Origin of the sequence: Cohnella cellulosilytica (assembly GCF_042431195.1) — a bacterium.
Taxonomy (GTDB): domain Bacteria; phylum Bacillota; class Bacilli; order Paenibacillales; family Paenibacillaceae; genus Cohnella; species Cohnella cellulosilytica.
In genome coordinates, this window is record NZ_JBHMDN010000021.1 from 1 (window position 1) to 115,343 (window position 115,343).

95 protein-coding genes, 1 tRNA gene and 3 pseudogenes (1 of these 99 running past the window's edge) are annotated in these 115,343 nt (G+C 56.5%); 61 read left to right on the forward strand and 38 right to left on the reverse strand.

The window, feature by feature from the left end; all coding sequences use genetic code 11:
• The first annotated feature begins 280 nt into the window (after window positions 1–280).
• The 4 genes from ACFFT4_RS16610 to ACFFT4_RS16625 are packed head-to-tail and all read left to right on the forward strand — an operon-like array spanning window position 281 to window position 4,370.
• On the forward strand, window positions 281–913 hold the full coding sequence (locus tag ACFFT4_RS16610) for a DUF4129 domain-containing protein (RefSeq protein WP_378049491.1): 633 nt from the start codon (window positions 281–283) through the stop codon (window positions 911–913).
• Window position 914: 1 nt separating this feature from the next.
• Entirely contained in the window at window positions 915–2,063 is a 1,149-nt protein-coding gene (locus ACFFT4_RS16615; protein ID WP_378049493.1) for a DUF4350 domain-containing protein, read from the forward strand.
• Window positions 2,064–2,080: 17 nt separating this feature from the next.
• Window positions 2,081–3,001, forward strand: a complete 921-nt coding sequence (locus ACFFT4_RS16620) for an AAA family ATPase (RefSeq protein WP_378049782.1) — start codon at window positions 2,081–2,083, stop codon at window positions 2,999–3,001.
• A complete protein-coding gene (locus ACFFT4_RS16625) occupies window positions 2,952–4,370 on the forward strand; it encodes a DUF58 domain-containing protein (protein ID WP_378049494.1) in 1,419 nt (472 codons plus the stop codon). Before ACFFT4_RS16620 ends, ACFFT4_RS16625 begins: the two co-directional genes overlap by 50 nt.
• Here ACFFT4_RS16625 and ACFFT4_RS16630 read toward each other — a convergent pair.
• Together ACFFT4_RS16630 and ACFFT4_RS16635 are read right to left on the reverse strand one after the other, a co-directional pair.
• A complete protein-coding gene (locus ACFFT4_RS16630; RefSeq protein ID WP_378049495.1) occupies window positions 4,330–5,307 on the reverse strand; it encodes a stage II sporulation protein M in 978 nt (325 codons plus the stop codon). The genes ACFFT4_RS16625 and ACFFT4_RS16630 overlap by 41 nt on opposite strands.
• Before the next feature lie 140 nt (window positions 5,308–5,447).
• Window positions 5,448–6,092 carry an SGNH/GDSL hydrolase family protein gene (locus ACFFT4_RS16635; RefSeq protein ID WP_378049497.1) on the reverse strand — a complete coding sequence of 215 codons (645 nt, stop codon included), beginning with the start codon at window positions 6,090–6,092 and terminating at the stop codon, window positions 5,448–5,450.
• Window positions 6,093–6,334: 242 nt separating this feature from the next.
• Here ACFFT4_RS16635 and ACFFT4_RS16640 point away from each other — a divergent pair, with 242 nt between their 5' ends.
• From ACFFT4_RS16640 to ACFFT4_RS16660, 5 genes are all read left to right on the forward strand, one after another.
• Window positions 6,335–7,291 carry a D-2-hydroxyacid dehydrogenase family protein gene (locus ACFFT4_RS16640; RefSeq protein ID WP_378049498.1) on the forward strand — a complete coding sequence of 319 codons (957 nt, stop codon included), beginning with the start codon at window positions 6,335–6,337 and terminating at the stop codon, window positions 7,289–7,291.
• A 262-nt stretch (window positions 7,292–7,553) separates the two neighbouring features.
• Window positions 7,554–8,273, forward strand: a complete 720-nt coding sequence (locus ACFFT4_RS16645; RefSeq protein ID WP_378049499.1) for a hypothetical protein — start codon at window positions 7,554–7,556, stop codon at window positions 8,271–8,273.
• A gap of 42 nt (window positions 8,274–8,315) precedes the next feature.
• Window positions 8,316–9,236, forward strand: coding sequence for a glycerophosphodiester phosphodiesterase family protein (locus tag ACFFT4_RS16650; RefSeq protein ID WP_378049501.1), 921 nt, complete (start codon window positions 8,316–8,318; stop codon window positions 9,234–9,236).
• 26 nt (window positions 9,237–9,262) lie between these two features.
• Window positions 9,263–10,030: an RDD family protein gene (locus ACFFT4_RS16655; protein ID WP_378049502.1), complete on the forward strand. Its 768-nt coding sequence runs from the start codon at window positions 9,263–9,265 to the stop codon at window positions 10,028–10,030.
• 26 nt (window positions 10,031–10,056) lie between these two features.
• The gene (locus ACFFT4_RS16660) at window positions 10,057–10,983 is read left to right on the forward strand and encodes a hypothetical protein (RefSeq protein WP_378049504.1); all 927 of its coding nucleotides are present in this window, start codon (window positions 10,057–10,059) and stop codon (window positions 10,981–10,983) included.
• Between the two features lie 298 nt (window positions 10,984–11,281).
• On the opposite strand, the gene ACFFT4_RS16665 is transcribed toward ACFFT4_RS16660, so the two are convergent.
• Window positions 11,282–11,358: transfer RNA gene (locus ACFFT4_RS16665), tRNA-Met, on the reverse strand.
• 177 nt (window positions 11,359–11,535) lie between these two features.
• Between ACFFT4_RS16665 and ACFFT4_RS16670 the strand changes: the two genes are divergently transcribed.
• From ACFFT4_RS16670 to ACFFT4_RS16680, 3 genes are all read left to right on the forward strand, one after another.
• A complete protein-coding gene (locus tag ACFFT4_RS16670) occupies window positions 11,536–12,093 on the forward strand; it encodes a hypothetical protein (protein ID WP_378049505.1) in 558 nt (185 codons plus the stop codon).
• Between the two features lie 159 nt (window positions 12,094–12,252).
• On the forward strand, window positions 12,253–13,881 hold the full coding sequence (locus ACFFT4_RS16675) for a catalase (protein WP_378049507.1): 1,629 nt from the start codon (window positions 12,253–12,255) through the stop codon (window positions 13,879–13,881).
• A gap of 104 nt (window positions 13,882–13,985) precedes the next feature.
• On the forward strand, window positions 13,986–15,476 hold the full coding sequence (locus ACFFT4_RS16680) for an amidase family protein (RefSeq protein ID WP_378049509.1): 1,491 nt from the start codon (window positions 13,986–13,988) through the stop codon (window positions 15,474–15,476).
• 67 nt (window positions 15,477–15,543) lie between these two features.
• Here ACFFT4_RS16680 and ACFFT4_RS16685 read toward each other — a convergent pair whose 3' ends face one another.
• A complete protein-coding gene (locus ACFFT4_RS16685) occupies window positions 15,544–16,248 on the reverse strand; it encodes a TetR/AcrR family transcriptional regulator (RefSeq protein ID WP_378049511.1) in 705 nt (234 codons plus the stop codon).
• Between the two features lie 161 nt (window positions 16,249–16,409).
• On the opposite strand from ACFFT4_RS16685, the gene ACFFT4_RS16690 reads away from it, so the two are divergent.
• Window positions 16,410–17,867 (forward strand): DHA2 family efflux MFS transporter permease subunit, encoded by a 1,458-nt coding sequence (locus tag ACFFT4_RS16690; RefSeq protein ID WP_378049512.1) that lies wholly within the window; start codon window positions 16,410–16,412, stop codon window positions 17,865–17,867.
• 103 nt (window positions 17,868–17,970) lie between these two features.
• On the opposite strand, the gene ACFFT4_RS16695 is transcribed toward ACFFT4_RS16690, so the two are convergent.
• Window positions 17,971–19,689 carry an alpha-keto acid decarboxylase family protein gene (locus ACFFT4_RS16695; protein ID WP_378049515.1) on the reverse strand — a complete coding sequence of 573 codons (1,719 nt, stop codon included), beginning with the start codon at window positions 19,687–19,689 and terminating at the stop codon, window positions 17,971–17,973.
• Between the two features lie 221 nt (window positions 19,690–19,910).
• On the opposite strand from ACFFT4_RS16695, the gene ACFFT4_RS16700 reads away from it, so the two are divergent.
• The 3 genes from ACFFT4_RS16700 to ACFFT4_RS16710 all read left to right on the forward strand — a co-directional run bounded on the left by ACFFT4_RS16700 (window position 19,911) and on the right by ACFFT4_RS16710 (window position 23,906).
• Complete coding sequence (locus ACFFT4_RS16700) at window positions 19,911–20,300, forward strand: MarR family winged helix-turn-helix transcriptional regulator (RefSeq protein WP_378049516.1); 390 nt, start codon at window positions 19,911–19,913, stop codon at window positions 20,298–20,300.
• A 110-nt stretch (window positions 20,301–20,410) separates the two neighbouring features.
• Window positions 20,411–21,811, forward strand: coding sequence for an MDR family MFS transporter (locus ACFFT4_RS16705; RefSeq protein WP_378049518.1), 1,401 nt, complete (start codon window positions 20,411–20,413; stop codon window positions 21,809–21,811).
• Window positions 21,812–22,112: 301 nt separating this feature from the next.
• Window positions 22,113–23,906 carry a WG repeat-containing protein gene (locus tag ACFFT4_RS16710; RefSeq protein WP_378049520.1) on the forward strand — a complete coding sequence of 598 codons (1,794 nt, stop codon included), beginning with the start codon at window positions 22,113–22,115 and terminating at the stop codon, window positions 23,904–23,906.
• Window positions 23,907–24,272: 366 nt separating this feature from the next.
• On the opposite strand, the gene ACFFT4_RS16715 is transcribed toward ACFFT4_RS16710, so the two are convergent.
• The gene (locus tag ACFFT4_RS16715) at window positions 24,273–25,625 is read right to left on the reverse strand and encodes an MATE family efflux transporter (protein ID WP_378049522.1); all 1,353 of its coding nucleotides are present in this window, start codon (window positions 25,623–25,625) and stop codon (window positions 24,273–24,275) included.
• Window positions 25,626–25,755: 130 nt separating this feature from the next.
• Here ACFFT4_RS16715 and ACFFT4_RS16720 point away from each other — a divergent pair, with 130 nt between their 5' ends.
• The 3 genes and pseudogenes from ACFFT4_RS16720 to ACFFT4_RS16730 form a co-directional block, all read left to right on the forward strand.
• Window positions 25,756–26,436, forward strand: coding sequence for a TetR/AcrR family transcriptional regulator (locus ACFFT4_RS16720; protein ID WP_378049524.1), 681 nt, complete (start codon window positions 25,756–25,758; stop codon window positions 26,434–26,436).
• 166 nt (window positions 26,437–26,602) lie between these two features.
• Window positions 26,603–26,875: a hypothetical protein gene (locus ACFFT4_RS16725; protein WP_378049526.1), complete on the forward strand. Its 273-nt coding sequence runs from the start codon at window positions 26,603–26,605 to the stop codon at window positions 26,873–26,875.
• Window positions 26,876–27,059: 184 nt separating this feature from the next.
• Window positions 27,060–27,527 (forward strand): annotated as a pseudogene (locus ACFFT4_RS16730) (transposase family protein); the annotation flags it as partial.
• A gap of 94 nt (window positions 27,528–27,621) precedes the next feature.
• On the opposite strand, the pseudogene ACFFT4_RS16735 reads toward ACFFT4_RS16730, so the two are convergent.
• From ACFFT4_RS16735 to ACFFT4_RS16750, 4 genes and pseudogenes are all read right to left on the reverse strand, one after another.
• Window positions 27,622–27,906, reverse strand: a pseudogene (locus ACFFT4_RS16735) (ISL3 family transposase); the annotation flags it as partial.
• Between the two features lie 58 nt (window positions 27,907–27,964).
• Window positions 27,965–28,897: pseudogene (locus ACFFT4_RS16740) on the reverse strand (transposase); the annotation flags it as partial.
• A gap of 795 nt (window positions 28,898–29,692) precedes the next feature.
• A complete protein-coding gene (locus tag ACFFT4_RS16745; RefSeq protein WP_378049784.1) occupies window positions 29,693–30,232 on the reverse strand; it encodes an SMI1/KNR4 family protein in 540 nt (179 codons plus the stop codon).
• Between the two features lie 27 nt (window positions 30,233–30,259).
• The gene (locus ACFFT4_RS16750; RefSeq protein WP_378049529.1) at window positions 30,260–31,315 is read right to left on the reverse strand and encodes an HNH endonuclease signature motif containing protein; all 1,056 of its coding nucleotides are present in this window, start codon (window positions 31,313–31,315) and stop codon (window positions 30,260–30,262) included.
• Window positions 31,316–31,950: 635 nt separating this feature from the next.
• Here ACFFT4_RS16750 and ACFFT4_RS16755 point away from each other — a divergent pair.
• Window positions 31,951–32,235 carry a transposase gene (locus tag ACFFT4_RS16755; protein WP_378049531.1) on the forward strand — a complete coding sequence of 95 codons (285 nt, stop codon included), beginning with the start codon at window positions 31,951–31,953 and terminating at the stop codon, window positions 32,233–32,235.
• A 62-nt stretch (window positions 32,236–32,297) separates the two neighbouring features.
• On the opposite strand, the gene ACFFT4_RS16760 is transcribed toward ACFFT4_RS16755, so the two are convergent.
• Window positions 32,298–33,314 carry an MTP-1 family protein gene (locus tag ACFFT4_RS16760; protein ID WP_378049532.1) on the reverse strand — a complete coding sequence of 339 codons (1,017 nt, stop codon included), beginning with the start codon at window positions 33,312–33,314 and terminating at the stop codon, window positions 32,298–32,300.
• A 144-nt stretch (window positions 33,315–33,458) separates the two neighbouring features.
• Here ACFFT4_RS16760 and ACFFT4_RS16765 point away from each other — a divergent pair, with 144 nt between their 5' ends.
• Entirely contained in the window at window positions 33,459–34,313 is an 855-nt protein-coding gene (locus ACFFT4_RS16765; protein ID WP_378049534.1) for a helix-turn-helix domain-containing protein, read from the forward strand.
• A 63-nt stretch (window positions 34,314–34,376) separates the two neighbouring features.
• On the opposite strand, the gene ACFFT4_RS16770 is transcribed toward ACFFT4_RS16765, so the two are convergent.
• Window positions 34,377–35,447 carry a GntR family transcriptional regulator gene (locus ACFFT4_RS16770; protein ID WP_378049535.1) on the reverse strand — a complete coding sequence of 357 codons (1,071 nt, stop codon included), beginning with the start codon at window positions 35,445–35,447 and terminating at the stop codon, window positions 34,377–34,379.
• Window positions 35,448–35,873: 426 nt separating this feature from the next.
• Between ACFFT4_RS16770 and ACFFT4_RS16775 the strand changes: the two genes are divergently transcribed.
• From ACFFT4_RS16775 to ACFFT4_RS16805, 7 genes are all read left to right on the forward strand, one after another.
• On the forward strand, window positions 35,874–36,728 hold the full coding sequence (locus ACFFT4_RS16775; protein ID WP_378049786.1) for an ABC transporter permease: 855 nt from the start codon (window positions 35,874–35,876) through the stop codon (window positions 36,726–36,728).
• 66 nt (window positions 36,729–36,794) lie between these two features.
• Window positions 36,795–37,637, forward strand: a complete 843-nt coding sequence (locus tag ACFFT4_RS16780; protein ID WP_378049788.1) for a carbohydrate ABC transporter permease — start codon at window positions 36,795–36,797, stop codon at window positions 37,635–37,637.
• A gap of 114 nt (window positions 37,638–37,751) precedes the next feature.
• Window positions 37,752–39,398: a type 2 periplasmic-binding domain-containing protein gene (locus ACFFT4_RS16785; protein WP_378049537.1), complete on the forward strand. Its 1,647-nt coding sequence runs from the start codon at window positions 37,752–37,754 to the stop codon at window positions 39,396–39,398.
• A 146-nt stretch (window positions 39,399–39,544) separates the two neighbouring features.
• Window positions 39,545–42,091, forward strand: a complete 2,547-nt coding sequence (locus tag ACFFT4_RS16790; protein WP_378049539.1) for an alpha-mannosidase — start codon at window positions 39,545–39,547, stop codon at window positions 42,089–42,091.
• A 15-nt stretch (window positions 42,092–42,106) separates the two neighbouring features.
• Complete coding sequence (locus ACFFT4_RS16795; protein WP_378049541.1) at window positions 42,107–45,166, forward strand: alpha-mannosidase; 3,060 nt, start codon at window positions 42,107–42,109, stop codon at window positions 45,164–45,166.
• Window positions 45,167–45,258: 92 nt separating this feature from the next.
• The gene (locus ACFFT4_RS16800; protein WP_378049543.1) at window positions 45,259–45,918 is read left to right on the forward strand and encodes an SGNH/GDSL hydrolase family protein; all 660 of its coding nucleotides are present in this window, start codon (window positions 45,259–45,261) and stop codon (window positions 45,916–45,918) included.
• 58 nt (window positions 45,919–45,976) lie between these two features.
• A complete protein-coding gene (locus ACFFT4_RS16805) occupies window positions 45,977–48,679 on the forward strand; it encodes an alpha-L-rhamnosidase (protein ID WP_378049544.1) in 2,703 nt (900 codons plus the stop codon).
• Between the two features lie 106 nt (window positions 48,680–48,785).
• Here ACFFT4_RS16805 and ACFFT4_RS16810 read toward each other — a convergent pair whose 3' ends face one another.
• Window positions 48,786–49,205, reverse strand: coding sequence for a hypothetical protein (locus ACFFT4_RS16810; RefSeq protein ID WP_378049546.1), 420 nt, complete (start codon window positions 49,203–49,205; stop codon window positions 48,786–48,788).
• Between the two features lie 427 nt (window positions 49,206–49,632).
• On the opposite strand from ACFFT4_RS16810, the gene ACFFT4_RS16815 reads away from it, so the two are divergent.
• The 4 genes from ACFFT4_RS16815 to ACFFT4_RS16830 all read left to right on the forward strand — a co-directional run bounded on the left by ACFFT4_RS16815 (window position 49,633) and on the right by ACFFT4_RS16830 (window position 52,716).
• A complete protein-coding gene (locus tag ACFFT4_RS16815) occupies window positions 49,633–50,655 on the forward strand; it encodes a methyltransferase domain-containing protein (RefSeq protein WP_378049548.1) in 1,023 nt (340 codons plus the stop codon).
• Window positions 50,656–50,772: 117 nt separating this feature from the next.
• Window positions 50,773–51,849, forward strand: a complete 1,077-nt coding sequence (locus tag ACFFT4_RS16820) for an NAD(P)H-dependent flavin oxidoreductase (protein ID WP_378049550.1) — start codon at window positions 50,773–50,775, stop codon at window positions 51,847–51,849.
• A 179-nt stretch (window positions 51,850–52,028) separates the two neighbouring features.
• The gene (locus ACFFT4_RS16825; protein WP_378049551.1) at window positions 52,029–52,493 is read left to right on the forward strand and encodes a DUF8821 family protein; all 465 of its coding nucleotides are present in this window, start codon (window positions 52,029–52,031) and stop codon (window positions 52,491–52,493) included.
• A 58-nt stretch (window positions 52,494–52,551) separates the two neighbouring features.
• Window positions 52,552–52,716, forward strand: a complete 165-nt coding sequence (locus ACFFT4_RS16830; RefSeq protein ID WP_378049553.1) for a YdeI/OmpD-associated family protein — start codon at window positions 52,552–52,554, stop codon at window positions 52,714–52,716.
• A gap of 19 nt (window positions 52,717–52,735) precedes the next feature.
• Here the strand turns inward: ACFFT4_RS16830 and ACFFT4_RS16835 are convergent, their stop codons facing one another.
• Window positions 52,736–53,674 carry a ketopantoate reductase family protein gene (locus tag ACFFT4_RS16835; RefSeq protein ID WP_378049555.1) on the reverse strand — a complete coding sequence of 313 codons (939 nt, stop codon included), beginning with the start codon at window positions 53,672–53,674 and terminating at the stop codon, window positions 52,736–52,738.
• Between the two features lie 170 nt (window positions 53,675–53,844).
• On the opposite strand from ACFFT4_RS16835, the gene ACFFT4_RS16840 reads away from it, so the two are divergent.
• Complete coding sequence (locus tag ACFFT4_RS16840) at window positions 53,845–54,423, forward strand: TetR/AcrR family transcriptional regulator (protein WP_378049557.1); 579 nt, start codon at window positions 53,845–53,847, stop codon at window positions 54,421–54,423.
• A 176-nt stretch (window positions 54,424–54,599) separates the two neighbouring features.
• Here the strand turns inward: ACFFT4_RS16840 and nspC are convergent, their stop codons facing one another.
• Together nspC and ACFFT4_RS16850 are read right to left on the reverse strand one after the other, a co-directional pair.
• Entirely contained in the window at window positions 54,600–55,727 is a 1,128-nt protein-coding gene (gene nspC / locus ACFFT4_RS16845; protein ID WP_378049559.1) for a carboxynorspermidine decarboxylase, read from the reverse strand.
• 4 nt (window positions 55,728–55,731) lie between these two features.
• Window positions 55,732–56,979 carry a saccharopine dehydrogenase family protein gene (locus tag ACFFT4_RS16850; RefSeq protein ID WP_378049561.1) on the reverse strand — a complete coding sequence of 416 codons (1,248 nt, stop codon included), beginning with the start codon at window positions 56,977–56,979 and terminating at the stop codon, window positions 55,732–55,734.
• A gap of 660 nt (window positions 56,980–57,639) precedes the next feature.
• On the opposite strand from ACFFT4_RS16850, the gene katG reads away from it, so the two are divergent.
• Both katG and ACFFT4_RS16860 read left to right on the forward strand, forming a co-directional pair.
• A complete protein-coding gene (katG, locus tag ACFFT4_RS16855) occupies window positions 57,640–59,823 on the forward strand; it encodes a catalase/peroxidase HPI (RefSeq protein ID WP_378049563.1) in 2,184 nt (727 codons plus the stop codon).
• A 269-nt stretch (window positions 59,824–60,092) separates the two neighbouring features.
• On the forward strand, window positions 60,093–61,457 hold the full coding sequence (locus tag ACFFT4_RS16860; protein WP_378049564.1) for a dicarboxylate/amino acid:cation symporter: 1,365 nt from the start codon (window positions 60,093–60,095) through the stop codon (window positions 61,455–61,457).
• Window positions 61,458–61,621: 164 nt separating this feature from the next.
• On the opposite strand, the gene ACFFT4_RS16865 is transcribed toward ACFFT4_RS16860, so the two are convergent.
• Entirely contained in the window at window positions 61,622–61,936 is a 315-nt protein-coding gene (locus ACFFT4_RS16865; RefSeq protein ID WP_378049565.1) for a type II toxin-antitoxin system PemK/MazF family toxin, read from the reverse strand.
• Window positions 61,936–62,112 (reverse strand): hypothetical protein, encoded by a 177-nt coding sequence (locus ACFFT4_RS16870; RefSeq protein ID WP_378049567.1) that lies wholly within the window; start codon window positions 62,110–62,112, stop codon window positions 61,936–61,938. Before ACFFT4_RS16870 ends, ACFFT4_RS16865 begins: the two co-directional genes overlap by 1 nt.
• 392 nt (window positions 62,113–62,504) lie before the next feature.
• Between ACFFT4_RS16870 and ACFFT4_RS16875 the strand changes: the two genes are divergently transcribed.
• The 4 genes from ACFFT4_RS16875 (at window position 62,505) to ACFFT4_RS16890 (ending at window position 66,050) form a co-directional block, all read left to right on the forward strand.
• Window positions 62,505–63,167, forward strand: coding sequence for a GntR family transcriptional regulator (locus tag ACFFT4_RS16875; protein ID WP_378049569.1), 663 nt, complete (start codon window positions 62,505–62,507; stop codon window positions 63,165–63,167).
• Window positions 63,168–63,304: 137 nt separating this feature from the next.
• Window positions 63,305–64,066, forward strand: a complete 762-nt coding sequence (locus tag ACFFT4_RS16880) for an SDR family NAD(P)-dependent oxidoreductase (protein WP_378049570.1) — start codon at window positions 63,305–63,307, stop codon at window positions 64,064–64,066.
• Between the two features lie 35 nt (window positions 64,067–64,101).
• Window positions 64,102–65,199 (forward strand): mandelate racemase/muconate lactonizing enzyme family protein, encoded by a 1,098-nt coding sequence (locus ACFFT4_RS16885; RefSeq protein ID WP_378049572.1) that lies wholly within the window; start codon window positions 64,102–64,104, stop codon window positions 65,197–65,199.
• Window positions 65,200–65,216: 17 nt separating this feature from the next.
• Window positions 65,217–66,050 (forward strand): amidohydrolase family protein, encoded by an 834-nt coding sequence (locus tag ACFFT4_RS16890; protein ID WP_378049574.1) that lies wholly within the window; start codon window positions 65,217–65,219, stop codon window positions 66,048–66,050.
• A gap of 238 nt (window positions 66,051–66,288) precedes the next feature.
• On the opposite strand, the gene ACFFT4_RS16895 is transcribed toward ACFFT4_RS16890, so the two are convergent.
• The 6 genes from ACFFT4_RS16895 to ACFFT4_RS16920 all read right to left on the reverse strand — a co-directional run bounded on the left by ACFFT4_RS16895 (window position 66,289) and on the right by ACFFT4_RS16920 (window position 74,815).
• Entirely contained in the window at window positions 66,289–67,728 is a 1,440-nt protein-coding gene (locus ACFFT4_RS16895) for a sulfatase family protein (protein WP_378049576.1), read from the reverse strand.
• Window positions 67,729–67,809: 81 nt separating this feature from the next.
• The gene (locus tag ACFFT4_RS16900) at window positions 67,810–69,462 is read right to left on the reverse strand and encodes an extracellular solute-binding protein (protein WP_378049577.1); all 1,653 of its coding nucleotides are present in this window, start codon (window positions 69,460–69,462) and stop codon (window positions 67,810–67,812) included.
• Between the two features lie 22 nt (window positions 69,463–69,484).
• Window positions 69,485–70,381 carry a carbohydrate ABC transporter permease gene (locus ACFFT4_RS16905; protein ID WP_378049579.1) on the reverse strand — a complete coding sequence of 299 codons (897 nt, stop codon included), beginning with the start codon at window positions 70,379–70,381 and terminating at the stop codon, window positions 69,485–69,487.
• A gap of 19 nt (window positions 70,382–70,400) precedes the next feature.
• Entirely contained in the window at window positions 70,401–71,333 is a 933-nt protein-coding gene (locus ACFFT4_RS16910) for an ABC transporter permease (protein ID WP_378049581.1), read from the reverse strand.
• A 174-nt stretch (window positions 71,334–71,507) separates the two neighbouring features.
• Window positions 71,508–73,787: a helix-turn-helix domain-containing protein gene (locus ACFFT4_RS16915; RefSeq protein WP_378049583.1), complete on the reverse strand. Its 2,280-nt coding sequence runs from the start codon at window positions 73,785–73,787 to the stop codon at window positions 71,508–71,510.
• Window positions 73,787–74,815, reverse strand: coding sequence for a LacI family DNA-binding transcriptional regulator (locus tag ACFFT4_RS16920; RefSeq protein ID WP_378049584.1), 1,029 nt, complete (start codon window positions 74,813–74,815; stop codon window positions 73,787–73,789). The genes ACFFT4_RS16915 and ACFFT4_RS16920 overlap by 1 nt, the downstream gene beginning before the upstream one ends.
• 334 nt (window positions 74,816–75,149) lie before the next feature.
• Between ACFFT4_RS16920 and ACFFT4_RS16925 the strand changes: the two genes are divergently transcribed.
• The 6 genes from ACFFT4_RS16925 (at window position 75,150) to ACFFT4_RS16950 (ending at window position 82,852) form a co-directional block, all read left to right on the forward strand.
• Window positions 75,150–76,094: an ABC transporter permease gene (locus ACFFT4_RS16925; protein ID WP_378049585.1), complete on the forward strand. Its 945-nt coding sequence runs from the start codon at window positions 75,150–75,152 to the stop codon at window positions 76,092–76,094.
• Window positions 76,095–76,109: 15 nt separating this feature from the next.
• Window positions 76,110–77,039 (forward strand): carbohydrate ABC transporter permease, encoded by a 930-nt coding sequence (locus ACFFT4_RS16930; RefSeq protein WP_378049587.1) that lies wholly within the window; start codon window positions 76,110–76,112, stop codon window positions 77,037–77,039.
• A gap of 93 nt (window positions 77,040–77,132) precedes the next feature.
• Entirely contained in the window at window positions 77,133–78,647 is a 1,515-nt protein-coding gene (locus ACFFT4_RS16935) for an ABC transporter substrate-binding protein (RefSeq protein WP_378049589.1), read from the forward strand.
• A 156-nt stretch (window positions 78,648–78,803) separates the two neighbouring features.
• Window positions 78,804–80,564, forward strand: a complete 1,761-nt coding sequence (locus ACFFT4_RS16940) for a sensor histidine kinase (protein ID WP_378049591.1) — start codon at window positions 78,804–78,806, stop codon at window positions 80,562–80,564.
• On the forward strand, window positions 80,539–81,300 hold the full coding sequence (locus ACFFT4_RS16945; RefSeq protein ID WP_378049593.1) for a response regulator transcription factor: 762 nt from the start codon (window positions 80,539–80,541) through the stop codon (window positions 81,298–81,300). The genes ACFFT4_RS16940 and ACFFT4_RS16945 overlap by 26 nt, the downstream gene beginning before the upstream one ends.
• Before the next feature lie 7 nt (window positions 81,301–81,307).
• Window positions 81,308–82,852, forward strand: coding sequence for an ABC transporter substrate-binding protein (locus ACFFT4_RS16950; RefSeq protein WP_378049595.1), 1,545 nt, complete (start codon window positions 81,308–81,310; stop codon window positions 82,850–82,852).
• Window positions 82,853–82,866: 14 nt separating this feature from the next.
• Here the strand turns inward: ACFFT4_RS16950 and ACFFT4_RS16955 are convergent, their stop codons facing one another.
• Window positions 82,867–83,295, reverse strand: coding sequence for a MarR family winged helix-turn-helix transcriptional regulator (locus ACFFT4_RS16955; RefSeq protein WP_378049596.1), 429 nt, complete (start codon window positions 83,293–83,295; stop codon window positions 82,867–82,869).
• Between the two features lie 335 nt (window positions 83,296–83,630).
• Between ACFFT4_RS16955 and ACFFT4_RS16960 the strand changes: the two genes are divergently transcribed.
• The 3 genes from ACFFT4_RS16960 to ACFFT4_RS16970 all read left to right on the forward strand — a co-directional run bounded on the left by ACFFT4_RS16960 (window position 83,631) and on the right by ACFFT4_RS16970 (window position 86,273).
• Complete coding sequence (locus ACFFT4_RS16960; protein ID WP_378049598.1) at window positions 83,631–84,434, forward strand: zinc-binding dehydrogenase; 804 nt, start codon at window positions 83,631–83,633, stop codon at window positions 84,432–84,434.
• Window positions 84,435–84,693: 259 nt separating this feature from the next.
• On the forward strand, window positions 84,694–85,668 hold the full coding sequence (locus ACFFT4_RS16965) for a helix-turn-helix transcriptional regulator (RefSeq protein WP_378049602.1): 975 nt from the start codon (window positions 84,694–84,696) through the stop codon (window positions 85,666–85,668).
• An 86-nt stretch (window positions 85,669–85,754) separates the two neighbouring features.
• Window positions 85,755–86,273, forward strand: a complete 519-nt coding sequence (locus ACFFT4_RS16970; protein WP_378049604.1) for a DinB family protein — start codon at window positions 85,755–85,757, stop codon at window positions 86,271–86,273.
• 28 nt (window positions 86,274–86,301) lie between these two features.
• On the opposite strand, the gene ACFFT4_RS16975 is transcribed toward ACFFT4_RS16970, so the two are convergent.
• Complete coding sequence (locus ACFFT4_RS16975) at window positions 86,302–87,174, reverse strand: aminoglycoside phosphotransferase family protein (protein ID WP_378049606.1); 873 nt, start codon at window positions 87,172–87,174, stop codon at window positions 86,302–86,304.
• Between the two features lie 194 nt (window positions 87,175–87,368).
• Here ACFFT4_RS16975 and ACFFT4_RS16980 point away from each other — a divergent pair, with 194 nt between their 5' ends.
• A complete protein-coding gene (locus tag ACFFT4_RS16980) occupies window positions 87,369–88,046 on the forward strand; it encodes a response regulator transcription factor (RefSeq protein WP_378049608.1) in 678 nt (225 codons plus the stop codon).
• Entirely contained in the window at window positions 88,036–89,487 is a 1,452-nt protein-coding gene (locus ACFFT4_RS16985) for a HAMP domain-containing sensor histidine kinase (RefSeq protein ID WP_378049610.1), read from the forward strand. The genes ACFFT4_RS16980 and ACFFT4_RS16985 overlap by 11 nt, the downstream gene beginning before the upstream one ends.
• A gap of 43 nt (window positions 89,488–89,530) precedes the next feature.
• Here ACFFT4_RS16985 and ACFFT4_RS16990 read toward each other — a convergent pair whose 3' ends face one another.
• From ACFFT4_RS16990 to ACFFT4_RS17010, 5 genes are all read right to left on the reverse strand, one after another.
• Window positions 89,531–90,514: a helix-turn-helix transcriptional regulator gene (locus ACFFT4_RS16990; protein ID WP_378049611.1), complete on the reverse strand. Its 984-nt coding sequence runs from the start codon at window positions 90,512–90,514 to the stop codon at window positions 89,531–89,533.
• Window positions 90,515–90,733: 219 nt separating this feature from the next.
• Entirely contained in the window at window positions 90,734–91,537 is an 804-nt protein-coding gene (locus ACFFT4_RS16995; RefSeq protein ID WP_378049613.1) for an ABC transporter ATP-binding protein, read from the reverse strand.
• A complete protein-coding gene (locus tag ACFFT4_RS17000) occupies window positions 91,537–92,568 on the reverse strand; it encodes a FecCD family ABC transporter permease (RefSeq protein ID WP_378049615.1) in 1,032 nt (343 codons plus the stop codon). Before ACFFT4_RS17000 ends, ACFFT4_RS16995 begins: the two co-directional genes overlap by 1 nt.
• Window positions 92,565–93,605 carry a FecCD family ABC transporter permease gene (locus tag ACFFT4_RS17005; protein ID WP_378049617.1) on the reverse strand — a complete coding sequence of 347 codons (1,041 nt, stop codon included), beginning with the start codon at window positions 93,603–93,605 and terminating at the stop codon, window positions 92,565–92,567. Before ACFFT4_RS17005 ends, ACFFT4_RS17000 begins: the two co-directional genes overlap by 4 nt.
• Window positions 93,598–94,707, reverse strand: a complete 1,110-nt coding sequence (locus ACFFT4_RS17010; protein WP_378049619.1) for an iron-siderophore ABC transporter substrate-binding protein — start codon at window positions 94,705–94,707, stop codon at window positions 93,598–93,600. Before ACFFT4_RS17010 ends, ACFFT4_RS17005 begins: the two co-directional genes overlap by 8 nt.
• A 299-nt stretch (window positions 94,708–95,006) precedes the next feature.
• On the opposite strand from ACFFT4_RS17010, the gene trpB reads away from it, so the two are divergent.
• Both trpB and ACFFT4_RS17020 read left to right on the forward strand, forming a co-directional pair.
• Window positions 95,007–96,167, forward strand: coding sequence for a tryptophan synthase subunit beta (gene trpB / locus ACFFT4_RS17015; protein ID WP_378049621.1), 1,161 nt, complete (start codon window positions 95,007–95,009; stop codon window positions 96,165–96,167).
• Window positions 96,168–96,594: 427 nt separating this feature from the next.
• Window positions 96,595–97,047 (forward strand): helix-turn-helix domain-containing protein, encoded by a 453-nt coding sequence (locus ACFFT4_RS17020; RefSeq protein WP_378049622.1) that lies wholly within the window; start codon window positions 96,595–96,597, stop codon window positions 97,045–97,047.
• A 1,256-nt stretch (window positions 97,048–98,303) separates the two neighbouring features.
• On the opposite strand, the gene ACFFT4_RS17025 is transcribed toward ACFFT4_RS17020, so the two are convergent.
• Window positions 98,304–99,173 carry a cell wall hydrolase gene (locus tag ACFFT4_RS17025; protein ID WP_378049624.1) on the reverse strand — a complete coding sequence of 290 codons (870 nt, stop codon included), beginning with the start codon at window positions 99,171–99,173 and terminating at the stop codon, window positions 98,304–98,306.
• Between the two features lie 352 nt (window positions 99,174–99,525).
• Here ACFFT4_RS17025 and ACFFT4_RS17030 point away from each other — a divergent pair, with 352 nt between their 5' ends.
• The 6 genes from ACFFT4_RS17030 (at window position 99,526) to ACFFT4_RS17055 (ending at window position 103,574) form a co-directional block, all read left to right on the forward strand.
• Window positions 99,526–100,359, forward strand: coding sequence for an alpha/beta fold hydrolase (locus ACFFT4_RS17030; RefSeq protein ID WP_378049626.1), 834 nt, complete (start codon window positions 99,526–99,528; stop codon window positions 100,357–100,359).
• Window positions 100,360–100,418: 59 nt separating this feature from the next.
• The gene (locus tag ACFFT4_RS17035; protein WP_378049628.1) at window positions 100,419–100,853 is read left to right on the forward strand and encodes a YciI family protein; all 435 of its coding nucleotides are present in this window, start codon (window positions 100,419–100,421) and stop codon (window positions 100,851–100,853) included.
• Window positions 100,850–102,106 (forward strand): RNA polymerase sigma factor, encoded by a 1,257-nt coding sequence (locus ACFFT4_RS17040; protein WP_378049630.1) that lies wholly within the window; start codon window positions 100,850–100,852, stop codon window positions 102,104–102,106. Before ACFFT4_RS17035 ends, ACFFT4_RS17040 begins: the two co-directional genes overlap by 4 nt.
• Before the next feature lie 65 nt (window positions 102,107–102,171).
• A complete protein-coding gene (locus ACFFT4_RS17045) occupies window positions 102,172–102,594 on the forward strand; it encodes a YciI family protein (RefSeq protein ID WP_378049632.1) in 423 nt (140 codons plus the stop codon).
• 28 nt (window positions 102,595–102,622) lie between these two features.
• Window positions 102,623–102,964, forward strand: a complete 342-nt coding sequence (locus ACFFT4_RS17050) for a DUF1801 domain-containing protein (RefSeq protein WP_378049634.1) — start codon at window positions 102,623–102,625, stop codon at window positions 102,962–102,964.
• 112 nt (window positions 102,965–103,076) lie between these two features.
• Window positions 103,077–103,574, forward strand: a complete 498-nt coding sequence (locus ACFFT4_RS17055) for a DinB family protein (protein ID WP_378049636.1) — start codon at window positions 103,077–103,079, stop codon at window positions 103,572–103,574.
• Window positions 103,575–103,648: 74 nt separating this feature from the next.
• Here the strand turns inward: ACFFT4_RS17055 and ACFFT4_RS17060 are convergent, their stop codons facing one another.
• From ACFFT4_RS17060 to ACFFT4_RS17075, 4 genes are all read right to left on the reverse strand, one after another.
• A complete protein-coding gene (locus ACFFT4_RS17060) occupies window positions 103,649–107,629 on the reverse strand; it encodes a carbohydrate-binding protein (protein WP_378049637.1) in 3,981 nt (1,326 codons plus the stop codon).
• 328 nt (window positions 107,630–107,957) lie between these two features.
• Window positions 107,958–108,140 carry a hypothetical protein gene (locus ACFFT4_RS17065; protein ID WP_378049639.1) on the reverse strand — a complete coding sequence of 61 codons (183 nt, stop codon included), beginning with the start codon at window positions 108,138–108,140 and terminating at the stop codon, window positions 107,958–107,960.
• A gap of 142 nt (window positions 108,141–108,282) precedes the next feature.
• A complete protein-coding gene (locus ACFFT4_RS17070) occupies window positions 108,283–109,275 on the reverse strand; it encodes a GNAT family N-acetyltransferase (protein ID WP_378049641.1) in 993 nt (330 codons plus the stop codon).
• A 55-nt stretch (window positions 109,276–109,330) separates the two neighbouring features.
• Window positions 109,331–110,227, reverse strand: a complete 897-nt coding sequence (locus ACFFT4_RS17075) for a TetR/AcrR family transcriptional regulator (RefSeq protein ID WP_378049643.1) — start codon at window positions 110,225–110,227, stop codon at window positions 109,331–109,333.
• 159 nt (window positions 110,228–110,386) lie between these two features.
• Between ACFFT4_RS17075 and ACFFT4_RS17080 the strand changes: the two genes are divergently transcribed.
• The 3 genes from ACFFT4_RS17080 to ACFFT4_RS17090 all read left to right on the forward strand — a co-directional run bounded on the left by ACFFT4_RS17080 (window position 110,387) and on the right by ACFFT4_RS17090 (window position 114,286).
• The gene (locus tag ACFFT4_RS17080; RefSeq protein WP_378049645.1) at window positions 110,387–111,133 is read left to right on the forward strand and encodes an MBL fold metallo-hydrolase; all 747 of its coding nucleotides are present in this window, start codon (window positions 110,387–110,389) and stop codon (window positions 111,131–111,133) included.
• Window positions 111,130–112,236: an AbrB family protein gene (locus ACFFT4_RS17085; RefSeq protein ID WP_378049647.1), complete on the forward strand. Its 1,107-nt coding sequence runs from the start codon at window positions 111,130–111,132 to the stop codon at window positions 112,234–112,236. Before ACFFT4_RS17080 ends, ACFFT4_RS17085 begins: the two co-directional genes overlap by 4 nt.
• Window positions 112,237–112,786: 550 nt before the next feature.
• Window positions 112,787–114,286 carry a malate:quinone oxidoreductase gene (locus ACFFT4_RS17090; RefSeq protein WP_378049649.1) on the forward strand — a complete coding sequence of 500 codons (1,500 nt, stop codon included), beginning with the start codon at window positions 112,787–112,789 and terminating at the stop codon, window positions 114,284–114,286.
• Between the two features lie 80 nt (window positions 114,287–114,366).
• On the opposite strand, the gene ACFFT4_RS17095 is transcribed toward ACFFT4_RS17090, so the two are convergent.
• Entirely contained in the window at window positions 114,367–114,993 is a 627-nt protein-coding gene (locus ACFFT4_RS17095; protein ID WP_378049651.1) for a TetR/AcrR family transcriptional regulator, read from the reverse strand.
• A 184-nt stretch (window positions 114,994–115,177) separates the two neighbouring features.
• On the reverse strand, window positions 115,178–115,343 hold the end of the coding sequence (locus ACFFT4_RS17100) for a nucleoside hydrolase (RefSeq protein WP_378049653.1). 761 nt of this gene lie beyond the right edge of the window; the window shows 166 of its 927 coding nt (coding positions 762–927); the start codon falls outside the window, past its right edge — the gene reads right to left on this strand; it ends in the stop codon at window positions 115,178–115,180.

A 115,343-nucleotide genomic window follows, 5' to 3' on the forward strand; every position in this document is an offset into this window, starting at 1 on the left:
CATGATGGAGCACCGTGTGAACAGAAATGTTCCCGCACGGCGTGAAGGAGGGGAAAAGGAGAACTGACCGAGTAATGTCGAAGATTCTCCTTACCTATTCCTATTTTAGTAAAACTTAGGGGGGTTCAGCTGTGCCTCAAGAGGCCTCGAAGCCGATGGGAATTGGCAGAATACTCGATTCAAGCCTTCACTTGCACCGCAAACCTCTAGCGAAGCGGATGCTGATCACGCTGATCTGCTATGGCCAGTTTTATTTGCTTCATCCGCCTCGGGTTGCCCAATGATCGACCGGTCCGAGCTGCTTGAAGACAAACGGAAACTCGGCGAGATTCTAAGCCGGGACGAATTTGCGAGATATGTTCACGAACAGGCTTCCGGCCCGCGCAAAGGGGGGTTGGAGACGCTGCTGGACTGGGTGATCGAACGGTTCCCTGTCTTTCACGGGGCTGATGACGCGGCGATCGTCGGTTTGTTCGCGTTGTTGGCGGCCGTGACGGTCGCACTGTGCTGGGGGATCTATTGGTTCTCCAGACAGCTCGTGTTTCAGGGGAAGACCCGGCGGCACATGGCACCCGTCGGATCATCCGAGCTGGAGCTGACGTACGAGCAGTATGCGGCGATGGCGAAGGCCGCGCATGCCGAAGGGAAAATCCGGGAGAGCATTCGCTGCTCGTACCTGTCGCTGCTGTTCTACATGGAGCGGGCCGGCTGGATTCGTATCGAAAAGTGGAAAACGGACTGGGATTACCGGGACGAGCTGGAGCGGAGCCGGGCGAGCGCGGTGCCGTATTTTCAGCGGAGCGCCTTGCTGTTCGAACGGGTATGGTACGGGCATGAGCCCGCGGACGAAGACAGCTTCCTGGGCTTTCAGCGCGATATCGACGTGTTGATCGCGGAGAGGGAGGCGAGATAGGATGACGCCGATCAGGCAGCTGCTGCATCGGAACAAACACGCAATCGGGCTGATCGTCTGCGTCATGCTCTTCATCGGGCTGGGGCTGGCGATCGTAAGACCGCAGCCCGAACGGATGGCGCCTTACGTATCGTTCTCCGCGGACGTGGACGGGACGAAGGGCGTGATGACGCTGCTCCAGGAGAAGCAGGCGCCTGTCAAGGCATGGAAGCGCTCGTGGGGCGGGCTGCCCGCGGGCAAAGGGCAGGCGCTGCTCGCCGTCGAGCCCGGCGCACCGCTTGACGGCGAATGGGCGAAGCTGCTCGAATGGGTGGCGCAAGGGAACGAGCTGCTGCTTTTCAGCCGCGATCCGGGCGCGGGAGAAGTATTCCGAACCGAGCGCTCGGACGCTTTATCGGGAACCGCCGCCGTCATGCGGCAGGAGGGGAAAGAGACTGTCGAACGGCCGGCGGAGATCCGGACCAAGCAGCGAATCGTCCTGGAAGACGGCGACGTCGAGCTGCTGCGCGACTCAAGCGGAGTCATCGCGGCGAGAAGAGCGTATGGGGAAGGAGCGGTCGTCGCGGCGGTCGCTCCCGAGTGGCTGACGAATGAAAACGTGCTGAAACACGATCATTTCGAGCTCGTATGGCCTTGGCTGGTCGGCGACGGAAGCCGCACCGCCCTGTGGGTGGACGAGTACCATCACGGCTATGAGAATACGGCGGGGTTCCTGGCCGCGTATCCGGCGTGGCTCGTCGCCGTCTGCGCCGGGCTGGCCGTCTCGCTGCTGCTCTGGCTGTGGCAGCGCGGCAAGCGCTTCGGCCCGGCCTATACGCCGCGGGCCTGGACCGTGCGCCGCGGCGACGAAACGCTGCGGGCCGTCGCCGCGTGGTACGAGCGCGGCCGCTTCCAGAGCGAGGCGCTCGCGCATCAGGCGCGCGCCCTGCGCCGGCTGCTGCTGGCTCGCTGGGGGCTGCCTCTTGATGCCTCGCCGGAAGAGGCGGGGCGGCTGGCGAAGGACCGCCTAAGCGAAGAAGCGCAGGCGGTCAAGCTGGAGCGCCTGCTGCGGCACGCGCAGGGGTTGGAACGCGGCGCGGGAGCGGATGGCGCGTTCGTCGAACGGACGCGCGAGTACGGCGAGATGATCGCGTTACTGGAGAAGGAGTGACGAGAATGAGCGCAAGTATGGAACGGCTGCTGCACGAGATGGAGCAGAGGCTGTACGGGCAGAAGACGAATATCCGGCTCATGGCCGCGGCGCTGCTGGCCGGAGGGCACGTGCTTCTGGAAGGCGTGCCGGGGCTCGGCAAGACGAAGATGGCGCGCACGCTCGCGGCCTTGACGGGCGGCGAGTATCGCCGCATCCAGTTTACGCCGGATTTGATGCCCAGCGATATTACGGGAAGCGCCATCTATCATACGAAAGAAAACGAATTTCAAACTGTTTACGGGCCTGTGTTCGCCAACATCGTGCTGGCCGACGAGATTAACCGCTCCGGACCGAAAACGCAGGCGGCGCTGCTCGAAGCGATGGAGGAGCGCCAGGTGACGATTAACGGTACGACGCACCGGCTTCCGGAGCCCTTCCTTGTCGTCGCGACGCAGAACCCGCTTGAATACGAAGGGACATACCCGCTGCCGGAAGCGCAGCTCGACCGCTTTCTGTTCAAGCTGGTATTGGATTATCCGGGAGAAGAGCAGGAACGGCAAATTCTGAAGGGGCATGTCCCGTTCGCGACGGAGCGCGACCAAGCGATCGCTCCGGCGCTGTCGCTCGACGAGATTCGGGCCGCGCAGGCGCAGGCGGCGGAGGTTGTCGTCGAGGATTCGGTCATCGACTATATTACCGCGGTTATACGCAGAACCCGCGAATCGAAGCGGGTGCAGCTCGGAGCAAGCCCGCGCGCCGGCATCGCCGTCCTGATGGCGAGCAAAGCCTGGGCCGCGCTCGAAGGCAGAAACTACGTGACGCCGGACGACGTGAAGCTGGTGGCGCGGCCTGCGCTCCGCCATCGGCTGCTGCTGACGCCGCAGGCGGAATTGGAGGGCGGCAGCAGTGACCACATCGTCCAGGAAACGCTCGCGTCTGTTCCGGTTCCTCGGTAGACGGTTCGGCGACGAGTCGATCGTTCCGACTCGCCGCCTTGTCGCGATCGCGGTCGTCGGCTCCGTTCCGGTCGGGGCCGTCTATGCGCTGGGCTACGGCGCTTATTCGTTCTGGGGCTTCTACCTGCTGCTGGCGGTGTTCAGCGCCGTCGATCTGCTTCTGCTGCCCTCGCGGCGGCGGTTCTCCGCAGAGCGGACGATGCCGGAGGAGGCGGACGTGCGCCAGCCCTTCAAGGTCCGGCTTTCTCTGCTGGCCGATATGGCGAGGGGCTTCCCTCTGCACGTCGAGCTGGCCGACGATCTCCCGATTTCCTTCACGGATTACCGCGCGCAGCGGGAGGACGAGCAGGATATCCGAATTCCGCAGGACATTTGGAGAGGACGCCTGGAGGAAAGCGCGGTCGCTTTCGAGTACGATACCGCAGGGCAGGAGCGGGGAGCGTATACGTTCGGAAGCGTAATGCTTCGTTATTGGGGCGGGGTCGGGCTGTGGAAGAAGCAGACGAGGCTGACGTGCCGCAGCGAGGTTCGGATCGTGCCGGACCTCTCGCGGGTGCGCGGCGTCCTGGCTGCGGCCCAGGACGCCCTGGTGCTCGACGGCAGCAGGCTGGCAAGGCCCCGCCTGTCCGGCACGGACTTCGATTCGATCCGCAGCTACGCGCAGGGAGACGACCCGAGACGGGTGAACTGGAGGGCGACAGCCCGCAGCGGGAAGCTGATGACGAACGTTCTCCGGCCCCAAAAAGGCAAAGTCGTCACGATAGCGCTCGACTGCGGAAGAATGATGGGGGTCGAGCTCGAGCGCCAGACGAAGCTGGACCGCACGCTCGAAGCCGCGCTCGTGCTGGCCGCGGTCGCGCTGAAGCAGGGGGATTACGTCGCGCTGCTCGCTTTCTCCGATCGAATCAAGATCTACGTTCCCCCGGGGCGGGGGCTTCCGCATTTGCGCCAGCTGACGCTGGCCGCTTACGACCTGAAATCCGATTTCGTCGAGCCCGGATTCGGATTGGCCTTGTCGCATGTGCTGCGGCAGATCAAGAAACGATCGTTCGTCGTGCTGTTCTCCGATATGGAGAGCTATCTGTACGATCAGGAGCTGCTCGCCTACGCTCGCCGGCTGCGCAGAAGCCATGTGCCGCTTCTGGTCTCCTTGAACGATCCGCTGCTGCACGAGTGGGCGCGAACCGAGCCGACGAACCATCGGACGGCCTATATTCAGAGCCTGGCGCACAAGTTCCGGCTCGACCGCAGCGAATACGTGAGTCAAATGGCCGGCTTGGGCATTCAAGTGATGGATGTGCCGGCGGATCGGCTGGCGCTTGGCGCGGTCAACGAATACTTGGATTTGAAGGCACGGAACGCGCTCTGACCCGACCGTAAACGTAATAAAGCGCGAGCAGCAGCAGCGTGCCGACCGCGGCGGCGTACTTGGCGCCCAGCGGCAGCTCCGACGGCGTGACGTATCCTTCGATGATGCCTGCGATCACGAACAGCGGAATCGTGCCGAGCAGCAGCTGCACCGATTCTTTGGCGGCCCGGAGGAACTGCCGCTTGCGGGGATACGCGCCCGGAACGAAAAAGCGGTACCCCATATATAAGCCGGCTCCGCCGGCAATGAAGATCGCGGTCAGCTCGATGATGCCGTGGGGGAGGATGTACGCCCAGAATACATAGCTTTCGCCGGCCTGCACGAAGACGGCCGCGAGCGCTCCGACGATCAAGCCGTTGTAGGCGAGCAAATACACGGTGCCGATCCCCAGCGTGACTCCGCTCACGAAGATCAGCATGGCGACGCGGATGTTGTTGATCAGAATTTCCGTCGAGACGAGCGGGCTGTGCAGCTCGCCGCGAGGAGCGTTCGTCGCGGCGGGATCGATCGCGTCCGCGATGTTCGCGGGCAGCACCAGATGCAGGCTGAGCGGGTCCGTCCATACGGCTGCGAATCCGGCGATCATGCCGAGAAGGAACAGCGCCCCGGCGATGAGGATGAACGGCTGTCTCCGGCGAATGAGGGACGGAAAGTATGCGCCCAGGAAGCGGCCGATACTGCCCGCGCCCTTGTCGGACTGCTTGTACAGCACGTGATGCGCTCGGGCGACAAGGTGGTTTAAGTAAGTAGTGGTCGGGTCGTTCGGCCACTGCGTACGCATGGCCGACAGATGCGCCGCCGCCGACTTGTACAGTGCGGTCAAGCGATCGATGTCGCCTGCGCTAATCGGCCGACGAATATGATTCAAAGCGCCGAGCAGCCGCTCGAGCTCGGACCAATCCTCTTTATATCGCTGAATTCGCTGTGCGGGATCCATCGCTCAGACCTCCTGTTTTTCATTATCCTACCATAAATTCCCGGAAACGAGGAGCATAACAATGCCCCCCATCGGAAAATGAAATGTCGATTGCAGCGCCCGAGCAAGTTCGGCTGGAGTCCCCTTGAGCCGCGGCCTTCCTATTCGCTTGCAATCAGAGGAAACAAGCCTCGGGCAATCCGCATGTGTCCCTTGTCGTTCGGGTGAACCGGCAACGAGCCCCCGGCGCCGTCCTCCAAACGTCCGTTTCGATAGCCCGCAATGAGTTCGGCCTGGCGCTCCTCGAACCATTGATGAACCGGCGCCAGCTTCGCGCGGTATCGGGAAGCCACTTGCTGCGTGACTCCGTTCAGAGCTTGAATGGCTTGAACCGCTACGGGGGCTTTGGGAAAAGGATTATACTGTGTGCATAATACGATCGAAGCTTTGCTGGACCGATGCGTGTGCCTGACAATCGCGGTTAGATCGTGCTCGTACTGCGACAATAGCTTCGGTATCGCTTGAGGCCCTGCCCCCTTCAGAATAAGCAGCCCTGCCGCGATTAAGTTGTCTCCGCCGATCCAAATGCTCGCAATGGCGGATCTGCGCACAGCGCAGTAATCGTCTTCCGCTAAAGCAAGCCGTAAATCCGTACTTGTCCAGCCGGGATACGCGAACGTGTCGACCGCCGTCGGACAGGACCTTTCCCGTAATAATCTTGCCACAACGCACGGGTAGGCCGATGCCGGGGAGCTTGCGCCGATACCGGCGGTAATGGAGTCACCAAGCGCGGTATATATTTTCATCTGGCGATGGTCTCCTTCCTTATAGGTACCCCAGTGTATGCTATCTTTGCAGAGTTGGAATAGATGAATATCACGACCCGACTTCCTGATGGCCCAATCGGAGGCTGCGAATATTTCGGGGTTAAGCTGCGGGAACGGGGGAGGTACCGAGAGAGAGGCCGTCGAATATGGAGATTAGGAGTGATCAAAACCGAAGATTCGCCGGTTCTGTCGGTCGGACATGCCGCAGAAGGAGGAACGAAATGAAGCTGCGTTGTGCTGTATTGGATGATTACCAGAACGTCGCCCTGTCGTTCGCCGATTGGTCTCGCATCGAGGAGCGCGTGGAGGTCGTCGTATTCCGCGAGCATATCGATAACGAGCGCGAGCTGGCGGAGAGGCTGCAGGACTTTCCGATCGTCGTCATTATGCGCGAGCGCACGCCGTTCCCGGCGTCGTTGTTCGCGCGCCTGCCGAAGCTGAAGCTGCTGATCACGACCGGGATGCGCAACGCTTCCGTGGATTTGGCCGCCGCGGCCGAGCACGGCGTCGTCGTAAGCGGCACGGGCGGCGCAGGAGCGGGAACGGCCGAGCTGACCTGGGCGTTGATCCTCGGTCTGGCCAGATCGGTGGTTGCGGAGAACCAGTCGCTCAGACTGGGCGGCAAGTGGCAGAGCACGATCGGCGTCGACCTCTTCGGCAAGCGGCTCGGGCTTGTCGGACTGGGGCGGATCGGAAGCCAGGTAGCCAAGGTGGGGCAGGCCTTCGGCATGCAGGTATCCGCGTGGAGCCAGAACCTCACCGCCGAAAAGGCGCGGCAGATCGGAGTGGAGTATGCTTCGAAGGAAGAGCTGCTGTCCGGAAGCGACTATGTATCGATCCATCTCGTATTGAGCGACCGCACCCGGGGGCTGATCGGACCGATGGAGCTGTCTCTCCTTAAGCCCGCCGCTTATCTGATTAACACCTCCCGGGCGCCGATCGTCGATCAGGAGGCGCTCATCGATGCGCTGCAGCAGGGGCGGATTGCCGGCGCGGGACTTGACGTCTACGACATCGAGCCGCTGCCTTCTCGTCATCCGTACCGTTATCTCCCCAATGTGCTGGCGACTCCGCATATCGGCTACGTTACGGAGGATGCCTATCGCGTTTTTTTCGAGCACACTGTAGAGAATATCAAGAGTTTTCTGGAAGGCGCGCCTTTGAGAACTCTGTATTGAGAGCAATGCCTTCTCGCAGCGCTCCTTCGGCCGTGTGCCGGGGGAGCGTTTTTTGCTTCTAGTGCGCGGCGCTTGGAGATCGGCGATGACGAATGACAGAAATGATTGTATAAATTTGTAGAAATATGGATGACAGGATAGGCGAACAAAGGTATTATTACATCGAAGCTTGCTCCCTAAGGCGGCTCGCTATTTGTAACGTAGAGAAAGGAGCAGATCCGCCTGACAGTAGCTATTTTATACATTAAAGGGGTATAGGAACATGAGAAAACCATTTCTTATTGGTGTTTTGCTGATTCTGACTATAATGATATCTGCTTGCTCCAGCGTTTCCACAGATGAACATCAAACGGCTTTAGAGGACAACGCCAAGCTGCAAAGTGAATATCAAAAAGCTCTGGATGACAATGCCAGGCTTAAAAGCGATTCGGAAAAAACGATGGAGGAATTAAAAACGGCAAAAGCTCGTATTGATGAATTCTCCGCGCTGGAAGCTAAATATAAAAGTTTGTCGGAGGCTGAAATTGCGGCCCAACAAGCTGCAAATGATTTGAAAGCTGAACAAGACAGACAAGCTAAAGAGAAATTGCTTGCTCAAGAGAAAGAAAAGGCCGCGGAAGAGGCCGCTAGGGAACTTGCCAAGGCCGAAGCGGATGAAAAGAAAGGTTATGAAACGGAAATTACATATAAGCAGTTGGCGCGGACGCCTGATGAGTATGAAGGAAAGAAGGTCAAATTTTCCGGCAAAGTGCTTCAAGTTATAGAGGGCGATTCCGAAGTGAGTCTTAGAGTTGCGGTAAATAGCAATTATAACAATGTGTTATTTGTCTATTATCCTTCATCATTAACAAAAGTCAGAGTGCTGGAAGAGGATAATGTTATCCTGTATGGGGTATCGGAAGGTCTTTATACCTATCAGTCAACAATGGGCGGGAATATTACGATACCTTTGATTAAGGTTGAAAAAATCGATATAAAATAACTCAGAACTCGAGAAATTTAGCAAAACTTAGGAGGTCAAACCGTGTCTCAAGAGATCCTGAAGCCGATGGGAATCGGCAGAATGATCGATGTAAGCTTTCAATTGTACCGCAAGCATTTTATGAAACTGATGTCGATTATACTGATTTGCTATGGCCTCATTTATTTGCTTCAAGCCATGACGCAGGGGCAGACTCTTCAATCGCTGTTCAACATGGACGAGCTTAGGAATTACTCCGCGGGAGACTTGGAACCGCTGCTCGTCGAAGGCGGCCAAGCATGGGTCGTTTTTCTTTTCGGACTAGCGTTTCTGTTTCTGACGCCGGTCGTCGTCGCCTCGATCGTCTTCCTCGTGCACCATGTCATGCAGGGGAAAGAGGTCCCGTCGGCGCTCCAGCTGCTGCGGATGTCCTTCAAGAGGTACGGGGGACTGCTCGGCAGTTCGATCGTATTCGGTTTAATGATGCTCGGCTTTATTTTTACGATCGCGATCGCGACTATGATTTTAAGCGTGATCGTCGCCGTGCTGTCCGAAGCGGCCGGGGGCGTCTGGGTGGTCCTGGTTATTGTCGGGATGCTGTTCGCGTTTTACTATTTTACGCTTCGCTTCGTCTACTTTCTTCCGGTTGTCGCATTCAAGGAAGAGTCGATCGGGGTCGGAAGAAGCTGGAGCTTGACTCGCGGAAGCTTCTGGAGACTGTTCGGACTGTTTTTGGTCATGCTGCTGATCATCTATTTGCTTAATTTAGTCGCCGGGTTCATTCTTGGGCTCTTGCCGATAAGCGGCGTTCTGTTGGCCCTGCTGCAGATGCTCATCAATGTGCTGACGGCGCCGATTCTCTATATCGCTTACGCGGTCAGCTATTTCGATCTCAGAGTTCGCGACGGCATGGGACTTGAAGAGATGATTAGCCGGATCGCGCCGGATTCCGTTCCGCCGCCTCCGCCTCCGATCAACCCATGACCGACCGGTCCGGGCTGGAGCCAAGAATGAGCCATCCGTTGGAGAAAGAAGTATCGATCGTAACGCCGGAGCAGGTACGGCTGGTGTTCCCTACGGCGGGGGTGGGGATGCGGGGCATTGCGCAGCTGATCGACATGCTGATTCTGTTCGCTCTCTATCTCGCTCTTGCTTTCGCTTCTATCTTCCTTGAGAACAGCGATTACGCGATCGCAGTGCTGCTCCTTATCGGGGCGGCAGGCACGGGCGCTTATTACGTCGGATGTGAATACTTCATGGGCGGGCAGACCGTGGGCAAGCGTGCGGTCGGCATCCGCGTCGTGCAGATGGAGGGCCGGAACGCCGGGCTGCTCGCGGTCGTCATTCGCAATCTGTTCCGGCTGATCGATATGCTGCCCGTCGGTTATTTCCTGGGGATGATCGTCGTCCTGAGCAGCTCCGCGGACCGCAGAATCGGGGATATGGTGGCGGGAACGATCGTTGTCGTCGAGAAAGAGAAGGAGCGGCTGAAGCTGCGGAAGAAGATGGACAAGCAGATCGACCGGTGGCGAACGTCTCTGCCCCGTCAGCGGCTGGAGGATGAGAGCCGCCGGGCGGTCGCATATTCCGACTGGGCGCTGCTCGCCGCTTGGGCGGAGCGGCTGCCGTTCGTCTCGCAGCAGCGGCTCGCGCAGCTCGGTCGGCCGATCGCGCAGCATTTGGCGGGCCGAATCGGCGTCGCCCAACACATTGCGGCGAACGACACGATATTCCTGATCTGGCTGTACGAGCAGCTGCGCGGAGATTGGGAGATTTAGACCTTCTTGAAGCAGGAGGATTAAAGATGACGTCCGAGGATGAGGTTTTACGAGAGATCGGGAAGAAGCGGCGAGCCATTTGGCTGGGCATCCTGTTGTTCGGGCTTTGCGGTATCGTCGGTCTCTTCGGCGGGGGGCTTCTGCTTACCGTTGGCGGGTTCGGCTTTGTTGCGGCAGGCGTCGTAGCTCTTGATAAGCTAAAGGGGTTTGGCCAGGCCATTGCGGATTATCATCCGGGTCAGGGATTCGGATATTTTCGCAAAACAAGAGAAGAAAAGATGAAAGTGCTTACCCGTACGCAATACGGATTAGCCTTCATTGTGTTATTATGCATTCTTTTCCGGATATCCATCGACGATTCGTTAATATCCGGAATAGGGGGCATCCTCTTTATTCAATACTATATAAAAGGAAGAATCCGTCTTCATACCCCGATTGATGAAGCTTCCCTATTTGAGCTTGAAGAGATCGGGGTTATTTCCTCCGAGGATCGCGTGAAAGCGATTTATAAGGATTTTGAGAGCTGGGAGCAGGCGGAGAAGGGCAGCAAGATTCTGTTGGTGACCCAGGATTCTTTGGTTTGCGTGATCATGGAAAATAAAGAAGAAGCTATTCGTATGGAATGCAGAATGAAGGAGATAAGAAAATTAGGTGTAATCGGACACGGCGAACAGGGGGAAGGCTTGTTGGTCTCCATCGGGACCCTGGACAATCGAACGATTCGCGTGAAGCTTGACGGAGCCAGTGCTCTGGATTCGCCGGAGGTATTTTTTCAACAGTTTTTGCAAGCCTTGGATGAAGCTCTTGCTTCGGCATCGGAGCCTGCCAAGCCGAGAAGCAGGACGGTTGAGCTGCGAAAAGGGAAAACTGCCAAGCCTGGACTGCATATCCGGGGATCGGATTTCTTCGACCTGGAAGCTTCGGCTGCGACTTCCGCTAATCGGGTGGAGTAAGCGGACCTGCAACAGAAGCTTTCTCGTTCCCTTGAACGACGGGGAATTTTTGCGCGACGCTTACGGGAGGAAGCTTTTTTAACGGGATGTGTTGAGCTTTCGCTTTGTCTTTATAACCGCTCATTATTCGCACTCCTTAAAGGAATCGATTCGAAAGTCAACCATAGCCTATGTGCGCTCGCCTATTTGTGTTACAGCGCTTGGTCCCCCGATCAGGCACGCATAAACAAAAAATGCCTTTAATTCGCATTCGGCGAGTTAAAGGCATTTCATATGTGCAAAGCTTTAAATGGCAAGTTGGTTGCGGGGGCAGGATTTGAACCTGCGGCCTTCGGGTTATGAGCCCGACGAGCTACCGGGCTGCTCCACCCCGCGATAGTCATACTGAGCATAATGACCTGAATGTCGGTCAGAAACCTTATAATACAGCAGTTTGACTCAATATGCAAGATTTTTAAGTTGATGCGATCGACGCGATGCTGTATTCACACAAGCAGAAGGCCCGCCCCTGGCGTACAATGAAGCAAAACCAGGCGAGCGAGGTGAACTTTCATGGCCCAATCCAAAAAGGTAATCGCAAGAGCCAAGCGGCTGCAGGATCGCCCGGTATGCATCACCCTGCACAGCGGCAAGACTTACGTCGGATACATTACCGGCATCCACAGCTCCGGCTTGACGCTGGCTAGCGCCGGATTGCTGCCGCGCACGTCTCCCGGGAAGCAGGGCGCCCGGCCTAAGCGCAAGTGGCACAGAATCGGCTCCCGCGGCTCGGGCAGTCCCTCGAGCAGCCGGCGAAGGGCTTCTCATAAGCCTTCCGTCCGTTCCCGCTCGCGCCAGCCGAGGGCCCAAATCTCTTCCTTCCTGCCGATGATGGGCTCGTTGTTCGGAGCATTCGGCGGCGGTGGGCTCGGCGGTGGGCTTGGCGGCGGGCTCGGCGGCGCAGCGGGGGCGGGGGTCGGCATAGGAGGGCTGTTCGGCATGGTCCAGCGGTTTATCCCGGTCATGAAGTTAGGCTACGGCATGGTCAAGTCGATACGCCCGTTTCTTGGCTCTCTACAAGACTTGATGAAGGCGCCTGCAGCTGCGGAGACGGCAAGCGAATTGCCGTAATCGCAAGAGAAAGGTTGCAGAAAAATGAAATCTATCGCGTACAAGCGGCCATCCTTATTGAGGATGGTTTTTTGTTCTCTACTAAAGGGTACCCTTGTTTTCTGCATAAAAATTCCAGACAGGGGGAGTCTATACGAAAAACTGTGAAGAGGCGATATTATGGCGGAGAACCAGAAGGACATCCATCGTGAAACCTTGACCACGCGGCAGGGTCATCCCGTGACGGATAATCAGAACATCAGAACCGTCGGCAACCGGGGTCCGGGTACGCTTGAGAATTACCATTTTATCGAAAAAATTTCCCACTTTGACCGGGAAGAAGTGCCGGAGCGGGTCGTTCATGCTCGCGGAGCGGGGGCATTCGGATATTTTGAAACGTACGGGAAGGTTGGGGACGAGCCCGTAGAGAAATACACGCGGGCGAAAGTATTTTCCGGGGCCGGAAAGCGAACGCCGTTAATGGTCAGGTTCTCCACCGTGGCGGGCGCGAAGGATTCGCCGGAGACCGCAAGAGACCCGCGCGGCTTTGCCGTAAAGATGTATACGGAGGATGGGAATTGGGATCTGGTGGGGAACAATCTGAAAATCTTCTTCATCCGCGATGCGATGAAATTTCCCGATATGATCCATGCCTTTAAGGCCGACCCGGCTTCGAACGTACCGAACCCGCAGCGGATGTTCGATTTCGTGTCCCGTACGCCCGAGGCTACCCATATGATTACCTTCTTGTTTTCCCCCTGGGGGATTCCCGCAACCTACCGCCATATACAGGGCTCTGGCGTCAACACCTACAAGTGGGTCAATGACAAAGGCGATGCGGTACTGGTGAAGTATCACTGGGAGCCCAAACAGGGGATCCGCAATTTAACTCAAGAAGAGGCGGATGCGATCCAGGCGAAAAACGTGGGTCACGCGACGCAGGATTTATACGAGGCCATCGCGCGAGGGGATTTTCCGGAATGGGAGCTTTATGTGCAAATGATGGAGGACGGTTACCATCCGGAGCTCGACTTCGATCCGCTTGACGATACGAAGCTTTGGCCGGAGGATCAATTCCCCTGGCTGCCGGCGGGACGAATGGTTCTCGATCGCAATCCGGCGGATTTCCATGCGGAGATTGAACAGGCCGCTTTCGGGACAGGCGTTCTGGTCGACGGAATGGACTTCTCCGACGATAAAATGCTGCAGGGCCGCACCTTCTCTTACTCCGACACGCAGCGCTATCGCGTTGGGGCCAACTATCTACAATTGCCTGTGAATGCCCCGAAGGCGCCGGTTCATTCCAATCAGCACCGGGGCCAAATGGACGCCCGGAACCCGAAGGAGTCCGGAGAGAATCCGCATATTAACTATGAACCGTCCATGACCGGCGGCTTTCAGGAAGCAAGTAAGGAAGAGCGTCCTCCGCACCGACCTGCCTATAACGCGGCGGTAATGAGTGAGCCTATCGATCGCCCGAACAACTACGGCCAGGCAGGGGAGACGTACCGCAAATTCGAAGACTGGGAACGCGAGGAATTGATCAAAAACCTCTCCGAAGCGCTTGCGATATGTGATAAACGCATTCAAGAGGCCATGATCGGACACTTCGCGCAAGCGGATGAAGACTATGGCCGCCGCGTGAAAGAGGGCATCGCAATGAAAATGAAAGAACTCGAACAAATGGGAACGGAATACACAGCTCCAGGCCGCGATGCGGGGATCTCCAAATATGGCCAAGGCTCGTTGGATGCCAATCGGGCGGTCCAAGACGCGGCGAAAGAGAGCCGCGAAGCGGACCCTTATTAAGATTCGGCCGACAGGCAGGAGATTTGGAAGCCAATCGCCAATTTATATCCATGTCGATTTTTCGCTATGAAATAAAATATAGAGAAACGGGAGACCTTCCCTACATGGATAAATGGACAAAAGAAATGATTATTGAGGCGGATATCGCCTTGCTGCAAGCGGCGATGGAAGCGGGCGAGCTATCGGCCGCGGATTGCGTTCGCTGGTATCTGGAGCGTATCGAACGGTTCAACCCCAAGCTGAAAGCCGTGCTGGAAGTCAACCCCGACGCGATTGCCGAGGCGGAGGCGCTGGACTCGGAGCGCCGGGACAGCGGAGCGCGGGGCCCTCTTCACGGCATCCCGATCATGCTGAAGGACAACATAGATACCGGTGACCGTATGCACACAAGCGCCGGATCGGTTGCGCTCGCGGACCATTTCGCGCCGAAGGATTCGTTTGCAGCCGCGCAATTGAGGGCGGCAGGAGCCGTCTTCCTGGGCAAGGCCAATATGACGGAATGGGCAAATTTCATGTCGTCTACGATGTGGGCGGGATATAGCTCCAGGGGAGGATTAACGCTGAACCCTTATGGGCCGGGCGAGCTGTTCGTCGGCGGATCGAGCTCCGGCCCCGGCGCGGCGGTTGCCGCGAATCTGTGCGCTGCCGCCATCGGTACGGAAACTTCCGGCTCGATCATCAGTCCCTCATCGCAGAACTGCCTTGTCGGCCTGAAGCCCACGATCGGGCTCGTCAGCCGGTCGGGGATTATCCCGATTACGCAAAGCCAGGATTCGGCCGGTCCCATGACGCGAACGGTCAGGGACGCTGCCATCTTGCTCGGCGCCCTGACGGCGGTGGATTCGGAGGACGCCTCGATGTTAATGGACGGACGGGAAGCGTACGCGGATTATACGCGTTTCCTGGATCCGGACGGATTGCGTGCTGCAAGAATCGGCATTCCGCGGCAATATTACCGAGATCTGGATCAAGCCCGGTTAGCGATTATCGAGCGAGCCATCGCCTTGTGCAAGGAATGCGGGGCGACTATTGTCGATCCGGTATCTCTGCCCTGCGAGAACGCCAAGTGGGATTGGGACGTTATGCGGTACGAATTCAAGAAAGGATTAAACGATTATCTCGCGCAAGCGGGTGCCGGGGCTTCCGTCAGAAGCCTGGATGAACTCATCGCTTATAATGAGAGGCATCGCGATTCCGCGCTTAAATATGGTCAAAACCTGCTTATTGGGGCTAACGAAACGAGCGGCTTATTAACCGAGCCGGTATATACGGAGAGTCTGCGCCTGAACCGGGAAGTAGCCCGAAATCAGGGAATCGACCATGCCATCCGCGAGCACCGACTGGACGCGCTGCTGTTCCTTGGTAACGAGGAAGGGCTTGATTTGTCCGCAAGGGCAGGGTATCCTGCCCTTACGGTGCCGGGGGGATTCGCGCGGACAGGCGTCATCGCCGAAGGCGGCTACACGACCAAAGGGCCGCAGGGAATCACCTTTGTCGGTACCGCTTACAGCGAGCCTGCGCTATTCCGACTTGCCTATGCGTACGAATGCGCAAGCCATTATCGTTTTGCTCCGGCCGATTCCCATTTGCTCTAACGGTTGGATTAAGAAGAGCCTCCCGCAACATCGAGGGAGGCTCTTCGGCTTGGAGAACGGCGCGGGCTTAATCGAATGCGCGCATTCCCGCGATCATGTTGTCGCAATAGATTTCGACGGCGGTGTCGTCTTCGTCCATCCATTTTTCGTAGAAAACCTGATGCTTTATCATCTTGTAGAAGTCCATCAGAGCTTGCTTCATCGTGATGTTTTGCAGCATCAGCCATTTGGGATCCATTATCTTGCGAAAGACAAGATCCAACTGAGTCAGATAAATGCGCGTATTGATCGGATAAAATACGCCGAGCTGAACACCGCTTTCGAAGTAGTCCGCGAGCTTGCTCTTGCACAGCTCTACGGCTTGGGCAAGCTTGGCGGACAAGGCAGGGTAGGTTGCGTTCAGGTCCTGAAGCAGAATATCCGTCAAGTAGAAGCTCAGCTTAATCGTGAGTTTAAACGCTTTGGCGAAGGATTCGTTGTAGAACTTCAACGCCTCGGCGGACGGTTGCGCGAGCGGCTCCGGCGACAGGGTCGGAGGCGCCTCCGACAACATTTGATTGGATACGTACACGACGAATTTATCGATGAGACATTCCGCGATTTCTTCCTTCGAAGCAAAATATTTATACATCGTCGCTTTGCTGATATCCATATATTTGGCCACTTCGTCCATCTTCAGCAGGCTGAAGCCGTGTTTATGGACATAGGGCATTAAGCGTACGACAAGCTTCTCCCTTTTCTCGAGCAGCGGGTCAGCAGGGGTTTCCGACATCTCGCAACACCTCCAGGATAACCAACTTTAGTATAGAACATATTGACGACATTATAAACAACCTTTACGAATTAAACTTTTTTTATTTATTTAGTTTACTTTGTATGGAGGGGTGTGTTATTTTAATGGCAAGCAAATGATTAGGTTTGGGGGAAATGTACATGTCCGCAGAAGCCAATATCGGCGAGTCTTCATCTGTCCGTTCGCTCCTTGCTCCGCTGATCGCGATTGTCGTCGGGTTGTTCATGGTCATCTTGGATACGACGGCGGTGAATGTCGCCATTCCGGTGCTTGCCGACGATCTGCACAGCTCGTTGAGTCTCATTCAATGGACGATCACGGGCTATTCGCTGGCCCAGGCGGTCGTGATTCCGATGGCGGGATGGTTTTCCGACCGCTTCGGGGCGAAGCAGACTTTTATCGTGTCGATTATTTTATTCACCTTCGGTTCGATCCTTTGCGCTTTCGCGGGCACGGCGGAGCAATTGATTATTTTCCGTATCGTGCAGGGTCTGGGCGGCGGCATGGTCATGCCGATTGCCTTCGCGATGACCTACCGCATCAGTCCTCCGGAGTCGGTGGGCAAAATTATGGGGATGATGGGATTGCCGGTCCTGCTTGCGCCGGCGCTCGGTCCGGTGGTATCCGGGTATCTCGTCGACTACGTCAATTGGAAATGGATCTTCCTGATCAATATTCCGGTCGGCATCGCCGGGGTGATCATGAGCCTGCTGTTCCTGCCCAGCCTTCCGAAGAAGGAGTCGGCTCCGCTCGATTATGCGGGCATCGCGCTTGCGCCGTTCGCTTTCGGTGGACTGTCGTACGGGCTGAGCGAGGCGGGGGAGGGATGGTCCTCCGCGAAGACGATCGCCGGTCTAACCATAGGCGCCGTCGCCATGATTTTGTTCGCCATCGTGGAGCTTCGGCGCAAGAAAGAACCGTTGCTGGAGTTGAAGGTGTTCCGTTCCGGTCAATTTACTCGCGGGATTCTGGTGCAATGGGTGATGCAATTCGCCATGTTCGGCCTGATCTTCGCCATCCCGTATTTCATGCAGCGGCTGATGGGAATGAGCGCGTTCGAGGCGGGATTATGGACATTGCCGCAGGCGTTGGCCTCCGCCGTCATGATGCCGTTCAGCGGACGGCTGTTCGACCGGATCGGCGCTCGCCCGTTGGTGGTCGGAGGGTTGATCTTGATTGCGGCAGGCGCTTATCTGGTCTCGCTCGTCGATCCGAGCGACAGTCCGTGGTTGTTCCTGACCCCCCGCGTGCTGATCGGGCTCGGAACGGGACTGTCCTTCATCGCCTTGAATACGCATTTGATCCAGACGGCGCCCAAAGAGCTGGTCGGCAAGGTGACCTCGTTGACCAGCGCCGCCCAGCAGGTCGTCGGATCGTTCGCCATAGCGGGATTGACGACGCTTCTCGTCAGCCGTACCGAGTATTATTCGCGCCAAGGCGAGGCGCCTTTTCCGGATGCGATGTCGCACGCATTCCATAACGCGTATCTGTTGATCGCCGTCCTGGCGGCGGCAGGATTGGTGCTGGCATTCACGTTGAAGCGGCCGGCCAGCGAGAAAACGACCCAATCGGCTAGCGTCATGGATGTGGGCCATTAATATCGAAGCATGTGAACAGGGCCTGCCCGCAAGGGTAGGCCCTGTTGTCCTGCCGGGCGGTTGGATAAGTCGATTGAAGAGATTCGAGAATGGGCGCCGGACGTTATTGCCGGCTCTGCTGCTTCTCCTGCATCTCCAGGTAGCTGCGCATCCGGCGCATATTCTCGGGTGCATCCATTGAATCCGCGGCGATCATTTCAATGATGCAGAGCCTGCGGTCGCGTTCCTTCTCGGCCAGGATGATCGCCTGATCAAGCTCCCCATAGGTCCGAACGGTTGCGGTGAACGCGTCTCCTCCAAAGGCTTCGGCCAGCTTGGTGTACGACCAGCCCGGAATTTGGTTGTAGGGCTGATCAGCTGTTTTGACATTCAAATATTTCTCGATCGTATAACCGTTGTTGTTCAAGATGAAAATAAGGGGCCTGCATCCATAATAGAGCATGGAACTGATCTCCTGAACGGTGAGCTGCAGAGACCCTTCCCCCGTAAATAACAGCACCCGACGATCCGGAGCGGCGATGCTGGCGCCGAATGCCGAAGGCGTCGCATACCCGATCGCCTCCCAGCCTCCCTGCGCAATGTACGTTACATTGCGGGGCAACTTCACCTGTGCCATCCCGTTGTAGAATGTACCGGTCTCGGCAACCACGATATCCCCTTCCTTCAGCATCTGCTGAAAACGAGGGTAATAAATGGCCGCGGTTAAGGGATCTTGGGGACTGCCGGTTATTTGGTCGTACGGGAATGCCGCTTGGTTCGCCGTCCCCTCGCCTTTGAATCCGACCTTCTGCATCGCAAGAAGCATGTCGGCCGCGAATACGTTCGGATATTCGGCTTCTGCAATCTTGACCCTGTCCGGTTGGATTTCGATGGTCACGAGCGGGTTCAGCTTTGCGGTGAAGCTGGCGGTGTTATTGTCCGCCCATACCAGGCCGACAGCGATGACACAGTCCGCATTTTCTACCGCGGCTTGGACGGCGGAGCTTCCGAAAGAACCTTCATACGACCCGATATAATGCGGATGGGATTCGTCGAATGCTCCCTTCCCGAATATCGTTGTCGCAACCGGCACGTTCAGAGCGTCGGCCAACTGCCGAACCGCGTTCTCCAAGCCGAACCGCATCGTTTTGACATCCACCAGAATGACTGGTCGGCGAGCGCGTCCCAACAGCCGGCGGGCTTGATCCGTTGCGGCCTGAAGAGTTGGCAGGTGGGACATCGGGCGCGGCGGTGCCGGCTCTCTTCGTACGGCGATCGGCTTCATCACCAAATCGTTGGCCACAACCAGGTATACCGGCTTTTTCTTTTCCTTCGCCATCCGTATCGCGGCAGGGATTTCGATCTCGGCGTTCTCGGGCGTCAGCGTCGCGGTATAAGTCGTTATCAGCTTGTATACCTCGTGGAAAACATCGAAGTTACCGTTCATCAGAGTATGGTGCATCAGCTTGTGGTTTTGTTGATCCTTCTCGGGAGGCGCGCCTACAATGTGAACTAGCGGGACGTTCTCGCTATTGGCGCCCGCGATCGCGTTGCAGGCGCTGAGCTCCCCTACGCCGAAAGTGGTAATAAGTGCGGAAATTCCTTTGATTCTTGCATAGCCATCGGCCGCATAGCCCGAATTCAATTCGTTCCGTCCGCTAATAAGCCGAACTCCGTGATGCCGCTCCAGCGTATCCAGCAGCGTGAAATTATAGTCTCCGGCGACGCCGAAAATCTCAGTTATGCCCTCCAGCTTCAGGCAATCGAACAAGTACTGGCCAAGCGTTTTTTGAGCTGCTCCGATTTGCGGGTTGGCGCCGCTTTCCGTCGTCAAGGTTCCCATTCCGTCTCTCACTCCTTGGACTATAAGATTTTTTCTTGTGTAAGATTCCCTTTCCGCAAGGCTTTAATCCGCTACGAAACACTTGGCAAAGGATTTTCCGTATGATAAAATCATATATGCTCTATACTGTATAGATGCTAAACGAAACGGAGGTAATCGAAATAAACGATTATTCGAAGTTTATCACCCAATTTGAACGAGTGATTAGTAAATACAATCGGATGGAAAACAAGCAGCGCTCCTATGGGACGGATATCGTACTGTCCAGAGCGGAAATTCATACGATAGCGGCTGTGGGGGATCATCCGGGAATCAATATTACCGGACTGGCCGATATTTTAGGCGTTACCAAAGGTGCCGCTTCGCAGATGGTTTACAAGCTGGTGGAAAAGGGTACGGTTGAAAAAAAAGTCTCTCCCGATTCAGACACGGAGGTCGTTCTGAATCTCACGGAAGAGGGGCGGAAAAATTATGTCGGGCACATTGAATACCATAATCAAGCGATTGATGGGTCGTTAAAGATGCTCAGGGATATGCCGGAATCGTCCTACACAGACATGATTGAGTTTCTTTCCGAATTTGAAAAGACAATAGATAAAAATCTGAAATAAACATGAGCCTGTTTAAACTAAAAGAGCTGTCTATACGACAGCATTTTATTTGTCCATAGTGTTCAGTTGCTATACAGTATGGCATCTAATCAAAATAAGGGGGATATATTATGAATAAGAAGGAACAAGCCCCGGCACTTGAGCCGATTCCTAAAAGCGTCATGAACATTGCCTGGATTTTAGTGCTTGGCGCCATTATGCCGCTGCTTGACTCCACAATGGTCAACATAGCCATCCAGGATTTAAGTGTCGATTTCAATGTCGGACTGGGCTTCATTCAATGGGCCGTTACGGGTTACGTGCTGGCTATGGCGATTTCAGTACCGATTGTCGGGTGGATGGTTCAGCGTTTCAACGGCAAATGGTTGATGATTGGCGCAAATCTCTTATTCTTAACGGCTTCGATGGCTTTGGGATTCAGCGGCAGTATTTATGTATTGATTATTTTTCGAATCTTTCAAGGTATCGCTGCCGGATTTATCATGACATTGCTGACTACCTTGGTTGTTGAAATCGCCGGAAGGGAACGAATGGGACGCATCATGTCCACCATTGCTACCCCAATGGTCTTGGGTCCAATCCTGGGTCCGGTTATCGGAGCTGTGATTATTGAGTTCTTATCGTGGCGTTACATTTTCTTTGTCAACATTCCTGTTGGCATTCTTGCCATCACTTTAATGATTATGAAGCTGCCCAATTTCACTCCGGTTAATCGTAAAGCCAAATTCGACTTTATCGGGATTGCTTTATTGGGTATCGCTTCAGCCTCGTTGATTTATGGGATCGCTGCGGTTAACAACCGCACGACTATTGGGTTTGCTGCTGCCGGAGCCGCAATGTTAACCATTTACATGATTTATGCTGCAATCAAAAAGGAACAAGCGATTCTCCCGTTATCTTTGTTCAAGTCGAAAAATTTCAGCGCCGTCATGGTTGGCCTGTTCCTTGCGGGAATTGCGACCAACGGCCCCATGCTGTTATTGCCTTTGTTTTTCCAAAATGTTAAGGGCTTCTCGGTTTTGAGCGCCGGATTGATTTTGATTCCGCAAGGCATAGGTACATTAGTGGCCCGCCCGTTGATTGGCAGGCTGACCGATAAATTGGGGGCTCGTAAAGTTGTCATGGCAAGCCTGGCCTTCGCCATTATAGGTACGATTCCCTTTGTCTTTTTCAATCAGGCGACTTCACTCTTGGTTATGGGCATCGTCTTGTTTGTACGCGGGATAGGGATCAGCGGAGCCACCATTCCCATGATGACTGATGCATATATGGGCATGGTTAAGCAAGAAATCGCGCAAGCCAGTGTCGGGACACGTCTTATGCAAAATATTGGCGGCGCATTCGGCTCGGCAGTGCTTGCAACGGTTGTCACTCTTTCACTTGCAGGCAAAACGCCAACAGTGCCCTTGATGACCACGGCTTATCACGATGGTTTCCTGTTAGCCTTAGTCCTTAGTTTGGTCATGCTCGTTCCTGCTTTGTTTCTAACCAACAAAAAATTTACGAAGTAAGTACAGATAAAATCGCAAGAATATTAGAATTATCAATCCATGGTGAAGGAGTATTAAACTCTAACGGTTTGCTGCGTTAGATATTTAGGATTAGCTCGATAATTATCAGAAAATGTTGATTGGAAAAGGGTTACAAGGTAAGATTGTAATTTAAAAAGGTGAATATGACCAATAGACAAGGTGGTAATAGACGGAGTCATATGTTCCTTTTTATGACATATTAGAGAGTGTTTAATTCAGGTTAGGACTGGTCTATTTCAGAAAATTGGTTAGAGTGAAGAGATGGGGGGGAATTGATAGGATGAAGCGATGGTTATCTTTTGGTCTTGTGCTTATTATGTGTATTACGCTGTTGCCCATGACTACAATGGCGGCGGATGATAGGGTGATTTGGCTTGATGAAAAGTATGATGCAGTATGGGATTTCAGCGAAGGCCTTGCGGCTGTTTATAAAGATGGCAAGTGGGGGTATATCGACAAAACCGGCAAAGAAGTTATCCCAATCATCTATGATGAAGCAAATATCTTCAGCGAAGGTCTGGCGAAGGTTAAAAAAGGTTACGAGTATGGCTATATCGATAAAACGGGCAAAGTAGTTGTCCCGCTAATTTATAATATTAACGGTGACTTCAGCGAAGGCCTGGTGGCGGTTGGAAAGTTTGACGTCAGCGAAGGCCTAGTAAACGATTACAAGTCGGGGTATATCGACAAAACAGGAAAAGTAGTGATCCCGCTAATCTATGATGGTGTGTTGGACTTCCACGAAGGACTGGCGCGGGTTGGAAAAGGTCTCAAGAGTGGCTATATCGACAAAACAGGCAAAGAAGTTGTCCCGATCATCTACGATTACGGAACTTCCTTTCATGATGGACTGGCGTTAGTCGGAACAGAAGGAAAAGATGGAAGGAGAAGCTATATCGACAAAACAGGAAAAGTAGTTATCTCTAACATGTACAACTATAATGATCCAGGAGACTTCCACGAAGGACTGGCGCGGGTTGAAATAGGCAGAGGAAATGTTGGCTTTATTGACAAAACAGGAAAAGTAATAGTCCCGCTAGTCTATTATTCCGCATTTGACTTCAGCGAAGGACTGGCATGGGTTAGAAAAATAAATGGCAAGTTTGGATCTATCGATAAAACAGGAAAAGTAGTGATCCCGCTAATCTATGATAATGCAGAGCCCTTCAGCGAAGGACTAGCGCGGGTTAAAAAAGATGGCAAGTGGGGCTATATCGACAAAACAGGAAAAGTAATTGTCCCGATCATCTATGATGTTGCATATCACTTCAGCGAAGGCCTAATGCAGGTTGAAAAAGGTTACAAGCGGGGCTATGTCGACAAAACAGGAAAAGTGGTTGTCCCGCTAATCTATGATATTGCAAGTGACTTCAGCGAAGGCCTTGCGGCTGTTTATAAAGATGGTAAGTGGGGCTATATCGACAAAACAGGCAAAGAAGTTATTACGCTACAATTTGATTCTGCAGGCAGCTTCAGCGGAGGACTGGCGCGGGTTGAAAAAGATGGCGAGTACGGCATTATGTCAAACCCATTGACTAAGGCTTCCTCAGCAGTCGCCGAAAAACCCTCTGCATGGGCGGCAGAGCAAGTCCATGCGGCGATAGTGGCAAACCTCGTGCCCCAAGACTTCCAATCGGGGTATACGCAAGCAACAACACGTGCCGAGTTCGCAGCACTTATCGTTGCTTTGTATGAGAAAACGACAGGAACAGAGATCACCAAGCGGACGAAGTTCACTGATACATCCGATAGTAGTGTAGAAAAAGCGGCGGGGATCGGTGTTGTTTCGGGTGTCGGGGACAACAACTTCTCACCAAATACAGAGCTTACACGCGAACAAGCGGCGACTATGCTCTCTAGACTTGCGAATGTCATCGGGAAACCTCTGACCAAACAAGCGGTTACTTTTGCGGACGAGGTAAGCATTTCTTCATGGGCGCTTGAAGCAGTTGGACAAATGCAGGTAACTGGTATCATGGGTGGTGTTGGCGACAATACCTTTGCGCCAAAGAGTCCGTACACAAGAGAACAGAGCATTACTACCATCGTACGATTGTACGATGCGGTGAAATAAACCATCCCCTCGGCCTTTTCGTATTTTCAGATACATAACCATAAGATTAAACGCGATGATGAGAAGAGTACGGGAAAATGTCCTTGGACAGAGAGCTCCGGCAGCTGGAAAGGAGCCATGGGCTTTTCCCGGAAACAAGCCTCTGAGCAGCATGCCGGAACCGCAGCCGGGGATGGCACCGCTAAAATTTCGTCCCCAAGACTCAAGGTCTTGGAGGTGAAATTTTTTTTATTTGTTGTCCATACCCCTTCATTAGGAGGAATCGGCATGCTTAACGAGAAAGAACCGGGCAATATTGGATTGCGACGAGGGCCATTCAAGAGGGGAGTTAGATTTTCCCGTTATCCTGCCCTCTTGGTTGTTATTCTACTGCGCCAAGCTCTCCAAATCCGGCTGCAATTTGTTCCTCAGCACGTAGAGCATGGCAGCTCCAACCAGGAACGCAACGGCATCCGCAATAACGAGCGACCAGACGACCCCGTGGAAACCATTCATTTGATTGGCGATGTAGAGTACCGGAATCAGAGTAATTCCTTGAATAACCGACATAATAAACGCGGCGGTTCCTTGCGCTGTCGCCTGGAAAATCCCCGTAAACAACGTGGTCATGCCCGTAATGAACAAGGATAAGAAAGTGACATGCAGAATGTAGCTGCCCATTTCAATTAGCTGCGGATCGTTCGTAAATAAGCCAATTAAGTGATCGGAGATCAGATAGACGATGAGGCCGAACGCGACCGCTAATGCTACAATCGCTTTGATCGTGAATCCGATCGTTTGTTTCATGCGCAGTTTATTCGCCGTGAAAGAGAAGGCGATCAGAGGCACGACCCCTTCGCATAAACCCATTAGAATAAACTCGGGAAATTGCAGCAAACGCGACGAAATTCCGTAAGCCGCCACAGCCTGATCCCCATAATCGACCAGGAAATGGTTCAGGATCAGCGACATTGCCCCCAGGAAGATGCTCATAACAAAGACGGGAACCCCGATTTTGAACACATTGCTCAGAATTTCCCTGTTCGCTTTGAACCATTTTACCGAGACGGTTAGGAATTGGCTCTTATATCCCATATGGAAGGCGTAGAATACGCTTGCGACCAGATTGGAAACCACCGTAGCCGACGCGACGCCGATGACACCCCCGTGGAAAACAAAGATGACCAGCGCATCGAGAATAATATTCACGATAACGCTAAGAATCATACCGGTCATGGACGTAATGGCCGCACCCTCCGCGCGTACGATATTTTCCAATGTGAAAAATAATACGACGATTGGCGAACCGATCAGCATCACCGTGACATAGTCCTTCGTGAATCCGAAGGAATCGGGCGTTGCCCCCAGGCCATGAACGATTGAATCGAGCAATGGGAGCCCGACGGCGATCACGATCAGACCGAGCGCTAAACTGCTGTAAAAAGCGAACGAAGACACATGCTTTACATCGTCGTATCTTTTCTCGCCGAGCAAGCGGGAGATGAATGTGCCGCTGCCGATGCCAATCAGGTTGCCCAGCGCCATAATGGCCGCGAATAAAGGCAAGGTTAGCGCGAGCGCGGTTAACATGGCCGTATTGCCCAGCGTACCGAGAAAATAGGCATTCAAGATGGAATAGATAACGCTCATGGACGTGCCCAGCATCATTGGAATGGCGAAGTGGGCTACGGCTTTGGCGATTGGCGCTTTTTCGAAGTAATGGAGGTTTTGTGCATCCATGCGGATCACTTCTTTCTAGATGGTGTTTATCTAACGGTGTTAGATTGTGCCTTACAGTGTTAGATGATATCATGAACCTATGGACCTGTAAAGAATAAACTTACACTGTTAGATAAAAGGGCGGATATCGATGAAAAAGCAGCAGCCTCAGATTTCGGAGGATAAGATTTTGGAAGCCTCTTGGGAGCTTCTGGGGGAAGAAGGCATCGAAAAATTCAGCCTGAGACGATTGGCCGACCGGCTGGGCATTCAGGCTCCTTCTCTGTACTGGTATTTCAAGAGCAAGCAGGATCTCTATCAGCGTCTGGCCAATCAGGTGTCGAAAATGATTGTGGAGGAGTTCCATTCCGACGGGGACTGGAAGGAGCAATTGGCGGGGTTAGCGGTAACGGTACGGAGTGTGCTCAGCCGGTATCCCTGCTCCACGCAGCTCATGATGATGACGCTGCCCCACGAGCCGGATATCATCCGGTTCACCAACCGCATGCTGCTCTGCGTGGAAGCGACGCCGCTTGAACAAGCGCAGAAAATGCAAGTGGTCACAACGTTAGTGAACTACGTCTTCTACTTCGTTCTGGACGATTATCAGCATGAGCGAAATGTCGCGGCTATCCTTAAAGATCATGACGAACCTCCGGGAGAGGAGATGATCCATCTTCTGAACGCCATGAGCGAGTCGGAAGCGGGATTGTTCCGGAGGATGTTCACGAACGGATTGTTCGAGCTGATGGGAACCGACACGGCGTTTGATTTCGGCTTGAAGCTGATCTTGTTGGGGATTGAGCAGGTGATTAAGGAACAGGAGAAGTAGATGGAATTCAGGTGAAGGCAGGTGAATCCAGGCCAAACGATCCCTGCTTGTTTTCGTTCATACTCCCGCAAGAGAACTCATACGTTGGTAATGAAACAATGATTTTGTAAGCCTGAGGAGGACACAGACCCTTTACAAGAGCAGCTCAAGAGAGGGGAGACCTCTAATGAAAGGTTATCCTGTGTATCCCTACATCGGCTGGCAGACCAAGACCGTTACGGAACCGGTGGAATTCCCGCCGCAGCATCAGGACCGGGTGCCCGGCTTGGAGTATCTGATGGAGCCTAGGCCTATTTTTGACAATCCCGGCTATATCGGCAACGGAAAGCTTAAAGGAAAAGTCGCCATTATTACCGGCGGAGACAGCGGTTTTGCCCGCACATTGCATACGACCATAAAGAGGAGTTCGCACGTTGTGCGTCCTTCTCTTTTTTCATAGGAGGACTTTTAACTATCTGCAGGGATGGGGCCGTCTTTCTTCTCATATTCCTGGATATGCTGTTCAATTAAAGGCTCAAAACAGAAATCAGTGCTTGACAAAATGAATCAAGGATAAAAGTGGAAAAACATCTGCTAATCCTGTATTGTTGTAAGTCCCCACCCACAACAAAAGGAATAGACAGATGCAAACTCAGTATATCAACGAATTGCTCGACATACCAGAGCTAGAGATTCATCAACTGTTATCCATTCATGACGATGAAGTTCACATAGAAGCCGTGCCGTTAGACGACAAGCAAATCTGCCCATGCTGTGCTTCGGATCAGGCGGTCATTCGGAAGGGGAGCAACGGTATGCGAACCGTCCGACATCTATCCGTGTTTGAGAAGAAAACCTATCTGCATGTGCCGGCCATTCGCATGTTTTGCAGTCGCTGTGAAGCCGGATTTGTATGGGCATACCATTTCGTCGGTCCCAAACAGCGCTACAGCAGGCTTTTCCGCTCTCATACGGTCGAACAGGCGCTTGGGTCAACGGCCGCGCATAGCGCTCGAATACAGAAAGCGCCGGCAAGTACCATACAACACATACATAACGAGGCGGTTCCTCCCCTTTGCGACGCGCTTTATGAACAAGTGTGGGAAGAAGCATCTGAATCGTTCAACGAGGAAAATGCAAAGAAGTTGGATACGCTACTGAATTACTCCCCGCTGCTACGCAGCGTGTGGGAATGGAAAGAAGCCTTACATAACCATGTACATGAAAATGATCTGCGATGCGAATCGCATTCGGGAAACACTCGCTGATCCAGGTGTGATACGCCTGAGCCAAATCCATGACCACTGCCTTCGGATCAAGCTGAAGGAACTCAGGGTGTGCTTGGGCATACGCCCGCAGTGCTTCCAGCTTTCGGCCCGGCAACAGGTCCAGCATCGTCTCGCCTTTGAGGTTGTGAATGCCGGTGTTATACGTATGACCCTTCTTGATCGCGAAGTCATCGACACCCAGAACGAGTCCAGCTGTTTCTTTTAGGTGGATTCAGTAGACGATGGTTCGCTTTCAGATAAGCCCTGGCTCGTGGCGATAGCTCGATGCGGGCTTTATAACCGAACTCGGCCGTCTTGGAAAGCTTTCCTTTCTTGATCGGTCTGGCTTCCGGATCAAAGAAACTAACGATTCGATCGGGAATGATGCGATTTCCCGATACGACTTGCTTGGCCTGATTGACCAGCTTTTGGGTGACGTCAATCGCATCGCCAAGTTGTTCCTTCATGGCCTTGATCGAAGCTTTGCCTTTTTCTTTTGTTCGTTCGATCACCCTGGATGCCCGTTCACATACGTCTTTGGTTAGCGTTGCGACTTACTTCGTAATGGCGTTTAGTTCCGCCCATGATTCTTGCGTCCGCCGACGGAGCAACTTGGCAATGGAAAGGATATGATGCTTGATTGCTTTGCTTTTGTCTTCAAAGCCTTGTGTTGCCTGTGAGGCTACTTTGCGAAGACGGCCGACCAATCGTGTAATGACTTTCACACCGTCTTGCAATAAGGTGGCATCCGTGGGATGGTGCACGTCAGATTCGACAACTGTTGTATCTGTTTGGAACTTACGATGTTTCAGCACATGAGCTTCATCCAGTTTTTGTAGGAGCAACTCATTCAGTTGCTCCACCCATTCGTCTCCATAACGTTTGCGAGCTTTGATCAAGGTTGTGGAATCTGGCGTGTTTTCGCCAATGGGAATCCGGCAAAAGCGACGCCAAGTCAGGCTATCACCGACTTCGTGAACGAGCGTTTCGTAACCGAAGTTATAGCGGCGTTTTAAGTACATCAGGCGCAAAAAGGTTTCAAAGGCTTTCGTTGGACGGCCTCTAGTGGTAGGGTGATTTTTCAAAAAAGGCTGCATGAACCGCTCATCATCAAGCAAAGTATCGACTTTTGCAAGTTCATCGGGCAGCGGCCATACAGATTCCGGAATGATCGCATCCCACAAGGTCAGTAGTTCTTCACGAAGCTTCAACATTTTCATCACCTCAACAGGAATTTGAGAGGTTATGTTGATTTCATGAAGAATTCAACTCACCTCAGGGCGTGGATGTATTGTTATCTCGACAATAACAACTTCCATTTCGAGTGATTGAATTCCTTTAAATTTGCTCAAAATAACCTGATTTTTTCAGGGATAACTAGTTATAAGCATTTTTTGAGTCGCCAATATTGATATGGCAAGTTCCGTCATGTAAGGAACGACTCAGGTGTACGATAAATAAAACCGTTCCTCTTGCGTTGGGGAACAGTTTTATTTTCACGATGAGAAGCTGTTCGTTTGTTAAAAATGGCAGCCAATCACTCCGACAGGCTATCGTCGCGTTGAATAATTCACCATACTCCAGAAAGTAATCTACCACCTTGCATCATTCAACTATCGTTCACCGTTAGCGTAATCAGGGTTACGTAATTATAGCTCAGCTCTTACGGCGTTGCATAAGGCTTTGCAAAAATCCACGGAACGCCTTGCCGACAAGGGTTAAACTACCTTTATCCGTTTTCAGTGGATATGGACAGGTGCTACCTTCCATCCCATTGTAAAGGATTTTTTTAATCGACTAAAATAATACAAAAAGCTATGAAAATCAGAGTACATTAATGCAACGCCAGTGATTCAAGATATCCACATAATGTTGGGTTGAAACTAACATATACAATAAAATCCAGCCTTCAGTCAGACTGCAAATCTGCAGAGCTCCTTAAAGTCTCACAATATAACAATATCGCCTCCGACATGCCGGAGGCGAATGATTTAATGAATAGCAAGATTTTATTGTTCACTTTTAAAATTATGAGCGTTCAATGTGTTCCAAAACCAAAAATGATCCCCTTGAGATACGATTAGCCTGTCCAAGTATAGTTCAAAATTCAGATGCATATTTTCGCCCTCGTTCTCAGGGGAATCATAGATCGAACGGTCAAATAAATAATCTTCTCTACCGTCAATAACAGCCTGATTATCAACGCAAATGAGTGTTTGGTCATATTTGGCTATAGGGTACATTTTCTCTGTCAGATGATACTGTTCATGATAATCCGTAACATCATCCAGCCCAAAAATGATCCACGAAGGATTGCCTTTACCAGACTCGTCCTGAAAAAGCAGGGCTCCGTTATGAATTTGTAGAAAATCCAAATATCCACTCGGTAAAGTGAACCCTGTTTCAATAACGAATTTCGCTATCTCTTCTTGATTGGCCGGTTTATAAAATGAGAAAGAGCATTTCTGAATAAATCCAAGGGTTCTTTGAATCTCCATAATTGGAGCAGTTTGCAATCTCTTTTTTAATGTATCTAGAATCCTCTGCACATTACTCAATTTATCCCCTCAAATCAGTTAATAATTGGTCCACCAACTTGTAAATTGTGCATGCTTATCAGCATAAAGCGGAATTAAGTTGGAGTAATCATTTGTCCCGCCATACTGAAGAGGTCGGATGTGATGGATTTCAATTGCGTTACTCCAGTTTACATATCCATAATTTGTATCATAGTAAGTCTTATATTTATCCCTTACTGTGTTGTTAAAAGTATTTCTCAATGTAGTAACAGTTGAAGAAGGTACCGTAGCATAATTGGTGTCAGGAGCAGCGACATTTAAAAATCCATTCACATCCACTCCATAGTGAAAAGGATACTCCATACCGGCCTTGTTCACTAAAAGTCTTAGATCTGAACCTGATGCAGTATCTACATACGGTCCTGTCCAGGTAGAAGTATAAGAATAATAAAACGAATAGTAATAGGTACTAGTCAAATTTAGAGTTTTAGTTACGCTATTTCCTACCCAAATTTGTCCGGCCGTCCAATTGACCGTTAGTGTGTCCAAATAGGAGTAACTTCCGTATTCGGTTTGGCTTCTATAAGCTGAAATACTACCACTAATTCCTATTGGCGGTGTTCCTGTAATCCCAATGATTTTAATTTTTAAGTAAGGGGAACTAGTATAATTTAATTGAAGTGCCAATTGAACTGTAACCGTGTCGACAGTATTAACGCCTTGAACATTCTGACGATTTTCATGTGTATCCACAATATCATTAGGATAAGGATATATGGAATTTTCTTTTACTGCTTCTTCTGTAACCTCTATTGTTTCCGGTACATCAAATAGTTTTGCCAACTCAGGGTCGTTTAGATTATCCAGATTTTCTTGAAAAGCTGTTGGATCCTTTAATAAAGCTGGAACATTGTGCTTGTTTGCATCAATTGCGGCAATCTGTTTACCTTCATCATACACCAATGTAATTGTTCGTCCAACTGCTTGATTACTATCCATAGAATAGGGTAACAATGTTTTTTGCAAAGACTTTTCTTCCGATGCAAATGCCATTGAGGAGGAAAATACTACAAATACAACAAACATAGACAATACTAATTTTAAGAATCGCATAAAAATCTATCCTTTATCTTCTTTTTTTGTATTACGATTGAATATTAATATAAAATTTACTATTTTTACAGGGGAAAAATCCCTAAAAAATTACAAAAGTCGGTCCTATTCATAGCTGAATTATGTAAGTATTTGTCGTATGATAGAAATATAAAAATCAGGAATGTAAAACGGATTGGTAAATAGGAGCTCGGATTAAATTGGCGGATTCGAGTCCGAACGAGGGGGAACGAGCGCAAAAATGAATGATCCTCCGAAAATGAAATTGATTTTCATGAATCCCAAAGAAGCCCACAGATTCCTATTTTTTAAAAAGTGGGGCCTACGCGGCAATCGAACCGTTTAGCCATTGCTGAATGGTAGGCAATTGCCCTTGTTTCTTTGCTTCTTCGAACCATGCATCAGCGTGCTGGCACATGGCGATGAGATAAACGCGAATATGCCAATGACGAGAACTGCGCCCGCGCGAGGATTCTAACTGGTACAGACGACACCTGCTTTCCTTGGGATCGACGAGATCAGCCTGGCAAAAGGAAAAGGAAGCTATCGCCTGGTCGTCTACGATCTCACTGTCCCTTGGCGCCCGCAATTCATTCGCATGCACACCTCCCGGAAGAAGGAAGAGGTCATCACCCTTGCTACAGCAATTTGCTACACCGGAGCGGATCATTGGCATTGCCATCGATATGTGGGAGCCCTACAAGCTAGCGATTCAAGCAGCTTTACCGCATGTCATTACTGTCATTGATGCCTTCCATCTCATTCAAGCATCATCCAAGGCGCTGGACGGTTTATTGGACGGACTGAACCTTCGAAATATCACCGTTTATCGAACCCATCCCGCCAATACCTTTGGGATGACGAAGGATAATTATCGGTACCTGGTCGAACTGATGAACGAGCAGGATGAGAATCCATAACCTAAAGAGGCCCGGCCCAAGCCAGGCGATGCCTGCGGGCAATGGGCCGGCCTCTGCTCTGGTTAGCGCTCGGACACAAGGGAACGCGGGTTAACGACGATCCCGCCCTCGTTCTCGAACGGGTAATCGATCGCGATTCGGCCGACCTCGGTGTCGCCGATGCCGCTGTACAGGTCGACTTTGCCGTCGGGACGCAGCTCGATGCCGGACGTGAAGGCGCAATCGGTGAGATTGGGCATCTTGGCCGGTCCATCCGGATAACACGGACGGGTTCCGATGATTCTGAGATCCGAGAATTGAAGGGTGAGCGGGTCCAGCACGAAAGACATATTCATGTAGGTCAGCGTTTCCTGATTGGCGGCATCGACCGATTTATAGCAGATATGTCCGATCACGCCCACCTTCCCGCTCTCCAGCAGATAAGCCTGGTTGCAGCCGCCCCATTCGTCGCGATTGAACAGCCCGGCAATGATAGGGGCGTTCTCGATGACCTCCGCCGACAGATCGTCCAGACGGTCGATAACCGTAAACCCGATCAGCGATTCGCTTCCGTATTTTTGACGTACGGCTTCACCGCGAGGCCGCGAGAATACGCCGATTTTGCCCTCGGGAAGCTCCACGAGCCGAATGTCCTTCATGCGATCCGGGCCGGTCGTAAAATAGACGAGGTCGTGAAGATCCTTCCCCTTGTAAAAATAGCCGTAGAACGTATCCAACTGTCCCCGGTTGTTGCGGACATGCGTGCCGCCGAGAACGAGCTCCTCGCCGATGACGCTGACATAAGGGTCCTCCAACTGGTAAATCATCGTATCCTGCACGACCGTCCATTCGTCCGGGCCGCTGTTCTCGAACAAGCGCACCCAGGAACGCGCCCATTCGTGCCTTTTTTCCACGCGGCCGTAAATATATCGTTTTCCCTGCCATTCGAACGGGATGGACGCGTTATAGACGTCGAAGCCGTCGACGCCGAGAAAACGCAGCTTGGCGCTGTCGTAAATCCGTTTGTCGCTTTCGAATTGCCGCCGCAGCTCGGCCAGATGGCTGGCTTCGAAGGGACGGGCCGGTTCGAGTAAGGTCATTGCGGAGAATCCCCCTTGATATCCGTTTTCGTATTCGCTCCTATCATAAGGCAGGAACGGGACAAAATCTTGTTTATTTTTCAATAAAGTTATGGTATTTTGACCTTGAGCAAAAATCCGCGTCGGAAGCAAGGAGGATTCGCCATGATGAAGCTGCTTGCGGCGGACGGCATCGACCCGCAGATTCAGGCGCATTATCGCCTGATCACCTCCGTCGGCGATACGATCGGGATGCATACGCACGATTTTTTTGAGCTGTTTCTTATTTTGAAGGGGAACGTTTACCATATCATTAACGGCACGCGGCAGCTGCTTCAGGAGAACGCGCTCGTCTTCATTCGAGATCGCGACGTGCACTATTACGAGAGGGCGGGCGAAGGCGACTGCCAATTTATCAATCTATCCTTCTATAGAGAAGTCATCGACGATTTGTTCGCCTTCCTCGGGCAAGGATTCCCCAGCGAGAAGCTGTTCGAGCCCGAGCTTCCGCCGACGATCCGGCTGACCAAGACGGAGAAGGAGTATGTGCGCTATCGGCTGGACCAACTCAATTTGATTCCTTCGGAGCAGAAATACGCGATCAAGTCGCAAGTAAGAGCCTTGTTGACGGATTTGTTCTCCCGCTACATCAGCATGGCGGAAGCGGAGTACGGGGGGAGCGAGAGCCCGGAATGGCTGGCGGCGCTGTGCGCGGAGGCGAAGAAGAAGGAGCATTTCACACGGGGGACGGTCGCGCTCGTCGAATTGTCTCACAAGTCGCATGCCTATTTATGCCGCATGTTCAAGAAGCATCTGGGGATTTCCCCGACGCGATTCATCAACGAACTGAGATTGTCCTACGCGGAGAATCTGCTGCTGAACACGGACATGACGATCCTGGATATTACGCTGGAGACCGGGTTGGAGAATGTCAGCTACTTTTACGACCTGTTCAAGAGAAGACACGATATGACTCCGTATCGCTATCGCCAATGCGGGAAGATCGTGCCCTCGCATTAGCAGCATGGCAGGAAAGAACCCCGATTCTGACCAAGTGTCGAGAATCGGGGTTCTTTCCTGCGCTTATATTTTTTGGACGGAATCGCGCAGCACAAGCTCGGTGGAGATCAGAATTTTCTTGTTCGCGGGGGAGACGTGGGCGCTCTTCTCGAACAAGAGCTTCGCTCCCTCGTAGCCGAGCGCCTCGAAGTTTTGCTTCACCGTGCTCAGGGGCACTCGGGCGAACTTGGAGCTTTCGAAGTCGTCGAAGCCCATGACCGAGACTTGCTCCGGAATTCGGACGCCTTCCTGCGTCAGGCGCTCGATCACTTCGAGGGCGCGCCGGTCGTTGGCGCAGAAGAGGGCCGTAAGGTTCCCTCTGGCAATCTCGTCCGCCAGCACGGCATAGTCCAGATCGTGCTGGAAAAACGAAAGCTCCTCCTGCGGGACCAGCGAGGCGTCGAGCATCGCCCGGCGATAACCGTTGTATCGGTCGACCTCCGTGCTCAAATAGAAATCGTAGGCGGCGAAGCCGATCTTCCGATGGCCGTTGTTAATCAAATGCTCCACCGCCTCGTAGGCTCCGTCCTGGTTGTTGCACGTAATGCAGTCGACCGAATAGCCGGAGGGGATGCGATCGAGCATCACGAACGGGATCGATTTTCTCCGCAGCTCGTTTAAGTAGCCCTTCGCTCCATTGGGATTGGCGGAGTAGATGAGCAGGCCGCGATGATCCGACTGGATCAGATTGCCGACGAGCTCCTGTTCCTTCTCGAAGTCGTTCTCCACAAACTCGACAATCAGCTTGCAGTCCTGCTGGCTCAGAAAGGACTGGATGCCTTTGATGATTTGCATGTAGGAGCTGTTGTACAGCTCGTTGCCGGAAATAATAAAAGTAACGTAACCGATCGCCTTGTCGGCAGCGGGCTCCTGGTGATTCGAGACGAAGCTGCCTTTTCCCCTGACGCGATAGATGATTCCTTCGTTGACCAGATCGTTCAAAGCTTTCCGCACCGTAATCGAGCTGACATCAAGCAGCTTGGAGAATTCGGATTCGCTCGGAATCCGCCCGTCCTTGCCCAGCTCGTTGTTCTTTATTTGCAAGAGCACATAGTCTTTGACCTGTTGATACTTCGGCAATGTCGATTCGTTCATGCTCTACGATCCTCCCATCCGCTAGTATTCTCTCTAAGTTATACTATAAAGCACATGAAGAATAAAGTATACTAACTTATTCGGAAAGATCATAATAATTTGGAATTGACCTCGGAATTAGTATGTGTTAAATTCTGCGTATAGTATAATAACTTGGGGAAATGGGAATATGGAAAAAGCGAAAAAAATACAAGAAAATGTATGAGTTAGGATGAGTTGTGGCAAGGGAATGTCAGATTTCACTCATGTAAGCGTTTTTCGAGAGGGCCGAGTCGCAAATTTAGAGTTGAATAAATGGATTTAAGCAGTATAATTTTATCCTAAACAGTATACTATATGCTGCCGCGAGTGAAGAGGGGGATTTGATTGCAGACAGCCAATCGCAAATTGTTGTCGCGAATCTGGAAACATCGCTATCTTTATTTGATGGCTCTTCCGGGATTTCTGACGGTGTTGGTTTTTAGTTATTTTCCCATGTACGGGATTCTCATCGCTTTCAAAAACTTCAACGCCGTTCAAGGGGTATGGGGAAGCGCGTGGGTCGGTTTGAAATACTTCAATTCCTTCTTTCATGATCCGATGGCCTTCAACGTTCTGAAGAATACGCTGCTTCTCGGGGTTTACACGCTGCTGTGGACGTTCCCGGCCCCGATTATTCTGGCCCTGTTGTTCAACGAGCTCAAAAGCAAACGCTTTAAAAGAATCGTTCAGACGGTCTCTTATTTTCCGCATTTCATCTCGATCGTCATCGTTGCGGGCCTGATTCAGATGTATATGTCCCGGGACGGCTTCATTAACGACATTATCGTCTTCTTCGGCGGCGAGCCGATCTCGTTCCTTCTCGATCCGAACTGGTTCCGAACGATCTTCATCTCTTCGGGCATCTGGCAGGGCGTCGGGTTCGGGGCGATTATCTACCTGGCCGCGATGAGCGGCATCGACACCACGCTGTACGACGTCGCGGAGGTGGACGGAGCCGGCCGATGGAAGAAGGTTCTCCACGTCACATGGCCGTCGATTCGGCCGACGACCGTCATTCTGCTCATTTTCGCCATGGGGGGCGTTCTGGGGACGGACTTTCAGAAAGTCATCCTGCTGTACAACCCCGCTACGTACAGCGTGTCGGACGTAATCGGCTCCTACGTCTACCGGCAGGGCATTCTTGGCGCGCAATACTCGTACACGACGGCCATCGGCCTGTTCATGTCCGTGATTTCTTTTATCATCCTGTATATTTCGAATCTGGTAAGCCGTAAAGTTTCGGAAACGAGCTTGTTCTAAGGGGGGAGAAAGTTGAGGAGAGAAACGTTGGGTTCCAGGGCGTTCGACGCGATTAATATTCTGATCATGCTCTTCATCCTGGTTGTCGTGCTGTATCCCGTTCTGAATATTATCGCGACTTCCTTAAGCGGTTCCCGCTTTGTGTCCATGGGCAGCGTCACGATCTGGCCCCAGGGCTTTAGCCTGAAGGCGTACGAAGGCATCTTCAAGGACCATTTTATTTTCACCGGTTATCTGAATTCCATCGTCTACGCGCTGGCGTCTACGTTCATCATGCTGCTATTTACTTCTTTGTTCGCTTATCCGCTCACCATTTCGGGATTCGTGGGCAAGAAGTTTCTGACGATCTTCCTGATGATCACCATGTTTTTCAGCGGGGGCATGATTCCCACTTACCTGCTGATCCGCAACCTGCACCTGCTGGATACGCTGTGGGTCATGATTATTCCGGGAGCGGTGGGCGCTTATAACGTGTTCCTGTTCCGTACCTTTTTCCTGAATATTCCGTCCGAGCTGAAGGATGCCGCCCATATCGACGGCGCGAACGAAGTCGGCGTGCTGTTCCGGGTCATTCTGCCGTTGTCCAAGCCGCTGCTGGCGACCTTTGCTTTGTTCGGGATCGTGGGAAGCTGGAACAGCTGGTTCGAAGCGCTGATTTACCTTCAGAGCCAGGACAAGTATCCGCTGCAGATGATTCTGAGAAACTACTTGTTTACGCTCGATACGAACGCCATTCAAGGAAGGGTCGGATCCGGCAATGTCGCCATTAACTCGCCGGGCTCCGCGCTCGATCCGAGATCCGTCCGGATGGCCGTGATCGTCATCACCATGTTCCCGATCATGATCATCTATCCGTTTTTCCAGAAATATTTCACGCAAGGGATGTTTGTCGGCTCGATCAAGGGCTAGGGTACGGGATGTTCAAGAATCGACGGATGCGGGAGAGGAGGGGCGAAGCGTACGCCCGTCATTCTGGTCGTCTTTATCATAACATTCAAAATATTCAATTAATGGGGGATGGACATGAATTCAAAAATGAAATCGCTTGGTCTTCTGTCGGCGGCGGGCCTTCTCGCCTTGGCGATTGCGGGCTGCAACAATTCTAACGGCAATTCGGAAGCGACGGCAAGCGGTTCGGGCTCGGACAGCCCGGGCGGCGCTCCGCTGAGCTTCTCCGTCACGCTCTCCTCGGACGGCGTCGACAACACCCAGAGCCTGATTCAGAAAGAATGGCTGAAGCTGATGGAGCAGAAAATGGGCCGGAAAATCGACATCAAGTGGAATTACATCCCGTCCTCGGACTACGACCAGAAAGTGAAGCTGATGATCGCGGGCAACGACCTGACCGATTTCTTCATGACTCCGCTGTTCTACGATACTTCCGATATGGCCAAGAACGGGCAGATCATCGACTTGATGCAGTACAAGGATTCCATGCCCAACTATATGAACTACTTAAGCCAGGTGAAGAACGGACTGGCCAACGTCACGAACGCGGACGGCCAAATGTTTGTTTTCAAGGAAACGTCCTACCCGAGGTTTGAAAAAGACAAAGGAATGCTGATTCAGAACGTGTCCGCCTACCGTTACGATCTGTTCCAGGAAAACAACATCAAGATTCCGACCACGCTGGACGAGCTTTACGAAGCGGGCAAGCAATTCAAGCAGCTGTATCCGAACGAATATCCGATCAATACGAGGTGGAACGACCTGCGCTCGCTCTTCAACGCCAATCATGTCGCCAACGACATCTATTGGGACGGAAGCAAGTACGTGTACGGCATTCTCGAAGACGGCTACAAGGAAGCTCTGCAATTCGCCAACAAGCTGTATGCGGAGAAGCTGCTGGACCCGGAATACCTGACCGATACGGACGATACGTTGAAGCAGAAAGCGCTGAACAGCAAGAACTTCATCTGGATGGCCCAATGGTTTACGGACCCGGCGAATTATACGAGAGAGGCCAACGACGGCAAAGTGTTCGCTGTGTCGCTGTATCCGGACAATCCGCAATACGGAAAGTCGTGGCAGAACGTGGCCAACGGCAATACGCCGGACCTGGGCTGGGGACAGTACAGCATCAGCTCCGGCGCGAAGAACCCCGAGGATATCGTCAAGTTCGTCGATCTGCAGTATGACCCGGACGTGATTCGTCTGGTCACTTGGGGGATCGAAGGAACGACCTATCAACTGGTCGACGGCGAGCCGACCTTCACCGACGAATTCAAAAACGCGGACGATCCTTGGATGGTGGGAGACCAGTACGGCATTCGCGCCAGCAAGCATTACCGGCCGGGCCTGCAGATTTCCGCCGATTCCAAAGCGTTCGTCGACTTCGCGGCGATGGACTACACGTACTTCGACGGCAAGTACGAAGAGGCGCCTATCGAGAAATCCACTTACCTGAGAAGCCTGCCGATGCCGGACAACGACTACGTGCCGTCCAGCTATACCGCTCCGGCGATTCAGTTCACGCAGGACGAGAGCCAGCAAATCTCGGAAATCATGACGCCGATCAAGACGTACATTCAATCCGAGGAATCCAAGTTCGTCGCGGGCAAGGAAAGCTTCGACAACTGGAGCAAGTTCACCGATAAAGTCAAAGGAATGGGCGATATCGACAAGGTTCTGAAGATCTACAACGACGCCGCGCAGCGCGCGATGAATTAATCGTCGGAAGGAACACGCGCTGCTCGCCGGGGGCTCATCGCCTGGCGAGCAGCCGGCGCCTGCAAGCAAGAAGACGTCCCGCCGCCATGGTGTTCACCTGCGGCGGGATCTCATTATTCGCGAGCGATGCAAGGGGAGGAGAGAGAATGAAGAAAGCTTATTTCGTGGACGGCTATCACGGCGGAATTAAAGGACACATGCCTCTGGGCTCGTGGGCGGACGTGCTCAGACGGCTGCGGCAAAGGCCGGAATGGAAGCTTTGTCTCGACATCGAGCCCATCTCTTGGGAGGTGCTGCGGCGAACCGACCCCGGCTCTTACGACGAGATCAGGGAGCATCTGGCCGAGGGGGACGCGTCGCGGCTGGAGATGGTGGCGGCCAGCTACGCTCAGCCCTTCGGCTGGGTCATCGGCGGGGAAAGCAACATTCGGCATCTGATTCGCGGCCTGGAGGTCGTTCGCGAGCATTTTCCCGATCTTGTCGTCGATACCTATGCCACCCAGGAGCCGTGTTGGAGCAGCAGCTATCCGCAGCTTCTTCGGTCGCTCGGCTACAAGCGCGCCGTGCTCAAAAATCCGGGGACGGCTTGGGGCGGCTACGCCTCCGGCATCGATCGCGAGACGGTGCTGTGGACCGGGCCGGACGGAACGGCCATACCTTGCGTGCCGCGGTACGATTGCGAGGAGCTGGTGAATTGCTGGGAGACCGAGGCCGGACATATGGCCCCCGAATTCGTGGACAAATGTCTCGCGCGCGGCATTGCCCATCCGGTCGGCAGCTTCCTGCAGGATCTGGGATGGCCGGCGAATCCGCGGCTGGATCGCGATGAGATTCGGTATGTGACCTGGCGCGAGTATATGGAGACGATTGCCGAGCAGCCGACGGAGCCCTGGCATTTCACGCAGGAGGATATTCGCTGCACGTTGCCGTGGGGCGAAGCCACGCTTCAACGCATGTCTCGGGAGGTTCGGGCGGCGGAGAACAAGATCGTCGCGGCGGAGAAGCTCGCCGCTCTGGCAAGCGTGCTTCACGGAGATCGCTATCCGCAGGAGCGGCTGCGCGAGGCTTGGGACCAGCTGCTGCTATCCCAGCATCATGACGCCTGGATCTGCGCGACGACGCGGGACGGCCGCGAGCAGTGGGCCTGGCAGGCCGGCGCGCAGAGCTGGGCGGCCGAGTCGCTGAGCGACGAGCTGCTGGGTCGAGCTGCGGATCGCCTTCGGCAGGAGGAAGACGGCGGCGCGGAATTCGCCGTCCGCGTGTTCAACCTGTCGGGCTCCGGCCGGAAGGAGCTGACGGAGGTGGAGATCCCGGCTGCGGGAGGCACGAACGCCATCCGGGTTCGGGACGCGGACGGGAACGAGGTTCCGAGCCAGAGCGTGCCGACGCGGGTCAATCGCGAGGACGGCAGTCTCCATGCGTGCAAGCTGATCTTCGAAGCGGAGCCGCCCGCCATGGGTTACAGGACGTATGCCGTCGAGCACTTGCATTCGAACGATCCGCAGGCGGAGGTCTCCGTACCGGAGGGGGAGCGCGTTTCCGTATCCGTACAAGGGGAAGCCGCATGGATCGAGACCGACCAATACAAGCTTCGGATCGACGCCGCCCGCGGCGGGGTCATTGCCGAATGGTTCGACAAGGCGCACAATCGACCGATCGTGTCGTCCGAGCGGCCGTTTAATGAATTTGCCGGTTTCCACATTGGGCTCAACCGATGGGGCAGCAGTACGGAAGCGCCGGTCGTTCTGACGGTCAAGGAGGGCGGTCCGCTGCGGGCCGTCGTCGAGATGAAAGGCCGATTCGCGGACATCGAGTATGTCGCGACGTTATCCGCGGCTCGGGGGCAAAGAAGGATCGACTTCCACGTCCGGTTCCGCTACGAGGCCGAGACGTGGATCGGAGATCCGTGGGAGATGGCTCCGGAGCATCGCACGACGGAGAGAAGAAAGTCTCATCACAATACCCGGTACAAGCTGCAGGCCCGGTTCCCGGCGCTGCTCGAAGATCGGCGGATTTATAAGAACGCCGCCTTCGACGTTGCGCAGAGCCGGCACGAAGACACGCATTACGAGCGTTGGGACGAGATTAAGCACAATATCGTCCTCAACTGGGTCGATGCCTATGACGACCGTCTTGGTTACGGGCTGGCGGTATTCTCCGACCATACGACCGATTACTCCCACGCGAAGGACGAGCCGCTGGCGCTGACGCTCGGCTGGGGAGGAGAAGGCGGCTTCTGGTGGGGCAAGCGTCCGCTGACGGGCGTTCAGCAGATGCGTTATGCCGTCCTGCCGCACGCCGAACGGTGGGATCGCGCCGGCCTTCAACAGGAGAGCGCCCGCTGGGCGGAACCGCTGCTGTCGGCGTACGGCCGGCGTCTGCAGACGGCCTCCGTCTCGCTGCTTCGCGTGACCGATCCTGCGATCGAGGTTTCTTCCGTTCGAATGGACGGGGACGATCTGTTGGTTCGGCTTTATAATTCCGGCTCCGAAGCCGCTAGCTTCTCTCTCCTCGTCTCCGTGGCGTTGGGGACCGGGCGGATGGCTCTCGTCGAGCTGGACGGCAAGCCGCGGGAGCCGCTGCCGTATGCGGCGCTGCCGGAAGGGGAGCGCGAGGCTCGGCTTTCCCTGCCGCAGCACGGCTTGGCTACGATTCGAATCAGCAATGCTCGCGCAGCGTTGAGCAACTCATAGGATAGGAGCAGAGACTTGAAAACGAAAAAAGAAATCCTCTTTCATGTTGAAAAGTTGTTGAAGAAAAAGAATCAATATTTGTTAACCAAGGTCGAAGCCCTGAGCTTCTCCGGCTTTACGACGCAAGAGCAGCTATCCGTCGGCGGTCTGGAAGGAAGGCCGTTCCGGCCTTTCGTCTCCGGCGAACGATGGGGCGAGGATTGGGCTTACGCCTGGTTCCGGTCGTCGGTCGTCGCGCCGCGGCAGGCCGAAGGCAAGCGGCTGGCCGTCATGCTGGACTTCGGCTCCGAGGCCACGATCTATGTTAACGGAGCCGTGAGCGGGGCAATGGACTTGCAGCATCACGACCTGACGCTGACTCGCGCCGCGCGGGCCGGCGAGCGGTTCGAGATCGTCGCGGAGGCTTATGCCGGTCACTCGGGGCGGCAGCCGACTTTCGGGGAATCCTTCCTCTATCTCGTAGAAGAAGAAATCTATCAGTTTTTTATCGACCTGGAGTGTCTGTACGATCTGCGGAACCACCTCGACGAGGACTCGCTGCGCGTCGCCGAGATCGACCGCGGGCTGACCCGCGTATTCTCCGTCATCGATCTGACTCTGCGAGAGGAAGCGTTGACCCGCAATATCGGGCAATGCAGACAGATACTGAAGCCTCTTCTCGAGTGCGTCAACGGCTCGACGGCTCCGACCCTTCATCTTATGGGGCAGTCGCATCTGGACATTGCCTGGCTGTGGCCGATCGCGGAGACGAAGCGGAAGATCGCTCGCACGATGTCCAACCAGCTTGCGCTGATGGAGGAATACCCGGAATATCGCTACGTCCAGAGTCAGCCGTACTTGTTCCAGCTGGCCAAGGATCTGTATCCGGAGCTGTACGCGAGGATGAAAGCAGCGGTTCGGGAAGGGCAGCTCATCCCGGAAGGCGGCATGTGGGTCGAGCCCGACACGAACCTGCCGAGCGGCGAAAGCCTGATCCGTCAGGCGGCGCACGGCAAGCGATTCTTCAAGGAGGAGTTCGGCAAGGACAACGAGATGCTGTGGCTGCCGGACGTATTCGGCTATTCCGGGAACCTGCCGCAGATTATGAAGGGCTGCGGGCTGAAATATTTTGCCTCCGTGAAGATGTTCGGAACCTACGACAATATCGGCGATCCGTTCCCATACAATACGTTTGTCTGGGAAGGAATCGACGGCTCGCAAATTCTGGCGCACCTGCTGAATTACGGCGATTATTACCCGATTCGGATCAACCCGTCGTTCCTGATCCACCAGTGGAAGGAACTGGTGCAGAAAGACGGCATCACGACGAGGCTGACGCAGTTCGGACACGGCGACGGCGGCGGCGGAGCCAATCGGGACGACCTGGAATTCATGCGCCGTCTCGCCGACCTGGAGGGCGCGCCCCGGACGAAGCACGGCTCGCCGATCGATTACTTCGAGGATCAGATCGAGAGAGGCGTTCCGGACGCCAAATATGTCGGCGAGCTGTACTATTCGGCGCACCGGGGAACGTATACGACGCAGGCCTTGATCAAGAAGCTGAACCGGAAGGCGGAGATCGGCTTCCGCGAGATCGAGCTGTGGGGAGCCGCGGCGCGGCTGCTTCGGGAGCGGGCGTACCCTTACCGGGAGATGGACGGGCTGTGGAAGACGCTGCTGCTGCACCAATTCCATGACATTCTGCCGGGCTCCTCCATTCATCGCGTGCACGAGGAGGCCCAGGCGGAGTTAACCGCTCTGAACCGGAAGATAGACGTCCAGGCCTCCGAAGCGAGAGCGGCGATCGCCGGCGGTGGCGAGGAGAGCATCGCCGTGTTCAACTCGCTGTCCTGGGAGAGAGCCGGACTGGTCGTCCTGCCGGAAGGCGTGAAGACCGTCTCGGACGCGTCCGGCAACCGGCTGCCGGTGCAATGGCATGACGGCGTCGGCTACGCCGAAGTCGAGGCGCCTTCGCTGGGCTGGGCGACGTTCAAGGCGGGGCGCGAGGAGCGCGCTCAGGAGGCGGACGTTCCGTCAGCCGTGCCTGCTGTGTCCGCCGTGCAAGCGACGGCGAGCCGTCTCGAGAACGAGCTTCTGTCTATCGAGATCAACGAACGGGGCGAGCTTGCGCGCATCTTCGACAAGACGACCGGAACGGACTGGGCGGCGGGAGCCTGCAACGTGATGAGGATGTACCGCGACCAACCGTCCGACTTCGACGCCTGGGAGATTGACCGGAGGTACCGGTCGGCGGAGCTCGAGCTGACTGCGAGCGCCAAGGTAACCGTGTCGGCTAGCGGTCCGTTGTTCGCCGCCGTCCGGGTCGAGCGGGAGCTGAACCGTTCCACCCTGATTCAGGATATTCGCCTTCGGGCCGGCAGCCGGCGGGTGGAGTTCCATACGACGGTTCACTGGAGAGAGGCAAACAAGCTGCTCAAGGTGGACTTCCCCGTTCGTATTCGCACGAACGAGTCGCTGCACGAAATTCAGTTCGGGCACGTCAAGAGACCGAACCACGCCTCGCGTCCGCACGATGCGGACCGGTTCGAGGTCAGCCAGCACAAGTGGTCGGCGCTGGCGGAAGCGAACCGGGGCTTCGCGCTGCTGAACGACTGCAAGTACGGGATTTCCGTCGACGACCATACGATGAGCCTTACGCTTCTGCGGGCGCCGACGTATCCGGACGAGACGTCCGATCAAGGCACGCATCAATTTACCTACGGCTTTGTCGCCTGGGACGGCTCGTTCTTCGACAGCCCGGTCGTTCGGGAGGCTTACGAACTGAACTATCCGCTGACTGCGGCACCGGGAGGAGCCGGGGGCGAAAGCCGGTCGCTGCTCCGCACGGACAGAAGCAATGTGATCGCGGAGACCGTCAAGCCGGCCGAAGACGGATCGGGCGACTGGATCGTCCGGCTGTATGAGTGCAAAGGGGCGACGGTAACCTGTGAGGTGAGGACGGACTTGCCGTTCGCGCAGGCTTGCGAGACGAACATGCTGGAGGAAGAGCCTGTTGAGCTTGCCTGCGCCGAAGGCGCAATCCGCCTCGACTTCCGCCCGTTCGAGGTGAAGACGCTGCGGCTGAAAGTTCGGTGAAAAAGCGGCTGGCGCGGCAGGAAGAAGCGCTTCGGAGATCGAAACAATAAGGAAACGAATAGATAGCGTGCAACGATGGGAGAGCTGCGGCAATGAAGCTGACGACAGGACAGAGACTGGTGATGATCGGAGATTCGATCACCGACGGCGAGCGGAAATTTCCGCAGGGCGAAGGGTTGTTCCAGGGGGTGGGCAAGGGCTACGTCGCGTTTGTGGACACGCTGCTGCAGGCGGCTTACCCGGAGCTGGCCATTCGCGTGACCAACATGGGGATCGGAGGCAATACCGTCCGCGATCTCGAGAGCCGCTGGCAGACGGACGTTCTGGATCTCAAGCCGGACTGGCTGTCCGTCATGATCGGCATTAACGACGTATGGAGGCAATTCGACCAGCCGACCATTCCGGAGTCGCATGTGCTGCCGGACGAATACGAGACGAAGCTGGAACGTTTGGCGGCATCGGCCCTGCCCGGATTGAAGGGGCTGGTCGTGATGTCCCCGTTCTATCTAGAGCCGAATGCCGACGACCGGATGCGCCGCCGGATGGACGAATACGGCCAGGCGGCCCGTCGGGTGGCGGAGCGCTGCGGAGCCGTCTTCGTGGACGTGCAGGCGGCGTTTGCTCCGCTGCTTGAGCATGTGCATCCGACGACGATCGCTTCCGATCGCGTGCATCCGAACTGGACGGGGCATCTGCTGATTGCCCGCGCTTTCCTGCGGACGATCGAATTCGACTGGACGCGTATGCAATAAACAGGCGAACCGAAGCCGAAGAACGCGCGGTTAAAGCAGGACGTGAAGGGAGTGCGGCATGAATAAGATCACGAGATTGCGATGCGAATATAACGACAACCCCCTTGGCGTGCAAACCCATGTGCCTCGCTTCAGCTGGGAGCTGCTCAGCTCCCGGCGAGGCCGCAGGCAGGCGGCTTATCGAATCGTCGTGTCCGAGCGCGAAGCCGATGCGCTGGCCGGCGTCGGCGAATTATGGGATTCGGGCCGGGTCGATTCCGCCGAAACCTTTCACGTCGCGTATGCGGGCAAGCGGTTGACCAGCGGGCAGCGTTGTTACTGGACGGTCCGAAGCTGGGACCAGGACGGAACCTGCTATGAGGCGGAAGAGGCGGCTGTGTTTGAGATGGGCGTTCTTGGCCCGGAGGAATGGACCGCGCGGTGGATCGGCGCCGACGAGGCGATCGCGGCTCCGTTGTTCAGGAAGACCTTCCGACTGGAGAAGCCCGTCTCGCGCGCCTCCGTCGCGATATCCGGTCTGGGCTACTTCGAGCTGCATCTGAACGGCCGACGGATCGGGGACGACGTCCTCGTTCCGAACTGGACGGATTACGACGACCGCCGGATCGAAGGGCTGCTGTATCCTTTCGACGACCAGACCTCCAAGCGGGTCCACTACCTTCAATATGCGGTAACCTCCGAGCTTCTTGGCGGAGAGAATGCCATAGCCGTCATGCTGGGCAACGGCTTCTACAACCAGACGGAGAGAACGGTCGAAGGAAAAATGAGCTATGGTTCGCCCCGGCTGATCCTGCAGCTGCTCCTGGTGTACGAGGACGGGACGACGGACTGTATTCGCAGCGATGAAAGCTGGAAGTGCAGCTCCGGGCCGATCGTGTTTAACAACGTCTTCTACGGGGAGATTTACGACGCCCGGCTCGAGCGGCGCGGTTGGACGGAGATCGGCTTCGACGATTCCTCATGGGATGGGGCCCGCGCGGTCCGCGCGCCGGCCGGGCGGCTGACGGCCCAGCTGTCTCCTCCGGACCGGATCATCGATACGCTCGCCCCTGTCTCCCGGTGTGAGCCGCGGCCGGGCGTCTATGTATTCGACTTCGGCCAGAACTTCTCCGGCTGGGTGCGCATTCGCATGCAGGGCGGCGCAGGGCAGCGGGTCACGCTGAGATTCGCGGAAAATCTCGGAGCGGCCGGGGAACTTGACCCAAGCAGCTGCGGAGGAGAAGCGCAGATCCAGACCGACACCTATATCCTGAGCGGCCGGGGCAGGGAGCAATACGAGCCCCGGTTCGTCTGGCACGGCTTTCGCTACGCGGAGGTGACCGGATATCCCGGAGTGCCGGAGCTGGCGGATCTCGACGGCGTCGTCGTTCACGCCGCCGTTCAACACGCCGGCGAGTTCGCCTGCTCCGACCCGCTGCTTAATCGGGTGCAGCAGGCCTGTCGCTGGTCGCAGCTAACCAATCTGCATGGCGGCGTGCCCAGCGATTGTCCGCATCGCGAGCGGCTGGGCTATACGGGCGACGGACATCTGACCGCCGAAGCGGCGAGCTTTAATTTCGACATGGCCGCGTTCTATGCCAAGTGGACGGCGGATATCGGCGATTCGCAGAACAAACGGACGGGCTTCGTGCCCCACACCGCCCCGTTTAACGGGGGCGGAGGAGGCGCAGCCTGGGGCTCCGCTTACGTCATCCTGCCGTGGACCATGTACCGGCTGTATGGGGATCGGCGCCTGCTGGCCGAGCATTACGACGGGATGAAAAGCTGGATTGCTTATCTGGGCACCCGCAATCGCGGCGGGCATCTGGTCGAGTTCGAAGAACCGGACAGCTGGTTTCTGGGAGACTGGTGCGTTCCCGGCGCGAACGAGCTTCCTCCCGTGCTGGTCAGCACGTTCTATTATGCCTATACGGTGGGGATGATGGCCAAGATTGCCGAGGTTCTCGGCCGCGAGGAGGATCGCCGGCGGTACGCGGAGCTGTATCGGCTCATCTGCGATTCGTTTAACGAGGCGTTCTTCAACCCCGGCACGGCCAGCTACTCCATCGGACGGCAAGGCGCGGATCTGTTCCCTCTCGTGCTGGGCTGCGTCCCCGAAGGCGATGCCGATCGAGCGTGGCAGCGGGTTACGCGGCATTACCGGGATCATCTGAACGGGCATCTGGATACCGGCATCTTCGGCACCTTCTTCCTGTTCGACGTGCTGAGCGAGCGGGGGGAGACGGATTTGGCTTTGGAGATGGTCCGATCGCGGGATTATCCCGGCTACGGGCATATGATCGAGAGCGGCGCGACTACGCTGTGGGAATCTTGGGACGGGCACGACTCCCACAATCACCCGATGTTCGGAAGCGTAAGCGCATGGTTCTTCAAGCATCTGGCCGGATTGGCCCCGCATCCCGACGCCGTCGCATTCGGACGCGCGGTGTTCAGGCCGTTCCGGACGGAGAACCTGAGCCATGCGTCGGCCTCGATCCATACGCTTCGCGGACCGTATGCCGTTCGCTGGTCCCGGATGAGCGCCGACCGCTGGGAATGCGAGATCCGAATCCCGCCGAACGGCAGCGCGGAGGTCCGTTTTCCGCTGCGAAGCCGCGATGCGCTCGTCCTGTCCATCTCCGAACGGGAAGGCCGGGAGACGGTCTGGTCCCGATCCGAGTCGGCTTCCGCCTCCCTTCATGCGAGGCAGGAGGCGGACGAGGCGGTGATCTCCCTCGATTCGGGCAGCTACGCCTTTGATATGACGGTCGGGCCGAATTAGGACTGATCTCGCCCAGGCGACTTTCGAACGATGTCGGCCATCCCAAATGCACAGTAGCCCTCCCGTCACCGGGAGGGCTGTTGAACTTGCTTGGCGGAGAACACGATCACGATCGGCTCAGACGCATCGCAACGAGAGCCAGAAGCCCGGAGACGATGCCCCAGATCGCGTTGGTGACAAGCGTGCTTATGATGGCCAAGGGATTCAAAAGCGGCCCCTGCAGATGCCCGCTCAGAATCGGCGACAGAATGGCGCTGAGAACGATGGCCAACAAACCGTAGGCGATGCCGGTGAACATCAGTACGACGACCGGCTGGCGAACGCGGGCGAATACGGCCGCCGCGATCCAGACAAGCGTTATGACCGCCGTGGCGGAGAGGCTCGCGACCGGTTGACCGATCTGCTCCGACAGGCCGGTTATGCTCATGATGGGCCTAATGCATGCGATGACGGCCAGGATAACAATTAACGCCTTATGCTTTTTCGCTTCTTCCATTCCCCCGACTTCCTTCTGCTGTATATTCATTTTTCCCTGGGCTCCTTTGTAAAATTCCGTTTCCAGAATCATAACAGGCGGATATTGCGAACTTGTTGCGATCGTCTGCGGATTCTGTGAAATTGTCAGGCACGGCTTGGTGTTGTATAATTGCGCTATTCGTAGGGATGGAGGGATTGATCTTGATGATGGCCGTTTTCTTGACAGTTACGATCGGATAACGATCTAACTGAATAGCAAGAAAGACATGCGCGTAACAGAGGCCCGGAACCCATGTTCCAGGTTTCGTTCTCATGGAATTTCGCATGCTTTCGCTGTCAAGGAACGAACATTCAATCCTGTCAATCTGAGAGGCGCTCCTGTCGAGGGAACGCCTTGCGCATAGAAGACGCGAATGAACTTTTGTTCATTTGCGTTTTTTTTATGCTCCGAAATCCAATACGAAGGGGTAAAAGGGATGGCGCTTTATTTTGCGACGGTGTTACCGGGGCTGGAGTTTGTGTTGGAGGATGAAATTCGGGTCAAAATTGCCGATGCCCAAATGCAACGTACGGAACGGGGGAAGGTTTTCTTTCATTCCGCCCGGCCCGCAGAGGCTTTGATGGCTTTGCGAACGGCGGACAACCTGTACCGCCCGATTCACCGTTTCCGGGTCGGCCCCCACAAGATGCACCTGGCCGGTATCGAGCATGAAATCTCCCAAGCCGACCTGCCTTGGGAATTGATAGAGAATTTCGGTATGGCCGGTTATAAAATAAACGCCAGCCGAACGGGGGATCATACCTACTCGCGGTTCGACGCGGCGGAGGCGGCGGCCAAAGGAATGGCGCGGCGTTATCCCCGATTGCGGTACGACGCTTCGGGGAGTCACGAGGTGGAGTTTCGGCTGGATATCCGCGATGACGATGCCGTTTTCGCTTTGCGGTTGACGGATGCCTCCTTTCGTTATCGGGCGGAACAGAGACGATTTGCTCATGCCGCGTTGCGGCCTTCCGTCGCCCATGCTCTCGTCTGGTTATCGAATCCCGAGGAAACTGACGTGTTTATTGATCCGTGCTGCGGTTCGGGAACGCTCCTGTCCGAGCGTCGCGCTTACCCGCATTGTCGAATTTACGGAGGAGACCTGTCGGCAGCGGCGGTAGAAGCCTCCCTGGACAATGTCGGGCTGCACGACCGGGTGCGCATTTTGCAATGGGACGCCCGCGATCTGCCGATCGATTCCGGTCATGTCGATAAGGCGGCTGCCAATCTGCCCTTTGGCCGTCAAATCTCTACTGGCGAAAATCTGCCCCGACTGTATGGCGATATTTTCAAGGAAATAAAACGGGTACTAAAGCGGCAAGGGACCTTCATTTGTCTTACGGATGCGGATGACGCCTTGCAGTCGGCGGCCGAGAAGCTGCAGTTCAGTTGTTCCACGATGGCCGTCCTCAGCTTGAAGGGGCTCCATCCTTCTCTATACAGGCTTAAGAAACAGTAACAGCCCGCCGTTTCAGACGCCGCGGACAAACGCGGCGTCTGAATAGTTCGAAAGACGGTGGACTCGGAAAAGGCGAGCACTATAATGGAAATAACAGAGAACACGGAGGGTTCGAAAATGCTAAAAACGGAATTAACGCGTATCCTCGAAATTCAATATCCGATTTTTCAAGCGCCCATGGCCGGCGGACCTGCGACGCCTCGATTGGCTGCGGCCGTGTCGAACGCCGGGGGAGTCGGCAGTCTGGGGGCCGGTTACTTGACGCCCGAGCAAATTCGGAGCGCGGTCAGAGAGACCGGACGATTAACGGACCGCCCCTTCGGAGTGAATCTGTTCGTGCCCGAGGAAGCGAATACGCCGAAGGAAGCGATTGACGGAATGAACGCCTACCTGGATCGATATCGGGCGAAGCTGGGCGTCGCACCGGGCCCGTCGATCTCCAGGTTTGCCGAATCGTTCGAGGAGCAAGTACAGGTACTGCTGGAAGAGAAGTTGCCGGTGTTCAGCTTTACCTTCGGCATACCGTCGCGCGAGGTGATCGAGGCTTTTAAGCAACGCGGAACCTTCGTGATCGGCACGGCGACGACGGTGGAGGAGGGCATTAGGCTGCAAGCCGCCGGGGTGGACGCGGTCGTGGCCCAGGGCAGCGAAGCGGGAGGGCATCGCGGCACATTCGCGACAAGCGCCGCCGACGCGCTTATCGGCACCATGGCCCTGGTTCCCCAAATGGCGGATCATCTGTCGGTCCCCGTCATTGCATCGGGAGGAATCATGGACGGACGCGGGTTGGCCGCCAGCCTTGTATTGGGGGCTTCCGCCGCGCAGATGGGCACCGCGTTCCTGACCAGCGCCGAGAGCGGAGCCCATGCGGCGCACAAGCGGAAGCTCCTGGCGTCGCAGGAGGATTCCACCGAGATCACAACCGCTTATTCAGGCAAGGCCGCGCGCGGCATTCGAACGGAGTTTATGGACGATATGCGTTCCTATACCGGAACCCTCCCCGATTATCCGATCCAGAATGCCCTGACGAGGGACATTCGCCAGGCGGCGGCCCAAGCGGACAATCCGGAGTTCATGTCGCTATGGGCGGGCCAAGGCCTCAGATTGGCGAGGGATCAACGAACGGCCGCCGAAATCGTGGAGCAGACGATTAAGCAAGCCCGGGAACGGTTATCCTCTATCCGTTCGCAATAAGTGGGCGACGGGCTCTTTTCCATAGAAGGGAACTAAAGGCTTGGCGAAAATGGGTGTTGACCAGACACCAAAAGGTGTCTTAAGATGGAGAAGGGACACTGAACGGTGTCTGATCAGAACGGATTGCGGCTTATGAATTTCCGATGTCGGGGAATAAAGAGATAAGAGGAGCGATGAAAATGTCCTATGTCGTCGATTTCAAACAGGTGTCCACCGTTGGCCTGGAATCTTCGCTCGTAGCCGATGCGCTTGCCGGTTTGCGCGCGAATGAAGCCCGCTATTTTGCGAACAAATACAAGCATGAATTTACCGTCGTGCCGGCCGGTGAAAGCCAGGAGACCGTGGCGTACGTGAACCGGATTTTGAAGGAAGAACGCGACATTGAATTTGCCGCCAAGCCCTTGGAAACTTCGCGTTTGCGAGTGGAAAATATCGACTGGACCTTCGTCTTTTACGAGGACGGATTGGCGGTTAACGTCTTGTATACGGTGGACGATCCGAAGAAGCGGGCCGTCGGCTTCAAGCTGTCCGAGGGGATGGAAGTGCCGAAGGAGCTGGAGGGGAAGTTTAAGTTCGCCAGACAGAAGTCCAAGCTGGCCGGAACGATACGGGGCTCGTTTTTTGTCATTAAAGGGGAATATTGAAGTAAGCCCGAACGCAAGCGAGGGGCTTGCGCCTGCATTCGCTACGGAAATTTTGCCAGTGCCCGATCGGGGCGGAACGATTTCGAAAAGAGGGTGTATCCAAGTCCTGAACGGACGGCGGAGCGCCCTCTATTCAAACGTTGAAGGCGCCAAAAGCGCCGAAACGAGGCAGCGGCGCATCGACAAATCCGTCGAATCGCTGCGCGAAGGCAAGGTTCAATAAGCCGCTGCCCCGGCCGGGATTACCGAAAATAACGTTCCATCGCTTCAAGCCGCGGGAGCGATACGCCGAGCCTGCGGGCGTCGGCCAGAATATCGTTGGGGAAGTGGGCGAACGACTCGCGCGTAATGTAGGCCGTGCTCGCCAATCTTTCCATGACGGCGGAGAGAACCGAATCGATTTTCAGGAAGCGATACATGGCATAACCGATCCATCCGGCCGGCAGCCGCATCGCGAGCGAAGCGCCCAACCCGACTTTGCCGCCCTTGGCGGCGATCAGAGGAAGCATTTCGCGTATGAGCAGGATCATCTGCGCCAGCTTCTTCGGAGATCGGAATAGCTCTTGATGGCTGCCGTCCTTCAACACTTGCGCGGACATGCCCACATTCATGAGGAAGTGGAGCCAGTACCAGTCGCGTATATTCTTCTGCCAGGAGAACGAGAAGCCCGCTTGCCGAAAGACCTCCGCTACGCTTTGATGCCGCGGCTTGGAAGCCGCGGTCTCCTCGGTCTGCAAATAAACGGCCTTCATAAATCCGCCCTCCAGCTTGCGAGCGTTTCTGTAGCCGCCGCCGCCGCCCGGGAAACCCCACACAATCTGGTCCATAGGCAGTCCCTCGGCGAAGTCGCGCAGATCGTCCCAGAGGTTATTGAAAATGAGGATCGTCGCCTTCCCCGCATTCGGCCCGACAACCTTAACCACATCCTTGAACTGATTGTGATTGACACTCAGCACGATCAAGTCGTAATCATGATCGGGCGTCAGCTCCTCCCGCATCCGAATCGTCCATTTTTCCTTCACGGGAACGCCTTTGAAGCTTGCGCGTCCATCCAGAATGTCCAGATCGAGCTCGGAACCGTATTGCTCCTTACGCCCCGGACGAACGTAAAATTCCACCTCGTGCCCCGCTTTCTCGAACGCCCACCCGTAGAGAGCGGAGATGACGCCTCGGCCGAACATTAATATTTCATGAGGATGCTCCTTGCAATAGTTTTTAAATTATGTGGATTGTATTTAAAAACTAACGAATATCCCTTGGGTTGTCAACAAGTTTTTAAATTATACGGTGAGGATTAAAAACCTGCCGACTTATGAGATAATAAAGGTATCCATGTTGAAGGGGTATGCGTGTGAACAAATACGAAATCAGAACGCAGCGGAAAAAAGAGGCGATCATGCGAGCGGCTCTGGAGCTGTTTCGGGAGAAAGGCTACACGAATGTCAGCATTAACGAATTGGCGGCCACTTCGGGCGTTTCCACCGTATCGATCTACAATTATTTTGGCAGCAAGGAAGGGTTGGCCAAGGAATGCGCGCGCATTCTGACGCTGGAAACGACGCAAACGGTGAAACGTTTGTTAAACGAAGGCATCGGCTTCAAAGAGAAGCTGCTGCAGGCCGTGGAGCTCTGCTCCGAAATGCCGAACGAGCTGTTGGAGCGTTATTTCTCGAAGGAAGCGATCGACGACAAGGTGTTCGTGGAACTGCTTCATGCAAGCGCGAACGAGATTCGGTTGGACATTCTGGAGGCGTTCATCGAAAGCGGCAAACGGGAAGGAGCCATCAACGCTTCGATCTCTACGGAGACAGTGCTGGAGTTTTTAGGCGCCGTCGGCAGCATACTGTCACGGTGGGGAACGGCCTCCAAACACCAGGCAAAAGCCGGCGAGCTGTATAAGCTGATGCTGTACGGGTTGATCGGACGTTAAGAGAGTGACAGACAAAGAAAGGGTATGTATCTCCTTCAAGACTGCCTCCTACGCTCCTGAATCGCCCATTGGCGGGTTTAACCTTGTCATTTCAGGAACGTATAGCAGTGAAAGGAGGTACATACCCCTTACAGCTTATGGATCGATTATCCTGTAAAGCAGCTTAAAGTGCCGCATTAAGCCAATCGCGTCTTGAATTCCTCATACCCGAATTCGCGAACGACCTCGCAATCTCCATCCTTCTTCCGAATGGCGATGGCGGGAAGGGCCATGCCGTTAAACGTCGTATTTTTGACCATCGAATAGATCGCCATATCCCCGAAGACGAGCCGATCGCCGATCTTGAGCGGCCGGTCGAAGGAATAATCGCCGATAATGTCGCCCGACATGCAGGTCGAGCCGCCGAGCCGATAGAGGAACGGCTTGTCGCCCGGCTCCCCCGAGTCGATCAGAGGGGGACGATAGGGCATCTCGAGCACGTCCGGCATATGGCAGGAAGCGGAAGTGTCCAGAAGCGCGATCTCGATGCCGTTGCGCACCGTATCCAGGACGGTGGACACCAGGAACCCCGCGTTGAGCGCTACAGCCTCTCCCGGCTCCAGATAGACCTCCAGACCGTACTTCTCCTGCATGCGCTTGATGCACGACTCCAGCAGCGGAATGTCGTAATCTTCCCGGGTAATATGATGGCCTCCGCCAAAATTGATCCATTCCATCTGCGGGAGCCAGGCTCCGAACTTCTCTTCCACGGCCTGAAGCGTAACGGCGAGGTCGTCCGAGTTCTGCTGGCACAGGGTGTGAAAATGCAGGCCGGAAATGCCGTCCAGCAATTCCGGACGGAACTGCTCCAGCGTCACGCCGAAGCGGGAGCCCGGAGCGCAAGGATCGTAAAGGCCGTGCCCCTGCTGCGTAGAGCATTCGGGGTTGATGCGCAGGCCGACCTTCTTGCCGGCCTGCAGCACCTTATCCTTGAACTTCTCCACCTGGGAGAAGGAATTGAGAATAATATGATCGCACAGCGAGATAATCTCATCGATCTCATCGTCGCGGTAAGCCGGCGAGAAGACGTGGTTTTCCTTCCCCATCTCCTCTTGTCCCAGGCGAGCTTCGTGCAATCCGCTTGCCGTCGCGCCGCTCAAATATTCGGCAACGAGAGGGTACATCTTGTACATGGAGAACGCTTTTTGCGCCAGGATGATTTTGCATCCGGTGCGGTCCATGACTCCGCGCAGAATCTTCAGGTTTTTTTCCAACAGGGCTTCGTCGACAACGTAACATGGAGTGGGCAGCTGATCGAATTTCATCGAATTAGGCATGCTCCGCTACGAGTTCTTTTTCCGTCTCCGGGATTCGATCGGCATCGACCAGCAGCGGGTTATGATCTTCCTGCCAAGGCAGTCCCCACTTGTTCAAAGCTTCCATGAACGGGTCCGGATCGAACTCTTCGATATTGTATACGCCCGGCTTGTTCCACTTGCCCGTCAGAATCATCATGGCGCCGATCATGGCAGGAACGCCGGTCGTGTACGACACGGCCTGGGAGCCCACTTCCTCATAGCATTCCTCGTGCACGCACACGTTATAGACGTAATAGGTTTTGTCTTTTCCGTCCTTCTTGCCCTTGAAGATGCAGCCGATGTTCGTCTTGCCCTTCGTGCGAGGTCCCAGGGAAGCGGGATCCGGCAGCACGGCTTTCAGGAATTGCAGCGGGATGATCTGCTTGCCTTCGAACTCGATCGGCTCGATCGAGGTCATGCCCACGTTTTCCAGACATTTCAGGTGAGTCAGGTAGCTCTGGCCGAAGGTCATGAAGAAGCGGATGCGTTTGACGCCCGGGATGTTGACGGCCAGGGACTCCAGCTCCTCATGGTACAGCAGGTACATATCCTTCTGGCCGACTTCCGGGAAGTCGTATACCCGCTTGATCTCCATCGGCTTCGTCTCGACCCATTCTCCGTTCTGGAAGAAGCGGCCGTTGGCGGTCACTTCACGGATGTTGATCTCCGGATTAAAGTTCGTGGCGAACGGATAGCCGTGGTCGCCGGCGTTGCAGTCGAGAATGTCAATATACTCGATTTCGTCGAAGTGATGCTTTAACGCATACGCGGAAAATACGCCTGTGACGCCGGGGTCGAAGCCGCTGCCGAGCAGCGCGGTAATGCCGGCCTTCTCGAAGCGCTCGCGATATTCCCACTGCCAGCTGTACTCGAACTTCGCCGTATCCTCCGGCTCGTAGTTCGCCGTGTCCATATAATGCGTTTTGGTGGCCAGGCAGGCATCCATGATCGTCAAGTCCTGATACGGCAGCGCCAGATTAATGACGATGTCCGGTTTGACCCGCTCGATCAGGGCGATGAGCTCGTCCACGTTGTCGGCGTCGACTTGCGCCGTCGTGATTTTCGTTTTGCCGCCGTCCAGCTTGGCTTTTAACGCGTCGCATTTGGACTTGGTGCGGCTTGCGATGCAGATTTCCTCGAATACTTCGCTATTTTGAACACATTTGTGGATCGTGACGGAGGCGACCCCGCCGCAACCGATAATTAGCGCTTTACCCATTTTTCATTTCTCCCAACGTTTATAAAATGCGAGCAATAAGAAAAAGCAAGCCGAAGACGCTTCGATCGCGCACATCGCTTGCTTCAATATATTTATCCTGATTAAAAAGCAAAAAGCACGCTCGCAGCACACGCTGACGGCATACTCCTCTACTTGCCATGTGAATGACATTTCAGTAGGAGCTTCTTAATATTCAAAATATACCCGGTTGATTCAGAGTCCAAATAGCAAATAATCACTATGCCACTCTTATTGACCGTTTCACAAGTTGTGTGCGGATATGCACTGGTTGTAAAGTAACCAACTCATAAAATTTGAGCTTTTAACTCAATCAATAAGGCAACGTATGTTGCCAATCGGCATTTGACCCGGCTGTCCGTTGGCCTCAACTTCTTGTCGGAAGTGGTCAAAAATTATCTGCTGACAGTGAATCTCAGTTTTTGAAAATTAATAGCTTCCTAATCTACGAGGTTTATCATATCAGTATACCCGACAATAATCAATCATAAATTCAAGCGAGGGTATATTGCGGAGTGCGGGTGAAGCATTTCATCGAACGGTCTTCCATAAATAAAGGATTGCATTCTGAGAGGAGTAGCTTTATAACTAAATTAGAATGATTATCATCTGAAATTAATTCTATTTACAGGGGTGACCGGAATGGATACGGTAAGTGCAGGCGCGGGAAAGTGTCCCGTGCATCACGGAGGCGCGACAAGCCACAGCTCCGGCGGTACGACGAACAGAACCTGGTGGCCGAATCAATTGAACTTGAACATCCTTCACCAGCATGACCGCAAGTCCAACCCTATGGATGAAGGCTTTAATTACGCCGAGGAATTCGGCAAGCTGGATTATCAGGCGCTGAAGCAGGATCTTCGCGAGCTGATGACGAACAGCCAGGACTGGTGGCCGGCGGACTACGGACATTACGGTCCGCTGTTCATACGGATGGCCTGGCACTCCGCGGGCACGTACCGGACGGGCGACGGGCGCGGCGGAGCCGGCTCCGGCTCGCAGCGGTTCGCTCCTCTGAACAGCTGGCCCGACAACGGCAATCTCGACAAAGCCCGCCGGCTGCTGTGGCCGATCAAGCAGAAATACGGCAACAAGATTTCATGGGCCGATCTGCTCGTTCTTACGGGCAATGTCGCGATCGAATCGATGGGCGGCAAGACGTTCGGTTTCGGCGGCGGCCGCGAGGACGTCTGGCATCCGGAAGAAGATATCTACTGGGGCGCCGAGACGGAATGGCTGGGAGATAAGCGCTACACCGGCGACCGCGAGCTTGAAAATCCGCTTGCCGCCGTGCAGATGGGGTTGATCTACGTCAATCCGGAAGGCCCGAACGGCACTCCGGACCCGCTGGCCAGCGCGCGCGACATTCGCGAGACGTTTAAGCGGATGGGAATGAACGACGAGGAGACGGTAGCGCTCGTAGCCGGCGGACATACGTTCGGCAAGGCGCACGGGGCGGGAGACGCCGCGCTTGTCGGAGCGGAGCCGGAAGGGGCCGCCGCCGAGGCGCAAGGCTTGGGCTGGATCAGCGCGCACGGCTCCGGCAAAGGCCGGGACGCCATCACCAGCGGCATCGAAGGCGCCTGGACTCCGAATCCGACGCAGTGGGACAACGGATTTTTCGAGATGCTGTTCGGCTACGAGTGGCAGCTTACGAAGAGCCCGGCCGGAGCGCATCAGTGGGCTCCCGTGAATCCTGACGCGGCGCATCTTGCTCCGGACGCCGAAGATTCGTCCGTTCGCGTGTCGACGATGATGACGACCGCGGATATGGCGCTGCGCGCCGATCCGGCATACGAGAAGATTTCGCGCCGCTTCTACGAGAATCCGGACGAGTTCGCGGACGTATTCGCCCGCGCGTGGTTTAAGCTTACGCACCGCGATATGGGGCCTCGCGCCAGATATTTGGGTCCTGAGGTTCCCGACGAGGTTTTGATCTGGCAGGACCCGATACCGGCTGCGGACTATCGATTGACGGACGCGGAAATCGAGGATCTGAAAACGAGAATTTTGGACTCCGGACTTACGGTCGGCGAGCTGGTGACGACGGCTTGGGCTTCGGCCAGCACGTACCGCGGCTCCGATATGCGCGGAGGCGCGAACGGCGCGCGAATCCGTCTGGTTCCCCAGAAGGATTGGGAAGTCAATCAACCCAAGCAGCTGGCGAAGGCGATCGCCATCCTGGAGGCTATCCGGGACGATCTGGACAAGAAGATCAGCCTGGCCGATCTGATCGTCCTGGGCGGCAGCGCCGCGGTGGAGCAAGCGGCGCGGGATGCGGGCTTCGAGGTGAGCGTTCCTTTCACGGCGGGACGCGGCGACGCGACGCAAGAGCAGACCGACGTGGAGAGCTTTGCGATGATGGAGCCGGTCGCGGACGGCTTCCGCAACTATCAGAAGAAGCAGTACGGCGTAAGTCCGGCGGAGCTTCTGATCGACAGGGCGCAGCTGCTTAACCTTACCGCGCCGGAGATGACGGCGCTTGTCGGCGGGATGCGCGTTCTGGGCACGAACTTCGGCGGCACCCGGCACGGCGTATTCACCGATCGCGCGGGCACGCTCACGAACGACTTCTTCGTTAACCTGCTCGACATGGGCGTACAGTGGAAGCCCGCGGACGGAGGCGTATACGAAGGACGCGACCGCAAGACGGGCGAGGTTGTGCGGACGGCGACCCTCGTGGATCTCGTGTTCGGCTCGAATTCCGTTCTGCGCGCCATCGCCGAGGTTTACGCCCAGGACGACAGCCGCGAGAAGTTTGTGCGCGACTTCGTTGCCGCCTGGGTCAAGGTCATGAACGCGGACCGTTTCGACTTGAGGTCATGATCTGCAGATTCGCCGGACCGGTCGGATCGCTTGAATAGAGAATTTTTATCAGATGAAGCGAAGAGCAGTATTGGGCAACCGAATACTGCTCTTTTTTTCGCAGTTATCGAGGCGGACCCGGCGCGAACGGGTCGTCGGCGGCGTAACGGTCGGCGCTTTTGGGTATTATGAACGTGTCACAAAAAAATATTGACAATTTTATGACAATGGGACTATTGTTAGGGCAGTAATCTTAGTCGAATACTTAGGGAATAAGGAAGGGGAACGAAATGGATAAAGTGGAAAACAATTTGCTTTCGGCCATCGAAACAAACTGGTTCAGCTTTATTGTTTCTATCGCTGTATTTATCGTTTTGTACTATTTGGCCCGCAAAAGGGTCGGATTCGGCACAAGAGTGCTCGTGGGGATGGGCCTCGGCGTCGTGGCGGGCATTATTTTTCAGTCCTTCAAGTTCGAGTTTCAGAGCGTGGCCACGTTCGGGACCATCTATGTCAACCTGATTCGGATGCTGGTCATTCCGCTGGTTTTCGTGTTGGTGCTCAATAGCATCGCCTCCTTGACCGGCATCAATCAGCTTCGCACGATTGGCGTCAAGACGATAGCCTGGTTCCTCGGCACGACGGGGGTTGCGTCGATTATCGGCTTGATCGTCGCTCTGCTCTTCAACCCCGGCTCGGGGATCCAGCAGGAGACTCCGGAAGGATTCGCGGCGCGGGAAGTGCCGACGTTCTCGCAGGTTATTCTCTCCCTCGTGCCGTCCAACCCGGTCAGCGACGCGGCGGACGGCAAGGTGGTGCCTGTGCTGATCTTCGCGATCTTCGTGGCGGTTGCGATCCTGAAGGTCTCCTCCAAGAACGCGGAAGCGGTACAGCCAATCCGCACGTTTATTCAGTCCGCGACGCAGGTCATGCACGAGGTCGTCAAATTTGTCATCCGTCTTACCCCTTACGGCGTATACGGACTGATCGGGGCCATGACCGCACGTTACGGCTGGGAGACGCTGCAGGAGCTCGGAAGCGTCATCGTCACCTCCTACGTAGCGCTTATCGTGCATGCCGTGCTGATTTTCGGCGGGCTGCTGCTGCTGGTGGCGAAGGTGAATCCGCTGCGGTTTTTCCGCAAGGTCTATCCGATGCTGGCCGTCGCCTTTACGACCCGGAGCAGCTACGCGACGCTGCCGATCAATCTGGAGGTCATCACGAAGCGCCTCCATGTTTCGCCGCGAATCGCCAGCTTCGTCGCGCCGCTTGGTTCCTCGATGAACTTCAACGGATGCGGAGGCGTCTGGCCAGCCATCGTCGCCGTGTTCACGGCCGAAGTGTTCAACATTAACCTGAGCGTGACCGACTACGTGATTCTCGTGCTCGTCAGCATTATTTCTTCCGTAGGCGTGGCAGGCGTGCCCGGTCCGGCGACCATCTCGACGACCGTGGTGCTGACCGCGCTGAATCTGCCGATCGAAGGCATGGCCATTGTTGCCGGCGTGGAATCGCTGATCGATATGGGCCGGACCGCGGTGAACGCCACGGGAACGACCGTCACCTCGGTGCTGGTTGCCAAATCCGAAGGCGAATTCGACCGCGAAGCCTTTAACCGCGACGACGACGAACAGCTCGAGCTGAACCCGGCTTAAGCCGCAGCAGCTAAAGCTGCCTAAATCGGACAGCCATTCCTGCCTGCAGCGCGGGATTGGCTGTCCAATTTTTTTATCCTTATCCTGAATCGTCTCCGACAAAAACGCGTTCAATGCTTAAAACGACAAAAAACCACTCTCGTTTTATTTGAAAGTGGTGGGATCTACTTATAAAATTTTTCAAGTACATTCAGTAAATCCTCATCATGCAACTTTCCTAGATAACTCAGAATTTTGTCGTGATGAAGAGGAACAAACTGCGAACATCGAGCAACCGAGGGTTCCTTCAAACCGGCTTCTCTCCAGTGTTCGATAATAATGTCTTTGTTATCGTATTGTCTTTCATCATGTGATGTTACTTTGATGACGATTGACCTGTCTTCTCTAGTATGCAAAATAATCCCTGGCCTGCCTTTTTCCTCTTCCATGTCATCAAAAGGATAGAGAACAAAATAAATATCGCCACGATTATGGTACATTATTTATTATTGCTCTCTCCTTTACGATGACGGAACTCTTCTTCAAGACGTTTGAGATTATTTTCAGCCTGTTCCCATATGTCATCAATTCTAAGATCAACTTGTGCATTAGCTTCCTTAAGTTTCTCTGGAACCGTTGCCATATCTTTCGCCTCTTTTTTATGTTTTTTTTCCATCATACCGCCTCCAAGAATCAGTCTTGGATTAAAATATGATTTAAAAATAAATCATATGCTATCAATCTCATCACAGAAGTAATGCATAAATGATAGATAGAGATAGATAAACCTAACATGTGTTTACATTATGCCACATATATTTCCAATTGTACATATTGGAGCGAAAATACAATTCTGAAATGGATCATTTTTTGATTTAAAACGGCGGAGGTTTCGAGCTTCTTTTGCTCTCGGTTTTCTTGTTCTTGTGATTGACTTCAAAAACGTCTCCGGAAGTTGAAATCACCGTTGCGCATTAGCTGAACCGTCAATCCCTCTTGCAACCACCCTGGCCCATGACTATAATAAATCGTGTACGATACATTAAATCGCTTCGAGGAAGTTGACGGATGAAGAAGGGCTTAAGCCGCCACATGCTGGTTGACGAGATTTATGCGCTCGTCAAAGAGAAAATTATCAATCATGAGATTGCCCCGGGAGAAAAAATCAACATCGATCAATTGGGACGCGACTTGCAGGTGAGCAATATTCCGATTCGCGAGTCTTTGGCGAGACTGGCGGCAGAGGGTTTGGTCGACACGATTCCGTTCAAGGGAATGTTCGTGACCAAGCTGTCGCTGCAGGATTTGGATGAGATGTTCGAGATTCGCGCCGAGCTGGAAGGCTTGGCGATCCGCAAAGCCGCGCCCCATATTCCGGTCAAGAAAGTCGAGAAGCTGCAGTCGGATATGCGGAAGTGGGCGGACGCAGGGCTGGCGGACAACGGGGAGAGAATCCGGTTTGTAGCCAAGATGAACGAGAGACTCCACGGGCTGATTTTGGAATATTGCGGGAACAGTCTGCTGCGAGGCTTGATCCGATCCTATATCGAGAAAGTCCAGAGATACTTGAGCTTGTCCCGCACCGACCTGGAGCAGGCCATCGTCCAGCTGGAGTGGGAAGAGCACATGCGGATCGTGCAAAGTCTGGCCATGCAGGATGCGGAGGCGGCCGGACAGGCGCTGGAAGCCCATTTGAGGAACTCGCATGCCCGGACAAGAAAGTTTCTCTGAGTGGCTTTCTATCCGAATCACCCGAGATGATTTGATCGTTATCCCGCCGCCCTTCAAGGACGGCGGAGCCAGGTTTTATCGCCCTTTTTTTTGCATTAAATCATACATGATACATTATTAAAGCGGAGGTGTCGCCAGTGAGCATTGCCGGGAAAACTGCGATCGTAACCGGGGGAGCGTCGGGAATAGGAGAGGCGATCGTGCGTCTGTTCGCGTCGAGCGGGGCAAAGGTGGTGATCGCCGATTGGAACGGAGAGGACGCCGATCGCCTCGCGGAACAATTGCGGAACGCGGGAGCCGACGCTGCAGTTCTACATACGGACGTCTCCAAGGAGGCGGAAGTCGAGGAGCTTGTGCGAGGAACGCTGCAGCGGTTTGGGCAAATCGATATTGTGGTGAACAACGCGGCGGCCATTATGCCCAAATACTTGGAGGAGTTCCGGGAGGAAGAGTGGGACCGGATTTTTAACGTGAATCTGAAAAGCGTCTTCCTAACGATCAAGCATTCGATTGCGGAGCTGAAAAAAACGCGGGGCTCCATCGTCAACATGTCGTCCCTGAACGGCCTGGTCGGACAGCGGATGAATCCCGTCTACGCGGCCACCAAGGGCGGGATCGCCGCCTTGACGAAGTCGCTGGCGCTGGATTACGCGCCTTACGGCGTGCGCGTCAACTGCATTTGCCCGGCCGGCGTCAGCACGCCGCTGCTGCAGCAATGGATACGCCGGCAGGACGACCCGGAGGCGATCGTGCAGGAATTAAACGATATGCACGCGTTGGGAAGGCCGGCGACCGCCGAGGAGGTCGCGCAAGCCGCGCTGTTTCTGGCCGGACCCGCCGCCGGCTTTATTACGGGCGTTGCGTTTCCCGTGGACGGAGGAGCTTCGCTCGGCTATTGATTGGCAACGACTAACGACATGAGGAGCTGGAACCAATGAGGATTACGAAAGCGGAAACGTTTGTCCTGCACGTCCCGATTACGCCTCCGATTACCGACGCCATTAACGCGGCGACCCACTGGGGGCTCGCGGGCATCCGGATCTATACCGACGAAGGATACGTAGGCTACGGCTACACGGGCACGTGCGCGGAAGGCGACGACATGATCGTCGACACGATCGAGAAGTATTACGTGCCGCTCCTGATCGGCAAAGACCCGTTCATGGTCAGAGCGCTGTGGGACGAGATGCGCTACGGCAAAATGCACTGGATCGGCCGGGCGGGCATCACGCATATGGCGCTGGCCGCCGTCGACATCGCGCTGTGGGACATTATGGCGAAGGCTTCGAACAAGCCGCTCTGGCAATATCTCGGCGGGGCGAAGTCGCAAGGCATCAAGGCGTACAACACCAACGGCGGCTGGTTGAACTGGAGCAAGGAGCGATTGCTCCAGGACGTCGCGGCCATCGTGGAGCAGGGCTTCACCGGCGTCAAGATCAAGGTCGGCAAGCCGGACCCGCGGGAGGATTACGATCGGTGCAAAGCGGTCCGCCAAGAGATCGGCGACGACGTGATCTTCATGATCGACGTCAACCAGCAATGGAGCCTCAACACGGCCATGACCTGGGGCAAAAAGCTGGAGGAATTCGACCTGTTCTGGCTGGAGGAGCCGCTTAATCCGGACGATATCCTCGGGCACAAAAAGCTGGCCGACGAGCTGAACGTTCCGATCGCGCTCGGCGAGCACGTCTACCACAAGTACGCGTTCCGGGACTATATCCACTACGGGGCGGTCGAATACTGCCAGGTGGACGTAACCCGCGTCGGCGGAATCACGGAATGGCTGCAAGTCGCGGGGCTGGCCGCGGCCTACGACGTGCAGATCTGTCCGCACGTCGGAGATATGGGGCAGATCCACCAGCATCTCGTCGCCGCTACGCAGAACGCGACCATGCTGGAGTATATCCCCTGGATTCGGCATATTTTCGTGGAGCCGGCCACCGTCAGGAACGGGTATTACGCGCTGCCGGAAATGCCGGGCGCTTCGACGGAAATCATTCCCGAGCAGTTCCAAAAATATCGAGTACGATAGAGAGGCGGGAGCGATCCTTGAGAATCGATGCGCATCAGCATTATTGGCAGCTGTCGCGCGGGGATTACGACTGGTTGACGCCGGAGCTCGGCGCGCTGTACCGGGACTTCATGCCGGACGATCTGGAGCCGATCATTCGGGAGCGGGGGATCGACAAGACGATTGCGGTGCAAGCGGCTCCCACAACGGCGGAAACCGAATTTCTGCTGGGACTGGCCGAGAAGCACGAATCCATCGCCGGCGTGGTCGGATGGCTGGATTTAGAGAGCGTCCGTTTCGAGGCGCAGTTCGAGGCTTATCGAAAGCATGCCAAGTTCGTCGGCGTTCGCATCATGCTACAGGATATGGAGGACGCCGAATGGCTTCTTCGCCCGGACGTCACGAGCCGGCTCCGCTGGCTTGCGGATCGCGATTGTCCGGTAGACTTGCTGGTCAGGGAGCACCAGCTCCCTTGCGTCGCCAGGCTGGCCGAAGCCGTTCCCCGTTTGCGGGGAGTCGTCGATCATATTGGCAAGCCGAATATCGCCGCGAGGTCGATAGATTCCTGGCGCGTGGGGCTGGAAAAGATTGCGGGAAATCCGAATATGTACTGCAAATTGTCGGGGATGGTGACGGAGGCGGATCATGCGAGCTGGAAGCCGGACGACCTGACGGAGTATGTGGAGCACGCGGTGCGGGTTTTCGGTACGAAGCGGTTAATCTACGGCAGCGACTGGCCCGTGTGCTTGCTCGCAGCGTCCTACGCGCAGGTGGTGGATATCGTGGAACGTTATTTGGCAGGCTTCCCGGAAGCGGATCGCGACAACATTTTCGGCCGCAACGCGGCCAGGTTTTATAAGCTCGAAGTTTAAGATAAAATCGGCTCGGCACGAAGAGGCTGTCCCCTAAGCAGAGCTGCTTGAGAGAATCGAAAGACAAAGCTGGGAGATCCATACCTCTTGTTTATCGATTATCTTTCAAGGCAGCTTAAGGAGCTTAGGCGACAGCTTCTCTTTACGTTCTCTTTACACCGTTGACGAATCTCCAGCGGTTAGCGGGAGCGAATGAAGCCCAAGCCGTGCCGCAAGCAGACCCTTCCGGCTGCGTTCCTTACCATGGCGCCTTGCGCGGAGGCAGCGGGTCGACGGTCATCGCCATGCGGTTGCAGAGACTCTGCATCAGCTCGAGCTTTACCGCGGCGTATGCGCCGTCTTCCCAGACGTTGCGATTCTCGCCGGGATCCGCTTGCAGATCGTACAATTCTCCGAAATTATCGGTATGATAGAGTACCAGCTTATGCCGCTCTGTTCGTACCATAGTCGCCCAAGCCCGACGATGATCGTGCGGGAAGTTGGCATCGTAAGACTCGCAGTACACATCCTCGCGATGCTTGGACGTTTCCGCTTTTTGTCCGCTTAGCAGCGGCCATAGGGACTTGCCCTGCATCCCCCCATAGATCGGCGATTTAGACGCTTCCAGCAGCGTTGGCGCCAAATCGGCCAGCTCGACCAGAGAAGAGAGACGGCGGCCGCCCTTGATCCCCGGCCCACGGACAATCAGCGGCACGCGTATACTGCAATCGTAGAAATGCGGTCCCTTCAGATACATCCCGTGATCGCCGAGCAGCTCGCCGTGATCGGACATGAAGATGACGATCGTATTGTCCAGTTGACCGCTGCGTTCGAGCGAATCGAGCATGCGCCCCACCTGGTCGTCGATCAGATCGCACATCGCCCAGTAAGCGGCGCGAATCAGCCGATGATCGCGCTCGTCCATGTCCGAAGCGGCCAAATGTCCTTTCATGCTGTACGCGCCTTCCCGATCGATGCGCTGATAGATCGGCTTATTATCGAGTTCTCCTTCCAGATAGTTCGGCAGCGGAATCTCATCCAACCTCTCCAAATATCTTTCCAGATATTTTCTCGGCGGATCGAACGGATGATGGGGATCGAACAAGTTAGCAAGAAAAAACCACGGCTGCTCATAGCCCGCATTCGTTTCGATAAACTGCACGGCTTTCTCCGCGCACCAGGTCGTCTGATGATCTTCGGCGTCCGAACCATAGCTCACATGCCGGGACCCCTCGACCGACTGCGGCGAGTACATTTTGCCCTTTGCGTTCAGCCACTGCGTATATTCGTTCGTCGGCCAATCGCCATTCGGGTGATGCGACCAGAAAAACTGATCGAAGCCGTCGTCGATCCGCCGTTCCGTTCCCTTGTTGACGGAGGGATGGCAGGCGGACAAATGCAGCTTGCCGGCAAGGCCGCAAATATAGCCTTCGTCGGAGAGCAGACGCGAAATCAGCTTTTCGTCGGCCGGTATATCCTGGCCGTTAGCCCGGCATCTTGTCGTTCTCGGATAACGTCCGGTCAGAAAGCTGGCTCGGCTCGGCGTACACACCGGGCTTTGGCAGAAGGCTTGCTCGAACAGTACGCCTTCTGAGGCCAGGCGGTCGATATGCGGCGTATTCACCCATTCGTTTCCGTAGACGCCCAGCGTATCCTGCCGCTGCTGGTCGGTGCAAATCCATAAAATATTCGGTTTCATTCGCTCTCATGCCTCCGATCCTATTGGGCAAGTCGGCGGCTTCCGGCGCAATCCTCGCAGGAAGCCGCCTGACTGACGTTATTACTTCTTGTACTGGGCGGTATACGCTTCGTTGTAGATCTCCAAATACCGCTTCAAATTCATGCCGTCCAGCGTCGAGATGTAGGTATCCCAGTCCTTGTCCAGCGACAGGTTGCCGAAGATAAAGCGGGTCATGCTCTCCTTCACATAGTCCATAATCGTCTTCTGAAGCATGGTCAGTTCCGCCGCCTGGGCCTCGTTGAAGAAGATTGGGGGAACCTCCTGCTCCTTGGAGCTTTTATAGGGCTCATAGTAGTTCACAGTCGCTTCATAAAGCTTGCGAGGCACCGATATTTCATCCGCGGCCAGTCCTTCGAACATTTCCTTGGAGAAGTGATACGGCACCGATTGCATCCAGGAGTTGTTCTGCAGCGTGCCGAAGCCGATCAGACGAACCCAGGTGGCCGGGCCGCCGTTCAAGCCGACCGCGCCTTCCTCCGGCTTCTTCCAGCCGACGCCTTCCGAACCGATATTCGCTCTCCGCGAGATCTCGTCGTTGAACAGGGCGTCGCCCCAGCGGAAAGCCAGCTCGGGATCTTTGGCGCTGCTTGTAATCAGGAAATTTCCCCCGGCATTGTTGTAATAATGATACGGCGTCTGCTGCAGCCCCGACGGTCCCTTCAGAGGCGGGACCGCGACGAAGTCCTTCCAGCGGTCCTTGCTCGCATCGGTGAACTGCGCCAACGCTTGAGAGGAGACGACGCCGACCGTCGGCTCTCCGTTCTCGACCTGCGCGACGAGCTGGCTGTTGTTCTGGGTGAACGCTTCGCTGTCGATCAACCCTTCCGCGTACAGTCTGTGAAGGTAAGCCAGTCCTTCCTTGTAGCCGTCTGCGATGAAGCTGGCGTCAATCTTGCCGTTCTCGTCGAGTAGAAGCTTGTTGGAGGTCAGCTTGTTCAGCACAAAGGAGTTCATCAGGAAGCTGTCGACATTCGTCATCATGTCCTGCACCCCGCCCGACATCGGAATTTCGTCGTTTTTGCTGTTGCCGTTCGGATCCATCGTCTTAAACGCTTTCAACACGTTTTCGAATTCGTCGGTCGTCGTCGGCATCTCCAGATTCAGCTTCTTCAGCCAGGGCTCGTAAATCCACATTTTCTGCGGCGCCAGCGTATGCGGGTTGCGATCGATGCCGCTGAGCGAGTATATACTGCCGTCCGGCGCCGTGATGGCCTGCCTGACCTCGGGATATTTTTCAAACAGCCTCTTCGTTTCCACGCCGTACGTATCAATCAAATCGTTCAGCTTCAGGAAAATGCCTTGCTGGCCATACACCATCTGCTGGGACGTGCTGACGCCGAAGCCGACGATCACATCCGGCAGATCCCCGCTGGTCAGCGCCAGATTCAGTTTCTCCTGGGCCTCCTGCGGCGGAGCGAAGCTCCAGTCCACGTGAACGTTGGTCAGCTCCTCGAAATATTTCGTGAAATCGTTCGTTTCGTAATCCTGAACATACGGAACTTGCACGGCCAGCACCTTAAGCGTCGCCCTTTCCTTCGACAGCGGGAACGTACCCGCCGAATCGGCTGGTTCGACAATCCCGGCGAGGTCGCTGTTGGTACTCGTCGGAGACGCCTCCGGGCCTCCGTTCGAACAAGCCCCGAGCAGGGCCGCCAAGGCGACCGCAAGCGCAAGAGTGAACGTTTTTCTCATCTTATTACCCCCATGGAAGAAGTTAGCCTTTCAGAGCGCCGATCATAACGCCCTTAACGAAGAAACGCTGCACGAACGGATAGATAATCATCATCGGCAGGGTCGATACGACGATCAGACAATACTTGAGCAGCTCCGCAAGACCGAGCATTTTCGCCGAATCCGCCGTCTCACCCATAAAATCCGTGGTCAGCTGACTTCGCACCAGAATGTCTCTCAGCACCAACTGCAGCGGATATAGATTCGGTTTGCTCAAGTACAGCATCGCATTGAAATATTGATTCCAGTGCTCGACGGCGTAAAACAGCGAGATGACGGCAATAATCGGCGCCGAGAGCGGGAGCACGATTTTCCACAGGAAATAATAGTCGCTGCAGCCGTCCATCTGCGCCGCCTCCAGCAGCTCGTGCGGAATCGTGCTCTGAAAGTAAGTCCGGGTGATGATCATGTTCCAGATGCTCAGCGCCGCCGGCAGCCATAGCGCCCAAGGCGAATTGAGCAGGCCGGCCCCCTTGACCACCAGATAGGTCGGAATCAAGCCGCCGCTAAAAAACATCGTGAAGGCGAACAGCAGCATAATCGGCCCGCGTCCCTTCAGATCCTTCCTCGCCAGCGGGTATGCGGCCAGAATCGTAATGACCACATTGATGAAGGTACCGACGCCCGTGTAGCCGACGGATCGCAGAAACGCATTCAGAAACTCGGGCTCGTCGAATACGGCTTGATAGCCCTCCAGACTGAACCCGACCGGAAACAGGACCACCTCGCCCGCCGTTACCGCCTCCTTCGCGCTGAAGGACGAGCTGAGGATGAACATGACCGGATACAGCACGACAATCAAAATCGCCGACAAATAAAGGTAAACGAGGAAGCTGAACGCGCGGTCTCCCCTGGCGTTTTTCATCTTGGCAATCTCCATCGTTTTTCCCACCCCCTTGCTACCACAGGCTTGCTTGCCCCGCTTTCTTCGAGATTCGGTTGACGGTCATGATCAGAATGAAAGCGAGTACATTTTTGAAAAGACCGATGGCGGACGCATAGGAGAAGTTCGGAATCATGGATTTCAGCCCCATGTTGTACACGTAGGTGTCGATGATCTCCGACGTTCTCATGTTCAGCGGATTCTGCAGCAGCAGCACTTTTTCGAAGCCCAGATCGAAAATTCGTCCCGTCTCCAAAATCAGCAAAATCATCGCCATCGGCAGTATCCCGGGCACATCGATATGCCGCATCCGCTTCAGCTTGCTGGCTCCGTCCATGACAGCGGCTTCGTGAAGGGCCGGATCGACCCCTGACAGGGCAGCCAGATAGATGATGCAGGAGAATCCCGTATGCTGCCACACGTCCGACCAGACATAAATGCTTTTGAAGGCCGACGGATCTCCCATCAAATTGGGCAGCTGCGCGTCCACTCCCAGCAGACCCAACAGAGCGCCGATCGGACCGGTCTTCGGGGAAAGGAACTGCATAATGATGCCGACCACGACGACGACGGAGATGAAATGGGGCGCATAGGTCACCATTTGAACCCAATTTTTAAAGCGGGCGTTGGCCACATAATTCAGACTGAGCGCCAGAATGATCGGAAACGGAAAACTGACCAGGAGATGGTACAGACTGAGGCCCAGCGTGTTGCCCATGATGCGCCAAAAATCGTACGAATGGAAAAACTGGCTGAAATATTTCAGTCCGACCCATTCGCTGCCCGAGATCCCCTTGACCAGGTTGTAGTTTTTGAAGGCGATCTGGGCGCCGTACAGCGGAAAATATCGAAATACGATCAAGTACGCCAGAGGAAGCAGCAAAAGCGTATACAGCTGCCAGCCTCGCAGCGTGCGTCTGATGGAAACGTTCCAGCTCGTGATGCTCATCCCCCTCTGTCGTTTGTCTATTTGCCCGGCCGGGACTGAGCCTTACTATAGGGGGAAAGAGCGGACGCGGTAAAGAGGATGCTTTGACAAGGCCTGCAATTCTTGGCCGGGGGGAGGGGACGCAAGAATTGCAAGCGCTTCAAATATTGCATATATGCAACGGGCGGCCTTGTATCAAGCGCCGTTTTGCTCTCGGTAGGCATTGGGAGTAAGGCCCGTGACGCGCTTGAATGCCCTGCCAAACGTATTGGCGGAGTGATAACCCACGGATACGGCGATCTCTCCGACCGTCAGGTTTTTTCCCGTCAGCAGGAGCTTGGAATTTTCGATACGTTTTCTCTCCAGATAGTCGAAGAAATTGATTCCCGCGTACTCCTTGAATCTTCGCGACATATACGTTTCGGTCACGTTGAAGCGCTCCGCCAGATACGTCAGGGACATCTGCGGAACGGTGTAATGCTCGTCGACGCAACGGAGGTATTGTTCGAAGTCCTGCCGTTGACGCTGCTGCTTGCGCTCCCGGGTCAGATGGCAGCTGCGAAGAAGCAGCCTGCGCAGCGCCCGGAATTGCCGCTTCGGATCGCCGTTCCATTCCTCGCGGGCCAACTCCGCGCCCAGCCCCTCCAGGCCGATCAACTCAGCCGATTCCGACAGCTTGATCAAGCTGCCGGCAAAATCCATCACAAACACCTGCAGTAAATACCTGGGCAATTGGCGGCTCTCGAAGTTTTCCCGGTCCAACTCGTCGAGCAGCTGCCGCAGCTCTTCCTCGTTGCTCGATTTGACCAGATGGAACAGCCTGGCCTCGGCATTGTCGGGATAATAATACACATGGTTCGGAAGGGGCGCCTCCTGATGCCACAGGACAACGCTGTCCCTGCCGGTGACCGCCGCCCGCTGCGCCTCCCGGAAGGAACGGGCAAGCTCCTTGCGCTGCCGGCAGAAGCTTCCGGCGGCAAGGAGCGTCCGAATGCCGAATTTCTCCTTCAGCTCCCGCTGCACCCGGCGCAGCAGCCGATCCGTCCATTCGGCGAGCGCGCGCTCGTCCTTCTCGTCGAAATGAAACAGCAGCGCCAACTGGGCGTCGTCCGTGTCGTGAACGCAGCAGAACGATTCGCGCTGCAGGTACTCGCGCACGATCGCTTTCTTTTCATTCAGCCTGCCGACATCCCTGCGGTCGCTCTCTTCGTATTCCGTGGACAGCGTCAGCACCGCCGCCAGATGAAAGCCCCCTTCCCCCCAGTCCAGCTTCAGCTCGGTCAGGAGCGTCTTGATCTCGGCTTCGGAGGCAAAGTGCCCGCGCAGCAGCCGATCGAAAAACGATGATCTCAGCAGCGGCAGCTGGTGTCTCATCCATACCTCCATCTCCTGATGGGTATCGATCAGACCGGAGACGACTCGCTGAACGACCCTAAGTACATTGCCTTTCATGCGAAGCGACTCCGGGGCGTGCCTGGCCACGGCATTTATCAGCCCGTGAACCGGCTTGCTGCTGCGGTAGGCGAACTGCAGCGCAACCAGCGCCGCCGCGATCATGAACAGAATCAGAATGGTGATGCTGACTTCTTTGATGTAGACGATTTTATTGAGCACGATCGCCTTCGGTTGGGCTGCGACGTACATCCAGCCGTTATAGGGAGACGTTACGTAAGTGACCATCATCTCCTCTTCGCCGATCTTCTCCTTCCGTACCCCGTCGGAAGAGGGCAGCGTCAGGGGATGGACGGCGGAATCGGTCCCGTCTCCTCGCAGGGTCGCCAGCAGCCGGCCATCGGCATCGGCGATGTACGCCCAGCCGTTTCCGATCGTGAGCCCGCGCAGGAGCTGCTGGATCTTGTCCTCCCGCAGCAGGACCAGCGCGGTTCCGCTGGAGTAATCCTTAAAGCCGAACGATTGCAGGTAGGCCAGCGCGGAGTAGGCTCTGTTCCCCAGAATCACCTTCGAGGCCGGAACCGGCTGACGGAGATAGTAGTTGTCCGAAAGCCGGCTCAGGAATGCCTCGTCTTCGGGATAGGAGAAGATCCGGGGGAATTTGGACATCGTGCCGATGAAATTATTGTTCAGAATGAGCCCGTTATCGGGGAAAAAAAGAAAGAAATCGAGCACATAGTCATTCGTCGTCCAATAATCCTGCAGCTGTTTCTTCGCCCCAAGCACCTTCAACAGATTTTCGCTTTGGAACGGGTCGTTCAGCAGGTTAAGATTTTGAATGTCCGGCTGCTCGGCGATTTTTTGCAAAAAGCCGTCCAATGAGCGCAATTGGCTGTCGACCGCTTTCATGCTTTGGCCGAGCAGCACCTGATTCGATTGCTTGGTCTCGGTTTCCAGTACGAGGGAGGTTTTCTGATAGATGAGATAGCCAAATACGGACGACAGCAGCATAATAACCAGAAACGGCAGCAGGTTGCCGAGCAAAATCCTTGTATGCGGTTTTAGCGTCGCGAGCGCCACCATTAAAGCTCCTCCTTGTCTGCTTGCAGCTCCCGGTCGGGAAAGCGGCAGGATTGGCGGACCGTCAAATGCGCGGGCACGACGACCGTCTCGAAGGCGGAGGGGATGCCCTCGCGAATGCGCTTCAGCAGCAGCTCCACGGCTAGCGAGCCCATTCGGGCCGAATCCTGGGCGATCACCGTCAGCAGCGGATGAACCCGGGCAAGCAGCGGAAAATTGTCAAAGCAGGCGAGCGCCAAATGGTCGGGAACCTGCATGCCGCGGCGCCGCAGCTCTTCAATGGCCTCAATCGCAGTGAATTGATTCGTCAGCAGCATCGCCGTCGGGTAGGGCCTTCCTCGCGCCAGCATTTCCTCTACCAGCCTTTGTCCGTTCTTTTCCCGAATGAGCAGGCGTTCCTCAAAGCAGCCCATGCGCCGCAGCTCCTCCACAAAACCGTCCGTCCGCTGCGAGGCGACGGAATTGTTCCGGTCTTCGGCAACGACGATACGCCGGTGCCCTTGCCGAAACATATGGGCTGCGAGCTCGGCCGCCTTCAGCTTATTGTCCGTGGCGACATGATCGCCGGGAAAACAGTCGGGATCGGGCCGATGGCCGATGGTGATATAGGGGATGCCTTGCCGGCGCAGCAAATGCAGGTGCCGATTATCCTCCTCCTGGGCCGGTGTCATCACAATTCCGTCGACCTTGGACGAAATGGCTGTGCGGACGTATTCCGCCTCCCGTTCCAGCCGGTCGCCTGACTGGCACAGGTAGACGCGGTAGCCTGCCTTCCAGGCGGCCTCCTCGACCGCTTCCGCCATCAAGGCAAAATGCGGGTTGCTTAGATGGCGCACGATAAAGGCGATGGTCTTCGTCTCTTTTCTGCGCAGGCCGCGCGCCACTTCATTCGGCAAGTAATGAAGCTCGGCGGCGATTTCGCGGATCAACCGGCGGGTGTCGGCCGACATGCGGCCCGTTCCGCGCAGGGCATGCGTCACTGTCATCATTGAAACGCCGGCCCGTGCGGCAATATCTTTAAGTTTGACCATAGAGACCCCCCATTTAGTAAGCTATGAACGGCTGCCCGACCGCTTCCTTAATCGAAACCGCTGCTTGATTTAACGTTAAACCATTAAAACTCAGCTCTTTTTTTTGATTTTACCATTGAGTTTGGCACTTTCCTAGCGGAAAAAGAGAGCCCTGCAAAATTCAATAATCTAACGTTTGTTGACTACGTTCTTGGGTTTGTTGTCTGGAACGAGGCCGTGCATTTTCTATACAATGGCATCAATCAGACGAAGCAGCATGTGAAATGTATGCGTTTGCGTAACTGCTGAAAGCGCGTACAGGCAGAGCGCGAACATATGCAAGGGGGGCTAACGCATGAACGCAAAGAGTGAGCGCAGACGCTTGAGGACGCGCTGGCGCACGCAGGATACCGAGTTGACGCTTCTGGCCTTGCCGACGACCGTCTGGTATATCCTGTTCTGTTTTCTGCCGATGTTCGGTCTCGTGATCGCCTTTAAGGATTTCAAGATTCACGGGGGATTTCTGAGCAACGTCATCCACAGCCAATGGACCGGGTTCAAAAACTTCGAATTCCTGTTCAAGTCGAACGACGCCTGGGTCGTCATCCGCAATACGCTGGGCTACAATATGATCTTTATTATTCTGGGCATCGCGATTCCCGTCATCCTGGCGCTGATGATCGGTCAGCTGCACAGCGGCAAAGCCGGCAAAATCTATCAGACGCTGATGTTTCTGCCGTATTTTCTGTCCTGGGTCGTCGTTTCCGCCATTGTGTGGTCCTTCCTCAGCTTCGACAAGGGGATCGTTAATCAATTCCTGGCCGGCCTGGGCATGGACCCCGTGAACTGGTATATGGAGCCGAAATACTGGCCTTACTTCCTCGTTTTCATGAATGTGTGGAAGGGCTTGGGCTACGGGATGGTCGTCTACCTGGCAACCATTACCGGCATCGACGGCACGTATTACGAGGCGGCCGTCATCGACGGCGCTTCCAAGTGGCAGCAAGCGCGGTTCATCACGCTGCCGCTCATGAAGCTGGTTATCGTGATGATGTTCATTCTGGCCGTAGGCCGCATCTTCTATACGGATTTCGGTCTGTTCTTCCAGGTGCCGCGGGATTCCAACTCGCTGTTCAACGTCGCGACTACCATCGACGTTCTCGTGTACAAGCAGCTTAAGACGGCTACGGTCGGGATGGCTTCCGCCTCCGCGTTCGTGCAATCCGTGATGGGCTGTCTGACCATTCTGTTGGCCAACTGGATCGTTCGTCGCGTGGATCCGGACAGCGCCATGATGTAGGGGAGGGAACGGGAAATGAAAACGAGTACGGGATACGAGTCGGGCCTCGACAAGTTCAACCGAATCGGAACCGCCACGAATTGGGGCTTCCATCTCATCTTTATCCTATTGGCGTTGTTGTGTCTCGTGCCCGTCCTGGTGGTTCTGTCCATCTCGCTGACCGGCGAGGCGGCCATCCGCAACGACGGCTACCACTTTTTCCCGACGGCTTTCTCCGGAGAAGCCTACCAGTACATTGCCCGGCAAGGGCAGATGATCACCCGGGCGCTTGGCGTCTCGGTGCTCGTTACCGCCTTGGGCACCGTACTGGGCGTGGTGCTTACGACCTCGATGGGATACGTCCTCTCCCGGCCCAATTACAAGCTTAAAGGGCTGCTGACCTGGATCGTATTCATTCCGATGGTGTTTAACGGAGGCCTGGTGTCCAGCTACTATATCAACTCGAATTTGCTGGGGCTGAAGGATACGGTGTGGGCGCTGATCCTGCCGCTGGCCGTCTCCTCCTTTAACGTCATCATTTGCAAAACCTTCTTCCGAAGCACGATCCCGGACGCGCTGATCGAATCCGCCGAGATCGACGGAGCGGGACAATTGCGCATTTATCTTTCGATCGTCCTGCCGATCTCGCTTCCGGTGCTGGCCACCATCGGCCTGTTTCTCTGCTTCGCCTATTGGAACGACTGGTTCCAATCGATGCTGTACATCGACAACCAGAACCTGTACTCGCTGCAGGCTTTGCTGAACAGTCTGATGAGCAACGTGGACGCCCTGGCGAAGAATGCCTCCAGCATGGGGGTCAGCTACGCGGAGCTTGTCGCGACCATGCCCAAGGAATCCGCGCGGATGGCCGTCGCCATCGTCATCGTCGTTCCCGTGGCGATCGCCTACCCGTTCTTCCAGAAATATTTTATTTCCGGTCTGACGATAGGCGCCGTGAAAGGTTAACCCGAAATAAGCCGGCATTTGTCCGGTTTATGATATCCGCCGCCGACTGTGGACGGCGGAAATGATAACAGAGAGCAAAGGGAGGAAATGGGAATGAACAGAACGAAGAAGAAATGGCTGACCGCCGGCGCCGCCGCGGCGCTGCTGACAACCGTGCTTGCGGGCTGCGGAGATTCGAATTCCAAGTCCGAGCCGAGCAGCGGCAGCAGCGCGCCTGCCAGCGCCAGCGCGCAAACGGAACCGAGCCCATCCGCCGGTTCCGGCGAGGCGCCTACGCTCGTATGGTGGACGATCGGCGGCCAAGTGCCCGCCAACTTCGACAAGGCGATCGCCGCGATGAACGAATACACGGCCGAGAAGATCGGCGTGAAGATCGACATCAAGGTAGCCAGCTGGGGCGACTGGGACACGAAGATCAATACGATCGTGAACACCGGCGAGCCGTTCGACATCATGTTTACGAACAACAGCAAATACAGCCAGCAAGTGAACATCGGCGCGTTCGCCGATCTTACCGACCTGGTGCAGAGCGAGACGCCCGACCTCTACAACTTCATTCCCCAGAAGGTGTGGGACGGAACAAAGATCGGCGGGAAAATCTACTCCGTGCCGACGTATAAAGACTCGTCCTTGACCCAATACTGGGTGTTCGACGACAAGTACGTGCAGAAATACGGCATCGACACGGCCGGCATCAAGACGCTGCAGGACCTCGACAAGCCGTTCCGCGACATGAAGGCCGGCGAAGGCAAAAGCTTCTATCCGCTGCCGCTCACCCAAGGCGACGGGTTTAACGGATTCTTCAACGGCTACGACGACATGACGCTCGGCCTGCCGCCGATCGGCGTCAAAGTCGACGACGCTTCCCGCCAAGTCGTCTCCGTGCTGGAGCAGCCGGAAGTGATGAACGATCTCAAGCAGCTGCACCAATGGTACAAGGACGGCATCATCAATCCCGATGCGCCGACCAAGACCGAAGCGGACAAAGGCCGCCCGTTCTTCGCGGCGCAAGCGTTCCCCGGAGCGGAAGCCAGCTGGCAGATCAATGAAGGCGTCGAGAAATACGACATGTTCCAGATCTTCGGCCCGATCTATACGACGAGCACGATCCAGGGCTCTCTGAACGCGATCTCGGCCAACTCGAAATACAAGAACGAAGCGCTGAAGTATTTGCAGCTGGTCAATACGGATCCGAAGCTGCGCAATATGCTGGCCTTCGGCGAGCTGGGCGCCGACTACAGCAACGTGGACGGCGAGAAAGTGATCGAGCGCACGTCGGATACGTGGCCGCTGGCCGCCTACACGCAAGGCACGTTCTTTAACCTGGCCGTTACGAAGGGCGCTCCGGTCGATCAGTGGGATCAGGTCCGCAAGCTGAACGATCAAGCGACCTCCTCCACGAACCTGGGCTTTGCGCTGGACATCAGCGATCTGGGCACCGAAGTCGCCAATACGAAAGCAGTATGGGACAAATATCGCTATGAGCTGCTGACTGGCGCTTCCGACCCCGAGACGATGGTACCAAGAATCGTCTCGGAGCTGAAGGCCGCCGGCATGGATGCGCTGACGAAGGCTGCCCAAGAGCAGATCACTGCGTATTTCGGCTAAGCTCCGCCAGACATCTATACCGGAAAACCCGAACGGAGACAGCCGTTCGGGTTTTCTGGCACAAATCGGCATTGCTTTTCTCGATCAAGACGGTATATGGTGGAGCGGTAGGGCGCGTCGCAAGCCTGCTTAAGCCAGCTGCAAAGGAGATGCCGCATGCTGTCCTTTATGCGAATCAAGATCTATCGCGGCAAGTTCGTTGCCTATGCGGTATTCGTAGTGTTTATTGGCCTGGCGCTGGGGGCGCTTACCTGCGCGGTGCTGCTGGATCAATGGATCGGCAATTCCCGGAACGATGCGGCCGGCGCATTCTCCCGGGTTGAAAATGCCCTTCAGTACGATGCCGACCGGATCGAGGCTTTTATGCAGCGGGTGTATTCCAACAACGACCTGGTATCCGACATTCGCAGCTTCCTGGGCAACGATGCGGAAGGCTATCTGTCGAGCCGGCTGCAGGGCAGCCAGTTCAACCGGTCGCTCGTCTCCTTTCCCGACGATATCCGCTCCTTCCTGGGCAACGGAGGCCGGGGAGACGTGACCCAGATCAGCCTGCACACCGAGCAAGAAGGCAATGTCGTGAGCTTCGACAGCAACGGCAATATGAGCTTCCTGTTTCGTCTGCCCAATACGGACGATACGTTTCGCGAGACGATTCACAAAGGCTTCGTCTATCACAAGAAGCTGTCCGACCCGAACCAGATTTCCCGTCAGCTGGGCGAGCTTCGATTTCTGGTCAACAGCGAACGGATCTTCAAGACGGCCCAGAATTCCCGCCTGGACGAAGCGGCGGCCGTCAGCGACTCCGGAGACGTGTTCCTGATCGCCGGCGGCGACCGAAGCACCGAAGAGCTGGTTCGCCGGATCGCGGCGGACGGGCGCGCGCACGGCTATTTAACGACGGGTTTCGTCAACCGGGCCTATTTCGTCACGTTTACCTCCAACCAGTTCGACTATCGGTTCGTCAGCATCGTGGACCTGGGCTCGCTCATCCGGCAGCAAGCGGACGTGCTGCTCGTCGTATTTCTCATCGTGCTGGCCGCGATGATTTGCGTTCTGCTGCTGATCGTATACAATTTACGCGAGGACGCCAACTTCCTGCGGCGGATTATCGTGTCCATCGGCCGCGCCAAAACGGCGGATTTTACGCCGATCAGCCCGGCCCGTTACCGGAGGAACGAATACGGAATGATCGCCCGGGAGCTGGACGACATGATCCATCAGCTCGACCGGCACATCCGAACGAATTATCTTCTGAAGCTCAAGCAGCAGGAGACCGAGATGAAAGCGCTTCAGGCTCAGATCAATCCCCATTTCTTATATAATACGCTCGAGGTCATCCGTTCCTCCGCGCTGTTCAACAGCGTGGACTATACCTCCGATGCGATTGCCACCTTGGGCGCGCTATATCGCGACATCGTCAAGAACGACAATATCATCTCGCTCGACAGCGAGCTGGCCCTGCTCCAGAAATATCTGAAGATTATGGAATTCAAGTATCCGGGCCGGTTCTATTACCAGCTCAACGTGGAGACGGCGCTGCTGAGCTTGCCCACCGTGAAGTTCTGGATGCAGCCGCTGGCGGAAAATTTCTTCGTTCACGGCTTCGATCCGGAGAGCGAGTTTAATCTGCTGATCGTCAACGGCTGGGAGGAGGCCAACCGCTTCGTGCTGGAGATCGTGGACAACGGCAACCGGATTCCCGAGGAACGGCTGACCGAAATCAGGAGGCAGCTTTCCAGAGGAGACGACGCCTCCGTCAACAGCATCGGCCTGCGCAACGTATACACCCGGCTTCACTTTTTCTATGGAGCGGGTTTTGCCATGATGATCGACAACAACGAGGAAGCCGGCGTTAAAATATCCGTAATCCTATCCAAGGAGGCGATCGGGGATGTACAAGCTGTTGATCGTGGATGACGAGCCGCAGATTCTGGAGGGCATGAAGCGAACGCTGGATTGGGAAAAATACGGCTTCGGCCGCATCGAGACGAGCGAGACGTACGAGGGCGCAATCTCGAAGGCGGTGGAGCTGATTCCGGACTTGGCCATCTTCGACGTGTGCATCGGCAAGCAGCGCGGCTACGACGCCATCCACAAGCTTAACGAGCTGCGCCTTCCCTCGAAATATATTATCATGAGCGGCTACGGCGAATTCCAATATGCGCTGGAGGCGATCCGCTGCGGGGCCAAGGACTACCTGCTCAAACCCGTCGATCGCGCGAAGCTGCAGCATCTGGTCGAGAGAATTATCGTGGAGGATCTGAACGGTACGGTGGAAGGCGCGGATCGCGACGATCTGGACAGGGACCCGGTGCTCGGCGTGCGCTACGACAGCTTGTCCAAGCTGACCAACCGCATCCTGCTGATCGTCAAGGCGGAGTATGCCCAGAACCTGAGTCTGAAATCGGTCGCGGAACGTTTCCGGATGAACGGGACGTATCTCGGGCAGCTTTTTCTCAAGGAGACGCACCGGAAGTTTTCGGAATATTTGATGGCGTATCGGATGCTTCGCGCCCGGGAACGCATTCAGACGACGGACGAGAAAATCGTGTCCATCGCGCTCTCCGTCGGATATCCCAATCTGAACTATTTTTATTCCCATTTCCACGCTTATTTCGGCAAATCGCCTTCGGACTTGCGGAGAAAGGAATAACGCCGCTATGCGACAACAACGGAATTCGAGCCGTTCGGCCATATCCTTCGCGCTTATTCTGCTGCTGGCGTCGACGTTGTCCGGCTGCTTTTCGGCCTCCGGCGGCGGGTATGCCGCGACGGGCGGCGACACGGTGAATTTGATCTACTACACGATCGGAGATCCCGACCGGGACCTGCAGAAGGTCAACGACAAGATCAACGAGGTGTTGGCCAAGAAAATCGGCGTGACCCTCACCTATATTAAAGTGGGCTGGCAGGAGTACGAAGAGCGGCTCAATACCCTCGTGTCTGCGGGAACTCCCTTCGACATCGCTTTTGCGGTGGAATATACGAATTACGCGCAGCGCGGCGCGTTTCTCAAGCTGAACGACTATCTGACCACTGCGGGCAGGGAGATGTACGACGCGATCGACCCCGTGTTCTGGCAAGGCGTGCAGATGGACGACGGCGGCATCTACGGGGTGCCGACCAACAAGGAATTGGCCGTGCGCGACCATTGGATGTATCCGGAGGCGCTGGTCAAGAAGTACGGCATCGACATTTCCCGGTACACGACGCTGGCCTCGCTCGAACCGCTGCTGCGGATGATCAAGGAGAAGGAGCCCGACTATCAGCCGATGGAGCTCGACAAGGGCTCGCAGAACTTCTTCGCTCTGGATGGATACCAGTATGTGGCGGAGAAGTCGCTCCCGCTGATGATCAAAGGCCAGGACCCCGATTCTGCGGTCGTAAGCATCTTCGAAACCGAGGAAGCCCGGCGCGTGCTGGATCTTCTTCGCCATTACTATGTGGAGGGCTTTATTAACGAGGACGCGGCTTTGCGGGAAAGCCCGGGGCTCAAGCGGGGCGACCTGGTCTTCTGGAAGGGCGCGGGAGGCGGGCCGCTGTCGGAAAACAGCTGGAGCAAGGACCGCGGCTACAAGCTTGTGGCTTACCCCGTTACTCCCGCGCTGATTACGACGGAGTCCACGCGGGGAGGGGTCATGGCCGTTAACGCGGATTCGAAGCATCCCGTCGAGGCCATTAAGTTCCTCAACCTGCTGAACACGGACCCCGAGGTGCGCAATCTGTTTAATTTCGGAATCGAGGGCGTGCATTACACGCTGGACGATAACGGCCAGGTCGTCCCGATTCCGCCGACGGACGGCAGCGGCAACCCGATCCCGGACGCGCAGCCCGGCTATGTCGCCGTGCAGTATACCCAGGGCAATTGGTTTATCCTGAAGACGATGGGCGGGCAGTTCCCGGACCCGCTGGACAAGTGGGACCAGTTCCGCGCCAGCAATAAGGAGGCGGTCTATTCGGGCACGCTGGGCTTTACTCCGGACTTGACCGCGATGCCTCTTCAGCTGAAAAATATCCAAATGGTGTGGGAGAAATATTTTTCCGGTCTGATGACGGGCAGCGTCGATGTGGATTCCGTGCTGCCGAAGTTTATCTCGGAGCTTCGCCAGGCGGGCATCGACGAAGTGCGGGACGAGGTGCAGAGACAGCTGGACGCCTGGCGGGCTGTGCGGGGCGGCGCATCGGCGATTCGTCCTGCGAATTAAAGGACCTCGCCCGATTACCGTTCGGATTCGTCAGGCGGACTTGAACCTGGCGATGAAGCGTCCAGGATTTTGGTCGCAAGCGCGGCGAATTGAGCGCGTTCAACCTCGGTTAATCTTGCGAATACGGCATTGATTTGGCGTTCGATCTCATCGCCGACCGCGCGAATGATTTGCCATCCGGCAGCCGTGACCCTGACATTGTAGCCTCGCCGGTCGGTCGAAGAGGTCGTGCGTTCGACGAGTCCGCGCCGCTCGGCTCGATCGACCAGGCCGGTAATGCTGGATTTGTCGAGACCGAGATGCCGGGCGAGCTGCGCCATGCTCGGTTCCCGGTCCCGCAGAATCCCCAGCAGCCGAATTTGAATGATCGAGAGATCGTGTTCGGCTCCCGTTCGGCCGAGAATGGCTTGAGCCAGGAAGGAAAGCTGCATGAAGCCGTCCATGACTGAAAGATCGCTTTCAGTTGTATACGGATCAGTATTCAACATATTCACCCCGAACTTTTTTCACTTAGTATACCACAGAGCCATTGACTTAGTTTGCTTTACAAACTATATTGTTTGTGTAACAAACTAATTGAACGCGCAAAGTCGCGAATGGAGGCTCCGTGATGTATGCAGCAGTAGTACGCGCTTTCGATGCAGCTCCTAAATACGAAGTTATCGACTTGCCGCAACCGTCCGGAAAACATGAAACAATAGTCGACGTTCTTGCCGCCGGTTTACATCCTCGAGTTCGGTCTCAGGCCAATGGTTCCCATTATACAAGCAAGGAGGCATTGCCGCTTATTCCCGGTATTGACGGCGTGGGGAGGCTCGCGGACGGTCGACGGGTTTATTTCGTCGCCCCCGACACCTCGTTTGGGACATTGGCCGAGCAATCGGTGATCGACCTGCGCCGCAGCGTGCCTCTGTCCGAAGACGTCGATCCGGTTCAGATCGCCGCCGCCATGAATCCGGCGATGTCTTCCTGGGTAGCTCTTCGCCGCCGGGTTGAATTCCAGCCTGGGCACAGCGTTCTTGTGCTCGGCGCGACCGGAAATTCGGGACAGATGGCCGTTCAAATCGCCAAGCTGCTTGGCGCGAGTCAAGTCATCGGCGCCGGACGCGATCCGGATCGTCTCGAATCTCTGCCGGCATTGGGCGCCGACTCCGTCGTCTCTCTTGCGGGCGATCCGAAGGAAGCCGCCGATCGACTGGGAGAAGCGGCGTCCGAAGCGGACTTCGTGATCGACTACTTGTGGGGGGAACCGGCGGAGCTTGCGATGATCTCTATGCTGACGAAGAGATCGGATCGGAGTCGGGCTTTGTGCTGGATTCAGATCGGTTCCGTTGCGGGCGCTGCGGCAGCCGTGCCTTCCGCCGCTCTTCGTTCCGCCAACTTTCAACTGCTCGGCAGCGGGCAGGGCTCGGTCACGACAGCCGGGTATATGGCCGAATTTCCGGCGTTGATCGACGCTATTGCGGCGGGAAAGCTTAAAGTGAACGCGTCGCCTCTCCCGCTATCCCAAGTAGAGGAAGCTTGGAATGCTCCTTCCGATCCCGGAAAACGGGTTGTGTTCGTACCCGCGGCGGGATGTTGAAAGCAAGGGGAGGGTTTAGGCTGGTATCCGCATATGTCCTCGCGGCTCGGGCCATTCCGTCTGATCGTCGGCGACGGGGACCATATGACCGATTCGCTCACAAGACCGGCCATGGTGGCGCAGAAGCTGTATGAGGCGGGGCGGGACTAGATCGGCTGAAGGGATTTGGGGCGCCTGTAAAAAAGGTATAATAGACCTCGGAGAATAACCCGAGTGAATCGGCCAGATTCACTTTCGCTGAGGAAAAGAGGGGCGCCCGATGGCAAAATGGGACAATATGCTGTCCATGCTGTGGATGCTGCGATCCGGAAGGAAGATGACCGCGGCGCAGATCGCGGGCAGCTTGGAGACCAGCGTCCGTACCGTTTACCGATATATCGACGCGCTGTGCGCGAGCGGCGTGCCGGTCGTCGCGGAAGCCGGCCACGATGGCGGCATTCGCATATTGGAAAGCTTTCAGGAGACGCCCTTATTCTTTAGTTCGGTGGAGCTGAAGGCGCTTGCGGACGCGTTTAAATTTGCGCAGGGCGCCGGCTATCCGTATACGGAAGAGCTGGAAAGCGCATTGAAGAAGGTGGAGAACGGCCTGCACGAAGAGCAGCGTCACGACCTGTCCGATCTGTCGAGCGGCCTGGATGTCATCTCCCCGGCGCGTCCGCCTTCCGTCGTTGCACTGCTGCGAGAGCTGGAGCAGGCGGCGAAGGAGGGCCGAACGGTCCACATCGATTATCGCAAAGCGAACTCGGAGCAGGCCGACGAACGCGAAGTCGATCCGTACGGGCTGGCTTACGACCGCAGCGAATGGTACGCCGTCGCGTTCTGCCATCGGTCGCGGGCGCTGCGGACGTTCCGGGTGGACCGTATCGAACGGCTGGAGCCGACCGGAGCGCGGTTCGAGAAGCCGGAGCATTTTTCCGCGTCCGCCTATTTCCGCAGCCGGTCCGAGCGGGAACGAGAGGCGGAGGGGCCGCTGACCGTCATCCGCATCGAGGGAGAGCCGGAAACGCTGAATGCGGTTTGCGGCCATTGGCATCTGCGTCATTATTTGACGGAACGGACCGACAGGGAAGCCAGGTTCCTGCTCGACGCTCCGACGATGGACAAGTACCTTCCGATGTATCTGATCACGTTCGGCCCGGACATTCGCGTTCTGGAACCGCCGGAGCTGAAAAGCCGTATCCGGGAAATGGCGCGCGGAATTGCCAAGCATTACGATTCCGATGAACTTCGCTGACAGCCTTTGTCAGCGAACCCGGTATACGATGGAGACAAGGCGGCGAAAGCCGTACGCGTCACCACGAAGGAAGGGGATTATCCGCCATGCTTCAACACTCGCATCAGCTATACGAATATCATGTTTGGGCTAACGACCGGCTATTCGACCACCTGGAACAGCTTCCGGAGGAGGCGTTCCATAAGGAAGTGACCAGCGTGTTCCCGTCCGTGTCGCAGACGCTTGCCCACCTGTATCTGTTCGATCAGCTCTACAGGTCCGTGCTCGCGGAAATTCCGAACGCGGATATTTTTCCGAAGCTCCCGATCTGGACGGAGGAGGCGCAAGGCCAAAGCGTAGACGGGATGCGGCAGCTGTTCGCCGGCGTCGCCGAGCAGTTCCGCCATTTGCTGGCGCATACGCCCGACCCGGACAAAGCGATGACGATCGAGCATCCGAAATACGGCTCCCTCGATACGCATTTCTCCGAAATTTTACGGCACGTGGTCAACCATGGAACCTACCACCGGGGCAACGTGACCGCAATGCTGAGGCAGCAAGGGTATGCCGGCGTCCCGACCGATTATATGTTTTATTTGCTGGAGCGGCAGCAAGGACAGAGATAAACGGCGGGAGATACAGGCGGCGAGGCCATCACGCTCCGTAGTCGCGAAGGATGACGTCGATCGCGCGCTTCCCCCAATTTGCGGCTTCCGAGCCCGGCTCGTTCCAGGCATAGGTGATGAGCGCTTTCCACAGGGCCCAGCCGCGCGCGCGATCCGCCGTATCCCGGTCGAAATTCATGCGGCTCAGGAAGACATTGCGGCTGGCGTCATCGAAAAAATGCCAGGCAATCACCAGATCGCTTGAAGGATCGCCAACTCCCATCGTTCCGAAGTCAATAACGCCGCACAGTCGCCCGTCTCGCACGAGCAGATTGCCCACGGCAACGTCCCCGTGCAGCCACAGCGGCGCGGAGGCATATTTTGTCGCCAGGGCACGCTCCCAGATGTCCGTCAAGAGCCGCTGATCGTATTGGCCGGACAGTTGCGCGATAACGGCTTTTGTCTCCGGATCGTAGACCGCCAGATCGCCTCCGCGATGGAAGTTCTGCGCGCCTGCGGGGACGCCATGGCTGGCGTCGATCGCCTCCAATTCCTTCAGGAAACCCGCAAGATCTTCGGCAAATCCGTTAAGATCGCGAACGTTCGCCCGCGTGACGGTATCGCCTTCAATCCATCGGTTGATGGACCAGGGCAGGGGATATTCGTCCGTGGGCTCGCCCTGCGCGACGGGCGTCGGAATGGGCAGGGACAGCTGCGGTCCGAGAACGGGCAGCCACTTGAGCTCCTTCTCGACCGCCGAGGCATAGCGTTCATGGCTTGGCAGACGAATCGTCATTTCGCTTCCCAGCCGATAGGTGCGGTTGTCGTGTCCGCCTTGGGGCACGGGGACAATCTCCAAGTCCTTCCACTGCGGAAATTGGCGGCGAACCAGTCGGCTTGCCAGACCGGCGTTGATTTCCATTGCGTTGTTCCCTCCTTCGCTCAAATCGCGCAATTCCGGGCTCCGACATTTTTCCGACACGATTCCGAAGTTAACGGTTAGCAAAAAGCGACGCGTATGATAAAGTGGGAACCATAGCGAAGTAAGCCTTTTGTCGGAGAAGAGGTCGTTATACCGGTGCAAAAGGTATTATACCGTCGAAGGCAGGTTGAGTCATGAACAAAATCCTGATTGTCGAGGACGATGCCATCCTCTCCAGGGTGCTGAAGGCATATCTCGTCAAGGCGGGCTACGCCGTCGAGCAGGCCTACGACGGGGAGGCGGCCATTCGCGCATTTCGGGAGGAGAAGCCGTCGCTTGTGCTGCTGGACGTGCTTCTGCCGAACCGCAACGGCTGGTCGATTCTGCGGGCGATCCGGGAAACCAGCGCTTGTCCGGTCATTATGCTGACGGCTTTGGGCGATGTCGAGCAGCGCCTGAAGGGGCTGCGGGAAGGGGCGGACGACTATCTGTGCAAGCCGTTTGTCGGCGAAGAGGTCGTGGCCCGCGTCCAAGCCGTGCTGAGGCGGCCCCCTCATGTCTTGACGGAGCAGGAGGCGATATTCGGCCAACTGAAAATCAACTATGCCTCGCGGGAGGTCACCGTTAACGGAGAGGTCGTACCCTTGACTACGAGGGATCTGGATCTTCTTCTCTTTTTCTCGCAGCATCCGAATCAATCGTTTAGCCGCGATCAACTTATCGAAGCGGTGTGGGGAATCGACTACGAGGGCAGCGACAGAGCCGTCGATCTGTCCGTGAAGCGAATCCGCCAGCTGCTGGGGGACTGGTCGGAGGATGAAGGAGAGATCGCGACCCTTCGAGGACTGGGGTATCAGTTCCGTGTCAAATAATCCGCGTAGAAGCTTGTTATATTACTGGTCGATCCGCTACTTCATCGTCCTGCTCGTCAGCATTGTGATCGCCAGCTCGGCGATCATATTCCTCATCTACTGGGACGCGAAGACCAAGCAGCGCCACGGGCTGGAGCAGACGGTTCGGGATGTTGTCGCCGAGGCGGCCGAGCGGGACGGCAAGCTTCCGCAGGGGGCCGAGCTTGGACGTCTGCTGGATCGGCATGCGCGCGAGAACGGCTTGTGGGACCGGTCGTTCGTTTTTGTGTTTGACCGGGAATGGAGCTTAAGCGAGCAGTTTCCTTCATATGCCCCGTTCGAAGCCGAGGGGCTGATCGAACGGCTGCCTCCCGCCGCGGCCGGGAGCGTCGAAATTGCCGAGCTGCAGTCGGACGAGAACCGGCTTCCGTATTTGGCGGCGGTCAGTCCGATCCGGAACGCCGCGGGGACTACGGGGTATGTGGCGTATTTGGTGCAGAAGGAAACGGTGCTCAAGACCACGCCGCTCGAGCATCGGGTTTTGCGATTCTCCATCGTGGCCGTTGCGTTTATTATCGGCTGGGGGGTTCTCTTCCTGCTGACCCGTCGTTTGCTCAAGCCGATTCAGGAGGCGGCGGACGCGGCCAAACAGATCGTCGCGGGCAACTATCGTGTTGACATCGACAACAGCCATGACGAGAGGGAAATTCATGAATTAATGGTGTCCTTCAAGGAGATGGCCGAGCGGCTGGAGCATCTGGAATCGCTGCGCAATCAACTGTTCCTCGGGGTGACGCACGAGCTGAAAACGCCCATCGCGTCGATCAGCGGCTTGATCCAAGCCGTTAAGGATGAGGTCGTGAGCGAGGAGGAAGCGAAGGAATTTCTCGAGATGAGCTTAAAGGAAACCGGCCGGCTGCAGAAGATGGTGGAGGATTTGCTGGATTTTAACCGTTTTGCCGCCAACTCGGTCACCGTGACCCATCGGCCCGTGGACCTGCTGGCGGAGTTGAACGAGACGGTCGTGCGCTGGAAGCAGGCGCAGGAGAGGACGAGCGTCCAGCCCACGGTCGAGACCGCGGGAGAAGGCGAGACTTGGGAGGTGCTGACCGATCCGGTCCGGCTGGAGCAGATCATGATCAATCTGTTGAACAATGCGAGGGACGCGATGGAGGAGGGCGGAAGCATCCTGATTCGTCTGCATGCCGAGCCGTCGCAGTATCGGATCGAAGTTCAAGATACCGGAGAAGGGATACCCGCGGAGGAGCAGAGAGAAATATTTCAATCCTTCTACCGGGGAGAAAAGAAGCGGACGCGCACCTATGGCCTGGGCATAGGGCTGCCCTTCAGCAGACTGATCGCGGGCTCCCTGGGCGGAGATCTAGCGCTCTCTCGCAGCGGTCCGGAAGGGACCCTGTTCACGCTGACCATCCCCGCGATTCATCCGCTGCCTAAAGATTAAGCCCGGCGGTTCGGGCGCGAGTTTCCTCTCCCGCCGGCTTCCGTCAGCGCGTCTCGCCGCCGGAGCCGACACGGCCGGATTCCGCATACTGTGCGGCAATATCCAGCGCGGTCTGCCGGACCTTCGCGGCAATATCGGCGGGCTCAAGCACAATGACATCCGTCCTGTAATGCAGGAGGGTGCCGATCAGCCAGTCCTCATCCGGGTAGACGGTTCGCACGATCAGCGTCCCGTCCGCCAATCGTTCGGTTTCCCCTTCGTTGAAGCGGTCCATCACGGACACGGCCGCGGACGGCTTGAACTGCAGGACAACGCGAATCTCTTCCCTTGCCTCCGCCGTCTCGGGCCTCTGCCATTTGATCTTCGGATCCGCCAACGCTTCCGTTCGACGAACGAACGTATCGGATCGAATTTCCAATTCCCGAATACGCGACAGCTTGAAAATTCGGTAATCTCCTCGCAAGCGGCAATAGCCGTGAAGGTACCAAGAGTAAGTTTTGAGCAAGAGCGCCATCGGTTCAACCTCGCGCTCCTGCTCCTCTCCTTTTCTGCCTGTGTACTTGAATCGAACCAGTCTCCGATCGTTCACCGCCTGGCGAAGCGATTCATATCGGCTGCGGTCCTCTTCGCTATTTTTCCACGGGGTAAAATCAATATGAATGCGATCTCCCGCTTCGGCCCGCCCCTTCTCCGCCTGAGCGACCAGCGCGCCGACTTTGTCGAGCAGCAAATCCATATTCGAGCGATCGAAGGCTTTGGTGGATTCAAGACCGCGAAGCGCCGTGAAGAGGGCGGTCAGCTCGTCGAAGGAGAGCAGCTGCCGGTCCAGCCGGAAGCTGTCCATAATTTCGTAGCCCCCTTCGGAGCCGGTATAGGAGATGATGGGGATGCCGGCCTGGCCGAGCGATTCGAGATCGCGATACACCGTGCGCAGGGACACCTCGAGTCGATCCGCCAATTCCTGCGCCTGTATCCGCTTCCGGTTAAGCAGCAGAATCGTAATGGTCATGAGTCGTTCCAGCTTCATTGTCAGCTCTCCTGGCCGGCAGGCGTTCCGCCGTTCGATTCGTTCCTGCGTCCGCCGCGGCTTCAACCGTTCCAGAACGACTCTCTCGCGACGTGAGGTCGAGAAGATTCTACAGCAATTGGCGGGGAAAGGGCAAGATACATCGAGGAGAATCTGGCGGAAGAGCTGGAGAAGGAGGAGGTCGCGGCCCGGACAGCAGAGGAACGGCAGGGGCGGAGATCAGCGTTCGATATGATACCGCCCCCTGGGCACGACCATCGGGGAACCCGACAGAGGGTCCTGGATCACCGCGCAGTCGAGACCGAAAATATCTTTAACCAACGCGCTCGTCACGACCTCCGACGGCGGGCCCTCGGCCACAAGCTTTCCTTCGTACAGCGCGAAAATATGGTCCGCGTAACGCGCGGACAGGTTAATGTCGTGGAGGACCATGACGATCGTCGTTCCGTGCTTGCGGTTCAGGTCCGTGAGCAGATCGAGAATTTCGACCTGGTAGGTGATGTCCAGGAAGGTCGTCGGTTCGTCCAGGAATAAAATGTCGGTCTGCTGCGCCAGAGCCATGGCGATCCAGACGCGCTGCCGCTGGCCGCCCGACAGCTCGTCGATATGGTGGTTGGCGAATTCGGTAATCTTCATAATTGTCATCGCTTCGGCTACGGCCTCGTAATCCTTTTTCGTCCATCCGCTGAACAGCGTCTGGTGCGGAAACCTGCCCCGCCCGACCAGATCCGCCACCGAGATGCCTTCCGGAACGATGGGGGATTGCGGCAGCAGCCCGACAATCCGGGCAAGCTGCTTGGGAGGCATTTTGCCGATAGGCTTGCCGTCGATCGTAACCTTGCCGGATATCGGCTTGATCAGCCGGGCCATCGTCTTAAGAAGCGTCGACTTGCCGCAGCCGTTCGCTCCGATAATGACGCTGATTTTATGGCTGGGGACGACAAGGTCCACGCCGTGGATGATCGTCTTGCGGTCATAGCCGGCAACGAGCTGTTCGGCTTGAAAAAGATGCGTCGGTTTCATTATAATTCTCCCTTTCGATTCATTCGGATGAGCAGGAAGATCAGATACGGCGCTCCGAGCAATCCGGTAATGATGCCTACGGGGAATCTGACCTCGAAAGCGAACTGTCCGATGAGATCGGCCGCCAAAACCAGGTTAACCCCGACAAGGCCCGCCGGAATGACGTTGGAGAAGCCGACCCCGACCAGTCTCTTGGCGATCGGTCCCGAAAGGAAGGAGACAAAGGCGATCGGACCGGTCGTCGCGGTCGCGATCGCGATCATGCATACCGAGCTGGCGATCAGCGCGATTCTGGTCTTGTCCGTGGACACCCCGAGAGAAGAGGCCGCCTGCTCTCCAAGCTCCAGCAGATCCAGACGCCTGCCCAGCATCACGATGACAGGGACGAAAATCGCAACCGACAGAATAAGAGGCGGCAGCTCGCGCATTTGGGAGCCGTTGAGGCTGCCGGCGAGCCATCTGAGTGCCGCGGGAATGTCCTGCTGCGAGCTGATCAGGATCAGATAGGAGATGACGGCGTCCAGCATGGCCTGGATGCCTATCCCGATAAGAATCAACCGTCCGATCGAGAAGGCTCTTCCCCTCGACAACACATACATGACGATTACGGTGGCCAGGCCGGCGGCGACCGAAGCGGCGGATACGACGGCCCCGCTCGCATGCAGCACGGTGATGCAGAAGACCGCCGCCGCGCTCGAGCCCGAAGTAATGCCGATGACGTTCGGATTCGCCAGCGGGTTGCGCAGCATCGTCTGGAAGACGTGTCCGGCAATGCCGAAAGCGAAGCCGGCCAACAAACCGGCCAGCATTCTCGGCAGGCGTATCGTATTCACGGCGAAAGACACGCCCTTGACCGATTCCCCCGACAGCGCGCGGATCACCTCTTTGACCGAATAGATCGTATTGCCCAATAACAGCATGGCGCAGCATAGAAGGCATGCGAGTACCGCAAGGCTGACGGTAACTCCTATCCATCTGCGCCGTCTTTGACGTCGGCCCGCCTTAATCCACTCTACAGGTTCTTTTCTCATAATGAACGCACTTTCGATCTCATCGCAAGGATGATTAGTATCGGAGCGCCTATGAACGCCGTTACGACGCCGACCTCCAGCTCTCCGGGGCTGCCGACCAGCCTGCCGATGACATCGGATATCGTTAAGATGACGGCTCCCGATATCGCCGACATCGGGATGACGAAGCGCAGGTCGGGCCCGAGAATCAGGCGCATGACGTGGGTAGCCAGCAGCCCGACGAAGCCGATGGGGCCGGCCAGCGCGGTCGCGGCTCCGCACAGGACTACGCCGGCCAGCGCCGCGACAAATCTCAGCACGCCCGTGCGAACGCCCAACCCGGTCGCCACGTCGTCTCCCAGCGCCAGCGCGTTAAGCGCCGGCGCCGTCAGGAAGGCGATGAGCATTCCGGCGATCAGGAACGGAGCGAAGGTCGCGACGGAGCCCCAGCTTCCCGAGCCGACGCTGCCCACCTGCCAGAACCGGAACTGATCCATGACGTAAGCGCGCGGAATCAGAATCGCGGAGACCAGGGAAGAGATCGCGGCGCTGGTGGCGGCTCCGGCCAGGACAAGCTTAATGGGCGTGGCACCGCCACGCCCCATGGAACCGATTCCGAAGACGAACACCGCGGTAATCGCGGCTCCGGCCAAGGCCAGCCAAATGTATTGGCTGGCGGTGCTTATGTTCAGGAACGCGATTCCGGAAACGACAAACAAGGCCGCGCCCGTATTCACTCCCAGTATGCTCGGATCGGCAATCGGGTTGCGGGTGACCGATTGCATGAGCGCCCCGGAAACGCCGAGCGCCGCTCCGCAAAGCAGGCTGAAGACGGTTCGGGCAATTCTCTTGCGCACGATATTCGCCCCGTAGGAGTCGACGTCCGCATGAAATAAACCGTCTATCAGCTCGTTAAGCCTCACCAGCCGAGAGCCAAGGACGAGGGAGGCGACCGCGCATACGCCGAGCAGAACGATACAGACGACAAGAACCGTCGTAAAGTTTCTCGGCATATGCAGTTTTTGCCGTTGGTCCGTTGAGGCCGAAGAGCTATTCATTGATCTTGTCGATAGCTCCTCCGATGAGTTTCAGGTATTCGTCGATCGTATAAGCGATCGACAGCGGATTCGGGGTTCCGGCTGCGACCAGCGGCGTATCGCTGGTGATAAACGCGACGGAGCCTCTCTCGATTGCAGGGATTTTGCCGAGCAGGGAGTCGGCTTTAAGCGTTTGGTACAAGGCGTCGTCGCCGTAGCCGACGATCAGATCGGCGTCGGAGAGAGCTTCCGCGTTCTCGGCGCTCAGACTCAGCGAATAGCTGTTCGGATCGGTAATCAGGCTCGTAATGCTGTCCGGATAGACCATTCCAAGCTCGTGCAGGAACGCGACGCGGGAATCGATCGGCGTATAGATATGCAATTTGGACAGATCCTGAGCCGAGAAGTTAACCCAGACGACCTTCTTGCCCTGAATTTGAGGATAAGCCTTCAGCTTTTCGCTGAGCATGCTCTCGACATCTTTAATGAGCTGTTCGCCCTCCGCTTGCATGCCCATGCCTGTCGCGTTAAGCTCTACCTGTTCGCGCCAGGTCGTGGTCCACGGAGCTGTCGGATAAGCGACGACCGGAGCGATCTGGCTCAGCAGATCGTAGTCTTCCTGCGTGATTCCGGAGTAAGCGGCCAGAATAACGTCCGGGTTGGCATCGGAGATCGCCTCGAAATCCAGGCCGTCCGTATCCTGGAAGACGTTCGGGTTCGTCTCGCCCAGCTCCTTGAGCTTTTCCGCCGTCCAAGGCAGCAATCCGCTGCCGTCCTGAACGCCGAAGTTCGCCGCCGAGAAGCCTACGGGAACGACGCCGAGAGCGAGCGCCACGTCATGGTTCGCCCACTGGATGGTCACGATTCGCTCGGGCTTGCTCTCGATGACGGCTTCGCCCAGAGCGTGCTTGATTACGATCGGATATTCGACGGCCGGCTCCTCGGAAGCGGGCGTTTCCGCCGCCGGCGATTCGACGCTGGCCGAAGCGCTCGAGGTTGGAGACGGGGAGGACGAAGGCGATGGCGTCGATTCGGATTCCTTGTTCGAACAACCGATGAGCAGCGTCATAAGTATGGCTGAAAGGATAACCCCTTTTAACGAGATGTTGCGCGATGTAGTCATATGCAGACCCTTCCTTATCTTTCATGTTATTTTGTTGATAATGATTATCACTACCAATAACATTATATCTTCCTTGAGAGGGTTGTCAATGATAAATCGCGCCTGGAACGCTCCGCGGCCGCTTCTGTCTTCCCCGCCGATGCCGTCATACCATGCGGATTCTTGATTAGGGCCGCCCGCCTTGAAATAAACGTCGCGGGATTCGACCGGAGCATGCGGGACGTACGGTCAAGCGCGGCGATTTGTGGTACGATAAGAGCGAAAACGATTCATATTCATATCGATGGAGGCGCTTGCATATGGGCCAGCAAATGCAGCAAGAGGGATATTTCGGAGAGTTCGGGGGCAGCTTCGTCCCGCCGGAATTGCAGGAAGTGCTGAACTATCTGAGCGAACAATTCAACCGATTCAAGGACGATCCGGAATTCAAGGAGGAGCTCCGCTACTACTTGCGCGAATACGTTGGCCGCGAGAGCCCGCTGACCTATGCGGAACGGCTGACCAAAGCCTGGGGCGGCGCCAAGATCTACCTCAAGCGCGAGGATCTGAACCATACCGGGGCGCATAAAATCAACAACGCGATCGGTCAGATTTTGCTGGCCAAGCGGATGGGCGCCAAGCGGATTATTGCCGAGACGGGGGCGGGTCAGCACGGCGTCGCTACGGCGACGGCCTGCGCCATGTTCGACATGGAATGCGTCATTTACATGGGAGCGGAGGATACGCGCCGCCAGGCGCTGAACGTGTTCCGGATGGAGCTGCTCGGCGCGACCGTCGTTCCGGTCGACAAGGGGCAGGGGCGTCTGAAGGACGCGGTCGACGAGGCGCTGAACGATCTGGTCCAAAACTATCGGAATACGTTCTATCTGCTCGGCTCCGCGGTCGGTCCGCATCCGTTCCCGACAATGGTCAAGCATTTCCAGGCGATCATCAGCGAAGAGTCCAAGCGGCAGATCGTCGAGAAGGAAGGCCGTCTTCCCGACGCGGTCATCGCCTGCGCGGGCGGCGGCAGCAACGCGATCGGCGCGTTCGCGCACTATATCGACGAGCCGGGCGTCCGTCTGATCGGCGTCGAGCCCGACCAGGCGCCGACCTTGACTCAGGGCGTTCCGGGTATCATCCACGGCTTCAAGTGCCTGGTGCTGCTAGACGAGGAAGGCCAGCCGAGAAAAACCTATTCGATCGCGGCGGGGCTCGACTATCCGGGCATCGGGCCGGAGCACAGCCACTTGAAGGTAACGGGCCGCGGCGAATACGCGACGGTCACGAACGAGGAAGTGCTGGAAGCGTTCCGGGAGCTGTCTCGCGTCGAGGGAATCATTCCGGCCCTTGAGAGCGCCCATGCGCTCGCCTACGCCAAGAAGCTTGCGCCGACGATGGACGGGGACAAGCTGCTCATTGTCAACCTGTCTGGGCGCGGCGACAAGGACGTCGAGCAAGTGTTCCACATGCTTAAATAGAAAGCAATGTATCGCATCGCCGCAGCCCGTCGTTTTTCGGCATGGGGTTGTCCCTTAAGCGAATCGCGTTGCTCTGAAAGATAGTCGATGAACAAGGTGCAAGGGGTATGTACCTCCTTCCGATGCTATACGCTCTTGAAATGGGAATAGTAAACCCGTTACAAGGAGATTCAGGAGCGTATGAGGCATTTTTCAGGAGGTGCATACCCCTATTTTGTTATCGATCATCTCAAGCAGCCCCGCTTATGGGATAGCCCCATTTTTGGGAGAACGGACTGGCCGAAGCCAAAGCGAACCGCGCAGGAGTGTGCCCGATCGGCACCTTGCAACCGGAGGTTGCGGGCCTTGCGCAACCAGAGCTCGCTTTACTTTCGGGCGCTTCTGAATCAATATGGGCTTATCAAACGACAGAGAGGCTGCTGCTGCGATGATATTCGGCGAGAAGCTAAAGACGGAGAGAAGCAAGATGGGCTGGTCGCAGGAGGAGCTGGCCGCGAAGCTGTATGTCAGCCGGCAATCGGTCTCGAAATGGGAGAACGGTCAAAATTATCCCGGCATCGAGATCATTATTAAAATAAGCGATCTGTTCGGTGTGACCATCGACGAGCTATTAAGGAGTGATGAGGAGTTGACGAAAAAAGTGATTCAGGAAAGCAGACGACTGGCCTATCCGAGACTGAAATTTACCGTTGACGTCCTGTTTCTGGCAGGCGCCGTCCTGCTCGTCATCAAGCTCGCCGTCCTCCTTCTGAACAAATTCGCGTCGATGGATATAACGCTGCTCGGCGGGTCGTTCCTATGGAACTTCGGCCCCCTCGTTCTCATGATCGGAGGGGGAGTCGCTTCCGATACCCTGAAGAAAAAATACAAGCCGGATTGATCCGATGCCCCGTTTTCTCGCGCCCGCATTCGTTATCGATGGCGGGCTTTTTTTGACGATTCAGATGCGCATGCTGTCAGGCAGCACCCCATTCCCCGTCTTAGCGACACCGTGGGCGTTTATGCTTGAGTTATTAGTCAAATTCGCATGCAGTGAACCTTCATTCTCGTTAATCGGATTTGGGTGAAAGGGAGGGAAGGGGGCGAGAGGGCCGCCAGACTGAGAAACCGGGCCGAGATGTTCTACAGAATCGATTATTCCCACGCAAAAAGCCCCGGATTGGGCCGAGATGTTCTACAGAATCGATTATTTCCGCGCGAATAGCCTCGGATCGGGCCGAGATGTTCTAAGAAATCGATTATCCCCGCGCGAAAAGCCTCGGATTGGGCCGAGATGTTCTACAGAATCGATTATCCTCGCGCGAATAGCCTCGGATTGGGCTGGGATGTTCTAAGAAATCGATTATCCCCGCGCGAATAGCCTCGGATCGGGCCGAGATGTTCTACAGAATCGCTTATCCCCGCGCGAAAAGCTCCATCTGGCGCCGCTGCTGCCCACCAGACCAGTTACTTCCCCCTCCTAAAGCCGCCGTCTGACCGTAATAGCCGACAAACTAGCTAAATCCCTCCGAACAAGCACCCATCCCGCTAAGAGGAAAGCTGCACAACACCCGCAACGTCATACAGTCTGTCGTCCGGGCCGCACGGGCCAATAATTTAGAGAAGAATCAGAGAAGGAAGGCACCAATTCGCCCAACGCCATACATTGGTTCGGTTCGGTCCAACGCCATACACCTGCTCGTCCCAACACCATACACGGGCTCATCCCAATGTCATCCACTTGCTCGCCTCAGCGACATACACGGGTTTGTCCCAACATCATACACATGCTCTCTCTCACGACACAGACAGAATCCTCCCAATGTCGTACACTGGCTCGAATTTGGCTCGGGAATGAGGCGCAGGAAATCAGGAAAGAGGAGTTAGAAAAATCGTGTGACGGCGCTCCAGTGTGGCATGCCAGATGAGAGACGGGGGCTCCTGGAAACCTCGCATATCTGGCGCTCCAACAGCACCGGTGAACGGAGGCGAGCGAATGGATCAGACTTATTTGTACACGAATCGGAATCATCTCCGCAAAAAAAACGCAAGCAAAAATGCTCGCGGCTTCGCAGCCCACGGACATGCGAAACGGCGGACCGCTTCGATTGCTGCGCGGTCCGCCGGGTTCATGCGGGAGCGCTTCGGCGCTCTTTATTATTTTGCGAATACGTGATTGCCGATCTGTACGGTTACCGGACGACTTCTCACCCAGGCGTTGTCCGTTTTCTGCGGATTGTAGAAGACGATGGCCCCGCGCCCCGGATCGGAGCCGTTCAGGGCGTCCTGTACGGCGCGTTTCGTCTCCTGGCTCGGCGTCACCGAATAGATGCGCTTGTCCAGCACCGGAGAATATTGATAGTAGGCTTTGCCGTTATAGTATTCGACTTGAAAAATCGTGTCGATAATCGTAGCCGGCCAGTCGGGATGGGCGACACGGTTCAGAATCGACGCCGCAACGGCGACTTTGCCCGCATAGCTTTCGCTTCCCGCCTCCGCCTCCGTAATCCGGTACAGCCAGAGAAGCTCGTCCCCCGACGGCTGCCGCTTCTGCTGGGCCAGCGCGAAGACCGCTCCTTCTCCCGTAGTAATCGTCGCAGCGCCTTTCCGCGCATCGTATTGAACGCCGAAGCCGAGCTTTCTCGCCGTATAGGCCAGCGGCACGTACGCGGTTCCGCCGATCAGCGTCGTGCGCGTATCCAGTTGATCCCGAGTCCAGCTCGTGTCCCCGGTCCGCAAATAATCGGTGTGGCGCTCCCCCGAGGGAAAGCTGATCCGGATCGGCGCTGCCGAGACGACCGCGGAACGATAACGTTCGTCCCAGGCGACCGAGACGTTCAGCCCGCGAAACCAGGATGCCGGGACGAGCTGATAGCCGTTCTGCACGATCGCGGTCGTCGAGACCGGCTGACCGTTGACGTAGATCGTCGTGGCGCCGGGCGCCTGCGCGGACGCGCCTCCGGCCGGCCAAGCCCAAACAAATATCAATAGAAGTGTCAAAGATAGAGTCCAACGTTTGTACTGCACGATAACCTCTCCTTCCTTCGGAACATCATACGATAAAATCGCCGGCCGTCCGTCTGGCAGATAGAGGATGATGAGAGCCGGCCAGGAGGCCGATTGGCGGAAAAAACGCGAAAGGGAGCGGATTTGTCCGTACACCGCAGCTTCCTTTTCTGATAAGAATGAGGAAATTTTAACGAAAACGCACGCCGGATTCACAGCCTCGACGCGGCTCCACGGCAGATAGACTTATCCCCTTTCGTTTGGTAAGATGGGCGCAATTCGTATTTTAGAATTCTTTTTGACTGAAATGTCGATTGGGACGAATCCGATTCGTCGTTATAAATAGAAGGACAAAAAACAAAGGAGAATGCGGATGCGGACGGTAACTTCCAAGGACGGCACGAAAATCGCTTACGACAGGTCCGGGCAAGGGCCGGCGCTTATTCTGACGGGAGGCGCGTTCAGCTATCGCAATTTTCCCGGAATGACGCAGCTGGCGTCCTGCCTGGCGGAGAGATTTACAGTCTACAATTACGACCGGCGCGGACGCGGCGATAGCGGAGACGGCTTGTCCTACTCGACGGACCGCGAGATCGAGGATCTGCAGGCGCTGATCGAAGAAGCGGGAGGCGAAGCTTGCGTGTACGGCTTATCTTCCGGCGCCGTGCTTGCGCTTCAAGCCGCGGCCAGGGGAGCGCCGATCTCCAGGCTGGCTCTGCACGAACCGCCGTTCATCGTGAGCCCGAACGATCCCAGGCCGCCGGCGGACTTCGTCCGGCAAGTGAGCGAGAGGATCGCCGAGGACCGCAGGGAGGACGCCATCCGTTACTTCATGACCAAGGGTATGGGCGCTCCCGCTTTCGTTCCTTTCATGCTCCGGCTAATGCCGGGAACCTGGGACAGATTAAAGGCCGTTGCCCATACGCTCCCGTACGATGCGAAGCTGCTTGAAGGGCACATCGCGGGCCGTCCGCTCGACGGCAAGCTTTGGAGCGGAGCCGCGATGCCGACGCTTGTCCTCGAAGGCACGGAGAGTCCGGCATCGCTGCGCCGCGCCGCTCAAGCTCTGTCGGCCGTGCTGCCGAATGCGCGGCTTGCGAGCAAGCGGGGGCTCGGCCACACCAAGAAGCTGGACGCCAGACGAATCGCTCCGGAGCTGACGGCTTTTTTCCTGAGCGACCGGGAAGGCCGCTCTGCCGGCGCCTGAGGGTGATGGACGCGCAAGCTTGGATTTTCAACTTCATTTCATTTTAGGAGGATAAGATTATGCGGTTTATGATGATCGTTAAAGGAACGACGGATTCGGAAGCGGGAACGCCTCCCGGCCCGGAGCTGCTCGAGGCGATGCGGAAATACAACGAGGAGCTGGTCAGAGCCGGCGTTCTGCTCGCGGCGGACGGTCTGCTGCCCACTTCCGCGGGAATTCGGATCTCTTATCCCGAGCCGGGCGGCAAGCCGAAAATGATGGACGGTCCCTTCACGGAAGCCAAGGAAATCATCGCCGGATATACGCTGATCGAAGTGAAATCGCGGGAAGAGGCGATCGAATGGGCGCTCCGCATGCCGGACCCCCACGGCTTCGGCCAGGGGGAGATCGAGCTCAGGCAGGTGTTCGAGCCCCATGAGCTGACCAGCGAGCCGGAGGCGTTGGCCGGTCAGGAGGCTCTGCGCAAGCAGCTCGACGAGCGCAAGCGGCCGTGAACCGCCCGGCGGTCCATCGAACCGTCGAAGCGATCTGGCGAATCGAGTCCGCCAAGCTGATCGCGGCATTAACGCGGATGGTCCGGAACGTGGAGCTCGCCGAGGACCTCGCGCAGGACGCGCTGGTCATCGCTCTGGAGCGTTGGCCGGAGTCGGGGATACCGGACAATCCGGGCGCCTGGCTGATGACGGCGGCGAAGCGGCGCGCGATCGATTGGATGCGCAGGACCAAACGGCGGGACGACAAGTATGCGGAGATCGCCCGCGCTTCGGAGTCGCTCGCGGAAGACGACAAGGCGGGCGAGGAGGTCGGAGACGACCTTCTTCGCCTCGTCTTCACGACCTGCCATCCGGCGCTGTCCCGGGAGGCGCGGGTCGCCCTGACGCTGCGGCTGCTGTGCGGGCTGACGACCGAAGAGATCGCCCGCTCTTTTCTGACCTCCGAGGCGACCGTCGCCCAACGAATCGTGCGAGCCAAAAAAACGCTGAACGCCGAGAGAAGCTCGTTCGAGATTTCCGCGGGCGCCGAGCTGGCGGAACGGCTGTCCGCGGTGCTTGAAGTCGTCTATCTATTGTTTAACGAAGGATACGCGGCCACCTCGGGAGAGCACTGGGTGAGGCCTCTGCTATGCCAGGAGGCGTTAAGGCTCGGCCGTATTCTGGCGGAGCTTGCGCCCCGGGAGCCGGAGGTTCACGGGCTGGTCGCGTTAATGGAAATCCAGGCTTCCCGGCTCAGAACAAGAGTGGGGGCGCAAGGCGAGCCGATTCTGCTCCTGGATCAGGACCGCGCGCAGTGGGACAGGCTGTTGATACGACGCGGGCTCGCCGCGCTGGAGAGATGCCGCAAGCTGGGCAGCCCGCTCGGCCCCTATGCGCTTCAAGCCTCTATCGCGGCGTGTCATGCCGAAGCGCCGACGGCGGAGGCAACCAATTGGATTCGCATCGCCGCTCTGTACGAGGCGCTGTCCCGGGCGACGCCCTCACCGGTCGTCGAGCTGAACCGGGGCGTGGCGGTGGCGATGGCTTTCGGTCCCGCCTACGGGCTTCGGATCGTCGACGAGATTGCCGGCTCGCCCGCTCTGCGGAACTATCACCTGCTTCCCAGCGTTCGCGGAGAGCTGCTGAAGAAGCTGGGAAGGTACGAAGAAGCGCGCGCCGAATTCGAGCGGGCGGCGGCGATGACCCGCAATGCCCGCGAGCAAGAGCTGCTGCGCGGACGGGCGGCGGAGTGCGATTCCCGTTCCTCCGATTGATTTTCGAGGGCGTATGTCGATTATCGAATTCCCGTTCGTCGTAAGAGAGAAGGGAGGAATCCAGTATGCGGTTTATGCTGCTGGTCAAAGCGACGGGCCGTTCGGAAGCGGGCGTCCCGCAGAGCCCGGAATATCGTTTGGCCAAGGAAGCGAATCTGGCTTCCATGACCGAGGCGGGGGTGCTGCTGGCCGCGGAACGGCTGCTGCCGAGCTCCGGCGGAATTCGCTTGGCGTATTCGCCGGAAGGGGAACCCGAGACGGAGTGCGGTCCTTTCCCGGCGGATTCCGGGCTGCTGGCGGAATATATGGTCATCGAAGCCGGGACGATGGAAGAGGCGCTCGGCTGGGCGCGCCGGCTTGCGGCTCCCGCGGGATGCGGCCCGGTGGAGGTCGAGCTGCGCGAGCTGGCAGACGGTTCGGAAGGCATGCGGAATGCCGGGATGGAGAGCGATCTGGCGTTTCAGCTCGGGATGTTGAGGAGAGCGTAGAACAAGGACAACCAAAGGAGAAATGAACATGAACCCGGAAGTGACCGAATTTATCGAATCCTTGAAGGAACCTTGGCAGATCGAGCTGTCGGCCGCCTTGCGAGCCATCGTTCACGAGGCCGTAGACGGCGTCCAGGAACGCATTCAGTATAAGAAGCCCCACTTCCTCAAGAACGGGAAATACGCCGCCGTGATTTCGCCTTCGAAGGACGCGGTGAGCTTCACGCTGTTTAACGCGTCGGGGCTGGAGCTGCCGGAAGACCGGTTCGCAGGGCCGCCGGAAAGAAAGACGATCAAGCTTCGCCAAGGGCAAGCTCCGGACAGCGCCGAATTGTCGTCGCTGCTGCGCCAGACGACTGCGTCGCTCTGATCGGCATTCGGCAACGTCGGCATAAGAATCTTCGCAACTATGACAGAATGTGTCACTATCTCCGGTTAAGATGGGTTTAGGACAAGCTAACGTCTTGAAGGAGGATGGCAGAATGTATGTTACGGTTGAAGATTTTATTGTCGAATGGAACAAAGAGGCGGCATTGACTCAAAGGGTTCTGGATGGGCTGACGGACGAGGCGCTGGGACAGCAAGTGTATTCGGAAGGGCGTACGCTGGGCCGAATCGCGTGGCATTTGGTGGCGAATATCCCGGAGTACTTGACGGAATTCGGCGTCCCGACGGCCGGAGTGCGCGATCCGGACGAGGTGCCGTCCGCGCGCGAGATCGCGGATACCTTCCGGACGGTCGCCGCGGAGGCGGCCGAATCGCTCGGGAAGCATTGGACGGACGATTCGCCGAAGCAGACGCAGCAGGCGTTCGGGAGAACGGAGACGAATGCGATGATTCTGATGGGGCTGATCAAGCACATCGTCCATCATCGGGGACAGGCGACCGTGCTGATGCGTCAGGCGGGACTGCCCATTCCCGCGGTATACGGCCCTTCCAAGGAAGGCTGGGCCCAATTCGGCAGGACTCCGCCGCTTTAAGACGCCAACGCAAATAGAAGCCCCTGCCGCCCGAAGAAGGCGGCAGGGGCTTCTTGCAATGCTCGGATACAATTTTACCAGTTGTTGCCCGATACCCGGTTGACGGTGAAGTTCGGACTCTTATTCTCGCCGTAGATCGCCGTAACGCCGGGGTTGTTCACCTTTACGTTGGTGAAGCTTGCCGAGCCGATGACCGGCCCTTGCCCGTTCTCCGCTTTGGCGACGAGCTTGATGCCGTAGCGGGACGGATTGTTGATCGTGATATTCTCCAGACGGATGTTCTGCATCGACAGATTTTCCGGAGACTTGGATTGGAACATCAGTCCGAAATACACCGGGTTGTTGATGTCGACGTTCTTGACGACAATGTTCTTGAAGTCCCGGTCTCCGCCGAAGAACCAGATCGCGCCGAAGTTCTGGTAATCGTTGATTTTGTCGTCGGCGCCGACGCTGGTCCAGAAATCTCCGCCCGTGCGATCCAGCGTAACGCCGTCGATGACCGTATCGAGCGTGCCGAAGCCGAGCGTGTTATACCCGAAGCTCAGGCTGCTCACGGTTACGCCGGGATACGTCAGCGTGTCCGCGCCGTACAGGTTCTGGAACAGGTTGTCTTGGCCGCCGTAGACGGCGAAGGCGGCCGCGCGCCGGACGTTGGTGGCGGTCAGGTTCGTGTACTTGTTGCCCACGTTGTAGGAGCCGCCGGCGTCGATGGCGCTGAACAGGGCGAACGAGTCGTCTCCCGTAGCGCGGGCGTAGTTGTTGTCGATGACGTTGTGGGACGAGCCGTTCGTCATATTGATGCCGTCCGCGAACATGTTTTTAATCCGGTTGTTCTTGAAAGTATTGTACGAGGAGTTCACGCCCCAGTACAGGCAAATAAAATGCTCGGCCCAGACGTTCTCGATCGTCACGTTCTGCATGCCGTTGCCGTCGATGAACTTGCCGGGACCGTCCTGCCTGTAGATGTAGTTGCCCCATGCGGACAAGTTCTTGATCGTCGAGCCGTTGGCCGCGGACGAGATGTTGAAGCCGACGTCGTTGTTCGTCTGGTTCTGCGGCGCCATCAGCTTGGTATGCCAAGGTCCCGCGCCGATAATTTCGGTGGCCCGTCCGTACAGGAAGATTTTGGACGTAATCGTCCACTCGCCGGCGGGAATGAAAATCCCCTTCTTGGACGAGTCCTGACGGAATTCGTTCAGCGCTTGCTCGATCGATTTGCTGGCCGACACTTCCACGTATTTGCTCGGATCGGGATTCGATGCGGGCGGAGCGACGTTCTCCGTCTCGATCATGTCCACGTAGATCCAGGGAACGTCTCCGGCGTCCTTCTGAATCCGGATTTTGGTTCCCGCCGGATATACCTGGTCGAGCATCAACTGCGAATCCTCGTACAGCCAGTAAGCCTTGGAGCCGGAATTGTTGTATCCGAGCTCGCCGAGCGTCGTAGGAGTCGCGTAGACATAAGAAAATTTGGACGTGACGGTAAAGTTGCCTTTATCCACCCCGTCGGCGTAAATGCTGATTGTGCCGGTTGTGTTCTCCGCCACGGCGTTGCGAAGGACGAACGCGTTCGCCGGCGCCGTCAGGGTGAATTCCACGTATTCGCCGTTCGCGTCCAAGTAGACGGCCGAACGTCCGGAAGCTTCGCCCGCAAAGTCGCCGGGCGTGAAGTTCGGAGCGAGTCTCGTGCCGTTGGTGCTGTTGGAGGAAGCCTCCGCCTCCAGAATGGTGAACGGCATGTTGGCTCCGCGGCCCGAATACAGGCTCGACGTGCTCGTATTGTTGGCCTGCTTGATGGCGACTTCGTTCGCGTCCGCCGCGACCGTGGCCGTCACCGTATAGCTTCCGTTAACCGCCGTCCACGTGCCCAGAACGACGTTGGCCGACGCTCCCGCGGCCAATGCCCCGTTGTACGAGCCGGTGAACGTCTGCAGAGTGGCTCCCGCCGCGTTCTTCAGCACGAGCGTAATGCCGTGGGCGCCGCCCGCCGAAGCGATATTCCCCTGGTTCTTCACGTTAACCGTAAACGTGACGGTATTGCCCGCGCTCGGATTTCCGGGCGTCCACGAGGCGGTTGCGATCAGGTCGGAGCTTTGCACCTGACCGACGACCAGCGGAGAAGAGGCAGTGTAGCTGTTGTTCGAATTGTCCGTCTCGACGACCGTATTGCTCTCGTCCACTACGGCGGTCACGGAATAAGAGCCGGCGTCCTTCGGCCCGATATTGGCCGAGACGGTCGTCGACGCTCCCGCCGCGAGCGTGCCTACGGAAGCCGTGCCGACAAGGGTGCTGCCGAGATAGAAATTGACGCTTGTGGCCGGAGAGGCGACCGAACCGGCGTTGCGGACGGTGGCGCTAAGCGTGATCGCGTTGGTCTCCACGGGAGAAGCCGGGGACCACGTCGCTCCGGTGATCGTCAGGTCCGGATTCGGCGCCATGGTGCCCAGAATCTGGAACTCCGCGACTTGCCCACCCGGGGCGCCGGAGTTGGCCGTGAACCGGAGCTGCAAGCTGCTCGCGGTCGCGTTTACCGGAATCGTAACGGTGTTCTGCGTGGCCGGGTTAAACGTATAGGAAGCCGCGGACACCAGATTCCCGAAGGTCGAGGAGTTCTGGTCGTGTCCCAGCACCTGAATCGTCTGGGTGCGCGTCGCCCATGCGCCGCCCGGGTTCAGCTTGACTACGACGGACGTAACGTTGGCGTTCGCCCCGAGATTCACGGTAAGCGTGCTGGGATGGCCGTTGCCTTCCCAGTAAGTGCTCGTGTCGTTATCGTTGGCATTCTCGGCCGTGAAAATATAGGTCGAAGAGGAAGCCTCGATCGGCTTGCCGAGGGCCAGGTTCGTGTCGTTGCCGCCGCCGGAGCCGTTCCTTGTTACGGAGTTGCTTGGCGCGGAGACGTTGCCTGCGGCATCCTTGGCGACGACGTAGTAGGTGACCGTCGTGCTGGAGGGCTGCGTGTCCGTGTAGGAGAGAGTAGTCCCGTTCACGCTGCCGCGCAGCTGCCCGTTGGCGTAGATGTCGTAACCGGTCACCGCGACGTTATCGGTCGAGGCGTTCCAGGTCAACTGGATCGAGCCCGGCGAAATCTGCGCATAAGCCAGGCTGCCCGGCGCCGTAGGAGCCTGGGTATCCGCGGAGCCGCCCGGCGTGAAATTGATCCAGTTGATATTGAAGTCATAGCCGCTGGCATAGATCCGCAGCGTCTGCGGTCCTGCGGCCAGCGTGACGTTCGCGGTGATCGTCTGCCAGCTTTGCCAGCCGCCGGTGTTCGGCACGGCCGTCGTGGCCAGCGTCGTTCCGCCGGATTGCAGCTGGAGCTGGCCGTTGGTGCCGTTGCTGGCCACCCGGTATTCGACGGTGTACGCGCCCGCGGCTTGCACGTTCACGCTGTAATCCAGCCAATCCCCGACATGGATCCATCCGACGTTAAGCCCGCCGCCGGCATCCGATGTCGGTTCGGTCTGGATCCCGTTCATGGCGCTGTAGCTTTCGGCTTCGATCTTGCCCGGAATGACCGCGGGCCCCGCCGGAGCGGCTCCGTAGACCTCGAGCTCGGACAATTGCCCGGCGGGCCACTCCGTATTGGCGGTGACGACCACCCGTACGTAACGCGCGCTGGCGGGAGCGAAATCGATCGTTGCCGTATTCCCCGCGCTTGGATTAAACGTATAGTTGGCCGACGGTTTGAGATCGGAGAACGCGGTGCCGTTCGTGCTTCCCTGAACGGCCAGCGTCTGCGTCCGGCTTTCCCATCCGGACGGCAGCTTCAGGACGACCTGGTCGATCGAGACCGCGCTGCCGAGATCGACTTGAACCCATTGCGGGAAAGAATTATTGACGCTTTCCCAATACGTGGCCGAATTGCCGTCCGTGACGTTGGACGCGCCGTAGACGTCGGCATGACCGGATTCCGACGCGGGTTTGCCCGCGGCCAAATTCGGGCCTCCGGCCGCCTGAACGTAAGCGGGAGCCCCGACGGAGGACAGGAAAGTTCCCAAGACGAGCGTCATCATGCAGACCCAAGCGACGATTCGCCCGTGCCTCTTCATCATCTTCATTCTCCTTTCGAAATGGGGAATTCTCGATTCGCTGCTCTAAGCTGCTTTTCCCATCCGCTCCTTCCAAGAAATTTTTTCATCTTTATCTAATGTAAGCGATATCAATTCATAGGGCGTTCCTCCTTCGCGATGCGTTGTTGGGGTTGCATCCTGATCATAAATCAGGCGGCGCTTCGGGTTAAGGAGCATTTCTATCGGAATTGTGTGCGGGATTATGCAATCGGCCGGGGGGAGCGAGGGAGCCGCCGCTCGTCGTAGTCCGGGGTTTTAAGCCAGGAGCAGAGGGTTGTTCGATGGGAGCGGCAGCGGGAGACGTTTCGATTTACTTCCGCTTCGGCGGAGTGGGATGGGACAGATGGGCCTGCCATTTTCGTTTAAGCCTCCGAAGGAAGCCGCGCTGCTTTTTCTCCAGGTCGACGAGCCGGAGATAGCGCAGCAGCAGCTGATATCTCCGATCGTCGTCGTGGTCGAATTTGCGCATTTCGTCCAGGATGTTTTTCTGCATGGGGCTTCACTCCGTCGGTTCAGTCACTGTGTGTCGTCTATTTTAGCGCAACCGACTCAACATTTTCTGAACAGCGACGGCGATCGCCCCGCTATAATCATCGGTCCTCCATCGTCGCAACCGGGCATTCGGAGGATTCGTCTCAGGCGCCGTCGAGCTCGCGAACCATTTTGCAGCTGCCCGGCTCGGCCCGGAAGCCGAGCAGATCGCGGTTGATCCGCAGCATCGGGGCGTTCGCGGAGTCGTTGTGGGTTCGCAGGTAGGGCGTGCCGGCCGCTTGCGCGGAGCGAATCCCGAGCAGCTTCAAGGCAAGCGCGATACGGCGTCCGCGATACTCCGGCAATACCCCGGTATATTCATGATAGAGCGCCTCCGTTTGCTCGTTGCGCACCAATGCGGCAACGCCGACGTAACGGTCGCCGTCCTTGGCGATATGGAACCATTCGGGGCGTGCGCCGGGCACGTCGATCGACCACTTTTTCCATTCCTCGAACCAGGGAAAGTCCCCGGTGTAGCCCGGGATGTCCGGATGCGTGACGCGATAAAGCTCGTGCAGCTTCCTCTCGCTCGCTTCCCCCGGCTCGTCCGCCAGCGTGACGAACCGGATTCCGGACCTTTCCGCCTCGCCGATCGAAGCGGCCAGCCCCGCGTCGGCCTCGTACCGATCCAGCTCCAGCACGGATTCGAACATGCGGCGCTCCTTGACGTATCCGCGGCGCTCCGCGAAGGCGAGCGATGCCTCGTCCGATTCCTTGATGAAATCGACCAGACGCGAGGCGCGAACCTCCAAGGCCCAGCCGAGAAGAACGGCGTACAGATCTCTGCCGATGCCTCGGCCTCTGGCTTCCGGGTGCACGACGACGCTGTGATGCAGCGTGCCGGGCTCGGTCCAGGGCGCTCTCCAGGCGATCGCGTAAGCGACGACGCGTCCGGCTTCGTCCTCGACGACCCACTTCGGGCGATCCCACCCTCCGAGCTTGCCGTCATCGTCATAGTGCAGCTGGCCGGGAGGAATTTTCTCTTCCTCCTCACGCAGCCTCTCGCCGGTCGTCGGTTCCGGCCAGACGAAGTTAAGAATCGACGCCACGGCCGCATAATCATCCGGGTGACGCAGCTTGCGAACGGCAGGTTTCATTTTCGACACCTCGCTTCTTCATTCTCCCGTTCATTATCGCACCTTTTCCGGCGGTTTACATGGGAGAGTTCGAGTATAGCCAAAGAAGCTGGCGCAGCCCCGATCGCAGCTCCGGCACGGCCTCGAGGTACGAGACGAGCACGCGAACCAGCGCGTCCTTCGGCTCGTCCTTCGCAATCTCCGCCCGCAGCAGGCCGACGACCTCCGCGATCTCTTCGCGTGCGGCCTCCGGCAGACCGAGCGAAGGAACGCCGAGCTCCATCGTCCGGAGCAGCTCGAGCGCGGTTTCACGCCGGGCCAGGTCGTCGCTGGGATTCAGCGCGTTGACATAAGCGACCGTGTCCGTAATGATCGGCCGCGGCGATTGGCGGAGCAAATCCTGCACGACCGCATTCATCCGGTCCACGATAAAGGCCGCCAATTCGGAGAGGGGCGTCGAGACGGCCTTCTGAATGACGAAGCTTAAGTAAATGTTGAAGATGCCCCGATAGATCGCCACGACGTCCCAGCAGTACGGCTCGATCCGTTCGCCGAACACCTCGAGCATCATTTCCCTGTACCAGGTCAGCATGCCGTTTTTCTTTTTCTGCCAGGCCAGCCGGAAGTCGTCGTTCTCCTTGATCGGGAGATCTTTGAAATCGATCATGAACAGATGGTTTTCCACGGAATAATGCAATTGAAACTCGATTCTCCGGCGCAGCTTCTCTTCCGGGGACAGACCGAGCAGCCGGGAAGAGCGGTCCAGCTCCGCCGCCTTCTCGAGCAGAGTCCGGTGGCAGGAGACGAACGCCTCCGTGAAGAGAGCCTCCTTGGACTCGAACAATTTATAGATGCTGGCCTTGGCCATGCCGCAGGCTTCGGCGATGTCCTGCATCGACGCGGAGGCATAGCCTTTCTTGCGGAACAAGTCCATGGCTACGTCGAGAACTTTGCCTTTTTTCGAATCCTCCAATGGGGATCACCTCTTCCTTATCTTGACATGGGCGGGAAGCCAGGTCAACGGGTTGGATGTTGACAACAAAACTTATCGGTTCTAGAATGAACTCATTGGTTTTATCCTGCATTCAAGGGAGGTGGGCCGCGGCCCGGCTCGTTCCGGGCGCGGCGTGAGGTGAAAATTGCGGAAGGGATCGAGATGCTGGAAGTCACCGCGAAGCTGGGCGACCGCACGATGACGGTCTGTCCGACGGTCGTATACGACGATCGGTCGCGGGTATTGATCGATACGGGGATGCCCGGCATGGCCGGCGAGATCGACGGGCTGTCCAAGGAAGCCGGAATCCCCGAACCGTTGGAGGCGATTCTGCTGACTCATCAGGATATCGATCACGTGGGAGGCTTGCCCGGGTTTCTGGCGGCCTTGCCGGACGGCGCCGAGCCGTTCGAGGTGTACGCGCACGAAGGCGACCGGGATGCGATCGACGGCAAGGCGCCGATGATCAAGTTCTCTCCGGAGCGGGCGGCGGCGATGCTCGGAGCTCTGCCGGATGCGGTTCGCGTTCCGTTCGAGAACGCGTTCCTGCGTCCGACCCGGCCGAACGTCACCCGGCTGCTGGCAGACGGGGAGACGCTGCCTTACGGGGGAGGACTGACGGTGATCCATACGCCCGGACATACGCCGGGCCACGTCAGCTTCTACCATCGGCCGAGCAAGACGCTGATCGCGGCGGACGCGATGGTCGTCGAGAACGGAGAGCTGCAGGGGCCGCGTCCGGCGAATACGCCGGATCTGGAGCTGGCGATGCGGTCGCTGAGCCGGCTCGGGTCGTTCGACGTCGAAGCCGTGATCTGTTTCCACGGCGGTCTGTGGCGGGGAGACTTCGGGCAGCGCATCGCGTACCTGACGGGCCGGGTTTGATCGGCTTTCTCTTTACGCTCCTGCTGGCGTTGGCCGGCGGGGCGCTCTTCTCGGCCGTCCAGATGCCGGTGGCGTGGCTGCTCGGCCCGATGGTCTTCGTCTTCGTGGGGACGCGTTTTTTTCGCCGGGTGAAGCCGGAATGGCCGAAGGCGCTGCGTTATTTCGCCATGATCGTAATCGGATATTCTCTCGGCCTCTCGTTCACGAAGCCGATTCTCGCGGAGATGGGACGCCAGCTGCCGACCATGCTGCTGATGTCCGTGCTGCTCATGCTGCTGTGCGCGGTGATCGCCTGGATGACGTCGCGGCTGTCCGGACTGCCTTACCGGACGACGCTAATGGGCAGCATTCCGGGCGGCTTGTCGCAGATGATCCTCCTCGCGCAGGAGACGCGGGGCATCGACATGACCGTTGTCGTCTTCCTGCAGGTGTCCCGGCTGATGATGATTATTTTCTGCGTGCCTCTTCTGGTGTTCAGTCCGTTGTTCGGAGGCGTCAGGCACGAGATCGACGCCGCGGCGGACGCGGTCTCCGCCACCTGGGGCGGCTTGTTCCCGGATATTGTGCTGTACGCCGCGGCATGCGTCGGCATCTCTCTGCTGGCCGTGAAAATCAAATTCCCGTCCCCGTACCTGCTCGGCCCGATGATCATTACCGCCGCGCTCCATCTGTCGGGCGTCCCGGGTCCGGTTCTGCCGAACGGCCTGCTCGACGTGGCCCAGGTGCTGATCGGCACCTACGTCGGCCTGCTGCTGCAGCCGGAGAAGCTGGAGCATAAGCTCAAGTTCGCCGTCCTCGCCCTTCTGAGCGGCGTGCTGCTGCTCGGAGGAGCGGCGGGACTGAGCTTCCTTCTGGCAGAGCTTCATCCGATCTCTCACGCGACCGCGTTCCTGAGCATGGCTCCGGGCGGGATGGATCAGATGGGCTTTATCGGCAAGGAGGTTCACGCCGACATTGCGACCGTCACGCTCTACCAGCTGTTTCGAACCTGGTTCATCTTCTTCGCCGTCATTCCGATCATGCGCTTCTCCTACAGACGTCTCGGCGAGAGCTGGAGGGCAAGGGAGGAAGCGCAGCGGGAGGCGCGGCCGACCAGTCTTTAAGCCGTCCGTTCTGATCCGGAAATCCGGCGGCGCGTTTGCAAGGAGCTGTCTCTTAAGCAAGCCAAGTCGTACCCAGCGATTATCCGCGGATGTTCTTGTCCCCCGATAATCCGGTGTGACCTTGCTTGGGAGGCGGCTCCTTTCGTTTTCCCGCGACCGCCGAGGCGCCGCTTCGCCCTCGATCGGACTCTTTTTCGCGCCGGTCTGCCGGCCGGTCCACACGATTGATATACAAGATTTATCGACTCGATAGAAAGAAACGATAGCGGAGCCGGAGGGACGCTTTTTCTCAAGTATTCCAAGCGTTTAATGGAGAATTCCTCGCCGTATCGCCCGGAACGGGAGGCCCATGATGAATTTTCCGGCTTTCAACTCGCATGCAACTATCATATAATAGAAAGTAAATAAATTAGTCTATCACGAATCGCGATAAGCTAAAAGAATGGATCCGGAAAAGGTGCGTAAAGACAACGCGCCTTGGCTTGCTGTGTTCATAAGCGGGCGGGAGCGTTTAGACTTTTTACACTATAGCAGGTAAGGAATGAGAAGCATGAGCGACAGACAAACCCAGACAGACGTTATTCTGATCGGGGCCGGCATTATGAGCGCGACTTTGGGCACGCTCCTGAAGGAGCTGGTTCCGGAATGGAAAATCACGGTGTTCGAGAAGCTGGCGAGCGCGGGAGAGGAAAGCTCGAACGAGTGGAACAATGCGGGAACGGGCCATGCCGCGCTGTGCGAGTTGAACTATACCGTGGAGAAGCCGGACGGGTCGATCGACATTAGCAAAGCCGTCAGCATTAACGAACAGTTTCAGGTTTCGAGGCAGTTCTGGTCTTATCTCGTCAACCGCGATCTGATTCGCAACCCCCACGAATTCATTATGCCGCTGCCTCATATGAGCATGGTGCAGGGGGAGAAGGACGTCGCCTTTCTGAAAAAGCGCTTCGAAGCGCTCACGGGCAATCCGCTGTTCCAGGGAATGGAGTATTCGGACGATCCGGCCAAGCTGGCGGAATGGATTCCGCTCATTATGACGGACCGGAAGACGAACGAGCCGATTGCGGCCACCAAGATCGATTCGGGAACGGACGTCAACTTCGGCGCTCTGACGCGCATGCTGTTCGGCCACTTGAAGAGCCAGGGCGTCGGCATAAATTACAAGCACAGCGTCGATAATATGAAACGGACCGACGACGGCTCCTGGGAGCTGAAGGTGCGGAACCTCGACGGCGGCTCCGTCGAACGTCATACCGCGAAATTCGTCTTTATCGGCGGCGGGGGCGGAAGCCTGCATCTGCTGCAGAAGTCGGGCATACCGGAAGGCAGAGGCATCGGCGGCTTCCCGGTCAGCGGCCTGTTCATGGTGTGCACGAATCCGGACATCGTTGAACAGCATCACGCCAAAGTGTACGGCAAAGCCAAAGTCGGCGCGCCTCCGATGTCCGTTCCCCATCTGGACACGAGGTTTATCGACAACAAGAAATCGCTGCTCTTCGGACCGTTCGCCGGCTTCTCGCCGAAGTTTCTGAAAACCGGCTCCCTATTCGATCTGCTCGGCTCCGTCAAGCCGGGCAACGTGCTGACGATGCTGGCGGCGGGCGCCAAGAACGTTCCGCTCACCAAGTATCTGATCGAGCAGGTGCTGCAGTCGAAGGAAAAACGGATGGAAGAGCTGCGCGAGTTTATTCCGAACGCCAGAAGCGAGGACTGGGATTTGGTCGTGGCGGGGCAGCGCGTGCAGGTCATTAAGGATACCGCGGCCGGAGGCAAAGGAACGCTCCAGTTCGGCACCGAGGTTGTCAGCGCGGCCGACGGCTCGATCGCCGCTCTGCTGGGCGCTTCGCCGGGCGCATCGACGGCGGTCTCCGTCATGCTGGAGGTTCTGAAGAGATGCTTCCCGCAGCACATCGGGGAATGGGAAGAGAAGCTTAAGGAAATGATCCCTTCCTACGGCGTGTCCCTGGTGAAGAATCCGCAGCTTCACGAAGAGATTCATGCGGCTACGGCGCAGGCCCTCGGGCTCAGCCGGGAGCTTCAACCGGTATAATAAAATTTCATCGTCTCCGACAAAAACGCCTTCTCCGTCCCAGGGACAACGAGAGGCGTTTTTGGTTGCGTCCGGGCAAGTCAGGTTACGGAATCTGCGAAAATCCGGCACAGCCGGTCCAGGTCCTCTTCCGGCATCGGGTCCGGCGCCGCGGCGCCGCCCAGCAGCCCGCCAATGACGGCATGGGCAATCAGCGGCCCGACGAACATCCTCATCGCGATTTCCTCGTCTCCGTCCTCCAGCTTTACAAGCCCCGTCTCCGCGCACTGCCGCAGCAGATCCGTCAACAGCTTGGTGCTTTCGGGGAACGATTGAAGAAGCAAGCCGCCCAGCTCGGGGAATCGGGGGGATTCCGCGAAAACGATGCGAAGAATGGACAAATATTGCGGGTCGCTCAGCTTGGCGGCGATGACCCGGGCCATCAGCAGCAAAATGTCGTAGAGCTGTTCCCGGTTTTCGGGCAGGGGCAAGTTGGCCAGCGAAGGCTGCTTCTCTTCCGTCAGCTCGTGAATCACCTGGCTCAGCAGGTCGGAAAAAAGCGTCTCTTTGGTCGCGTAATAGCGATAAAGCGTTTGTTTGGATATTCCGGCTTCCGAGGTGACGAGATCCATGCTCGTCCCGGCGTAGCCCCGATGCAGGAACAGACTGCGGGCAGCCGTCAGGATTTGTTCGCGCTTGGCCGCTTCCCGCGGCGACAGTTTCGCCATAGGGTCGGATTAACACCTCCATGTTCCGTTCTGCTTGCTCAAATTATTCCATATTGTGCAGACGGGGTCAATGCGCGCGAGTCGGTCGAACGGATTGTTGGGGGCGGAGCGGCAGCCGCTTCGACCCGAACGCGTTCGCGAACGGGCGGAAGCGGATGTCCCGCTGCGGGGATTGACTTGCAAGTTAAGCTTGCGCGTAGACGTCGAGCTTCCGGAACAGGTCGCCGAAGATGGCGTCGCGGTGGACGCGGGTCGCGCAGCGAATGAAGTGGCGGCCCGTGTCGACGCTCCACGTTACCTGGTCGGTCAGCACCGGGCTGTGCACGAGGTCGGCTTCGACGAAGGACGGA

Excerpts from the sequence above, each read along its gene's own strand:
- ACFFT4_RS16610 (WP_378049491.1), top strand. The coding sequence starts at position 281 with ATGATCGACCGGTCCGAGCTGCTTGAAGACAAACGGAAACTCGGCGAG.
- ACFFT4_RS16615 (WP_378049493.1), top strand. The coding sequence starts at position 915 with ATGACGCCGATCAGGCAGCTGCTGCATCGGAACAAACACGCAATCGGG.
- ACFFT4_RS16620 (WP_378049782.1), top strand. The coding sequence starts at position 2,081 with ATGGAACGGCTGCTGCACGAGATGGAGCAGAGGCTGTACGGGCAGAAG.
- ACFFT4_RS16630 (WP_378049495.1), bottom strand. The coding sequence starts at position 5,307 with ATGGATCCCGCACAGCGAATTCAGCGATATAAAGAGGATTGGTCCGAG.
- ACFFT4_RS16635 (WP_378049497.1), bottom strand. The coding sequence starts at position 6,092 with ATGAAAATATATACCGCGCTTGGTGACTCCATTACCGCCGGTATCGGC.
- ACFFT4_RS16640 (WP_378049498.1), top strand. The coding sequence starts at position 6,335 with ATGAAGCTGCGTTGTGCTGTATTGGATGATTACCAGAACGTCGCCCTG.
- ACFFT4_RS16645 (WP_378049499.1), top strand. The coding sequence starts at position 7,554 with ATGAGAAAACCATTTCTTATTGGTGTTTTGCTGATTCTGACTATAATG.
- ACFFT4_RS16655 (WP_378049502.1), top strand. The coding sequence starts at position 9,263 with ATGAGCCATCCGTTGGAGAAAGAAGTATCGATCGTAACGCCGGAGCAG.
- ACFFT4_RS16660 (WP_378049504.1), top strand. The coding sequence starts at position 10,057 with ATGACGTCCGAGGATGAGGTTTTACGAGAGATCGGGAAGAAGCGGCGA.
- ACFFT4_RS16670 (WP_378049505.1), top strand. The coding sequence starts at position 11,536 with ATGGCCCAATCCAAAAAGGTAATCGCAAGAGCCAAGCGGCTGCAGGAT.
- ACFFT4_RS16675 (WP_378049507.1), top strand. The coding sequence starts at position 12,253 with ATGGCGGAGAACCAGAAGGACATCCATCGTGAAACCTTGACCACGCGG.
- ACFFT4_RS16680 (WP_378049509.1), top strand. The coding sequence starts at position 13,986 with ATGGATAAATGGACAAAAGAAATGATTATTGAGGCGGATATCGCCTTG.
- ACFFT4_RS16685 (WP_378049511.1), bottom strand. The coding sequence starts at position 16,248 with ATGTCGGAAACCCCTGCTGACCCGCTGCTCGAGAAAAGGGAGAAGCTT.
- ACFFT4_RS16690 (WP_378049512.1), top strand. The coding sequence starts at position 16,410 with ATGTCCGCAGAAGCCAATATCGGCGAGTCTTCATCTGTCCGTTCGCTC.
- ACFFT4_RS16695 (WP_378049515.1), bottom strand. The coding sequence starts at position 19,689 with ATGGGAACCTTGACGACGGAAAGCGGCGCCAACCCGCAAATCGGAGCA.
- ACFFT4_RS16700 (WP_378049516.1), top strand. The coding sequence starts at position 19,911 with ATGGAAAACAAGCAGCGCTCCTATGGGACGGATATCGTACTGTCCAGA.
- ACFFT4_RS16705 (WP_378049518.1), top strand. The coding sequence starts at position 20,411 with ATGAATAAGAAGGAACAAGCCCCGGCACTTGAGCCGATTCCTAAAAGC.
- ACFFT4_RS16710 (WP_378049520.1), top strand. The coding sequence starts at position 22,113 with ATGAAGCGATGGTTATCTTTTGGTCTTGTGCTTATTATGTGTATTACG.
- ACFFT4_RS16715 (WP_378049522.1), bottom strand. The coding sequence starts at position 25,625 with ATGGATGCACAAAACCTCCATTACTTCGAAAAAGCGCCAATCGCCAAA.
- ACFFT4_RS16720 (WP_378049524.1), top strand. The coding sequence starts at position 25,756 with ATGAAAAAGCAGCAGCCTCAGATTTCGGAGGATAAGATTTTGGAAGCC.
- ACFFT4_RS16725 (WP_378049526.1), top strand. The coding sequence starts at position 26,603 with ATGAAAGGTTATCCTGTGTATCCCTACATCGGCTGGCAGACCAAGACC.
- ACFFT4_RS16750 (WP_378049529.1), bottom strand. The coding sequence starts at position 31,315 with ATGCGATTCTTAAAATTAGTATTGTCTATGTTTGTTGTATTTGTAGTA.
- ACFFT4_RS16760 (WP_378049532.1), bottom strand. The coding sequence starts at position 33,314 with ATGACCTTACTCGAACCGGCCCGTCCCTTCGAAGCCAGCCATCTGGCC.
- ACFFT4_RS16765 (WP_378049534.1), top strand. The coding sequence starts at position 33,459 with ATGATGAAGCTGCTTGCGGCGGACGGCATCGACCCGCAGATTCAGGCG.
- ACFFT4_RS16770 (WP_378049535.1), bottom strand. The coding sequence starts at position 35,447 with ATGAACGAATCGACATTGCCGAAGTATCAACAGGTCAAAGACTATGTG.
- ACFFT4_RS16775 (WP_378049786.1), top strand. The coding sequence starts at position 35,874 with ATGGCTCTTCCGGGATTTCTGACGGTGTTGGTTTTTAGTTATTTTCCC.
- ACFFT4_RS16780 (WP_378049788.1), top strand. The coding sequence starts at position 36,795 with ATGCTCTTCATCCTGGTTGTCGTGCTGTATCCCGTTCTGAATATTATC.
- ACFFT4_RS16785 (WP_378049537.1), top strand. The coding sequence starts at position 37,752 with ATGAATTCAAAAATGAAATCGCTTGGTCTTCTGTCGGCGGCGGGCCTT.
- ACFFT4_RS16790 (WP_378049539.1), top strand. The coding sequence starts at position 39,545 with ATGAAGAAAGCTTATTTCGTGGACGGCTATCACGGCGGAATTAAAGGA.
- ACFFT4_RS16800 (WP_378049543.1), top strand. The coding sequence starts at position 45,259 with ATGAAGCTGACGACAGGACAGAGACTGGTGATGATCGGAGATTCGATC.
- ACFFT4_RS16805 (WP_378049544.1), top strand. The coding sequence starts at position 45,977 with ATGAATAAGATCACGAGATTGCGATGCGAATATAACGACAACCCCCTT.
- ACFFT4_RS16810 (WP_378049546.1), bottom strand. The coding sequence starts at position 49,205 with ATGAATATACAGCAGAAGGAAGTCGGGGGAATGGAAGAAGCGAAAAAG.
- ACFFT4_RS16815 (WP_378049548.1), top strand. The coding sequence starts at position 49,633 with ATGGCGCTTTATTTTGCGACGGTGTTACCGGGGCTGGAGTTTGTGTTG.
- ACFFT4_RS16820 (WP_378049550.1), top strand. The coding sequence starts at position 50,773 with ATGCTAAAAACGGAATTAACGCGTATCCTCGAAATTCAATATCCGATT.
- ACFFT4_RS16825 (WP_378049551.1), top strand. The coding sequence starts at position 52,029 with ATGTCCTATGTCGTCGATTTCAAACAGGTGTCCACCGTTGGCCTGGAA.
- ACFFT4_RS16835 (WP_378049555.1), bottom strand. The coding sequence starts at position 53,674 with ATGTTCGGCCGAGGCGTCATCTCCGCTCTCTACGGGTGGGCGTTCGAG.
- nspC (WP_378049559.1), bottom strand. The coding sequence starts at position 55,727 with ATGAAATTCGATCAGCTGCCCACTCCATGTTACGTTGTCGACGAAGCC.
- ACFFT4_RS16850 (WP_378049561.1), bottom strand. The coding sequence starts at position 56,979 with ATGGGTAAAGCGCTAATTATCGGTTGCGGCGGGGTCGCCTCCGTCACG.
- katG (WP_378049563.1), top strand. The coding sequence starts at position 57,640 with ATGGATACGGTAAGTGCAGGCGCGGGAAAGTGTCCCGTGCATCACGGA.
- ACFFT4_RS16860 (WP_378049564.1), top strand. The coding sequence starts at position 60,093 with ATGGATAAAGTGGAAAACAATTTGCTTTCGGCCATCGAAACAAACTGG.
- ACFFT4_RS16865 (WP_378049565.1), bottom strand. The coding sequence starts at position 61,936 with ATGTACCATAATCGTGGCGATATTTATTTTGTTCTCTATCCTTTTGAT.
- ACFFT4_RS16870 (WP_378049567.1), bottom strand. The coding sequence starts at position 62,112 with ATGGAAAAAAAACATAAAAAAGAGGCGAAAGATATGGCAACGGTTCCA.
- ACFFT4_RS16875 (WP_378049569.1), top strand. The coding sequence starts at position 62,505 with ATGAAGAAGGGCTTAAGCCGCCACATGCTGGTTGACGAGATTTATGCG.
- ACFFT4_RS16885 (WP_378049572.1), top strand. The coding sequence starts at position 64,102 with ATGAGGATTACGAAAGCGGAAACGTTTGTCCTGCACGTCCCGATTACG.
- ACFFT4_RS16895 (WP_378049576.1), bottom strand. The coding sequence starts at position 67,728 with ATGAAACCGAATATTTTATGGATTTGCACCGACCAGCAGCGGCAGGAT.
- ACFFT4_RS16900 (WP_378049577.1), bottom strand. The coding sequence starts at position 69,462 with ATGAGAAAAACGTTCACTCTTGCGCTTGCGGTCGCCTTGGCGGCCCTG.
- ACFFT4_RS16905 (WP_378049579.1), bottom strand. The coding sequence starts at position 70,381 with ATGGAGATTGCCAAGATGAAAAACGCCAGGGGAGACCGCGCGTTCAGC.
- ACFFT4_RS16910 (WP_378049581.1), bottom strand. The coding sequence starts at position 71,333 with ATGAGCATCACGAGCTGGAACGTTTCCATCAGACGCACGCTGCGAGGC.
- ACFFT4_RS16915 (WP_378049583.1), bottom strand. The coding sequence starts at position 73,787 with ATGGTGGCGCTCGCGACGCTAAAACCGCATACAAGGATTTTGCTCGGC.
- ACFFT4_RS16920 (WP_378049584.1), bottom strand. The coding sequence starts at position 74,815 with ATGGTCAAACTTAAAGATATTGCCGCACGGGCCGGCGTTTCAATGATG.
- ACFFT4_RS16925 (WP_378049585.1), top strand. The coding sequence starts at position 75,150 with ATGAACGCAAAGAGTGAGCGCAGACGCTTGAGGACGCGCTGGCGCACG.
- ACFFT4_RS16930 (WP_378049587.1), top strand. The coding sequence starts at position 76,110 with ATGAAAACGAGTACGGGATACGAGTCGGGCCTCGACAAGTTCAACCGA.
- ACFFT4_RS16935 (WP_378049589.1), top strand. The coding sequence starts at position 77,133 with ATGAACAGAACGAAGAAGAAATGGCTGACCGCCGGCGCCGCCGCGGCG.
- ACFFT4_RS16940 (WP_378049591.1), top strand. The coding sequence starts at position 78,804 with ATGCTGTCCTTTATGCGAATCAAGATCTATCGCGGCAAGTTCGTTGCC.
- ACFFT4_RS16945 (WP_378049593.1), top strand. The coding sequence starts at position 80,539 with ATGTACAAGCTGTTGATCGTGGATGACGAGCCGCAGATTCTGGAGGGC.
- ACFFT4_RS16950 (WP_378049595.1), top strand. The coding sequence starts at position 81,308 with ATGCGACAACAACGGAATTCGAGCCGTTCGGCCATATCCTTCGCGCTT.
- ACFFT4_RS16955 (WP_378049596.1), bottom strand. The coding sequence starts at position 83,295 with ATGGACGGCTTCATGCAGCTTTCCTTCCTGGCTCAAGCCATTCTCGGC.
- ACFFT4_RS16965 (WP_378049602.1), top strand. The coding sequence starts at position 84,694 with ATGGCAAAATGGGACAATATGCTGTCCATGCTGTGGATGCTGCGATCC.
- ACFFT4_RS16970 (WP_378049604.1), top strand. The coding sequence starts at position 85,755 with ATGCTTCAACACTCGCATCAGCTATACGAATATCATGTTTGGGCTAAC.
- ACFFT4_RS16975 (WP_378049606.1), bottom strand. The coding sequence starts at position 87,174 with ATGGAAATCAACGCCGGTCTGGCAAGCCGACTGGTTCGCCGCCAATTT.
- ACFFT4_RS16980 (WP_378049608.1), top strand. The coding sequence starts at position 87,369 with ATGAACAAAATCCTGATTGTCGAGGACGATGCCATCCTCTCCAGGGTG.
- ACFFT4_RS16990 (WP_378049611.1), bottom strand. The coding sequence starts at position 90,514 with ATGAAGCTGGAACGACTCATGACCATTACGATTCTGCTGCTTAACCGG.
- ACFFT4_RS16995 (WP_378049613.1), bottom strand. The coding sequence starts at position 91,537 with ATGAAACCGACGCATCTTTTTCAAGCCGAACAGCTCGTTGCCGGCTAT.
- ACFFT4_RS17000 (WP_378049615.1), bottom strand. The coding sequence starts at position 92,568 with ATGAGAAAAGAACCTGTAGAGTGGATTAAGGCGGGCCGACGTCAAAGA.
- ACFFT4_RS17005 (WP_378049617.1), bottom strand. The coding sequence starts at position 93,605 with ATGAATAGCTCTTCGGCCTCAACGGACCAACGGCAAAAACTGCATATG.
- ACFFT4_RS17010 (WP_378049619.1), bottom strand. The coding sequence starts at position 94,707 with ATGACTACATCGCGCAACATCTCGTTAAAAGGGGTTATCCTTTCAGCC.
- trpB (WP_378049621.1), top strand. The coding sequence starts at position 95,007 with ATGGGCCAGCAAATGCAGCAAGAGGGATATTTCGGAGAGTTCGGGGGC.
- ACFFT4_RS17020 (WP_378049622.1), top strand. The coding sequence starts at position 96,595 with ATGATATTCGGCGAGAAGCTAAAGACGGAGAGAAGCAAGATGGGCTGG.
- ACFFT4_RS17030 (WP_378049626.1), top strand. The coding sequence starts at position 99,526 with ATGCGGACGGTAACTTCCAAGGACGGCACGAAAATCGCTTACGACAGG.
- ACFFT4_RS17035 (WP_378049628.1), top strand. The coding sequence starts at position 100,419 with ATGCGGTTTATGATGATCGTTAAAGGAACGACGGATTCGGAAGCGGGA.
- ACFFT4_RS17045 (WP_378049632.1), top strand. The coding sequence starts at position 102,172 with ATGCGGTTTATGCTGCTGGTCAAAGCGACGGGCCGTTCGGAAGCGGGC.
- ACFFT4_RS17050 (WP_378049634.1), top strand. The coding sequence starts at position 102,623 with ATGAACCCGGAAGTGACCGAATTTATCGAATCCTTGAAGGAACCTTGG.
- ACFFT4_RS17055 (WP_378049636.1), top strand. The coding sequence starts at position 103,077 with ATGTATGTTACGGTTGAAGATTTTATTGTCGAATGGAACAAAGAGGCG.
- ACFFT4_RS17060 (WP_378049637.1), bottom strand. The coding sequence starts at position 107,629 with ATGATGAAGAGGCACGGGCGAATCGTCGCTTGGGTCTGCATGATGACG.
- ACFFT4_RS17065 (WP_378049639.1), bottom strand. The coding sequence starts at position 108,140 with ATGCAGAAAAACATCCTGGACGAAATGCGCAAATTCGACCACGACGAC.
- ACFFT4_RS17070 (WP_378049641.1), bottom strand. The coding sequence starts at position 109,275 with ATGAAACCTGCCGTTCGCAAGCTGCGTCACCCGGATGATTATGCGGCC.
- ACFFT4_RS17090 (WP_378049649.1), top strand. The coding sequence starts at position 112,787 with ATGAGCGACAGACAAACCCAGACAGACGTTATTCTGATCGGGGCCGGC.
- ACFFT4_RS17095 (WP_378049651.1), bottom strand. The coding sequence starts at position 114,993 with ATGGCGAAACTGTCGCCGCGGGAAGCGGCCAAGCGCGAACAAATCCTG.